Raw genomic sequence first — 112789 nt, 5'->3', positions numbered from 1 at the left:
GTTTCGGCGGGGATGCCACAGAGCTCCTGCATCTTCTCGGGCGGGAATTGCGCCAGATGTTCTTTCTCGGCCTCCCAGTTCTCGGTGAAGGCTTCGATATATTGCTGATCGTAGAGCCCCTCTTCGACGATCACATTCATGATCGCGTTCAGCATCGACACATCCGCGCCGGGCTTGAACTGCAACATATGGGTGGCAAAGCGGCGCAGGCCCACACCGCGCGGGTCCATCACGATCAGCTTGCCACCGCGCTTGGTGAACTGCTTGAAATAGGTGGCGGCGACGGGGTGGTTCTCGATCGGATTGCAGCCGATCACGATCGCCACGTCGGCATTCTCGATCTCGTTGAAGGTGGCCGTCACCGCGCCCGAGCCGACGTTTTCCATCAGCGCCGCCACGGATGACGCATGGCACAGCCGCGTGCAGTGATCGACATTGTTATGGCCAAATCCCTGACGGATCAGTTTCTGGAACAGATACGCCTCTTCGTTGGTGCATTTGGCGCTGCCGAACCCGGCCACCGAGGCCCCGCCATGATCGTCCTTCAGGCGCTTCAGCCCCCCGGCGGCGAAATCCATCGCCTCGTCCCAGTCGGCCTCGCGGAAGACCTTCTGCCAGTTGCCGGGATCGACGTTCAGCCCCTTGGCGGGCGCGTCATCGCGGCGGATCAGCGGTTTGGTCAGGCGGTGATCGTGGTGGATATAGTCGAACCCGAAGCGCCCCTTGACGCACAGGCGCCCTTCGTTCGCGGGGCCATTGATGCCCTCGACATATTTCACCTTGCCGTCCTTGACCTTGAGGCTGACCTGACAACCCACGCCACAGAACGGGCAGACGCTCTGGACCTCTTCATCGTAATCGGCGCTGTCGCCCACCTGCGCCTCGTCCAGCACGGTGGCGGGCATCAGGGCGCCGGTCGGGCAGGCCTGCACGCATTCGCCACAGGCCACGCAGGTGCTGGCGCCCATCGGGTCGGCGAAATCGAACACCGGAAAGCTGTCATGCCCGCGCCCGCCCATGCCGATCACGTCATTGACCTGCACTTCGCGGCAGGCCCGAACACACAGGTTGCACTGAATGCAGGCATCGAGATTGACGCGCATCGCCACATGGCTGTCATCCAGCAGCGGGATGCGATCCCTTTCCATCGCGGGAAAACGGCTTGTGCTCACGCCGTTCAGTTCGGCCATGTCCCAAAGCTGGCTGGATTTGTCATGCGCCTGATCGTGCTGCGGCTGATCGGCCAGCAGCAGCTCCATCACCATCTTGCGCGATGCTTTGGCGCGGTCGCTGTCTGTCTTGACGATCATGCCCTCCTGCACCTCGCGGATGCACGAGGCGACAAGCGTACGCTCGCCTTCGACCTCGACCATGCAGGCACGACAGTTGCCATCGGGGCGATAGCCCGGCGCGGGCTTGTGGCACAGGTGCGGAATCTTCAGCCCGCCGCCATTGGCCACCTCCCAGATCGTCTGGCCTTTTTCGGCCTCGATTTCCTTGCCGTTCAGCGTGAACTTGATGGTATCGGACATGGCGCGCCTCCTTGAGCTTGCGCATGATAAACCATGTCATGAATTTTCAGAGTCTCACAATCCCGACACCTCCCCGCAATTTTGCGGCGCACCGGGGCGGATGGGTTTCCTATCGGCTACGCTGCGCAGCGAAGAATATTTTCCGCTCACGCATCTTTCACCCCGGCTCGCACGGCGCTAACGTGCCGCCGACAAGCGAACAGCAGGACGACTTGAAACGTGGCCGAAATCATACTTGTGCGGCACGGGCAGGCCAATGCCCAGGCCAATGACGAGGCGGGATATGACCGCCTGTCCGATCTGGGCCGCCAGCAGGCGGGCTGGCTGGGCGCGCATCTGCGCGATACCAACCCGCATTTCGACCGTGTCCTGACCGGCACCCTGACCCGGCAGGCCGATACCGCCCGTGAAATGGGGTACGAGATCACCGCGCAGGACGAACGCCTGAACGAGTTGAGCTATTTCGCGCTGGCGCAGGCACTAGAGGATCAGCACGGCATCCCGGCCCCGCGCGACGCCACCGAATTCGCCACCCATCTGCCGCAAGTCATCGACCACTGGGCGCGTGACCGGCTGGAGGGTATCCCCGAACGCTTCGAAGCCTTCGCCACGCGCATCGCCGAGGCGCTGGACGAGGCCTGCAATGCACCGGGGCGCACGCTGATCGTTACCTCGGGCGGGGTGATCGGCATGGCCCTGCGTCATACGCTGGGGCTGGAAAACGGCGGCATGGCCAAGATCATGCTGCAAATCATGAACAGCTCGGTTCACCGGCTGGAATATGTCCATGACACGCTGATGCTGGGCGCGTTCAACGCCACGCCGCATCTGGATATCCCCGACCGGGCCCATGCCCGCACCTTTGTCTGACATCTGGAAAGGCCCATCATGAAGCTCTTTTTCTCACCCGGCACTATCGCACTGGCCTCGGCCTATGCCCTGGAAGAAGCGGGGCTTGACTATGAGCCCGTCCAACTGGATTTCCCCCGGGGCGAGCAAACCAAGCCCGAATACCTGGCCCTCAACCCCAAGGGCCGCGTGCCCGCCCTTGTGACCGATCAGGGCATCCTGACGGAAACCGGCGCGGTCCTGGAATATGTCGCCAGCCTTGCACCGGAGCGCGGGCTTGTGCCCGCCGATCCCTGGCAGGCCGCGCAAATGCGCAGCGCCCTGCATTACCTGGCCAGCACCGTGCATGTGAACCACGCGCACAAACATCGCGGCAGCCGTTGGGCCACACAGCAAGCCTCGTTCGACGACATGACCGCCAAGGTCAGCGAAAACATGGCCGCCTGCTGCCGCTTCATCGAGGACAACTGGCCACTGTCCCCCTTTGTCATGGGCCCGGCGCTGAGCGTGGCCGATCCCTACCTGTTCGCCGTCTGCACCTGGCTGGAGGGCGACAACGTGGCCATCGCCGACTATCCGAAACTCGCCGCCCATTTCGACATGATGGCCCAACGCCCCGCCGCGGCCGCCGTGCGCGCCAAGGGCTTCATGCGCTGAGGGCTGAAAGGAAACCACATGACACATCTCTGGGTCCGAGCCGAACAACGCCCCAACGAAGACCGCACCGGCCTGACACCCGACGGGGCGGCACAACTGATCGCCAGGGGCATCGAGGTAACGGTCGAGGACAGCCGCACGCGCATCATCCCCATCGACGGCTATCGCGCTGCGGGCTGCTCCATCGCGCCGGAAAACGCATGGCCCGACGCGCCGCGCGATGCGATCGTCTTCGGGCTCAAGGAGCTGCCCGATGACGGCACGCCGCTGCCGAATCGTCACATCATGTTCGGCCATGCCTTCAAGGGCCAGCATTCGGGCCGCCGCCTGCTGGAGCGGTTCAAGGCCGGGGGCGGCACGCTCTACGATCTGGAATACCTGGTCGATGAACAGGGCCGCCGCGTCGCCGCCTTCGGCTATTGGGCGGGCTATGCGGGCGCCGCTGTCAGCCTGATGACATGGGCCGCGCAACAACAGGGCGGCACCTGCCCGCCGGTCTCGGCCTATCCGAACAAGGAGGCCCTGCTGGCGGACCTGGCCGGGCGTCTGGATGCCACCGGCAAACCCCGCCCCAGTGCCATCGTGATCGGCGCGCTTGGCCGTGTCGGCACCGGCGCGGCGGATCTGTGCGAGGCGATGGACGTGCAGACCACCCGTTGGGACATGGCCGAAACTGCCAATGGGGGGCCGTTCCCGGAAATCCTGCAACACGACATATTTCTCAACTGTATCTTCGCCCGCCCCGGCACGCCGGTATTCGTGCCGCAATCGGCGCTGACGGCGGATCGCGCCCTGTCGGTGATCGGCGACGTGGCCTGCGATCCCGACAGCGATTACAACCCCGTGCCGGTCTATACGCAGGCCACCACATGGGACGCCCCCGCCACCCGCGTGCATGACGCGCCGCCGCTCGACGTGATGGCGATCGACAACCTGCCCTCGCTCCTGCCGCTGGAATCCTCGCAGGATTACGCGGGCCAGTTGCTTCCGTCGCTGCTGACGCTGGACGATCTGGACGGCGGCGTATGGGCGCGCGCAAAAACGGTATTCAACGACAACATCAAGGAGGTCTGAACAATGACAATCCACTGGTGCGGAACCGGCCTGTCGGCCATCCCCGGCCTGCGCCGCCTGATCGAGGCGGGCCATGACGTCGCCGTCTGGAACCGGACGACCGACAAGGCACAAGACGCCGTCGGCGACCTGACGGACAATATCCACGCCTTCGATTTCGACACGCTCAAATCCAAGGTGGCCGAGGGCGATGTGGTGGTCTCCATGCTGCCCGGTGACTGGCACGTTCCACTGGCCGAAATGTGCATCGAGGCAGGGGCGAATTTCGTCTCCTCCTCCTACATCGCGCCCGGAATGCGCGCGCTTGACGACAAGGCCCGCAATGCCGGCGTGACCTGCGTGAACGAGGTGGGGCTCGATCCGGGGATCGACCACCTGATGGCGCATTACCTTGTGGCCGATTACCGCGCCTCGGACGCGTTCAGCCCGGCCAATGACATCAGCTTCATCTCCTATTGCGGCGGCATTCCCAAGCACCCCAACCCGTTCCGCTATAAATTCAGCTGGTCGCCCCTTGGCGTGCTCAAGGCGCTGCGCTCGCCCTCGCGCTCGGTACGGGATTACTCGGAACTCAACGTCGCGCGCCCGTGGGACGCTATTTCAAGCTACAGCGCCCCGCTGCCCACGCCCGAAACCTTCGAGGTCTACCCCAACCGCGATTCCGTGCCCTTCATCGAGGATTACCGCTTTGATTCCTCATGGAGGATCAAGCAATTCGTCCGGGGCACCCTGCGCCTGAACGGCTGGGCCGACGCATGGTCCGACATCTTCCGCGAGATCGAAACGCTGGAAGGCGAGTCCGGCGATGCGCGGCTCAAGGAAATGTCCGATCAGTTCTGGGACGAAAACGCCTATGACGAGGGCGAGCCGGATCGCGTGGTGCTGTGCGTGTCGCTCAAGGCCGAACACAATGGCGAACCCGTCTGGCACAAGACCTACGTGATGGACGCATGGGGCGACGAACGCGGCACCGCCATGGCGCGGCTGGTGTCGATCCCCGTTTCGCTGGCCGTCGAAGCGGTGCTGAACCGCGAGATCCCCGCCGGTGTCCACCCCGCCCCGCACGACCCGAAACTGGTCGAACGGTTCCTGGGCGAAGTCGACAAGCTGGCGCAGCACCTGCAAGTGGTCGATCACCTGGACTGAATCAGAAACCGGGGGGCGGGCATCCGCACCGGCCCCCGACCCGCTGTCAAACCCTGCGAAACGCCTGTTTGACCAGCCACAGCAGAACCCCGGCGACAACGCCCCAGACCGCGCCGCTGATCCCCCACATCACCATGCCGCTGGCGGTGATCAGGAATGTCAGCGCCGGTCCTTCTGTCTGGGTCGGGTCCGAAAACGCCCCGCGAAGCGACCCGACCAGCGCCGGAATCAGCGCCAGCCCCGCCAGCCCGGTGATCAGCTCGCTCGGGGCCAGCGTGGCCAGCGCCGTTACCGGCCCCGCCAGAAAGGCCAGCACCACATAGCCCACCCCCGAAACGATCGCCGCCCAGTACCGGCGCGACGGGTCGCGCCCGGCATCCTCGCTCGACATCATCGCGGCGGTGATCGCCGACATGTTCATCGGGATCGCCCCGAAGGGCGCGATCAACAGGCTGGCCAGCCCGGTCTGGCGCAACAAGGGCTGGCGCTTGAACTGATAGCCATGCATTTCCAGCACCGCGAAACCGGGAATGTTCTGCCCCGCCATCGTGACCAGAAACAGCGGGATCGCGACCGACACGAACCCTTGCAGCGTGAACACCGGCGTCAGCGGCCCAAGGTCGGGCCGCCAGCCCCCCTGCCCCATCGCCGCGCCGTCGGGCATGTCCACGCCCACGAAGAACACCACCAGAAAGGCCAGAAGCGCCAGCGGCATCGCCGACAGCTTGTTCCATGTCAGCCCGACGATCCACGCCCCGATCACCGGCAGGATCAGGCCCGGCACGCTGCCCATCGCCATTGCCGGGGCAAGGCACAACTTGAACAGCACCCCCGCCAGTAGCGCGTTCGCCACCGGCTTGGGGATTGCCGCCACCAGACGGCCAAGGGGCCGGACGATCCCGGTAATCAGGATCAACACCGCACAGCAGATCAACGCGCCCACCGCCTCGGCAAAGCCGCCGGGCAGGGCCACACTGGCCGCCATGAACGCCGCGCCGGGGGTGGACCACGCCACCGCTGCCGGAACCCGCGAAACGGCGGGCAGAACGATGCTGCACACCCCCATGCCGAGCGTGGCAAAGAACAGCCCCGTCGCCGCCTGCGCCTCGGTCGCGCCCATGCTGGTCAACCCGGCCAGAACGATGGCGAAAGACGCGGTATAGCCCACGAAGGCGGCCAGCAGCCCCATGTAAACCGCCGAGGGCGAAAGCTCTTTGATCATGAAATCAGGTCCGGTGACGTTTGAAATATCGCGCCCCCGCCATGCCATGAAATCGACAGAGGGCCAAGCCGTCACGCCAACTCTTCCCCCGCAACGAAAGCGTGTGTAGGATTCACGGCATACAAGTATTTCCCGTTTCCCCGAGGTTTATCTTGCCCAACGAAACCGCCCCTGATGACCTGCCGAAAATCTGGTATACGCGCATTCTGCAATCGACCAATGTGCAATTGCGTATGGATTTTTCTATCGAGCGTGACGCACTGGAGTATAAGCACGATTTCATTCTATATCGTCCCGTTGCCCGTAAAGATGCTCCGACACATCTCACTCTGAAGCGGGGTCACGAACGCATTGCTAGCACTTGCAAGGATGCATTCATTATTATCGATGGCCTTCTGGTCATCTCTCCAAAGTTCCGGGATGTGCTGACCCGGTTCGATCTGGGCCGGACTGGTCTGTTCGAGGTGCCGATTTACCAACCCGATGGCGAAACCCTGTCAGACTATCCGCCGCATTACATCCTGCATGTGGCCGAAACCAAGGACTGTTTCGTGCCCGAAGCGTCGGAGTATGTCAGGCAGATGATCCGTTATGGCGAAACCGAGCCCCGCCCAAACGCGCCATGGGCCGCCGATTTCACTCGGGACAGGCTGGCGGTCCGGGCGTCGGCCGCCGAAGGCGTCGATCTCTGGGCCCACCCGAACCTAAGCGAACGCCTGTTTTTCAGCGACCGCCTGAAACAGGCCATCGAGGCCGCCGAGCTTGCAACGAAGGATTTCGGCCCAATCGCTGCCACGATCGTGGCCTGACGTATCCCGCGGCCCGATTGCCCGCCTGCGCGGGCGTTCGCCCCGTTAACCCCGCCCGGCACCGCCGGACGCGCCGATACAATACCGACGCGATACCGACGTTTTACCGAAAGTGAATTTTCTGCAAAATCAGCGCGTTAACCGCGATTCGCGCGATCAGCCGCCGCGCACCAGATCGTCCTCGTCATCGACGATGGAAATGCCCAGCTCGTCCAGCCCGTTTTCCAGATGGTCCGACAGGTGCGGCGTGCCCAGCAGGTAATCGGCGGTGGGCGTGGTCGCCTCGTCTCTGGCGGTGCGCTTGGCCTCTTCCAGTTCGTCCGAGGTGAAGCTGTCTCGCCCGATCCACATCAGCGCCACAAGGCTGGCCTGTTCCTCCTCGGTCAGCCGCTCGATAAAGGCGCGCAGCTCGGGCTCGGCCCGCTCCAGTTCGCGCGCCATCAACACGACCTGGGCAATCTTGTATGTGCTAATATCCAGCATGGTTCATCTCCTGTTCGCGTAGCATATCACAGGATTGAGCCGCTGTATCTCTTTCGTCTTTGATCTTACGCAAAAAGACGCCCACAGATCGCAGGTTCGCATCACCCCCCGCCTTATGGCCCGACGGCATCGGTGACGCCGGGGCCGGAAAACCTTTGAAAGGGTGATCCGTCCTGTTGTTCCCCACGTAGAAGAACCATGTTGCAACACACTGAAACGCCTGACCGGCCCTGGCTCTCGTCCAGCCTGCGGCGACGTGCTAAACCCATGCCGAAGGCCGCAACCAGATCGGACAAGGCGCCAGTGGCGAACGCGACAGACAGTCAGAACGAGCATTGGGTCACCTGCATCGTCCGGGTCAGGGACATGCAGGATCAGGCGGCCTTTGCGGAGCTGTTCCACCATTTCGCCCCACGCGTGAAGGCATTTCTGATGAAATCCGGGGCCGATGCGGCGCTGGCCGAAGAATGCGCGCAGGACGTGATGGCGACCTTGTGGCAAAAGGCGCATCTGTTCGATCCCTCCCGCGCCAGCGTCGCGACATGGGTTTTCACCATCGCGCGCAATCGCAGGGTCGACGCGATCCGTAAAATGAAACGCCCCGATCCCGCGGACCTGCCATGGGGGCCCGAATCCGAACCGGACCAGGCCGATATTCTGGCCCTGCAACAGGAAAGCGCCTTGCTGGGCCAGGCAATCTCACGCCTGCCCGACAAACAGAAACTACTGATTGAAAAGGCCTATTTCGGCGATCTGAGCCACCGGGAAATCGCCCGGCAAACCGGCCTGCCCCTGGGCACGATCAAATCCAGAATACGTCTGGCGCTGGACCGCCTGCGCCACGCAATGAAGTGAAAACCGCGATGCAAGACCAGATCAAACACCACCTGACGGATGCCCTACTGATGGCCTATTCAGCCGGCACCCTCCCCGAGGCGTTCAGCCTGACGGTGGCGGCCCATATCTCGCTGTGTGACGACTGCCGTGCACGTCTGGGGGCGTTCGAGGCCGTTGGCGGTGTCCTGATCGACACTGCAGAGGCCAGCCCCATGGCGGCTGGCAGCCTCGAGGCCACGCTGGAGAGGCTCACGGCAGAGGGCCCGCAACAGCCCCAGGGCCACTCCGCTCCGCGCGTCGACGGCGTTTTGCCCCGTCCCGTGCAGGACTATATCGGCGGTGATCTGGATTGCGTCCGCTGGCGGCCTGTCGGGATGGGCGTCAGGCAGGCGATCATCCCCACCGCACGCGATGCAACCGCGCGGCTGCTTTATATCCCGGCGGGCGCCGCTGTCCCCGACCACGGGCATCGCGGCACGGAACTGACGCTCGTCCTGCAGGGCGCATTCCATGACGAGGTCGACCGCTTCGGCCCCGGCGATATCGAGGTGGCCGACGAGGATCTGGATCACAGGCCGGTTGCGGATGCGGGGGCCGATTGTATCTGCCTTGCCGCAACGGACGCCCCCTTGCGGTTCAAAGGGCTCCTGCCACGCCTCGCACAACCGTTCCTGCGGATTTGATCAACGCCCGTGGCTGCGGTCATAGCCGTTCACCGGCGGGCTTTGCCACCCTGTCAACGCACCGTCAGCGGGCGCAAACACCTCGACCAGCAGGGGATGACACGCCGCCGCATCGCTGGAGTGTTCCGAAGAACAATCGCCCCCCGGACAGGCCGACAAAGCCCCCAGAAGGTCGATCTCGGCAAAGAACTCCAGATAATCGCCGGGCCGCACCGGGCTGGCCTTCATGAAATATTGACCCGTATCGCGGGTAAAGCCGGTGCACATGAACACGTTCAGCACGTCATGCACATGCGGCTCCGCCTCGCTCAGGGTCATGCCCGTCTCGTCGGCCAGCGCACGCGTCAGGTTCGAGTGGCAGCAATGGTGGTATTGCGCCCCGGACAGCAGGTTGCCGGTGTAAGGATCGCAGCGCGTGCCGATCACGTCATGCACCGAGCCGCCGAACTCATCCATGCCATACCAGCCCAACGTATCGTCGGTGATCGTCGCCATCGGGCGCAGAAACGGAAAGGATGACCACATCCGCTCGCCCGCGCTCAGATGGGTGCCATGCAATGCGCGGGATTTGCCGGAATAGAACCTTTCGGACAGGTCATGGGAGTTCCACAGGTTCAGATCACCCACCTGCGGGCCTTCGACCGATGAGATGCGGAAAAACTGTCCGGCAGCCACCCGGAAACAGGCGGCATCGCGTGGGGGCACCTCTACCTCACCAACCTTTCTGGCGGTCTGACGCGCGCTGGCATAGAGCGCCATATCCGGCGCGGGTAGCGTATCGTTGGGATAGCAGATGACAGGTTTCACTGCGCGGCGGGCGGCGGCATCCGTGGGCTCTTGCATCGGGTGGTCTTTCCGGGTCGGTCTCAGTTGGCCTTGCAATCCAAAGGGGGTTTTCCGTTGGATGTAAAGGCCTCGGCCCCACAGGCCATGCAGCGATATTTACGCTGCCCATCTCTGTCGCCACGACGATATTCGCGCCAGCGGCACTGACGCGTGCGCCGGTTCGAGAAGATCACGATCAGAAGAAAGGCCACGATCAGGCCGACGACGATGATCAAGGCTGCACCCCGCTATGATTGCGAGGCCCTTATAACTGCCCTGCATCCGCGCCGAAACCGGCGCTTTGGGCAAACTGGCCCGGTATCGTACTGGTTACCACATGACGCGCGGCGGCCCGGCCTGTTTCGCGTCGCCGGGCCACCCGCGATTGATCGCCTCAGTAATAGGCGTACATCTGCTCCAGCGCGGTCATCTCGGGACCGGCGGGCGCAGCGGGTTTGTTTGCAGGCTCGTCCTGATAGTAAACCTCGAACCAATCCGCCATATTCTCGGCTTTGGCGTCGGATTCAGGAACTTCGCTGTGCATCTGTTTGACTGCAAGTGCCATGGGTCTCTCCATCATGTTGCACCGCAGAATATAGGCTTCTGCACCGCAGCATTACACAGACACAATTGCAGACGCGCTATGCGCAGGGCGCAAAATGCACAAAAAAGCCCCGGTCCAGCGCCGGGGCTTTCGATTTTACGCCTGAAATCCGGTCAGACCGCCCGATCCAGCATCATCTTCTTGATCTCTGCGATGGCCTTGGCCGGGTTCAGACCCTTGGGGCAGGTCTTGGTGCAGTTCATGATCGTATGACAGCGGTACAGCTTGAACGGGTCTTCCAGATCGTCCAGACGCTCGCCCGTGGCCTCGTCGCGGCTGTCGATGATCCAGCGATAGGCATGCAACAACGCCGCCGGCCCAAGATATTTGTCGCCGTTCCACCAATAGCTGGGGCACGAGGTCGAACAACTGGCGCACATCACGCATTCATACAAGCCATCCAGCTTGGCGCGGTCTTCGATGGACTGCTTCCATTCCTTGGCCGGGCGGTTCGTCTTGGTTTCCAGCCAGGGCATGATCGACGCGTGCTGCGCGTAGAAATGCGTCAAGTCGGGGATCAGGTCCTTGACCACCGGCATGTGCGGTAGCGGGTAAATCTTCACGTCGCCCTTGATTTCATCCATGCCGTAGATACAGGCCAGCGTGTTGATCCCGTCGATATTCATCGCACAGGAGCCGCAAATCCCCTCGCGACAAGAGCGGCGGAAGGTCAGCGTCGGGTCGACCTTGTTCTTGATGTAGATCAGCGCATCCAGAACCATCGGCCCGCAATCGTCCATATCCACGAAATAGGTATCGACACGAGGATTTTCGCCGTCATCCGGGTTCCAGCGATAGATCTGGAACTTGCGGACATTGCTCGCGCCCTCGGGCTTGGGCCATGTCTTGCCCGCCGTCATGCGGGAATTCTTGGGGAGTCTGAGTTGAACCATTTTCGTCTCCTCCGCTCAGCCGCCGAACAGCGTCATGCTGTTCCCGGCGATGCATTGCACGGCTTCGGGGCGCTGCGCGATGTCCAGCACCTGCTCTACCGTCGATTCGGTCACGCCAGAGACAGACGCCCCGGCAATTGTCAGGATTTCCCGCGCCGAGGCCGCATCAATGATGCAGTCCGTCACCGGCGCGGCATTCACACCGGGGAATCTCTGTTCCACGACACCGTTCACCACGGCCTTTGCCTGATCGCGCGCCAGCCTGTCAGCAGCGTCGTTCGCCACGTTACAGCCCGACAGCACGGCAACCAGGGCCAGACCGGACAGAACCCGCATCATCAGAACGTCCGCTCCTTGGGGGCAATCTTCTTGATGCTGATGCCGCCCTCGGATTCCGGGGTCAGCGGGTCTTCGATGATCGGGCGATAGCTCAGATCGACGGTGGTATCGCCAACCCGCGCGATGGTGTGAACGCGCCATTTCTTGTCGTCGCGCTTGGAAAAATCCTCGTGCGCGTGGGCGCCACGGGATTCCTTGCGCGCCTCGGCACCGTTGATGGTGGCCAGCGCATTGGGCATCAGGTTGGTCAGTTCCAGCGTTTCCATCAGGTCCGAGTTCCACACGAGGCTGCGGTCGCTGACCTTCAGGTCGCCCATCTTGCCGGCGATGGCTTCCATCTTCTTGACGCCTTCGGCCAGCGTTTCCGAGGTCCGGAACACGGCGGCGTCTTCCTGCATGGTCTTCTGCATTTCCAGACGCAGATCGGCGGTTGCAATCGCACCATCGGCATTGCGCAGGGTGTCGAAGCGGTCGAACGCCTTGTCGACCTGCGCGGTGTTCGTCGCCGGAACCGCGCTTTCGGGATCGACAACCTTGCCCGCGCGAATGGCAGCGGCACGGCCGAACACCACAAGGTCGATCAGCGAGTTCGAGCCGAGGCGGTTCGCCCCGTGAACGCTGGCGCAACCGGCCTCGCCCACGGCCATCAGGCCGGGCACGACGGCATGCGGATCGTCCTTGGTGGGGTTCAGAACCTCGCCCCAGTAGTTCGTGGGGATACCGCCCATGTTGTAATGCACCGTCGGCAGCACCGGGATCGGTTCCTTGGTCACGTCCACACCGGCAAAGATGCGGGCCGATTCCGAAATACCGGGCAGGCGCAGTTGCAGCGCCTCGGGTGGCAGGTGCGACAGGTTCAGGTGAATGTGGTCGCCATTCGCCCCCACGCCCCGGCCCTCGCGGATTTCCATGGTCATCGAGCGGCTGACATAATCGCGCGGCGCAAGGTCCTTGTAGTTGGGCGCATAGCGCTCCATGAACCGTTCGCCTTCGCTGTTGGTCAGGTAACCCCCCTCGCCGCGTGCGCCTTCGGTGATCAGGCAGCCCGAGCCATAGATGCCCGTCGGGTGGAACTGCACGAATTCCATGTCCTGCAGGGGCAGGCCCGCACGGGCCACCATACCGCCCCCGTCGCCGGTGCAGGTATGCGCGCTGGTCGCGCTGAAATAGGCCCGGCCATAGCCACCGGTGGCCAGCACGACCATCTTGGCGTTGAACACATGCATCGTGCCATCGTCCAGCTTCCAGCAGACAACGCCGGTGCAGGCGCCGTCATCGCTCATGATCAGGTCGATGGCGAAATATTCGATGTAGAATTCCGCGTTGTTCTTGAGGCTCTGGCCGTAAAGCGTGTGCAGGATCGCGTGGCCGGTCCGGTCGGCGGCGGCGCAGGTGCGCTGCACCGGGGGGCCTTCGCCGAATTCGGTGGTATGGCCACCAAACGGGCGCTGGTAAATCTTGCCCTCTTCGGTGCGGCTGAAGGGAACGCCGTAATGTTCCAGTTCATACACGGCCTTGGGGGCCTCGCGCGCCAGGTATTCCATGGCGTCGGTATCGCCCAGCCAGTCACTGCCCTTGACGGTGTCGTACATGTGCCACTGCCAGTGATCGGGCCCCATGTTCGACAGCGACGCGGCAATGCCGCCCTGCGCCGCCACGGTATGCGAACGCGTCGGGAAAACCTTGGTCACGCAGGCCGTGCGCAGGCCCTGCTCGGCCATGCCGAGCGTGGCGCGCAGCCCGGCGCCCCCCGCCCCCACGACAACCACGTCATAATCATGTGTTTCGTATTCGTAAGCAGCCATTGCCTGAAAACTCCGGGGTTAAAGGGCGATCTTGAGAACGGCGAACAGGCCCGTGGCCATCATCCCGTAGCTCAGCACCGTGGCCGAGATGATCAGGATCTTGCGAGTGATCCCGCGCGAATAATCCTCGATCATGATCTGCGCGCCCTTGCGGAAATGCTGCAGGCCCACGAACAGGACCAGCATGGTCAGGATGGCCATGGCAGGATGCGAAAAGGCCTGCGTGACCTCTTCGTGCGTCCCACCCAGGGTGCGGCCAAAGACGAACAGGAAAATCGGCACGATCAGCGCCAGGCCCACGGCGCTGACGGTCATGTACCAGTGATGCTCGGTGCCGGTATGGGCGGCGCCCAGACCTTCGGCTCGCTTGCGTGCGGTCAGATAACGCATGGCTGGCCTCCCCTCAGATGATGATCAGCGTGATGACGGTCAGGACGACCGATCCTGCGATGCAGGCGATGCCCAGCTTTTCGGCGGCTTCGATTTCAAGCCCCTTGCCCGCATCGAAATACAGATGCCGCAGACCGGCCAGGTAGTGATACCAGACCGCCCAAAGCGACAGGGTAAAGACCAGATCGCCGAACCACGATGTAACGACGGCATTGGCCGTAGCGAAATACTCCGGCCCCGTCGCGGCGGCCAGCAGCCACCAGACGACCAGAAGCGCGGCAACGATCAACGCGTTGCCGGTGATCCGTGTCAGGATCGAAGTGATCGAGGTCAGCTGGGGGCGATAGACTTGCAGATGCGGTGACAGGGGGCGTTCGCCCTGGTTCACGTCGGCCATGGTCGGTCCCTTCGTTTTCGTCTTGGTGCGCAGCCCTCGACGCGGGCGCGCCCGTTTACGGAACCTCTTTTAGCGCCTGAACGGGGTTTGCACAGCCCCAATCGCCGGAATCTGCAAGCAATTCGTCGCAGAACGGTTATTTGTGATCACGCCAGAATTTACGTGATCACAAATATCGGCAATTTTCCGTTTCAATTGTCCACATTTCGACAATCCCCCGGCCTGCTGAGTCTTTTTGCTCCCTTGCGCTGCGCGAAACCCGCTCGGCAATTCGTGATCACAAATCGGCCTTCAGGTCTTGAACAACCGGTAAATCGCCGGAATCACCAGCACCGTCAGCAGGGTCGAGGAAATCAGACCAAAGAACAGCGACAATGCCAGCCCCTGAAAGATCGGATCGGCCAAGATCACCGCCGCCCCGATCATCGCCGCCAGAGCGGTCAGCAGGATCGGGCGGAACCGGATCGCACCGGCCTCGATCAGGATCTCCAGATCGCTTTTGCCCGCCGGGTCGGTATGGCGGATGAAATCCACCAACAGGATAGAATTGCGCACGATGATCCCGGCCAGCGCGATGAACCCGATCATCGACGGGGCCGAAAACGGCGCGCCCCACAGCCAGTGGCCCAGCATGATCCCGATAAAGGTCAGCGGCACCGGCGTCAGGATCACCAGCGGCACGCGGAACGATCCGAACTGCGCCACCACCAGAATGTAAATCCCCAGCAACGCCACACCGAACGCCGCCCCCATGTCACGGAACGTCACCCAGGTGACCTCCCACTCGCCATCCCACAACAGGGTCACACCGCTTTCGTCGGCGGGCTGCCCGTTCAGCGCGATCTGCGGTTTCTGCCCCTCGGGCCAGTCCATGTCGTCGATCCGTTCGGCCACGGCCAGCATGCCGTAAAGCGGGGCCTCGAAATCCCGGGCCAGTTCGGCCGTGACCATCTCAAGCTCGCGCCCGTTGCGCCGGAACACCGGGAACGAGGCCTGTTCCTCGCGCAGTTGCACCACATCGCCCAGTTCGACCACGCCCCGCGCCCCCGGCAACACGTTGGCCGGGATCGGGGTGGACAGCATCCGCTGATCCATCACCCGGTCGCCCTTGGCGCGCGCCACGGTGATCGGAATCGGATCGCGCCCTTCGCCGCGATGCGAATATCCCACCGTCGTCTGACCGTTGAGGATGGCCAGCGTGTCGAACACATCGGCCTCTTGTACGCCAAAGAATTCCAGGTCGTCGGAGGAAATCGTCGCCCGCAGCCGCCGGGGCTGCACGCCGAAACTGTCGTCCACATCCACCACATAGGGCACATCCTCGAAGGCCGAACGCAGTTTGCGCGCCACCTCGCGCCGGGTTTCGGCATCGGGGCCATACACCTCGGCCAGAAGGGTCGCCAGCACCGGCGGGCCGGGCGGCGGTTCGACGGTTTTCACGACCGTGCCCTCGGGCAGGTCCAACGCCGCCACCCGTTCACGCAGATCCAGTGCGATCTCGTGACTGGTGCGTTCCCGCTCGCCCTTGGGCAACAGGTTCACCTGCACATCGCCCTGCTCGGGCATCGCCCGCAGGTAGTAATGCCGCACCAGCCCGTTGAAATTGAACGGGGCCGCCGTGCCGGAATGGGTTTGCGCGGCCACGACCTCGGGCAAGTCCATCACCGTGCGCGCCACCTGTTGCACCACCGCATCCGTCGCCTCGACCGAAGCCCCCTCGGGCAGATCGACCACCACCGACAATTCCGACTTGTTGTCGAAGGGCAGCAGCTTCACCGTCACGTCCTTGGTATAAAGCAACCCGAGCGAGCCGAACGAGATCACCACCGTCAGCAACAGGAACAGCCCGCTGCGCCCCTTGGTCGCCAGAATGGGCGTGGCCACCTTGCGGTAAATACGGCCCAAGGCGCCCTCGCCCTCTTCGTGGTGGAGCGGGCCCTTGCCCGCCACCTTGATCATCAGCCACGGCGTCACCATCACCGCCACGAAAAACGAAAAGATCATCGCCGCCGAGGCATTGGCCGGAATCGGGCTCATGTAGGGGCCCATCAGGCCCGACACGAACAGCATCGGCAACAGCGCCGCCACCACGGTCAGCGTGGCAACTATGGTGGGATTGCCCACTTCGGCCACGGCGTCGACCGCCGCCCTGATCCGGCTTTTGCCCCGGTCCAACTGCCAATGCCGCGAGATGTTCTCGATCACCACAATCGCGTCATCCACCAGAATGCCGATGGAAAAGATCAACGCGAACAGCGACACGCGGTTCAGCGTATAGCCCATGATCCACGCCGCAAACAGCGTCAGAAGAATGGTCATCGGAATGACCACCGCCACCACGATGCTTTCGCGCCAACCAATCGACAGCCAGACCAGCGCGATGATCGACACCGTGGCCAGCCCGAGATGGAACAGCAGTTCATTGGCCTTTTCATTGGCCGTTTCGCCGTAATCGCGCGTCACCGACAGGGCCACGCTTTCGGGGATCAGATCGCCCTCCAGCATGTGAACCTTGTGCAGGATTTCCTCGGCCACGATCACCGCATTGGCCCCGGCGCGCTTGGCCAGCGCCAACGTGACCGCGGGCGCGCGATGCAACTCGCCGCCTTCGGCGCGGGTGATGTTGGCCGCGTATTGTTCCGACATGTCGGGCACGAATTCGATCCCGGCCACGTCACCCACATATACGGGCCGCCCGTCGCGCGTGGTCACCAGCAGGCTGGCGATCTCGGCGGGATCGGTCAGGGTTTCGCCTGCGATCAGGTCGATCTGCTGCCCGCCATCGCGCAGCTTGCCGGTGCTGAAGGCCCGGTTGGCGCTTTGCACCTTGCCCGCCAGTTGTTGCAGCGTCACACCGTACAGCGCCAGCTTCTCGGGGTCGGGGGCCACGCGGATCGCTTCCTGCGCCTCTCCGGTCAGATAGGTCAGGCCGACATCCCCGATCTTGGTCAGCTCACTCCGCAAGGTCCGGGCGATCCGCGTCAGATCGTAGGACGACACCTCGTGCCCCGGCTTGCCCGACAAGGTCAGCGTCACGATAGCTACATCGTTGATGCCCCGCCCCACGATCAGCGGCTCGGGAATGCCCACCGGGATACGATCCAGATTGGCGCGCACCTTTTCATGCACCCGCAGGATCGCCGCATCCGCCGGGGTGCCCACCTTGAACCGGGCGGTCACCATCGCGGCATCGTCGTAAGTCTGCGAATAGACATGCTCCACGTCGTCGATGGCCTGCACGATGCTTTCCATCGGCTCGCTCACCAGTTGCACCGCATCCTCGGCGGTCAGGCCCGAAGCCTGGATATGGATATCCACCAGCGGTACGGAAATCTGCGGCTCTTCCTCGCGCGGCAGGCTGATCAGCGCGATCAGTCCCACGGCCAGCGCCGCCAGAATGATCAGCGGCGTCAGGGGCGAGGTGATGAAGCCCCGCGTCAGCCGCCCCGCCAGCCCGAGGGCGCGATCGCTGTTGTCCTGATCACTCATCGCCGCTCACCACCACATCGCCGGGCTGCAATCCCGTCAGTATGTGAACCATCGCCGTTCCGTCGCGATCATGGGCCGGGCCGACGACGACGCTGCGCAAGATGGCTTCGCCGTCTTCGGTCACGCGCACGAAATCCAGCCCCGACCGCGTGATCACCGCATCGCGCGGAATCAGGATGGCCTGATGCTCGCCCACCGGCAGGCGCACCAGAACGCGGGCATCGACATAGCGCTCGCTCAGCCCCCCGACCTCGACATCGGCGATGACTCGGCCGTTTTCGATCAACGGATAAACCTTGGCCAGCGTCCCGGTGCGCGCCCCGTCCGGCCCTTCGATCTGAATGTCGTCGCCTTCCTTCATCGCTCCGGCATGGCGCTCGGGCACGGCCAGGCGCAGGAACACACCGCCACCGCCCATCGTGGCGATGGTCTGCCCCGGCGTCACGACAGCGCCTTCGGTCACCGGCACATCCAGCACGACACCGCCGAGCGGGGCAAAGACATCGCCCTCGGCAACCTGCTGTTCGATGACATGACGCTCGGCGCGGGCGGCGGCGATCTCGTTGGTGATCACGCTGACCTGCGTGCGCAAGGCATCCAGCCGCTGCGCCGTGGTCACGCCCCGTTGCAACAGCTCCTCACCGCGTGTCAGTTCCGTCCGGGCATTTTCCAGCCGCGATTCAGCGGCCTGCAAACGGGCATCGACCGCGCGAAGCTGGAAATCCAGCTTTTCATCCACCACGCGAGCCAGTTGCGCACCGCTGTCCACGCGGTCGCCTTCCGCCACGGTCAGTATGGTCAGCGTCCCGCCCAACCGCGCCCGCGCCGGAACGCGATCCCGCGTCTCGATACGGCCATAGACGGCCTTCCAGTCCGTTACCGTGACAGGCTCCACCGTGATTTCAGTGGCAAAGGCAGGCCCGGCCACGAACAGAGCCATGACAAGTGCCCGCAGGGCGGATCGGATATTGGACATTTTGATGCTCCGACAGCGACGACAGTGGCGCGAACCTAATCACTCACATTCTGAAAACAATATGTGTAGTGACAGGATCGCCCCTGACAGTCAACCACGCCCGGATATCCGAGGTCAAAGCGGAATCAGCGCCCAGTAATCCAGATCCAGCAGAACATGCGGCAGGTATTTCCCGTCCTCGCCCCTGAGCGTGAACGGCTCACCGCCCTTCGTGGCCACCAGCCGCAGGCGCAGCGCCCCCACACCTGGCGCCGGGGTTTCCGCCTTGTCCAGAACCTCGGACCACGCCTTGATCGTATCGCCGCTGTAGCACGGGTTGGCATGGGCCCCCGCATTCAGCCCGGCGATCATCTGCGCATTCGCCAGCCCGTTGAAGCTCAGCGTGCGGGCCATGGAAATCACGTGCCCGCCATAGATCAGGCGGTTGCCGTCCTCGCGCAGGGTAGCGTCGAAATGCACCTTGGCCGTGTTCTGCCAAAGGCGCGTGGCCATCATGTGCTCGGCCTCTTCGACGGTCACGCCATCGACATGGTCGATCACCTCGCCCACCTCGTAATCGCCCCAGCGATGCGGCTCTCCGGCGAGGGTGAAATCGTAATCGGTAAAATTCAGCCCGTCGGGGATCACCAGATCGCCCGCAGCCAGTGCGGGCTTGAGATCGGGAATGCTGGTTTCGGGGGCCGCAGCCTCGGGATCGCGCTTGCGCACCATGACCCAACGCACATACTCCATCACGGTTTCGCCGCGCTGGTTTTCGCCTTTGGTGCGCACCCAAACGACGCCGGATTTCCCGTTGGAATTCTGCTTGAGCCCGATCACCTCGCTGGTCGAGCGCAGCGTATCGCCCGGATAGACCGGCTTCAGCCAGCGGCCCTCGGCATAGCCCAGATTGGCCAGCGCATTCAGCGACACATCCGGCACCGTCTTGCCGAACACCACATGAAACGCCGCCAGATCGTCCAGCGGGCTGGACGGCAAACCGCACCCGCGCGCGAACTCGTCTGACGAATACAGCGCATGGCGCGCCGGGTAGAGCGCATGATAGAGGGCACGCTCGCCGCCCGACACGGTGCGCGGCACCGCGTGTCGAATGACATCGCCAATCGAATAATCTTCGAAAAACCGGCCCGGATTCGTCTTGGCCATGGTCATTGCTCTCCCAGCTTGAGATCGGGGGTATAGGTGCCGTCCACCTCTTTCACCACGGCCTGACCGCAGCGCATTACGCCATTGGCATGGTCAAAAGCATAGGTCGGGCCGCCATGCAGCGCCCACCCCTTGTTCAGGGCCGCCGTGACCTTGTGGCAGAACTCCGACGTGTCGTCGGCCGACAGGAAACGATAAAGCTGCATCTCTGATCACCCGAACACAGGATAGCCAAGCTGGTAATGCACCAGCGAAATCACCGCGAACACCACGACCGAGGCAACAACCGCGATAATTTCCTTGCGCTTCGGCGCAGGGGCGGGCGGGGTCCATTCCGGCTCGGCACTGTTGATCAGCTTCACCTCGACCAGCGACCAGATCAGCAAACCGCCGAACAACACGAAAGACGGCACATCGCCGTTCACCAGCAGGTGCGCCAGGGCCCAGGCCCGCACACCGCCCAGCATCGGGTGGCGCATCTTGCGCGCCAGCCCGGTTTTCATCCCCGCCGCCGCGAACATGTAGACCGATAGCAGCATCAGCAGGTTGTTGATGCCCACCGTGGCCGGGTGACGACCCCAGAAAAACGCGCCATCCGCCGCGCGATAGCCGATCACCATCAGCACCACACCGGCCAGAATCACCAGCGCCGCCAGCCCCTTGCCGGCATTGCCCATGCCTGCGCGCATCCCCGGCGCGATCCGTTTGAACATGTGGCCCGCCGCCCAAAGGACCAGACCAAGGATAAGATACGTCATGCCGTGTTACTCCGCTGCCATCTCTGCGATGGCCGCAGCTTTGGCCAGAATCCGCTGCGCTGCAACCACATGCAGGTTTTCGACGATCTGCCCGTCCACCACGGCCACCCCCTGCCCCGAGGCCTTGCTTTCCTCGAAGGCGGCGATCTGGCGCTCGGCCAGGTCGATCTCGGATTGCGTCGGCGCAAAGGCGGTGTTGGTCACTTCGACCTGCGCGGGATGGATCAGCGTCTTGCCGTCAAAGCCCAGGTCGCGGCCCTGTTCGCATTCCGCCTTCAGCCCGTCACCGTCGCGGAACCGGTTGTAAACCCCGTCGATCGCCACAACGCCGCGCGCCGCGCGGGCGGCCATGACGATCATCTGCAACGAGGTCATCAGCGGCAGGCGGTCGGCCCGTGTGCGGCAGCCCAGATCCTTGGTCAGGTCGTTGGTCCCGGCCACCAGCCCCGACACCTGTGCATGTGCAGCAATCTCGCGCGCATTGAACACGCAGACGGGCGTTTCCATCATCACCCAGATCGGCATGTCCGGCCCCAGCAGATCGGCCAGGTTGTCCACATCCGAGGGCGTGTTGACCTTGGGCAGCAGGATCGCATCCGCCCCCGCATCGCGCAACGCGCGCACGTCTTCCAGACCCCATTCGGTGGTCAGCGCATTGATCCGCACGATCTTGGAACGCTTGCCATAGCCGCCCTCTTTCAGCGCGTTGGCCAGCGTTTGCCGCGCTTCTGCCTTGGCTTCGGGGGCGACCGCATCTTCGAGGTCAAAGATAATGGCGTCACAAGGCAGCGAACGCGCCTTTTCCAACGCCCTGTCCTTGGAACCGGGGATATAAAGAACCGAACGATAAGGCCGTGTCGCGGTGTCCATCTGGCAGCGCCTCCCGAGTCATGCAGAAATAAACTTGCGCCGAAATGCCATTTTTTGCCCGAAAAGTTCAAGCACTTTGTCGCCGCGGCGCAGAAAACGCCGCTCGGATCAGGTCAGCGCAACCCAGATCAGTCTGGTGCCCGTCACCGCCAGCAGCACATATGTAATGGCGAAAAACAGGCGCTCGGGCACTACCCGATGCGCCCGCACCCCCAGCCACGCGCCCAGAACCGCAAACGGCGCCAGCACCAGATCCAGCATGACCGTATCCAGCGTGAATATCCCCAGAAAGGCATAGGGCACGAATTTCATCATGTTCAAAACCCAGAACACGAGCACCGTGGTGGCCTGAAACGTGGTCTTGTCCAGCCTCTGGGACAACAGGTAAACGGCAGCGGGCGGGCCGCCCGCATGGCTGACGAAACTGGTGAACCCGGCCACCGTTCCGGCCAGCATCCCCGCCCAGCCCGGCAAGGGCCGGCCCGACAATTTCACCAGCCCCGCGCGCAACGCCATACGCCAGACGATGAAGGCCAGGCAGATACTGCCGATCAGCAAGCGGAACAGGTCCGGCTCGGCCACCGTATACAGCACCGCCCCCAGTGCCACGCCCGGCACACAGCCCAGCAACAGCCGCCGCGCATCGCGCCAGTTCCAGCGCCGCCAATAGGGCCGCAAGGTGGACACATCGATCAGCATCAGCAGCGGCAGCATGATCCCCAACGCTCGCCCCGGCTCGATCACCAGCGCCAGAATCGACGCGCTGGCAAAGGCCGCGCCCGATCCGAAACCGCCCTTCGAAATGCCCGCGAATACCACTGCGGGCAGGGCAACCGCAAAAACTGATGGCTCGGCCAAGATCATCGCGAACGGTCCTAAATGCCTGTTTCCACACCGTGTTAGCGCGCGTCATGGCCGGACGCCAGCATCGCGCCAAATCCGCGCCGCAACGCAGCGCCCTTGCGTGCGCGCCAATTTGGGACTACCCCAAGCGCGAAAATTCCAACCGACCGGAGACAAATCCAATGGCCAGACCCAAGATTGCCCTCATCGGCGCAGGACAGATCGGCGGCACGCTTGCTCACCTTGCTGCAATGAAGGAACTGGGCGACGTCGTCCTCTTCGATATCGCCGAAGGCACCCCCGAAGGCAAAGCGCTCGACATCGCGGAATCCGGCCCCTCCGAAGGGTTCGACGCACGCCTCAAGGGCACGCAGGACTATGCCGACATCGCGGGCGCAGACGTCTGCATCGTCACCGCCGGTGTGCCCCGCAAGCCGGGCATGAGCCGCGACGACCTGCTGGGCATCAACCTCAAGGTCATGAAATCCGTGGGCGAAGGCATCCGCGACAACGCGCCGAACGCCTTTGTCATCTGCATCACCAATCCGCTCGACGCGATGGTCTGGGCGCTGCAGAAATTCTCGGGCCTGCCCGCCGAAAAAGTCTGCGGCATGGCCGGTGTTCTGGACAGCGCGCGCTTCCGCCACTTCCTCAGCCTCGAATTCGACGTGTCGATGAAAGACGTCAGCGCCTTCGTTCTGGGTGGCCACGGCGACACGATGGTTCCCCTGACCCGCTACTCCACCGTCGCAGGCATCCCGCTGCCGGACCTGGTGAAAATGGGCTGGACCACGCAGGAAAAACTGGACGCCATCGTTCAGCGCACCCGCGACGGCGGCGCCGAAATCGTCGGCCTTCTGAAAACCGGCTCGGCCTTCTACGCGCCCGCCACCTCGGCCATCGAAATGGCCGAAGCCTACCTCAAGGACCAGAAACGCGTCCTGCCCTGCGCCGCCCATTGCAACGGCCAGTACGGGCTTGACGGGTTCTATGTGGGCGTGCCCACCGTGATCGGCGCAGGCGGCATCGAACGCGTGGTCGAGATCAAGCTGAACAAGGACGAACAGGCGATGTTCGACAGCTCGGTCAAGGCCGTCAAAGGCCTGGTCGAGGCCTGCCAGGGCATCGACGGCTCGCTGGCCTGATCGGCGAGATCACAACAAACCTGAACAGCGGCGCCCCAGCGGCGCCGTTTTTCATTTCGCGCCCTGCCCCGGCCCCGGCGCATGATTCTTTCAAACATAGATTTTTCATGATGTTTATCTTTTGTGATCACACGATTTAATGCCGTGATCACAAATGCCGGAAAATGGCTTGGATTCCCCGTACTCATGCAAAATTCACTTCCCGCACGTCCCGCGAATATGACACACACGGGGTAATCGTAGCAAAACGGGACAATTTCATGAATATCCATGAGTATCAGGCGAAGGCTCTGCTTCGCTCCTACGGCGCCCCGGTCTCGGATGGCCGTGTCGTGCTGCGCGCCGAAGAAGCCAAGACCGCCGCGGGCGAAATGGACGGCCCTCTCTGGGTGGTCAAAGCGCAAATTCACGCAGGTGGCCGCGGCAAGGGCAGCTTCAAGGAAGCCCGCGCCGGAGAAGCCGGCGGTGTCCGCCTCGCCAAATCGGTCGAGGAAGCCGCCGAAGAAGCCAAGCGGATGCTGGGCTCGACCCTCGTGACCAAACAGACCGGCCCCGCCGGCAAGCAGGTCAACCGCATCTACATCGAAGACGGCTCGGATATCGACAAGGAATTCTACCTGGCCCTGCTCGTGGATCGTCAGACCTCGCGCGTCTCTTTCGTCGCCTCCACCGAAGGCGGCATGGATATCGAGGAAGTCGCCGAAAGCACCCCCGAGAAAATCCTCAGCTTCTCGGTCGATCCGGCCACGGGGTATCAGCCCTTCCACGGCCGCCGCATCGCCTTCATGCTGGGTCTCGAAGGCGCGCAGGTCAAACAATGCGTCAAGCTGATGGGCATTCTCTACAAGCTGTTCCTCGACAAGGACATGGAGATGCTGGAAATCAACCCGCTGATCCTGAGCGACAAGGGCGACCTGAAATGCCTCGACGCCAAGATGGGCTTTGATTCCAACGCCGTTTACCGCCACTCCGACATCGCCGAGCTGCGCGACACGACCGAGGAAGACCCCAAGGAACTGGAAGCGTCGAAATACGACCTGAACTATATCGCGCTCGACGGTGAAATCGGCTGCATGGTGAACGGCGCGGGCCTCGCGATGGCCACGATGGACATCATCAAGCTCTACGGCGCGGAACCCGCGAACTTCCTCGACGTGGGCGGCGGCGCGACCAAGGAAAAGGTCACCGAAGCATTCAAGATCATCACCTCGGACGACAACGTCAAAGGCATCCTGGTCAACATCTTCGGCGGCATCATGCGCTGCGACGTCATCGCCGAAGGCGTGATTGCCGCGGTGAAAGAAGTGGGGCTCAAGGTGCCGCTGGTGGTGCGCCTCGAAGGCACGAATGTCGAGAAGGGCAAGGAAATCATCTCGAATTCCGGCCTCGACGTGATCGCCGCCGACGACCTGAAAGACGGCGCTGAAAAGATCGTGAAGGCCGTCAAGGGATGAAGTTCACCGAAGCATTCGAGTTTCTAGGGTATTCGCTCGGAAACCACCAGAATGAGTGGTCTGCCGAGTCAGATACAGGCGTGTGCATAACGCTTTGGAAATGCGAGTTGTCTCGTGAAGGAGGTTTGCCATCGTATGAGCTTGATCTCAGCGGGCAGGACCTCGGGCCGTCTCACTGGACCAGAAAGAGCGGACATCGGAAGAGAACACGGCATCTGGCTCGCGCAATAGACGAGTTTGACAGTGTGATCGATGTCATTTTGCTGGATGGACCTGCTGGCGGGCCCTACTCGGATGCTTCTCCATGGAAGAAACAAGAGCGCAAACACGGCTGGAGAGTTGTCTCACTTGACCGGGAAACGGGAGAATTCCGGGCCGAAATTGACACTGAACGCAAGTTCTAGTCGCGCGAAATTTGAAATAGGAAACACACATGGCAGTCCTCATCGACGAAAACACCAAAGTGATCTGTCAGGGCCTCACCGGCTCACAGGGCACGTTCCACACCGAACAGGCCATTGCCTATGGCACCAAAATGGTCGGCGGGGTCACCCCCGGCAAAGGCGGCCAGACGCATCTCGACCTGCCGGTGTTCAACTCGGTCCACGAGGCCAAACACGCAACCGAGGCGAACGCCAGCGTCATCTACGTCCCGCCGCCCTTCGCCGCCGACTCGATCCTCGAAGCGATCGACGCCGGGATGGAGGTGATCGTCTGCATCACCGAAGGTATCCCGGTTCTCGACATGATGCGCGTCAAGCGCGCGCTGGAAACCTCGAACTCCACGCTGATCGGCCCGAACTGCCCCGGTGTCATCACGCCGGATGCCTGCAAGATCGGCATCATGCCCGGCCACATCCACAAGCGCGGCACCGTGGGCGTGGTTTCGCGCTCGGGGACGCTCACCTACGAGGCGGTCAAGCAGACCACCGATGTGGGCCTTGGCCAATCCACCTGCGTCGGTATCGGCGGCGACCCGATCAAGGGCACCGAACATATCGACGTGCTGGAATGGTTCCTGGCCGATGACGAGACCGAGTCGATCATCATGATTGGTGAAATCGGTGGCTCCGCCGAAGAAGAAGCCGCCGAATTCCTCGCCTCCGAGCGCAAGAAAGGCCGCTGGAAGCCCACCGCCGGTTTCATCGCGGGCCGCACCGCCCCTCCGGGCCGCCGCATGGGCCACGCCGGCGCCATCGTCGCCGGTGGCAAGGGCGGCGCCGAGGACAAGATCGAAGCGATGAAATCCGCCGGTATCGTCGTCGCCGACAGCCCCGCCACATTGGGCGAGGCCGTGTTGGAGGCAATCAAGGGTTAATGCCTTCCGGGGTGCGCAACGCATTGCGCACCCCGCCCGTCTTCACGGAGCCTCGCGACGGACATCTGCACCCGAAAACCGGGTGTCTCTCCCGAAGCTTCTCACGGTCGGTCAGAAAGGACGCGCAATGACGGATCAAAGCCCCAACGACCTTTTCCATGCCTCCTCCTTCATGCAGGGGCACAATGCCGAGTATCTCGAACAGCTTTACGCGCGCTATGCGAACGACCCGAACGCGGTCGACGAGGCATGGCAGGCGTTCTTTTCCCAGTTGGGCGACGGCGATCAGGATGTGAAACGCGAGGCCGAAGGCCCCTCCTGGGCGCGGGCCGACTGGCCCCCGATGCCCGCTGACGATCTGACCAGCGCCCTGACCGGCGAATGGCCCGTCGAAATCGAGGTTGCCAAGGCCGGCGAGAAGATCAAACAGAAAGCCGCCGAAAAGGGTGTCGAGGTATCCGACGACGCCGTGAAACGCGCCGTTCTGGACTCGGTGCGCGCGCTGATGCTGATCCGCGCCTACCGTATCCGCGGCCACCTGATCGCCGAGCTCGATCCGCTCGGCCTGCGCGATCACGGCCACCGCCCCGAACTCGATCCCAAATCCTACGGCTTCACCGAAGCCGACCTTGACCGCCCGATCTTCATCGACAACGTCCTGGGCCTTCAGGTCGCCTCGATCCGCGAGATACTGGAGATCGTCAAGCGCACCTATTGCGGCACCTTCGCCCTGCAATACATGCACATTTCCGATCCCGAACAGGCCGCCTGGCTGAAAGAGCGGATCGAAGGCTACGACAAGGAAATCACCTTCACCCGCGAGGGGCGCAAGGCCATCCTGAACAAGCTGGTCGAAGCCGAAGGGTTCGAGAAATACCTGCACGTCAAATACATGGGCACCAAGCGCTTCGGCCTCGACGGCGGCGAAAGCCTGATCCCCGCGATGGAGCAGATCATCAAGCGCGGCGGCAGCCTCGGCGTCAAGGAAATCGTGATAGGCATGCCCCACCGGGGCCGCCTGTCGGTTCTGGCCAACGTGATGGGCAAACCCTATCGCGCCATCTTCAACGAATTCCAGGGCGGCAGCTTCAAACCCGAGGACGTGGACGGCTCGGGCGACGTGAAATACCACCTCGGCGCCTCTTCCGACCGTGAATTCGACGGCAACAAGGTCCATCTCAGCCTCACCGCGAACCCCTCGCACCTCGAGGCGGTGAACCCCGTGGTTCTGGGCAAGGTCCGCGCCAAGCAGGACCAGATGCACGACACCGAACGCACCAGCGTCCTGCCCGTGCTGCTGCACGGCGATGCGGCCTTTGCCGGTCAGGGCGTGGTGGCTGAATGTTTCGGCCTGTCGGGCCTCAAGGGGCACAAGACCGGCGGCACCATGCATATCGTGGTGAACAACCAGATCGGTTTCACCACCGCGCCGCATTTCTCGCGCTCCTCGCCCTATCCGACCGATATCGCGCTGATGGTCGAGGCCCCGATCTTCCACGTCAACGGCGACGATCCCGAGGCGGTCGTTCACGCCGCCAAGGTCGCCACGGAATTCCGCCAGAAGTTCCAGAAGGACGTGGTGATCGACATCATCTGCTACCGCCGGTTCGGCCATAACGAGGGCGACGAGCCCATGTTCACGAACCCGATGATGTATAACAAGATCAAGAAGCACAAGACCACGCTCAGCCTCTATACCGAACGCCTTGTCGCCGACGGCCTGATCCCCGAGGGCGAGATCGAGGACATGAAGGCCGCCTTCCAGTCCTACCTTGCGGACGAATTCGAGGCCGGCAAGGAATACCGCCCCAACAAGGCAGACTGGCTGGACGGCAAGTGGTCGCATCTCGACAGCAAGGACGAGGATTACCAGCGCGGCGAAACCGCCATCGCACCGGACACCATGAAAGAGATCGGGCACGCGCTCTCCACCGCGCCCGAAGGCTTCCCGATGCACAAGACGGTGGGCCGCCTTCTGGACACCAAGCGCAAGATGTTCGAAACCGGCAAGGGCTTCGACTGGGCCACCGCCGAGGCCCTGGCCTTCGGCTCACTCCAGCTCGAAGGCTATCCCGTGCGCCTCGCCGGTCAGGACAGCACCCGCGGCACCTTCAGCCAGCGCCACTCGGCCCTGATCAACCAGGACACCGAAGAACGCTACTACCCGCTGAACAACATCCGCGAAGGGCAGGCCCGCTACGAGGTCATCGACTCGATGCTCAGCGAATATGCCGTGCTGGGCTTCGAATACGGCTACAGCCTCGCCGAACCCAACGCGCTGACCCTGTGGGAGGCCCAGTTCGGCGATTTCGCCAACGGCGCGCAGATCATGTTCGACCAGTTCATCAGCTCGGGCGAATCCAAATGGCTGCGCATGTCGGGCCTCGTCTGCCTCCTGCCCCACGGGTATGAGGGTCAGGGCCCCGAACACTCTTCGGCCCGGCTCGAGCGGTTCCTCACCATGTGCGGCGGCGACAACTGGATCGTGGCCAACTGCACGACCCCGGCCAACTATTTCCATATCCTGCGCCGCCAGTTGCACCGCACCTACCGCAAACCGCTGATCATGATGACGCCGAAATCGCTGCTGCGTCACAAGATGGCGATCTCCACCGCCGAGGATTTCACCACCGGCTCCAGCTTCCACCGGGTGCTGTGGGACGATGCCCAATACGGCAACTCCGACATGCAACTGAAACCCGACGACAAGATCAAGCGCGTCGTCATGTGTTCCGGCAAGGTCTATTACGACCTGCTGGAAGAACGCGACAAGCGCGGGCTGGACGATGTCTATATCCTGCGCGTCGAACAGTTTTACCCGTTCCCGGCCATATCGATGGTCAAGGAACTGGAACGCTTCAAGAAGGCCGAAATGGTCTGGTGTCAGGAAGAGCCCAAGAACCAGGGCGCCTGGGCCTTCATCGAACCCAACATCGAATGGGTCCTGCAGCGCATCAAGGCCAAACACACCCGCCCGTCCTATGCCGGTCGCGCCGCCGCCGCGTCGCCTGCAACGGGCCTCGCATCGCAACACAAAGCACAACAAGAGGCGCTGGTGGATGCCGCGCTCACCATCGAAGGGAAATAACGCATGTCTACCGAAGTTCGCGTCCCCACGCTCGGCGAATCCGTGACCGAGGCCACCGTCGCCACATGGTTCAAGAAACCCGGCGATACCGTTGCCGCCGACGAGATGCTGTGTGAGCTGGAAACAGACAAGGTCACTGTCGAAGTGCCCTCGCCCGTCGCGGGCACCCTTGGCGAAATCGTCGCCGCCGAAGGCGACACCGTGGGCGTCGATGCCCTGCTGGCCACCATCTCCGAAGGCCAGGGCGCGGCCCCCGCGCCCGCCCCGGACAAGGCCGAAGACACCCCCAAAGCCGCCGACAGCGGCAGCGCCTCGGGCGGCAGTGTCGATGTCATGGTTCCCACCCTTGGCGAATCCGTGACCGAGGCCACCGTCTCGACATGGTTCAAACAGGTGGGCGACAGCGTCACGCAGGATGAAATGCTCTGCGAACTGGAAACCGACAAGGTCTCGGTCGAGGTTCCCGCCCCCGCCTCGGGCACGCTCAGCGAAATCATCGCCGGCGAAGGCGACACCGTGCAGGCCGGCGGCAAGCTGGCCGTGATGGCCTCGGGCGACGGCGCCGCCGCTGCGGCCCCCGCCAAATCCGAAGCGGCCCCCGCCGCCGCCTCGGGCAAAACATCCGGCAAGGATGTCGAAGATGCCCCCTCGGCCAAAAAGGCGATGGCCGAAAAAGGCATCCCCGCCGATCAGGTGCAGGGCTCGGGCCGCGATGGCCGCGTGATGAAAGAAGACGTCGCCAAGGCCGCCGCTGCCGCCACCGCGGCAGCCCCCGCCGCCTCGGCCCAACCGGCACAGGCCCCGCGCGCCCCGGTCTCGGCGGATGACGCCGCCCGCGAGGAACGCGTCAAGATGACCCGCCTGCGCCAGACCATCGCGCGCCGCCTCAAGGACAGCCAGAACACCGCCGCCATGCTCACCACCTATAACGAGGTGGACATGACCGAGGTGATGGCGCTGCGCAACGAATACAAGGACGAGTTCCTCAAGAAGCACGGCGTCAAGCTGGGCTTCATGTCCTTCTTCACCAAGGCCTGCTGCCACGCCCTGAAAGAGGTTCCCGAGGTCAACGCCGAAATCGACGGCACCGACATCGTCTACAAGAACTTCGTCCACATGGGCATCGCCGCCGGCACCCCCACCGGCCTTGTCGTGCCGGTGATCCGCGACGCCGATTCCATGTCCTTCGCCGACATCGAGAAAGCCATCGCCGAAAAAGGCGCCCGCGCCCGCGACGGCAAGCTCAGCATGGCCGAAATGCAGGGCGGCACCTTCACCATCTCCAACGGCGGCGTCTACGGCTCGCTCATGTCCTCACCCATCCTCAACCCGCCGCAATCGGGTATCCTGGGCATGCACAAGATCCAGCAACGCCCGATGGTGGTGAACGGCGAAATCGTCGCGCGGCCCATGATGTACCTGGCGCTCAGCTACGATCACCGCATCGTCGACGGCAAAGGCGCCGTGACCTTCCTCGTCCGCGTCAAAGAGGCCCTGGAAGACCCGCGTCGCCTGCTGATGGATTTGTAATCCTGCAATGAACCGCGCACCCTGCCCCCCGTAGGGTGCGCATTCACTGCGCACCGCGCCTCCGCACGGAACACTCCATGACCCCCGAACTCACCGCCCTCACCCTCGCCGCGCTGCTCCAGGTCCTCCAGTACCTGCTCTTCGCCATCCCCGCCAATCTCGAACTTGGGCCGGGCTATACCTCCTCCGCGCGTGACCGCGCCCCCTCGCGCGAGCTTTCGGTCACCACCGGTCGCCTGCAACGCGCGCTGAACAACCATTTCGAAGGGCTGATCCTCTTCACCATCGCCTGCACCGTCATCATACTCTCGGGCCAGTCCACCGCCCTCACCGCCGCCTGCGCCTTCGCCTATCTGGGCGCGCGCGCCCTCTACATTCCCGCCTATTACTACGGCTGGCGGCCCTGGCGCTCGCTGATCTGGGCCGTGGGCTTCTTCGCCACCGTGCTGATGCTTCTGGCGGCCCTGATATGACCTTCATCTTTCCCGAAATACTCCGGGGGAGTCGCCCAACGGGCGACGGGGGCAGCGCCCCCAAACCCGCTCAACCGAAAGGAAATCCCAATGGCAAACTATGACGTCATCGTCATCGGCTCCGGCCCCGGCGGCTATGTCGCCGCCATCCGCTGCGCCCAACTCGGCCTGAAAACCGCCTGTGTGGAGGGCCGCGAGACCCTGGGCGGCACCTGTCTCAACGTGGGCTGCATCCCCTCCAAGGCGCTGCTCCACGCCTCCCACCAGTTGCACGAGGCCGAGCACAACTTCGCCAAGATGGGCCTCAAGGGCAAAAGCCCTTCGGTCGACTGGAAACAGATGCTGTCCTACAAGGACGACGTGATCGGCCAGAACACCAAGGGCATCGAATTCCTGTTCAAGAAGAACAAGATCGACTGGCTCAAGGGCTGGGGCTCGATCCCCGAGAAGGGCAAGGTCAAGGTCGGCGATGAGGTTCACGAGGCCAGGAACATCATCATCGCCACCGGCTCCGAAGCCTCCTCCCTACCCGGCGTCGAGGTGGACGAGAAAACCGTCGTCACCTCCACCGGCGCACTGGACCTGCCCAAGATCCCGAAAAAGATGGTCGTGATCGGCGCGGGCGTGATCGGGCTGGAACTGGGTTCGGTCTATACCCGCCTCGGCACCGAGGTCACGGTCGTGGAATTCCTCGATCACGTCACCCCCGGCATGGACGGCGAGGTGCAGAAACAATTCCAGCGCCTGCTCAAGAAACAGGGGCTCGGCTTCATCATGGGCGCCGCCGTGCAATCGGTCGAAACGCTCAAGACCAAGGCCAAGGTGAACTACAAGCTGCGCAAGGACAACAGCGAGCACACGCTCGATGCCGACGTGGTGCTCGTCGCTACGGGCCGCAAACCCTATACCGATGGCCTCGGCCTCGACGCGCTCGGCGTGAAACTCTCGGATCGCGGACAGATCGTGATCGACGAACGCTGGCACACCAGTGTCGAGGGCATTTACGCCATCGGCGATGCCGTCGCCGGCCCGATGCTGGCCCACAAGGCCGAAGACGAAGGCATGGCCGCCGCCGAGGTGATCGCCGGCAAGCACGGCCATGTGAATTACGATGTCATCCCCAGCGTGATCTACACCCACCCCGAGGTCGCCGCCGTGGGCCAGACCGAAGACCAGCTCAAGGAAGCGGGCCGTGCCTACAAGGTCGGCAAGTTCTCGTTCATGGGCAATGGCCGCGCCAAGGCGAATTTCGCGGGCGACGGTTTTGTCAAGCTGCTGGCCGACAAGGAGACCGACCGCGTGCTCGGCGCGCATATCATCGGCCCGGCGGCAGGCGAGCTGATCCACGAAATCTGCGTCGCGATGGAATTCGGCGCCGCCGCCGAGGACATCGCCCTCACCTGCCACGCCCACCCCACCTATTCCGAAGCCGTGCGCGAAGCGGCCCTCGCCTGTGGCGACGGCCCGATCCACAGCTGAGGGCAGCGATCAATTCGGCGAACGATGCGAAAGGCGGCCCAACTGGGCCGCCTTGACACTATGAAAGCACGTGTTCATCACCATAACAGCCAACGATCTGGCCCGGACTGAAAGGCCGGGCCGCGCCCGACCCTCCCCACGGGAGGGCGCTTTGGCGATGTCGTTAATACCTCTGACGACATCTATTCTTGCGAGCACATCTCGCTGCCCAGACGTTGTGTTGCGCCCACCCAGGGCCAGGCGCGGCCCGTTACGCCCTGATCAATCGTCGTGAACGGACCAGACCCCGCATCCTGACCCTCACGGCCACCGCAGGTCTGTCCGCCCGCAAACCGCGCAACCCCTCACCAGAGCGTCTTGATCGCCCGGTCCATCCAGGCCGCATCGTATTCCGTGCCGCCTTCTTCGCCATTGCTCGTTTCCGCCAGCATTTCGCCCACCGTCGGCAAGCCTTTGCTGTCGTCGCGCCCCCATATCCCCGCCCGGATCGAGGCGCGGGCGCATTGCGTGTAAACCTCGCCGATCTTGTTGACGATCACCGTGGCGGGCTGTTTGCCCTGCCGGTTGAACATCGCCCGCACCTGTTCATCCGCCGTGACCCGTGCCTGCCCGTTGATCCGCACCACCGTGTTGGACCCCGCCACCATGAACAGCAATGAAATCCGCCCGTCGCTGACGATATTGCGCAGCGTGTCCAGACGGTTGTTGCCACGCCAGTCGGGCAGGGCCAGCGTCCGGTTGTCCAGTTCGGTCACCACCGGCCCGTCCTCGCCGCGCGGGCTGCCATCGGTGCCTTCGGGGCCCACTGTCGAAATGATGCAATACCGCGATTTCGCGATCCATTTGCGGTAAAGCGGCGTCAGATGGGTCGTCACCTTGCGCAGGCTGGCCGCACCGGGCTTGCCATACAGGGCCTCCAACGCGGCGATGTCGTGGATATATTCAACCTTCGGGGTCAAATCCCGCCTCCTTCATTAGCCGGACCGAGGCGGTTTCGACCTCGTCCTCCAATTGAGCCATGAACTCGGGGCGCGACCGGCCCGCAGGGATGCGCGGCAGAAACTCCACCACCGCCGTTCCCGGCTTGCGCATGATCCCCTTACGCGGCCAGAACACGCCCACATTGGCCGCCACCGGTACGCAATCCTGCCCCAGTTCCTCATAGAGAACCCCGGTGCCCACCTTGTAGGGCGCCTTGACGCCCGGTGCGATGCGTGTGCCCTGCGGATAGATGATCAGCTGCCCCGGCTGCTGGCGGCCCTTGGCCACGTCCGTGACCATCTTCTTGATGGCCTGGCTGCGTTTGCCCCGGTCCACCGGAACGCAACCGATCTTCAGCGCATATTGCCCGATCACCGGGGCCCACATCAATTCGCGCTTCATGATGAACTTACCCGCCGGAACCGCGCCGAAAATCAGGATGATATCCAGGAACGACTGGTGCTTGGCCGCGATCAGGACTTCGTCAGCGGGGGGCGTGCCGCGCACCTCGGTGCGCAGGCCCACCATCCAGCGCGCGCTCCAGCGCACCCAGCGGCACCAGGTATGACAGGCGGTCAGCGCACCGCGGCGGCTGATCACCGCCCAGGGGAAAAAGACGATCCCCATGACCCCCATCATCGCATAGATGTTGACCACGAAAATCAGCGAACGCACCCATTGCACAGCGTGGCTCATGGCATGTCCTTCAATGTCCTGATCGCCGCCGCGCGGGTGGCGGCAAAGGCCACCGCCGCCGCCAGCGGCGGAATGATCAGCGGCCAGATCCAGTGCCAGCCCTGAAACCCGAGCCCGGTCAGGAACCCGCCCTCCGTCTGCGCCGACGGCAACAGCAGGATCGCGGCACATCCCAGCACCATGCCAACCGCCGCGCCGCCCAGCGCCCGCAGGGTAAAGCGGCGCACGAAGGCCCGTGCGATATAGACGTCGCGCGCGCCCACCAGCCGCAGCACGGTGATCACCTGCGTATTGGCTGCCAGCGCCGCGTTGGCCGCCAGCGTGATCATCGCCGCCGTCGCCCCGCCGATCAGCAACAGCGAGACCCAGCCCAGCAGGCGCAGGCGTCCCGCCGCCTCGGCCAGCGGCCGGCGCCAGCGGGTGTGATCGTCCAGCACCGCGCCGGGCACCTCGGCGGACAGGCGCAGGCGCAACCCCTGCGGGTCGAACCCCTCGTCATCCTCGATCACTTCGATCAGTTGCGGGATCGGCAGGCTGTCCACCGGCAGGTCGGGGCCGAACCACGGCTCCAGCAGGGCGCGCTGCTCGTCCCCGTCCAGCGCCCTTGCACTGGCCACGCCACGCGTGGTGTCCAGCAGTTTCAGAGCCGCATCGGTCTGCGCGGCCAACTGCCCCTCGGGCGCGGAAATCCGGATCGTCGAACTGCGCGCCAGCTCGTCGCCCCACCGCGCCGCCAGCCGCCCCGTGGCCAGCGACAGCGCCAGCGCGAACACCGCCAGAAACGCCATCGCGGCAGCGCTGAACAGCGTCAGCCGCGCGGTGAACCCGGTGGGCGGCACAACCCGGTCGGCCTGCGTATCGCCGACCACCAGTTCGCTCAGTTTCGCAATGTCGATTGTCACAGATCCGCCCCCGCCAGTTGCAGGTGCCGGTTCGAAATCCGCAACACCCGCGCCTGCACATGCGCCTTGGCCGCCCGGATCAGCGCAAGATCGTGGGTGGCGATCATGATCGTCTTGCCCATACGGTTCAGTTCGACCAGCAGGCGCAGCAGGCGCTGCGACATTTCCCAGTCCACGTTGCCCGTGGGCTCGTCCGCCAGCACCACGTCGGGCGACATGATGACCGCACGCGCCAGCGCCGCGCGCTGGCGTTCGCCGCCTGACAGTTCCGGCGGGCGGGCCTCGGCACGCGATGTCAGCCCCACCCAGTTCGTCAGTTCCTTGAGGTTCGCCGCCTCGGCCAGCAGGTCGCGCCCCGACACCATCAGCGGCAGCGCGATGTTTTCGGACACGCTCAGGTGATCCAGAAACTGGCAATCCTGATGCACCACCCCGATCCGGCGGCGCGACAGCGCGATATCGTCCCGCTCCATCCCGCGCACATCCGTCCCGAACAGGCGCACATCGCCCGTTGTCGGCAACAGCGCCCCGTAACACAGCTTGAGCAGGGTCGTCTTGCCCGCGCCCGAAGGGCCGGTCAGGAAATGGAACGATCCGGGCTGAAGCTGCAATGAAATATCACTCAGCAACTCGCCCCCGCCATAGCTGTAGGCCACATTCTCCAGCTCGATCAAACCTGCCCCCTTGTTCGCACCCACCGCCTCTAAATGCCTCAGAGAACACACATGTGCAATGATTACAGGGGGCAAATGCTTTGCCCTTTCGCAACAGGGCTTTACAGCCTATGCTCCTTGCAAGGATAAACAAGCGGATACTGCTGGCAGGCGACAGGTGGCAACATGAGGCTGACTTGCCCGAATTGCGGGGCTCAATACGAAGTGCCCGACGAAGTGATCCCCGAAACGGGGCGCGATGTGCAATGCTCGAACTGTGGCGACACATGGTTTCAGCATCACCCCGATAACATGCCAGCCCCGGACGACGAGGCCGAACAGGACATCGCGCAAGCGCCCGAGCCCGACCTTCCGCCCGAAGACTCCGAGCCCGAATACGACGTCACTCCCCAGGACGACACCCCCGCCCCCGCAGCGCCGGACGCCGACGTATCCGGGGCCGATGGCGACGCCCCCGAACACACCGCCGAACAGGTTCAGGACACCCCCCGGCCCGCCGCCACGCAGCGGCGCGAACTGGACCCGACCATTCGCGACCTCCTGCGCGCCGAGGCCGAGCGCGAGCACAAGGCCCGCGAAGCCGAAAGCGGCGGCCTGGAAACCCAGACCGAGATGGGGCTCGACGACCAGTCCGAACAGGACCGGCGCAGCCGGGAAGCACGCGAACGCATGGCCCGCCTGCGCGGCGAGGAAATCGCCGAAGAAGACACCGGCAGCCGCGACAGCTTTGCCGGGGCCGAGGAAGACGAACACGCCGATATCGACCCCGACTCGCGGCGCAACCTGTTTCCCGATATCGACGAAATCAATTCCTCGCTCGATTCCGACCGCACGCCCCGGTCCGACACGGCCGTCGTCATACAAACCGCCGAAGCCACGCCGCAGAAATCCGGCGGGTTCCGCCGCGGGTTCACGCTGGCGGTGCTTCTGTTCGCGCTCCTGACGCTGATCTACGTGTTCGCCCCTCAAATCGCCGGGCTCCACCCCGCGCTCGAGCCGGTCATGGCCAGCTATGTCACCGCCATCAACGGCTTGCGCACATGGCTTGCCCAGACAATCGCGTCCTTCATGGGGTAAAACGACCGGCGGGGAATGGCGCGATGCGCGTCTAGAACCTGTCCAGCAGGCGTTTGAGATAATCCAGTTCGATATCCGGGCGTTCACCCTCGCCCGAGCGGCGGCGGATTTCATCCAGCAATTCGCGCGCCCGGCGATAGACGTCCTCGCCTTGCAACAGCGAATCCTGCGTGCCGACCTGGCTGCCCTCTCCTGACAGGCGGCCCAGCGGATCGGACTGTTGCTGGCCCACCTCGCCACGCGCCTGCCCCTGTCCGCCCTGTTGCTGGCGGCGGTCCTCGGCCATGGCTTCGCCAAGGTTGCGCATCCCGTCGCGCAGGGCTTCCATCGCCTCCGATTGACGGTCCAGCGCCTCGGCCAGATCGTCGCCGCGCAGCGCCTCTTCGGCGCCTTCCATGGCGCGGTCGGCCCGCTCCAGCGCTTCGCGCGCGGCCTCTCCGGCCTCGCTGCCGCCGCCGGGAAGGTTCCCGCGCTGGCGCTCGAGTTCGCGGCGCAGCGCCTCCTGCCGGTCGGCCAGATCGCCCCCCGGTCCGCCTTGCTCGGCCTGCCGGTCGCCGGGTTGCTGCCCCTGTCCGCCGGGCTGGCCCGGCTGACCGCCCTGGCCTTGCCCCTGCTGGCCTTGTTGCTGGTGGCTCTGGCCGCGGCCCTGCCCGCCATCGCGCCCTTCGTTGCCCTGGTCTTGCCCGGCCTGCGCATCGGGATTGAACTGTTCCTGCAAATCACGGAACGCCTCGTCCGACAGCCCCTGCTGGTTGCGCAGGGTTTCGGCCAGCCCCTCCATCGCCTGCTGGCCGGGGTTCTGGCCCTGCTGGCCTCCCTGGCCCTGGGTGACGCGCATGTTTTCCATCATCCGCTGGAACTCTTCCAGCGCCTGCTGCGCCTCGGCCATGCGGCCCTGTTCCATCAGCTCCTGGATGCGGTCCATCATGTCCTGCAAATCCTGCTGGGTCATGCGCATGGCATCCTCGGGCGTCTGGCCCATCTGATCCTGATCGCCATTCTGCTGATCGCGCTGCGCCTGCTGCAGCTTCTGGCGCATGTAATCGTTGGTCGCCTCGCGCAACTCCTGCATCAGCCGCTCGATCTCTTCGGGGCTGGCGCCGTTCTTCATCGCCTCGCTCAGCCGCTCCTGCGCCGCGCGCATTCGCTCCAGCGCGTCGCCGATATCGCCTTCTTCCAGTGCAATCGCCAGATCCCACAGCGCCTGTGCGGTCCCGTCCCGCGCCTCGTCCGTCAGGCTGTCATGGCGCAGCAGCGTTTCCAGCCGCCGCAGGATCACCCTCAGTTTCAGATAATCGGTTTCCCGGCGAAACAACCCGTCTTCGGGCCGGTACGACACCGCGCGCAGCACCTGCGTCACCCGCTTCGCATTGGTTTTCGACCACAGCAGGTCGCGGCGCTGTTCGATCACCGCCGCCGCCAGCGGATCGAAAAACCGCCTTGCGGGCAGGGCCATCTTTTCCAGCGTGCTGCGCCCGGTATTGCCGCTGGCATCCTCGACCCGCAATTCCAGCGTCACCGGCAGATGCGCCCAGGGATGCTGCGACAGGTTGTCGATCAGCGTCTCGGTAAAGTCCGCCCGGTCGCCGGTGATCGGCATCGGCAGGTCCAGCGTGATCGGCTCGCGCGGCTCGGGTTCGGCCGACAGCCCGTACCGGCGCTCCAGCGCCGCCATATCCAGACGGAAGGTCGCCGTCCCGCCCGTCACCCCGTAATCGTCCGAGGCACTGAACGGCTGGCTCATCTGCCCGTCGAACGTGGTCTCGGCGCCCTCTCTCAACACCTCCACCGCAGGCGGCAGGTCGGCCAGCGCCAGAATGTCCCATGTACGCCCGCCGGGGCCGTCGATGGTCAGTGTTCCGGCGCGGGTGATGTCAAAGGCCTGTTCGGGATCGGTGGCCGCACCGATATCCGCTGTCCGGTCCGAGACGGTTTCCGACACGCTCAGCGCGCCCACCTCGCCATAAAGGCGCAGGGTCACGCGGCTGCCCTCGGGCACCTCGATCTCGCCTTTCTGATCGTTCAGGTAGAGGCTCGGCAATCCGGTATGGGCGGGCGGTTCGATCCAGCCTTCCCAGGCCGGGCCACCGGCCAGCGCCGTGCCTCCGCCCGGCGTTAGCCCCGCCACGCTGCCCACCCGCCAGACCGAGCCGAACAACAGCGCCACCACCAGCCCCAACAGGGCGACATAGCGCAACCCGAACGGATCGTTCCGCGCCAGCTTCAGGTCCGGCTCCACCGCACGCGCCTGCGCCGCGCGCTCGGCCATCCGGGCCTGATGGGCCCGCCACAGCGCCTCCGAAGCCGGATCGCCGCTGCCCACCGTCTGCGCATCCTGCAACGCGGTCAGCGGATGCCCCGGCAGGCTGGCGTCCAGCCGCGCCAGCGCATCCTCCCGCCCCGGCCAGCGAAACGCCCGCGCGCCCAGACCGGCGAACACCAGCAGCGCCAACAGTGCGGCGATCATCGCCGACCAGACCAGTTCCAGCGGCAGACTGTCATGCAATCCCAGTATCAACGCCGCCGCACAGGCCGCGATCACGGTCCAGACCGGCCAGAAGGCACGCACGATCCGTTCGGCGATCAACCCCGCCCATGTCAGGGTCAGGGGCCGCCGCAGCCGGTTCAGCACCGGGGTCAGAGGGGTCGTTTGCCTTGGCATGCTCCGCTCCAGTTCGTGGCCGGACACGCCTTTCGGGTCACAGCCACTCGGGAATGGTATCGCGTTTTATGATCTCGTCAAAGGTCGGACGCTGCCGGATGACGGCGAATTGATGCCCATGCACCAACACTTCGGGGATGAGCGGGCGGGTGTTGTACTCGCTCGACATCACCGCACCATAGGCCCCGGCGCTGCGAAACGCCACCAGATCGCCCGCGCCCACCGGCGGCAACATGCGCCCCTTCGCAAAGGTATCCCCCGATTCGCACACCGGCCCCACCACGTCATAGGCGGCCTGTTCGGCCCCCGGCGCGGGTTCCTGCACCGGCACGATATCGTGATGCGCGTCATACATGGCGGGGCGGATCAGATCGTTCATTGCCGCGTCGAGGATAAGGAAATCGCGCCCCTCGCCGGATTTGCGATAGATGACCTCGCTCACCAGAATACCGGCATTACCGACCACCAGACGCCCCGGCTCGATCTCGATCTCGCAGCCCAGATGCCCCAGCGTATCCTTGATCAACTGGCCGTATTCCGTCGGCAGGGGCGGTGCCTCGTTCGACCGGGTATAAGGAATACCCAGCCCCCCGCCCAGATCCAGCCGCCGAATGTCGTGCCCGTCCTTGCGCAGCATTTCCGTCAACTCCGCCACCTTTTCATAGGCCAGACGGAACGGCTCAAGCTCGGTCAGCTGGCTGCCGATATGCACGTCGATCCCGACCACCTCCAGCCCCGGCATGGCGGCGGCTTCGGCATAAACCTCACGGGCGCGTGCAATCGGGATACCGAACTTGTTCTCGCTCTTGCCGGTCGCGATCTTGGCATGGGTTTTCGCGTCTACATCCGGGTTCACCCGCACCGCGATCGGGGCCTTGACGCCCAACGCCTCGGCCACCGCATTCAGCGCCGCCATCTCCGGCTCACTTTCCACGTTGAACTGCCGAATACCGCCCTCCAGCGCGGCGCGCATTTCCTCGCGCGTCTTGCCGACACCGGAAAACACGATCCGCTCACCGGGAACGCCCGCCGCACGCGCGCGGGCATATTCCCCGCCTGAAACCACGTCCATCCCAGCGCCCAGCGCCGCCAGCGTTTTCAGGATCGCCTGATTGCTTGCCGCCTTCATCGCGTAGCACACCAGATGCTCGGTGCCGTCCAACGCCTCGTCAAACAGACGGAAATGCCGGCTCAGCGTGGCGGTGGAATAGCAATAGAACGGCGTGCCCACCGCCTCGGCGATCTCGGCCACCGGCACATCCTCGGCAAACAACTGCCCGTTTTTATACAGAAAATGGTCCATGACCCGCGTCCCTTTACGCCCAGCCGCCCCTTACCACTGCACCGGGCGGCTGCAATCCGGGGCGCCACGCCCCTGCTTCTTCTTGGCAAAAATACTCAAAATCCCGCCGTTTCAACCCCGCCCGGCACCCGGACGGGAAAAACAGCGGCCCGCCTCACAGGGCCACACCCATCCCGACGCTGACATTGCCGCGCCGCAACGTCGTTCCGACCGAGCCGCTCACCCCGTGCGAGCCAACGCCGACATTGGCCTGTGCCGTCGGGCGAATCGGCTCTCCATCCGCGCCGCACCCGGCAAGGGCCGCCAGCATCAGAGCCGCGAAAATCCGTGTCATCCCAGCATCTCCTTCCAGCGCGCGACCTGCGCGCGCACCAGTTCGGGCGCCGTGCCGCCATAGCTCATCCGCGAGGCGACCGAATTATGCACGCCCAGCACATCATAGACCGCCTGCGTGATATCGCCATGCACCGATTGCATGTCCTCAAGGCTCAACTCGGGCAGGTCGCACCCCTTGCCCTCGGCCAGCGCCACCAGCGACCCGGTCACGTGATGCGCGTCGCGGAACGGCATGCCCAGCACCCGCACCAGCCAGTCGGCCAGATCGGTCGCCGTGGAAAAGCCCGACCCGGCGGCGGCTTCCAGATTGTCGCGGTTCGCGCTCATATCGCGCACCATACCCTCCATCGCGGCCAGCGCCAGCATCAGGTTGTCGGCGGCGTCGAACACCTGTTCCTTGTCCTCCTGCATGTCCTTGGAATAGGCCAGCGGCAGCCCCTTCATCACCGTCATCAGCGCCACGTTCGCCCCGAAAATCCGCCCGATCTTGGCGCGGATCAGTTCGGCGGCGTCCGGGTTCTTCTTCTGCGGCATGATGCTGGACCCGGTCGAGAACCGATCCGACAGCGCCACGAACCGGAACTGCGCGCTGGACCAGATCACCAGTTCCTCGGCCATGCGGCTCAGGTGCATGGCGCAAATGCTGGCCGTACTCAGGAATTCCAGCGCGAAATCCCGGTCGCTCACCGCATCCAGCGAATTGGCCGAGGGCCGGTCGAACCCCAGTTCGCGCGCCGTCATCTCGCGGTCGATCGGAAAGGACGTGCCCGCCAGCGCCGCCGCCCCCAAGGGGCATTCGTTCATCCGCGCGCGCGCATCGCGCACCCGGCTCAGGTCACGGCCGAACATTTCCACATAGGCCATCATGTGATGCCCCCATGTGACGGGCTGCGCGGTTTGCAGATGAGTGAATCCCGGCATCACCCATTCGGCGCCCGCCTCGGCCTGCACCAGCAGCGCGCCGATCAGCGCCAGCAGCGCGCCCTCGGTGGCATCCAGTTGGTCGCGCACCCACAGCCGGAAATCCGTGGCCACCTGATCGTTGCGGCTGCGGCCCGTATGCAGCCGCCCCGCCGCATCGCCGATGATCTCTTTCAGCCGCGCCTCCACATTCATGTGAATGTCTTCCAGCGCGGTCGAAAACTCGAAACTTCCGCCTTCGATCTCTGACAAGACCGTGAGCAGCCCTTCCCTCATCGCCTCGCCATCACTATCACTGACAATGCCCGTCGCCGCCAGCATGGCGGCATGGGCACGCGACCCGGCAATATCCTGTGCCGCCATCCGCTTGTCGAACCCGATCGAGGCATTGATCGCCTCCATGATCGCGTCCGGTCCGGCGGCAAAGCGGCCGCCCCACATCTGGTTCGAGGTCGTGTCGGTCATGTCTGTCTCAGCCCTTCGGAGGGAAAATGAAGTTCATTCGTTACGGTCTCCTTTATATGGCGCTCGCGCTCGGTGCAAACGCCGCCTTGGCCGACACCGCCGCGCTGAACGCCCTGCGCTCGGGCGACATGAAAAAGCTGACCTTCCATGAAACGCCGCAACCCGTGTCGTCGGTCGCGTTCGAACGCGAAGACGGCACATCGGGCACGCTGGCCGATTACGCGGGCAAGCATGTGGTGCTGAATTTCTGGGCCACATGGTGCGCGCCCTGCCGCAAGGAAATGCCCATGCTCTCCGAGCTTCAGGCCGATCTGGGCGGCGATGCGTTTGAGGTCGTCACCATCGCCACGGGCCGCAACCCGCCCCCCGCGATGAAAAAGTTCTTCGACGACATCGGCGTCGACAACCTGCCGCTCCACCGCGACCCCAAAAGCGCGCTGGCCCGCCAGATGGGCGTGTTCGGCCTACCCATCACCGTGATCCTCGACCCCGAGGGCCAGGAAATCGCCCGGATGCAGGGCGACGCCCACTGGAACTCCGACAGCGCCAAAGCGATTCTCACCGCGCTGATCGAGGGGCAGGCAGGCGACGGCTGAACGGCTGATTTGCGTCTCTGATGGACGCAATTTTCCGCACACCCCCCGATTTTCGTACAAAACCCGCGCACGCTTTGTACGTTTTGTACGAAACGCGGCCCCTTGTCCGGCGAATGGAAATTCCCTAAAGGCTCCTCATGCTGGACGACGCCCAAGATATCCATCCGCTCTTTGCCGGTGCCCCCTCGACCACCGAGTTCAAGAAGCTGCGAAAACGCATCGTCCGCCAGACGCGCGAGGCGATCGACCACTTCGGCATGGTCGAAAAATCCGACACGCCCCCCAAATGGCTGGTCTGCCTTTCGGGCGGAAAAGACAGCTACACCCTTCTCGCCGTCCTTCACGAACTGAAATGGCGCGGCCTTCTGCCGGTCGAGATTCTGGCCTGCAATCTGGATCAGGGTCAGCCCGGCTTCCCGGCCACCGTGTTGCCGGAATTCCTTGAAAACAAAGGCGTTCCGCACCGGATCGAATATCAGGACACCTATTCCGTCGTGGTCGACAAGGTGCCGCAGGGCCGCACCTATTGCGCGCTCTGCTCCCGCCTCCGGCGCGGCAATCTCTATCGCATTGCCCGCGAAGAGGGATGTTCGGCAGTGGTGCTCGGCCATCACCGCGACGACATTCTCGAAACCTTTTTCATGAACCTCTTTCACGGCGGACGGCTGGCCACCATGCCACCCAAGCTGGTCAACGAAGAGGGCGATCTGTTCGTGTATCGCCCGCTGGCCTTCGTCGCCGAGGCGGATTGCGAAAAATTCGCGAAATCAATGAATTACCCGATCATTCCCTGTGATCTCTGCGGCTCGCAAGACGGCTTGCAACGCCAGCAGGTCAAGCAGATTCTGGATGGTTGGGAAGCCAACTCGCCCGGTCGCCGTCAGGTGATGTTCCGCGCCCTGATGAACGCCCGCCCCTCGCATTTACTCGACCCGAAACTCTTTGATTTCGAAGGGTTGGAGCGAGGGTCGCTAAAAGTTGACGCAAATCCCGAGGCCCTGCCCCGGCTGCGTTAAGCCGCTGTTGACGACCGGGGGCTAAGGTCGCCCCACACGGTCGGAGCGCGGCACATGCCACAATCGCAAAACAAGGATCTCAAACCGCATCGGGCACGCGCATTGCCCACGCGCGAGAACCTCGCGATTCTGATGCTTCTGGCCGGGCTGGCGGTGGGCAGCATCGCCTTCGGCGCTCAAACGGTCCTTATGTCACTGGTTCTGGGCCTGCCCGCCACGTTTCTCATGACAGGCGTCATCATGCGTCTTAACGGGGCACATCCGGCGCAACGCACCGACCGGGAGCCGCTCTGCACAGCGCTGGATGCCGCCATACGCACGGCCCGAAGGCGTTCGGCACACACCGCCTGTATTCTGCTTCAGATCGACGAGTCCGACGATCTGATCCGTCAATTCAATCCCGATGCCGCCGAAGACATTTCGCGCCATACACTGAACCGTCTCGACAGGATGTTGCGCCGGGGGGATCAGATTTTTGAATTGAACACCGGAAAACTGGCAATCGCGCTGCGCCCCTCGCGGCGGCTGACCATTGATGCCGCGCTGCATATCGCCAAGCGGCTGCACGCGGCAGCGGAAGAGCCCGTATCACTGAACAATCTAACCGCCTGCCCAACCGTATCGACCGGCCTGTGCCTCGACACGCAATTGACACGGTCGACCGGACGGGCGCTTGTGGACGCCGCCGAACTCGCCCTGGACGAAGCCCGCCGCAGCGGCCCCTCGTCCATCCGCGCCTTTGCCCTGGATATGCGGCGGCTGCCGACCCGTGCGCGTCTTGCGGATGACGAACTGACCCGCGCATTGAACCATGGTGAATTCCTGCCGTGGTTCCAGCCGCAGATCTCGACCGACAACGGCGCCCTCAGCGGGGTGGAGGCCCTTGCACGCTGGAATCATCCCACCCGTGGCATTCTCGGGCCTGCGGACTTCCTGCCACTGCTGGAACAGACCGGACAGCTTGAGGCCCTTGGACGAACGATGCTCGAACACTGCCTGACCACCCTGAGCGAATGGCAGGCATCGGGCCTCTATGTCCCCCGTATCGGGCTGAATCTGTCGCCAACGGAACTGCGACAGCCCGGTATCGTCAATCATATCAGCTGGGAACTGGACCGGCACGAGATTGCACCCGACCGGCTGGCCATCGAAGTGCTCGAAACCGTCGTCGCCCAATCCCCCGGCGATACCGTGACCCGCAACATCAATGCCCTGGCGCGTCTTGGATGCCTGATCGACCTGGACGATTTCGGCACGGGACATGCCTCGTTGTCGTCGCTGCGCCGCCTCGCGGTGGGTCGGCTCAAGATCGACCGCTCCTTCGTGACCGGTATCGACAGCGACCGGGATCAGCAACGTATGGTGTCGGCCATCCTGTCGATGTCCGAGCGCCTCGGGCTGGAAACCCTCGCCGAAGGCGTGGAGACCGCCGGAGAGCACGCCATGCTTGCACAGCTCGGGTGCGGGCATGTGCAGGGATTCGGAATTGGCCACCCGATGCCCGCCGCCGACATGCCCGCATGGGCCGCCCGCCACAGCAACCGCCTGGCACAGCTTCCCGGTATCGCGCGAACCGCAGGCTGACACGGTCAGACAATCACCTCCCATTGCCCGTATTTCCCGGAATCCCCTTGACCTTTGGCCTCGCACTCTGTTGAACCGCGGTGACTGAAAACAGAGACGGGTGGCCATCTGCGATGGATGATCAGAACAAGAACCTAATCCTTGCGACAGCGCTCAGCTTCATCGTGATCCTGGTCTGGTTCGTGCTGTTCCCGCCGCCCGACACACCGCAAGACGCCGACACGACGGCCACCACCCAAACCGAAACAAGCGCCGACACCACTGCGTCGGGCACCGCTTCGGCCCCACGCACCGCCACGGATGCGACCGATCCCGCGACCGAAGCCGCAGGAACCGATACCGCCTCCGACGCGCCGCGCGTTGCGATCGAAACGCCCAGCCTGGAAGGCTCCGTTTCACTGTTGGGCGGCCGGATCGACCAATTGGCCCTGCGCAAATACCGCGAAACGCTCGAACCCGGCTCCGACATCGTCACGCTCTTGTCGCCCGTGGGCAGCGACAACGCCTATTATGCGTTGTTCGGCTGGGCCCCCGGCCAGGGGCTGAACGCCGAAACGGTGCCCGGCGCCAACACCATGTGGCAGGTGGAAAGCGGCGATACGCTGACCCCTGACAGCCCCCTGACCCTGGTCTGGGACAACGGGGCCGGGATGACATTCCGCCGTGAAATCAGCGTTGACGAAGATTTCATGTTCACAGTCACCCAGGCCGTCGAAAACACTGGCAGCGCAACCGCATCGCTGGCCCCTTACGGCATTCTGGCACGACATGGCGAACCCGCCGACCTGAAGAACTTCTTCATCCTGCACGAAGGCGCCATTCGTATGGTCGATGGCGAGTTGGCCGAGACCAATTACGACGATTTCGAACCGGCGTCGGACCACAAGGAAAGCGCCGTCGAGGAAAGCGGCTGGATCGGCTTCACCGACCATTATTGGATGACGACGCTGATTCCCGGCGATGCGGGCGCGCGTTTCACCACCTTCAGGGACACCCGCCGCGACATCTATCAGACCACGTCCAAGCAGCGCACCGTGACCCTGGAACCGGGGCAGAGCGCCACTGTGTCCACCCGGCTGTTCGCCGGGGCCAAGGAATGGGCCACGATCCGCAGCTATCAGAACGATGCCGGAATCGACCGTTTCCTCGACTCGATCGACTGGGGCTGGTTCTTTTTCCTGACCAAGCCGATTTTCGCCGTGCTGCACTGGCTGAACGCGACTCTGGCGGGCATGGGCCTGACCGGCTCGATGGGGTGGGCGATCATCGGCCTCACGCTGTTCATCAAGGCGCTACTGCTGCCGCTGGCCTTCAAATCCTACGTCTCGATGGCGAAGATGAAGGAACTTCAGCCGCAGATGGAGCAAATCAAGGAAGCGGCGGGCGACGACCGGCAGGCGCTGCAAAAGCAGATGATGGAGCTTTACAAGAAGGAAAAGGTCAACCCGGCCTCGGGCTGCCTGCCCATCCTTTTGCAAATCCCGATCTTCTTTTCGCTCTACAAGGTGATCTTCGTCACGCTGGAGTTGCGCCATGCGCCCTGGATCGGCTGGATCAAGGACTTGTCCGCACCCGACCCGTCCTCGCTTTATAACCTCTGGGGGGCTCTCCCCTGGGGCACGCCCGAGCCCGGCTCGATCCTCGCGCTCATCTTCATCGGGATTTTGCCGCTGCTTCTGGGGATCTCGATGTGGCTCCAGCAAAAGCTGAACCCGGCCCCCACCGACCCGACGCAACAGATGATCTTTGCGTGGATGCCGTGGGTGTTCATGTTCATGCTGGGCAGCTTTGCCAGCGGGCTGGTGATCTACTGGATTGCGAACAACACGATCACGTTCTCGCAACAATACCTGATCATGCGCACTCAGGGGTATAAACCCGACGTTCTGGGCAACATCAAATCCAGCTTCAAACGCAAGTCCCGGTCGGATCAGAAATGACCGGCCGGGTCGCCGCCCTCTGGCGTCACCCGATCAAGTCGCATGGACGCGAACCACTTGACCGGGTGACGCTGACCGCCGGACAGACCATGCCATGGGACCGGCGATGGGCCGTGGCCCATGAACTCGCCAAAGCCGACAACAGCGCATGGTCGCCTTGCGCCGAATTTTCGCGCGGCGCGAAAGCGGCCTCGCTCATGGCCATCGACGCACAAAGCGACCCGCAGGCCGGCACTGTCACACTCAGCCACCCCGACCGGCCTGACCTGACCTTCGATCCCGACGGGCAAGCGCAGGCGTTTCTGGACTGGGTGCGCCCGTTGATGCCCGCCAACCGGGCGCAATCCACGCGGCTGGTGCGTGTGCCCGGCCGGGGCATGACCGATACCGATTATCCCTCGGTCAGCCTGCTGAACCTGGCGTCGAACGACGCCATGACCCAAGCCATGGATCAGGATATTTCCCCCCTGCGGTGGCGGGGAAATGTCCACCTGTCCGGCCTGCCCGCCTGGGCCGAGTTCGACTGGATCGGTCATACGCTGCGGATCGGCGAAGCCGAGGTGCAGGTGCGCGAACCGATCAAACGCTGCATGGCCACCACCGCCAATCCCGCAACCGGGCAGCGCGACGCCGACACGCTCGGCACGCTGAATACCCGGTTCGGACACCAGAATTTCGGTGTCTACGCCGAGGTGGTGAAAAGCGGCGACATCGCCACCGGCGATACCATCGAGGTGCTGACATGACCCTGCCTTTTCCACTGGCCGAAGCGCCGGACGACCAGACATCGGAACAGGGCCGCAAACTTTTTGCCGGGCCGGTCGATTTCCTCAAGGGGGTCGTCGCCATGTCGGGCCTGCCCGCCGCCGACCGGGCCGAAGTGTGTTTTGCCGGGCGTTCGAACGTCGGGAAATCCAGCCTGATCAATGCGCTGACCGGTCGCAAGGCCATTGCGCGCGCCTCGAACACGCCGGGCCGCACGCAGGAAATCAACTTTTTCACCCTGGGCGAAAGCCATTACCTGGTCGATCTTCCCGGCTATGGTTTCGCCAACGCGCCGCTTCCCAAGGTCGAGGCGTGGCAAAGACTACTCAAGCAATACCTGTCGGGCCGCCCCAACCTGCGCCGGGCTTTCGTGCTGATCGACGCGCGCCACGGGATCAAAGCGGTGGACGAGGAGATCATGAGCCTGCTGGACAGTTCCGCCGTGACGTTCCAATGCGTTCTGACCAAGGCCGACAAGCTGAAGGCGGGTGAGCGCGAAAAAGTGCTGGATCAGGTTCGCGGCAAGCTGGCGAAACACCCCGCCGCCTTCCCCGAACTGGTTCTGACCTCCAGCGAAAAAGGCGAAGGGATCGCAACCCTGCGCGCTATTGTCGCCACCCTGGAGTAACCGTGGGTCAACCGCGCAAATAGGCACTCAACCGGTCGCGGAAATGCGGGATGGCCTGCGCATGGGCGGCATATTCATTGGGCGGCATCAGGGCCCATCCCGTGCCCTCGTCGCCAAAAACCACGTCCTGCACACGGTCCCCCGGCAGATGAGCCGCAAAGAACCATGCGCGGATGGGTTTGTTATAAAAACGCTGCCAGATCAGATCGTCGGGTGTCAGGATCAGGCCAACCTCCTCGCGGGTTTCGCGCAGGACGCAATCAGTCGGCGTTTCGCCCGCTTCACGCCCGCCGCCCGGCACATCCAAGCGCCCCGGCCATGGAATATCCAGTCGCTCGTCGCGCCGGATCGTCAACAACTCAGTCCCCAGAAACAAAAACAGCTTGGTCCCGTCGAAATGCTCGGTCCCGTGCATGGCGTCCCCCTCCGGCCTTTTCATGCAGACCTTTCCCCGCAAGCAGTGTAGTCTGCACGCATCCGCGTTACAAACCCGGACAAAGCCCGCAACAGCCCGATCCGCAATGCCTGCCCTTTGCCGCGACTGCCTGACCGAATTCGATACCGGCCCGCGCTGCCCCGCCTGCCGCAGCCCCCGTGTCGTGGCCCATGACGAGCTGTTCGATCTCTCCATCGCCCATATGGATTGCGACGCCTTCTACGCCAGCGTCGAAAAGCGCGACAATCCCGATCTGGCCGACAAGCCCCTGATCATCGGCGGCGGGCGGCGCGGGGTGGTTTCGACCGCCTGCTATATCGCGCGCATTCGCGGCGTGCGTTCGGCCATGCCGATGTTCAAGGCGCTTGCATTGTGCCCCGACGCGGTGGTGCAAAAACCGAGGATGGAGGTCTACGCGCAGGTTTCCCGCCAGATCCGCGCCATGATGGAAGACCTGACACCCTCGGTCGAGCCGCTGTCGCTGGATGAGGCCTTCATGGACCTCACCGGCACCGCCCGCCTGCATGGTGCGCCCCCCGCCGCCATGCTGGCGCGGCTGATCAAACGTATGCGGGACGAGTTGGGGCTGACCGGCTCGGTCGGGCTGTCGCACAACAAGTTTCTCGCCAAGATCGCCTCGGACCTCGACAAACCGCACGGGTTTTCGGTGATCGGCAGGGCGGAAACCGCCGATTTCCTGCATGACAAGCCGGTCAGCCTGATCTGGGGCGTGGGGCAGGCCACACGCGGTGCACTGGACAGGGCAGGCATCCGCACCATCTCGGACCTGCTCAGATGGGACCGCCAGGACCTGATCGCGCGCTTCGGGTCGATGGGGGATCGGCTCTGGCACCTTGCTCGCGGGCAGGACGCGCGGCGCGTCTCGGCCAATACGCCGATCAAATCCGTATCCAACGAAACCACCTTCTCTCAGGATATCGCCGATACCGAAATCCTCGACGGGCATCTGTGGCGCCTGTCGGAAAAAGTATCGGATCGCGCCAAGGCCAAGGGCATCGCGGGCCGGGTGGTCACGCTCAAGCTCAAGCGCGCCGACCACAGCCAGCTGACCCGCCGCACCGCCCTGCGCGACGCCACTCAGATGGCCGACACGATCTATCGTACCACCCGCGCGTTATTGGATCAGGTCGACGGCCAGACGCCCTATCGCCTGATCGGGGTGGGGCTGTCCGACCTGATCCCACAGGACGGGGCCGACCGCTCGGGCGATCTGCTGGACCCGCAGGCGGTGCGCCGCTGCAAGGCCGAACGCGCCACCGACAGTATCCGCGCGAAATTCGGCAGTGACGCGATTCGCAAGGGGCGCTCCCTGCGCTGACGCTCACGCCCCCTGCGCCCCGATACGCCTTACCTTTGCCAGCCAACGCTGCGCCCGCCCGTCTTTCGGATGGCTCGCCGCCGCGAAGTAGGTAAACCGCGTCGGCTTGATCCCCACGAACCCAAGGATCTGCCCCCGGACCTGACGTATCATGGCGTTGCCGTACATCACCCGCAGGAACCAGCCCGGAGTGTCGGCTGTCAGAACCACCCGCGCACTGCGTCCCCCCAACATGGGGGCAGGCATACCCAGTTTCGTCACCCGCGTATCGAAACTGCGCCCCGGCAGAAACGCCCGGTCGAACAACCCTTTCAGTTTGGCGGGCAGGCCACCCCACCACATGGGCGTCACCATCACCAGATGCTCGCACCATTCGATATCCTGCATCACCTGCTCCAATGCCGGTTCCAGCGGCTTCGGATCGCGATATCCCGCGCGCTCGTAATCCATATCGAAGGCAAGATCGTTCAGATGCACCAACCGCACATTGTGCCCCGCCGCCTGTGCCGCGTCTGAATAGGCTTCCGCAAGGCCCCGGCACAGCGATTGTCGGGCCGGGTGCCCATCGAGGATGAAAATACGTTTCCGTGACATGAGTCTCTCCAAATTTGACCTCGGTCACTTTAATATTTAAAAATTGACTACGGTCAATTATAAAATTTGACCCCGGTCAAAATTCATGGCATGTCAACGCTCATGGCCCGTGCTGTGCAACAAAGAACCCTGAAAACCCGCGCCCGCCTGACCGACGCCGCGCGCCAGATCATCGCGGAATGCGGCTATGAAGGGCTGCGTATCGAAGAAGTGGTCAAACGGGCCGGTGTCGCCAAGGGCACCTTCTTTGCGCATTTTCATGACAAGGATGCATTGATGGACATCCTGATCGGCGCCGAGATCGACTCGTATCTCGACCGGATCGAGCTGCGCAGCCCCCCTCGAACCATCGACGATCTGCTGGATGCCCTCTTGCCTCTGCTCGAATTCATGAGCTGTGAACGCTATGTTTTCGATGTGATCCTGCGCCATTCCGGGGCCGCCGCCTGCGATGCCATCGGCCCCATCGCCGAAACCTTTGCGCGGCACGACGCAGTTGTGGCCGAATGGCTGGCCGACGGGCCATTTCGCAGCGATGTCTCGCCCGATTTGCTGGCCCAGGGAATACAGGCATTTTCCGTTCAGTCGATTGCGCTCAACTTCTGCGCCATCAACAACACGGTGCCCCTGCGCACACGACTATCCGAATACCTGACCGCCTGGCTGCTACCCGGCAGCCAGAGCGCCGCTGCTCACTCCGCCGCCAGCGCCTGATGCGCGGGGCGGCCGATTGCCGCGATCTCGGCGATCACACCGTTCAGCACGTTGCGAAACGCCTCGAAATGGCCATTGGGCCGGATCAACTGTTCGTTCATGTAAAGCGCCCGGTCAATTTCGATCTGCACCGCATGGCGATTGCGTGACGGGCGGCCATAGCATTGCGTCACATAGGCCCCGGCAAAGGGCGTGTTGCGTGTCACGACCAGCCCGGCCGAGGTAAAAGCCTCTTCGATACGATCCACAATTCCGGGGGCGGCGGCGGCCCCGAACCTGTCCCCCAGCACCACCTCGGGACGGCGGATACCTGTACGCGCGATGGTATCCATCGCCTCATGCGGCATGGAATGGCAATCAATCAGAATCGCCTGCCCGAACATCAGATGCGCCTGATCCAGTTGCGCGCTCAGGGCTTCGTGATAGGGCCGCCAATAGGTGTGGATGCGGCGCTCCGCCTCGGCCATCGTGATCTTGCCGGTGTAGATCGCCTGCCCGTTGGCCACGACCCGTGGAATGACCCCCAACCCCGAGGCGATCCGCGGGTTGTGCCCGGATTTGCGCACCCCCTCGATCAGGGCCGGGTCCAGTTCTTCTTCCGAACGATTCAGATCGACATACGCCCGTGGCGCACCGGCCTTTATGAGCGGCGCCCCATAGCGCGGCGCATCCTGAAAAAGCTGGTCGACAAAGGCATCTTCCGAACTGCGCACCGTATGGTCGTTCAGGTTGGTTCGGCGCAGGAAAGACCACGAATAATCCCGTCCGCTATGAGGAGATGCAAAGACCACCGCGGTGGTCCGGCGCTGCGGGTGCATCAGGTGATAAGCGGCTTTCGGCATGGTCTCTCCGTGATTGAGGTATCATAGACCGAAATTGTCGTTCTAAAAGCCCTTGATCCCCTGTCCGACTCCTTTTATAGACCCCTCTCACCGGCGCGGCTTTCCGCGCCCCTGTTTTTTGGGGCAAGGGTCGTGTTGGCATTCATGGGCGATTAGCTCAGCGGTAGAGCACTTCGTTGACATCGAAGGGGTCACAAGTTCGAACCTTGTATCGCCCACCATGAATTCATCGCTTCGTGCTCCGGCGCAAAGCACCCGCAACCCAAGGCGCTGGCCCGCGCCGCGACAGACAGGAGACGACCATGAAGGTTCGCAACTCGCTCCGCTCGCTGAAGAACCGGCACCGCGATTGCCGTGTCGTGCGCCGCAAAGGCCGCGTTTACGTCATCAACAAGACGCAGCGTCGCTTCAAGGCGCGTCAGGGCTGACTTCTTTTCCCTGACCGAAATGAACAAGCCCCGCCATCCGGCGGGGTTTTTCTTTGGGACACCGCAACGGCGCGCGCGGTGTTAACCATGCTGAGGCACGGTGCGGATACCGACGCGATACCGACATTTTACCGACGCGATACCGAACCGGATTTTCCCAGTTAACCAAACGGCTTACACCCGATTCGCCACCCGCCGCCAATCCAGCCCTTGCCCCCGCCCCAAACCTCCGCTTAGCTGCATCGCGAAACAGCCGACCGGACCCCAGCCATGAGCACCCCGAAGAAAACCATCGTCATTGGCGCAGGCATCTGCGGCCTCAGCACCGCCATCTGGCTGCGCCGGGCAGGGCATGACGTAACACTGCTGGATCGCGACGGGCCGGGCGCGGGGGCCTCGTTCGGCAATGCAGGACTATTGGCGCAATGGGCGATGGTGCCGGTGAACACGCCCGACCTGCTGCCTACCGCATTGAAATACATGCTGAATCCCAAGTCCCCCTTGTTCCTGCAATGGTCTTATCTGCCCCGGCTGGCCCCTTGGCTCACCCGGTTCGTGGCCAACGCCAATGAACGCGACTGCCGCCGCGCCGTTCAGGCCCTGATCCCGCTGATCACCGACAGCGTCGACCAGCACAAGGCCCTGACCCGCGGCACACTGGCCGAAAAATGGATTGCCACAAGTGACTTGGGCTATGCCTACGAAAACCGGGCCGCGTTCGAGGCCGATGCCTATACCTGGGCGATCAAGGCCGAGTCAGGCATGGTGCCAGAGGTTCTGGAAGGCCCCGCCGTGCAAGAGGCCGAACCGATCCTCGGCCCCGCCACCCAATGCCTCGCGCTGCTCAAAGGTCACGGTCACATCACCGATCCGGCGGCCTATATGCTTGATCTTGCAAAGGTTTTGCAGGGCGAAGGCGGCACCTATCGCCGCGCCGAAGTGCATGACCTCACCTTGACGGACGGGCACGTCACCGCCGTTCAAACCGATCAGGGGTCATTCCCTTGCGATCACGCCGTTCTGGCGGCCGGGATATGGTCAAAGGCCCTGATGCGCAAACTGGGGATCAAGGTGCAACTCGAGGCCGAGCGCGGACACCATCTGCATTTCAAGGGACCCTCGCAGATGCCGCGCAATCCCTTGATGATGTCCAAGGGCAAATTTGCCGTGAACCCCATGGCCACCGGGCTACGCTGTGCCGGGACGGTCGAACTTGGCGGGATCGACAAGGGGCTGTCGCGCAGGCCGCTGAACCACATAAAATCCCATACAAAACAAGCGTTTCCGAACCTGACCTATGACAGTGTCGAGGAATGGGTGGGCTTTCGCCCCTCCACCCCGGACAGCCTCCCGCTGGTAGGTGAATTGGGCAAAACCGGGGTATTCGCGGCCTTCGGGCATCAGCATATCGGCCTGACCGCCGGACCGAAAACAGGGCGCATCGTGGCGGCACTGATCGACGGGCAGGCCCCGAACGTCGACCTGGCGCCTTATGACGCCAACCGCTATCACGCCCCCGCGCGGTAACGCGTCACGAAGTTGCGCAAGACGCGTTCCGGTGCATGCACATCGGCAGCGCGGCACATCTCGATCAGGTCGCTGGCCGTTTCCGGCGGGAAATAGCCACGATGCTTGTAAATATTGATCCGGGTTTCAAACCCTGCGGCGTCGGCCTCGGGGTGGAACTGAGTGGCATAAACGTTCTGCCCATGGCGCACCATCTGGAACGGGCAGGTCGGTGACCTGACCAGATGCACGCACCCCTCGGGCAAGGTTTGCAGCGCCTCCTTGTGGCCGACAAAGGCCTGAAACGCGTCGGGCACGCCCGCCAGAAGCGGGTCGGCCCGGCCCGCGTCAGTGAGTGCACAATCCGTGGTTCCCACCGGTTCGCCATAGCAAGCCTTGCTGACATCGCCGTTCAGGTGTTTTCCAAGAATACCAATGCCATAGCAGCACCCAAGAAACGGAAAATCACGCGCGGTGATGGCCGGCATCAAGGACAGAACCTGCGTTTCGATCCTAGCTTCGATCTCGGATTTATCTTCGGGATCATCGCTGACACAGCCCGGCCCGCCACCCACGATCACACCCGCCAGATCATCCAATGAGAGTGCCTCGGGCAGCGCCACCTGATCCAGACGGACCCGCCATGTCTCATCTTCGCTCAATCCGCCCTTGTGCAGGATTGCGGCATACTCATCGTCGGCGGCCTCGGCTTCGGGGCGCAGTTGAAGGATCAGAAAGGGTTTGCTCATGGTGATGTCCGGTTGTTCCGCACAGGTCTGGTGGCCTGTTTCCCAAGGCCCGTCAAGGCCGTGACGGATCACGGGCATGCGCTTGACCCCGCCCGACGATCAACTACGCTGCGCAGCGCCCTCATTCGCGCGTCAGGAGGTTCGATGACACAGCGCATGCATCCTGCTCCAGGCCCTATTCCGGTCAGCGCACAGACATGAGAGCCCCGATGCGTCGATCGCTCAGTCTTGCGGCCTATCTGGCCATGACGCGCCGCGCGCCCCAAGACGCCCCCGGCCCCGTGCAGGCACGCCCCGAGGGCGAACTTATCTGGGCTCATGCCGTGGAACCGGGTCATGCCGATGCCCTGTGCCAAATGGCCGAACGGCTGGCTGCGCAACGCCCCGGCCTGCATATGCTTCTGACCTCGCGTCATGCCGATGTGCTGGAAATGCATAAAGGGGCCAGCGTCATCCGGGCCAAACTGCCCGAAGACACGGTTCAGAACGCCGAGGCTTTCCTCGATCACTGGTCCCCGGACATCTGCCTTTGGACCGGTGGCGATCTGCAACCCGCCTTCATCACCTGTGCCGAACAGCAGAACGTGCCGATGTATCTGATCGACGCCGAAGAACGCCTGATGGACAAGCCAAGCTGGAGATGGTTCCCCGATCTGCCCCGCGCTATTCTGGATCGCTTTGCGCTGATCCTCGCCCGGAATGCCAACACGGCGCGATTTCTCAGGCGGATCGGCGTACGCGACACCGAAATTTCCGTCACTGGCCCGTTCCAGGAGGGTGCGCTGACCCTGCCCTACGACGAAAGTGACCGTGACGAGCTAAGCCGATTGCTGCGCGGGCGTCCTGTTTGGCTGGCCGCGATGGTCCAGCCGCAGGAAATAGACGTTGTTTTACAAGCACATCGCATCACCAGCCGCCTTGCGCACCGGTCATTGCTGGTTCTCGTGCCCGACGATCCCGCAACCGGGCAGACGTTCAAGCAGAAGCTCGATCAGGGGGGCTGGCGCAGTGTCGTATGGTCGACAGGTACGATGCCCGAAGAAACCACACAGGTCATTCTGGCCGATACATACGGAGAAATGGGGCTGTGGTATCGGGTTGCGCCGATCACCTTCATGGGCAGTTCACTGGAGGCCGGACAATGGGGCCGCGATCCGAACGAACCCGCAGCGCATGGGTCGGCAATCCTTTACGGGCCGAACGTGCGGCGGTATCTGTCGGGATATTCCCGTTTCGCCGAGGCGGGGGCGGCGCGGATCGTGCGGGATGCGGACACTCTGGCGGCGGCGGTGCAGCGGCTGATCCCGCCCGACCAATCTGCCGCCATGGCCCATGCGGCCTGGGACGTGGCCTCGCAAAGTGCTGGAGTCACTGACAAAATTCTGGATCTGGTACAGGATACGCTAGACGTGATGGGAGCCAAGTGATGCGCGCGCCGGGGTTTTGGTTCACATCGCCCGACAAGCCCGCGTTTTGGGCGCGGATCTTGTCTCCGGCGGGGGCGCTTTATGCCGCTGTAACCGCCCGAAGAGTGGCCGAAAAACCAAGCTATGTATCTGAAATTCCAGTGATTTGCGTGGGCAACATCAATGCGGGCGGGACGGGCAAGACGCCGACGGTCATCGCGTTGGTGCAGCATTTGCAGAACATGGGCAAAACCGTGCATGTGGTGTCGCGCGGGCATGGGGGATCGCTGGATGGGCCGGTCGAGGTCAGCGAAAAAATCCATACATCCCAAGAGGTTGGCGACGAACCATTGCTGATCGCGGCCTTCACCCGGATATGGGTGGCGAAAGATCGGGCGAAGGCGGCGGAATCGGCGGGAGAGGCTGGCGCGGACGTGATCCTGATGGATGACGGGCACCAAAACCCATTGATCAAAAAAGACATTTCCCTGATCGTCGTGGATGCCGTGCAAGGGTTCGGCAATGGGCGGTGCATTCCGGCCGGGCCATTGCGCGAACCGGTGGAGGCGGGGCTGGAACGGGCGGACATGGTGCTGTCGATCGGGCCGGGGGCGGCGCAGAAGAGCTTTGCGAAAACATGGGGGCATCGCCTGAACCTGCCGCATATGACAGGGCATCTGGCGCCGCTTCGGACCGGGATGGACTGGGCCGATACGCGGTTTCTGGCCTTTGCGGGGATCGGGCATCCGGCGAAATTCTTTGCGACATTACAAGGCCTTGGCGCCGAACTGGTGCGCGCCGAAGCGCTGGAGGATCACCAGCCGCTGACGCAATCCCTGATGGCGCGGCTGGAGAACGAGGCCAAACTGCTGAACGCGCAACTGGTCACCACGGAAAAGGACGCGGTGCGCCTGCCGGACGAGTTCCGGCAGAAGGTTCTGACCCTGCCCGTGCGGCTGGAAATCGACGACTGGACGCCGCTGAACGAGGCGCTGGCGCGCGTGGGCCTGACGCCGGGGTGAGTTTCGTACGTTTTGTACGAAGTGTACGCGGGTTTTGTACGAAAATCGGGGCCTCGGCGCGAAACTGCGTCCATCATGGGCGCAATTTCGCGGTTCGGGGCGCTAGTCGTCCTGCCCCAGCCGGGGCGAGGGGCGGTCCAGCGAAAGGCCGGACTCCGAAAACCGGAAGGGCGAGCGCACACCCGGCACGCCCTCGGGGTCGACACGCATACCCCGTGCCCGAACCTGCGGATCGTCGAACACCTCGGCCAGATCGTTGATCGGCCCGGCAGGCACGCCCTGTTCTTCGCAGGCGGCGAGAAGGTCGGCCTTGGAAAAGGTTTTCGTGCGCGCCGTCAACACTTCGTCAAGCTTTTCGCGGTTGGATACACGGGCGGGATTCGTCGCATAGCCCGGATCGTCGGCCAGTTCGGGACAGCCCAGAAGACCGCAAAACCGGCGGAATTGCCCGTCATTGCCCACGGCGATGATGATGTAGCCGTCGGAACAGTCGAACACCTGATAAGGGGACAAGTTGGGATGAAAATTGCCAAGCCGCCCCGGCGGCGTTCCGGTGGACAGATAGTTCATCGCCTGATTGGCGGTGACGGACACGGCGACATCCAGAAGCGCCATGTCGATATGCTGCCCCTGCCCGGTGGCATGGCGGCGGTGCAACGCGGCCAGAATGGCCGTGGTGGCGTAGACGCCGGTGAAGATATCGGTCACGGCAACGCCCACCTTGGTCGGTTGACCGTCAGGGTGGCCGGTGATCGACATCAGGCCCGACATGCCCTGAATGATGTAATCGTACCCGGCGCGGTGGGCATAGGGGCCATCCTGCCCGAACCCGGTGATCGAGCAATAGATCAGGCCGGGATTGACGGCGCGCAGGCTGTCGTAATCCAGCCCGTACTTGGCCAGCCCGCCGACCTTGAAATTCTCGATCACGATATCGGCGTCGCGGATCATGTCGCGCACCTGCGCCTGCCCCTCGGGCGTGCGGAAATCCACGGTGACCGAAGACTTGCCGCGATTGCAGGAATGGAAATAGGCGGCCGAGCGATCACCGTCACGTTCGATGAAGGGCGGGCCCCATTGGCGGGTGTCGTCGCCTGCGGGGCTTTCGACCTTGATCACCTCGGCGCCCAGATCGGCAAGAGTCTGACCGGCCCAGGGGCCGGCCAGGATACGGGCCAGTTCAACGACCTTGAGGCCGGATAGCGGTGCGCTCATCAGTCGGCCAGTTGTTGTTCTATGACGTCCTTGAGTTCGTCATACGGCATGTTGGAATATTTCTTGCCGTCAATGACCAGCGAGGGGGTCGAATTTATATCGTGCTCCTCGGCGTTCTGCTGATACCACGCGACCAGCGTCTTGGCCTTGTCCTGATCCGACAGGCAAGCCTCGATCTGGTCTTCGCCAAGGCCCGCGACCTTGCCCAGCTTGCGCAGGCCGTTGGCCGCCTGCACCGGGTCGCCCGAGCCAATCCATTCCTTCTGCTTGTCGAAAATCAGCGAGGACAGGCCGAAAAAGCGTTGCTCACCACCGCAACGGGCCACCATCGAGGCCCAGAGGCCGAGGCGATCGAAATACACGTCGCGATAGATGAAATGCACCTTGCCGGTGTCGATATAGTCGGACTTGAGTTTCTTGAACTGGTCGGCGTGGAAGGTGGCGCAATGCGGGCAGGTGAACGAGGCGTATTCGATCACGGTGACAGGCGCATCGGCGTCGCCCAATGTCATCTCGGTGACCGACGAGGTGTCGATATCCGCGGCTTCCTGCGCGCTGGCCGCGAAGGGCAGGTCGGCCGGGTTGGCGGGGGTCGAGGCCAGCCAATAGGCCGCACCGGCAACGAGGGTAAGGCAGAGGGCCGCGATGGCGGTCATTCGGGTCATTCAGGTCACCTTTCGGATCTAGCGTTTGGTCTTGGATAAAACGTTCTGCCCAAGGGCTTCAAGCGCCGTTCTGAGCGCCGTGTCGCCGATGGGCGCGGTCAGGTCCGCGGCGCGGGCCTGGGTCTTGGGGTCGGGCGCGGCGGCTTCGGGCCGGGCCGGGCGGTGGTTGAAACTGACCTGCCCTTCGGCAAAGCCGGTGGGCGCGGTTTGCGTGACGCGAATGCGCGAAATGGCGTTATAGCCGTAAACGGCATTCACCTTTTCGCGCAGCTGTTCCTTTTGCATTTCCAGCATCGGGGCCTGCGCGCCGGTGGTCAGCACGGTCAGCGTGGCGCCAAGGCCCTGCCGCCCGTAGGAGACATTCACGGGCCGCGCGATGGCGGCGATATCGGCCCCCACGATTTCCGGCCAGTGGGTGAGCAGACGGGTCTGCGCAAAGCCGCGCGATTCCGAGGCGTGGCGGATGCGGCCCTGCACCAGCTGGGCCGTCCGCTTGAAACCGCGTGTCGTGCTGTCGCGTTTGGGCATGGGTGGCATCCTCGACTTGGGCGCTATCTTAGGGCATGTGACAGGCCATGCCAGTGTGAAACGGCAAAAAGGGGATAAACAATGCGTGACGCGGCGGGCGACTTGCTGGCGTGGTACGATGGCCATGCGCGCGACCTGCCGTGGCGCGTGGCCCCGGCGGCGCGGGCGGCGGGCGTGCGGCCCGATCCCTATCGCGTGTGGCTGTCCGAGGTGATGTTGCAGCAAACCACCGTCGCGGCGGTGAAGGCCTATTACGAGCGCTTCACAACGCTGTGGCCGGATGTGGCGGCGCTGGCCGCCGCGCCGGATGATCGGGTGATGGGGGAATGGGCCGGGCTGGGCTATTACGCGCGGGCGCGCAACCTGCTGAAATGCGCGCGTGTGGTGGCGGACGATCTGGGCGGGCGGTTTCCCGATACGCGCGAGGCGCTGGTGAAACTGCCCGGCATCGGCCCCTATACCGGCGCGGCGATTGCCGCCATCGCCTTTGATGCGCCCGAGGTGGTGGTGGACGGCAATGTGGAACGGGTGATGGCGCGGCTGCATGACATCCACACGCCCCTGCCCGCCGCCAAGCCCGCGCTGGTCGAGGCGGCGGCGGGGCTGACCCCGGCCGAGCGGCCCGGCGATTACGCGCAGGCGGTGATGGATTTGGGCGCGACGGTGTGCACCCCGAAATCCCCGGCCTGCGGGATTTGCCCGTGGATGGCGCGATGCGCCGCGTGCAAGGCGGGCACGCAGGCCGACCTGCCCCGCAAGACCCCGAAGAAGCCCAAGCCGACGCGGATGGGCATCGCCTATGTGGCGCGGCGTGCGGATGGGGCGTGGTTGCTGGAGCGGCGGCCCGGCAAGGGGTTGCTGGGCGGGATGCTGGGCTGGCCCGGCAGCGACTGGTCCGACGCCCCGGCCCCGGCCCCGCCTGTGGAGGCCGCGTGGCGCGAGCTTGGCGAAGAGGCGCGCCACACGTTCACGCATTTCCACCTGCGGCTGGCGATCCGGGTGGCGCATCTGCCCGAGGGCGCGGTGGCGGAGCGCGGCGATTTCCACCCGCCTGCGGCGTTTCGCCCCTCGGAACTGCCGACGGTGATGCGCAAGGTGTTTGACCTTGCCCGCCCGGCGCTGGAGAATGCCCGCTGAAATGCGCCCCACCCTGTCATGAGTCAAAGGGAGCCGAGCCATGATCCCCGCCCATCAGGTTGCACTGTTTCGCAACGCCGTGCCGTTCTGGATGTCGTTGCTGTTGGTTCCCGTCGCGGTGATCGGCGCGGTATATGGCGGCTGGACGGTGATCCTGCTGCCGATCGTGACATGGTATTTCTTTTCCATTCTCGACGCGCTTTTGGGCCTGAACCTTGAGAACGCCGATCTGGACACCGGCGAAGATCAGCTGAGCTGGTACAAGGCGATCACCCTGATCTGGACGCCCGTTCAGTTCGCCCTGCTTTACTGGATGATCTGGTATGTCACCGGGCCGGGGGATGCGCATCTGTCGGCGCTGGAGACCATCGTTCTGTTCTTCGGTGTCGGGGTGATCACCGGGACGGTCGGGATCAATTACAGCCACGAGTTGATGCATCAGAAGGACCGGGGCGAGCGGTTCCTGGGCGATGCGTTGTTGTCGATGGTGCTCTATTCGCATTTCCGCTCGGAGCATCTGCGGGTGCATCATTTGTATGTGGGCACCCCGCGCGATCCGGTCACCGCACGCTATAACGAAGGGTTCCACAGGTTCTTTCCCCGTGTCCTCAAGGGCTCGCTGATCTCGGCCTTCAAGGCCGAACAGGCGATGCTGGCGCGCAAGGGCAAGCCGTGGAGCGATGCGAAAAACCCGTTCTGGCGCTATTGGGCCTTGCAGGGATTCATGGTGATCCTCGCGATCCTCGTGGGCGGCTGGATCGGGCTGTTGCTGTTCCTGTGGCAGGCTTTTGTCGCCGTCTGGCAACTGGAACTGGTCAACTATGTCGAACATTACGCGCTGACGCGCAAACATCTGGGCGATGGCAAATACGAACACGTCAAACCGCAGCATAGCTGGAACGCGGCGCAGAAGGCGTCGAACTGGCTGCTGATCAATCTGCAACGGCATTCCGATCACCATTACAAACCCGACCGGCGCTTTCCCCTGCTGCAAAACTATACCGAGGACGAGGCCCCGCAACTGCCCTACGGGTATCCGATCATGACCATGGCGGCGATGATCCCGCCCGTCTGGCGGCGCGTGATGAACCCGCGGGTGAGACGCTGGCGCGATATGTATTACCCCGAGATCACCGACTGGAAGCCCTACAACAAGGCGCTCAATCCGCCGCCGCGCTGAATGCCATGAAAATCCGCCCGTTCCGTCCCGAAGACGCTCGGCACCTGCCGGGGCTGATGCATGCCTCGATCCACACACTGGCCGCGCGGGCCTATTCGCCTGCGCAGATTGCGGCCTGGAGCCCGGAACCGATGCCGGCCGATACCTTTCTTGACCGAGCGCACGACGGGCGCGATATTTTCGTCGCAACGGATGACAAGGGCCAGCCGCTCGGGTTTATCGAACTGGAACCGTCCGGCCATGTCGATTGCTTCTACTGTGCGCCCGACGCCGCCGGGCAGGGCATCGGCGCGGCGCTCTATGCCGCGCTGGAACGGGCGGCCATCGCCCGCGCGCTGCCCGAATTGCATGTCGACGCCAGCGAGGTCGCCAGAGGGTTCTTTCTTCGGCGGGGATTTTGCCAGGTCGCCCGCAACACGATCCGCCGCCACGGCGCGGTCCTGCACAATTACACCATGACCAAAACGCTCTGACCGCCCGTTCCCCGGATCGGAAACATGCCCCGAAAAAAAGCCCCGCCACAGGGGCGGGGCACGAGGTAAGTGCCCATGTAGTCAGGCCACAGGCACCGGCGGTGTTCTGATGTCGGGGTAGTTCAGTTCGGGCGGTCGGCCATTTCGGCGCGCACCTGCTGGCGCAGCACGTCGATGGGCACGGTCTTGCCATCGCGCCGGAAGCACCAGTAGGTCCAGCCGTTGCAACTGGGCGCACCTTCGAGATGTGCGCCGACCTGATGGATCGAGCCCTTGATGTCATCGCCGATGAGGGTGCCGTCTGCACGGACTTTGGCCTTGTGGCGCTTGTTCATCGAATAGAGTTCCTCGCCCGGACGCAGCATGCCGCGTTCGACAAGCTGGCCGAAGGGCACGCGCGGTTCGGCGCGTTTGCTGGCCGAGACCTGAAGCGCCTCACGGTCGTATTTGCGCACGGATTTCAGGCGTTTCTCGGCGACCTTGCGATAGGCGGCTTCGCGTTCGATGCCGATGTAATCGCGGCCCAGCATCTTGGCCACGGCGCCGGTGGTGCCGGTGCCGAAGAACGGATCGAGCACCACGTCGCCCGGATTGGTGCTGCCGACCAGAACGCGGTGCAGCAGGCTTTCGGGTTTTTGTGTCGGGTGGGCCTTGTCGCCGTTGTCGTCCTTCAGGCGTTCGTGCCCGGTGCAGATCGGCAGCACCCAGTCGCTGCGCATCTGCACACCGTCATTCAGGGATTTCAGCGCCTCGTAATTGAAGGTGTATTTCGCGCCTTCCTGCTTGCTGGCCCAGATCATTGTTTCATGGGCGTTGGTCAGGCGCTTGCCGCGGAAGTTGGGCATCGGGTTGGATTTGCGCCAGACCACATCGTTCAGAATCCAGAAGCCTTCGTTTTGCAGGGCGGCACCGACGCGGAAGATATTGTGATAGCTGCCGATGACCCAGATCGCACCGTTGGGTTTCAAAAGGCGGCGCGCGGCGCGCAGCCAGTCGCGGGTGAATTTATCGTAGGCTTCGAAGCTGGCGAACTGGTCCCAGGCGTCGTCCACCGCATCTACCGCGCTGTTGTCGGGGCGGTGCAGGTCGCCCTTGAGCTGCAGGTTATAGGGCGGATCGGCAAAAATCAGGTCGATGGAGCCTTCGGGGAGGCTATTCATCGCGTCGATGCAATCGCCATCGAGAATCGTGTTGAGCGGGAGCGCGGAAGCGCCCTTGGATTTGGTCATCGTTTTCATTCTCTGCCTCTGGTGCCCGGCGCTTTTGCGCTCTGGTTCGTTGAGGTCAAAGATGAGTCAAACCCGATTCGCCGTCAATTTCTTTTTTGAATCAGTTACTTACAGATTTCTCTTGATACAACATATTGTGTACCGGCTTGAAGGATCGTCTATGGTGTGGGGTCACACCCAGATTTTGAAGCGCCTCTTTGTGACTTTTCGACGGGTAGCCCGCGTTGCTTTCCCAGCCATAGCCGGGGAACTGTTGCGCCAAATCCCACATGATGCGGTCACGGGTGATTTTCGCCATGATCGAGGCGGCGGAAATCGACACCGACAGGGCATCGCCCTTGATCACCGCCTGTGCCGGAACGGTCAGGTCGCGCGGGATCAGGTTGCCGTCGATCAGCGCCATGTCGGGGGGCGTGGAGAGCCCGGCGACGGCGCGTTCCATCGCCAGGTGGCTGGCGCGCAGGATGTTCAGTTCGTCGATTTCCTCGACGCTGGCATGGGCGATCGAGACTTCGGCCATGTCCATGATCACGTCAAACAGCGCCTCGCGGCGTTTGGCGCTCAGGCGTTTTGAATCGTTCAGCCCGTCGGGGATGCGGGCCGGGTCCAGCACCACCGCCGCCGCCGTCACCGGGCCGGCCAGCGGGCCACGGCCCACCTCATCGACCCCGGCGATGCGGGTGTGGCCCTGCGCCTGCGCGGCCAGTTCGAGGGAAAAATCGGGTCCGTTGCTCATGCCGTCCTTTGGCATGGGGCGCGGGAAAATGCAAAAGGGAAGGGCAAGTGCGCCCTTCCCTTTCGCCTGCTCGCCTGCCTGCCGCCTTAGCGGTAGCCGTAGCGTTCGAGGCAGCGCGCGTTGTAAACTGCGCGTCCACCAGTATTACGCAGAAGGCAGGCATTGGGCAGAGCCACACGGCTGCGCGAGCGCGGGATCACCCTGCCACGGTTGTTGTGACGGTTCCAGCGGTTGTCGCGACGCTCGTAGCGGTCACGCGCCTTGTGATGCCGTTGATTGCTATAGTGCTTGTTATGCCCGTAGGCCGGTGGGGAGCGGTAGATCGCCTTGGGGCGGTCCCTGTGTTTGGCGTCGGACATGGCGGCACCGAGAACGGCCAGGGCGGCCACCCCGGCGATGACCTTGGCGGCGTCGTTATCGGCCCGCGCCGGAGCGGCGGTCATACCGGTCACTGCGACGGCAGCGGCCAGAACGGCAGCGATGAATTGACGATGAAACATGGCGTTTCCTTTCCTTGTGTCTGGTGCATGTCGTGTCATGCGTCATGTCGGCCCGGATCGACCGGCAGCGATGACACAAGGATGGGGGCACCCGGCGAAGACAGGCAATATCAGCCCCCTGTTATCCGATATCGGGCCGGAAATACCTCATGCGGGGCAGCGGGTTATTGAATAGCCGCGCGCTTGGGCGCATGTTTGGCGCATGACACGGAATATTCTGACCCTCTGCATCGTTTTCCTCATGGCCGCGGGCCTGACCGCGGCGGCACAGGCGGCGTGCGTGGCCGAATACAAGGCCAAGCGCGACAATCCGCTTGAGCTTTATTACAATGTGGCGCAGATCAGCGGCCCCTGTACAAAGGCCAATGCCCGCGCGCAGTTGCAGGCGCAACTGGCCCGGCAGGGGCTGACCCTGCTCAAGGTGCTTTCGGTGCGCAACCAGTAGGAAGGGTCAGATCGTGAAAGAACCGACAGGCACCGCGACACAGGCCCTGCGTTCGGGCAACCGGGTGGTCGTGTTCGGGATCGTCGCCATCGTGGCGATCCTCGCCCTGGCCGCCGTTTTCCTGTTTCTCAGCCTGCCTGACGCGGGTGCATTCAATGCGCGGGTCGAGCGGATTTTCGTGGAAAACGACGCGCTGACCGCCGATGCGGAAATCAAGCTTCTGGAGATCCTCGCATTGTCGGGCACGGCGTTTTCCGAGACGCTGACCAGTTACCGGATGGTGATTTTCGTGCTGCTGGTCTTTGCCGCCGCGCTGCTGGTGGCGGCGCTGGTGTTTCTGGTGATGCTGGTGGCGCTGAACCGGCGGATGGCGCAGATTGAACGCTCGGGCATTCAGGTCAGCTCGCTGCTGATCAGCCGCGAGGAGAACAAGGTGTATCTCAACAATCTCGGGTTCAAGCTGACCGATGCGGCGATGGAAACGCTGGCCGTGCTGGCCGAGGCGCGGATGGATGACGACGTGCTGTCGGGCGCCGAGATCGAAGCCGTGATATCGGGGCGCAGCGCGAGCGATTGCGAAGAGGCGGCGGGCGCCACGCGCATCAAACGGCTGCGCGACATGCTGGGGAACCAGATGGTCAGCGAGTTGCTGGTCAAGAACATCGCGCGGCGGGGCTATATGCTGGCGATCGACAAGGACGTGATCAAAGTCGTGTAATCCGCCCGATGGGTGGACGTGGGGGCCGTTTGGTCACATGTTCTGCTTGGGGCCGCAGCCAACCGGTGATCGCTCGTCTTTGCGGACTGGCGGGAACAGGCGCTGTGGACCTTGCAGGACGACACGAGAAGCGGATGTTCCCATGAGCGAAGATTTCGAAAGCCATCGTTGCCAGAGCGGTTTCTCTTCGCCCTCGGACGGGGCCGGAGAGGTGCCGGACGATCCGAAGGACTGGGTGCAGGTCACCCGGTGGCGCAGGGCGGAGCGGGTTCGCCTGCGCGGGGAACGGCAGGAGGTTTCGGTTGCCGACCGGCAGGCCGTCGGCGCAGCGTTGGCGGGGCATTTGCGCGATCTGCTGGACAAGAGGTTCGGCGGGGCGCGCGGGCGGGTCTTTTCCGCCTATTGGCCGATCAAGGGAGAGCCCGACCTGCGGCCCCTGATGGCCGAGTTGCACCGCTCCGGCGTGATCGTCGCGCTGCCGCTGGTGGAAACCAAGGCCGCGCCGCTGACCTTTCGCCGCTGGACACCAAACACGCGCATGGTGCGGGGCGATTGGAACATTCCCGTGCCACCCCCCGATGCACCCGTCGTCACGCCCGAAATCGCGCTTGCCCCGCTGATGGGCTGGACGCGCGAGGGGTATCGGCTGGGCTATGGCGGGGGGTATTTCGACCGGACGCTGGCGGCGCTACAGCCGCGCCCGTTCGTGATCGGGATCGGCGTCAACTCTGCCGAGTTGCCGACGATCTGCCCACAGCCGCATGACATCCCGCTGGACATCATCCTGAGCGAAACCGGCGTGCAGGGCGCGAAAGATACGGTGTAGCGCGCGCCGTTCTCAGGACAGGTGGGCCAGACGCATCCCGTCAAACTGCGCCAGTGTGGCGGTGATGGCGGCGCGGTCCATCAGACACATCGCGGTGCTGAGCCCGTCGGCAAGGGCGGCACTTGGGCCGGTGACGCTGATCAGGGACCAATCGGTTTGCGACGGCGTGCCGGTGCGCGGGTTCAGGATATGCCCCGCCGGATTGCCGGGGTCAAAGCGCGTGCCCATCGGCGAAGAGGTCGCCATTGCCATGTCGCGCAAGTGGGCCGTGCCGGTTTCTGCCCCTTCCACGGTTTGCAGGCGCACGGGCCAGCCGCCGCCCTGCGGGTGGCCGCCAAGGGCGCGCAACTCGCCGGTATCCACCATGATATCGCGCAGCCCTTCGCGGGCCAGCATGTCGGCGATCCGATCCGCGATATAGCCCTGGGCGATGCCGTTGAGGGTGATCGCCATGCCGGGGGTGGCAAAGTGCACGGCACTGCTGTCGAATGCGACGCCCTGCCAGCCGGTCAGTTTGCGCGCCCGTTCGATATCCGCCGGGTTCGGGGCATCGGTGGTGTAGTGGCGCGCATAGGCCTGCCACAGCGGCTGTACGGTAGGGTCGAACAGCCCGCCGCTGGCATTGTGGACGCGGTTGCACAGGCTGAGGCATTCCAGCAGTTCAAAGGGCGGCGCGGGCAACGCACCGTCGCGGTTCAGGCGGCTGAGCGCCGAGTCGGCGCGGTAGAGGCTGAAGATACCTTCGAGCCGATCCAGTTCGGTGAAAACGCGCGCGGCGATGATCCGGGCATCGGGGTGCGCGAGGCTGAGCGTGGTGCGCGCGCCAAGCGCGGTGGCGTGCCATTGGGTGACCTCGGGGGCGGCGGCGCTGGCGCGCGTGCCGAGCACCCCGGCGCAGGCGGCAATGGTCAGGAAACGGCGGCGGGACAAGGCAGGCATATCAATTCGTCCTTTCCTGCGAGAGCGCGCGAAGGCGGTCTGCAAAATCATCGTCATCCGGTGTGGTGGCGGAGGTTGCGACAGGGGCCAGAACGGCAGTGTCGGGAATATCGGCCAGTTCCTGCACCTGCCCGCCATGCCGTTGGGCGAACTGCGCGGCGCTGGCCGCATCCGAGAAGGGCACCAGCTCGGGCGCGCCCATGCCGCCGGTGCGGGACGATCCGACGACGTAATGCGCGGCGCTGGCCGGTATCCAGTTGTCGGCGCCCGGAATCTCCCAACTTGCGGCGCTGCCCATGTCGCTGACATAGACCGCCGCGATTTCGTGGCTTTGTTCGGGCATGCGCAGATAAGCGACGGCATCGCGCACCTGACTGAAGAACAGCGGCGTTCCGGGCAGGCCGGTCAGGTGGACCTGCGCCTTGGGGCCGGGGTGTTCGAGCATGTTCATCTGGCAGAAATGCCCCACCGCCGAGGCGGTCATGGTCACCGCCTGCGGGATTTCGGCGGTGTCCTCCTGACAGGCGGGCAGTATGGCAAGGCACAGGATCGCGGCGAGGCGTTTCATGGCGTGACCTTTCTGAAGGCGAGAACCGACAGCCCGAGCGCCAAGACCGGCCAGAGCAGCATGGAGGCCAGCGCATGGGCGGGCGGGATGGTGTTTGCGGCCCCGGCGACCCCTGCGGCGGCCGAGGCGGCCTCGGAGGCGGCGAGGTTGAACAGGCGGAAGGCATCGGCGGGGTTGGCGATCAGAAGCCAGGGAAAGGCTTCGGTGGTGAACCAGCCGCCCCCGTCGGAGACGACAGCGGCCAGCAGGCCGAGATCGTACAGCACGATCATCACCAGCCACAGCCCGATGGCAAGGCCCGCAGCCCCGGAGGGGCGGCGCGACAGGCCGGACAGCGCATAGCCAAGGCACAGGAACGCCGCGCCCAGCAGGACCGACGACCACAGCAAGCGCCACAGCGCGGGCAGGCCGGAACTGGCAGAGGCATCCATTGCCAGCGTCGCCACGGCGGCGCTGCCGAACCCGGCGGCCACCGCCAGCGTCAGCACGGCGAGATGCGCCAGCAGCTTGCCCAGGAGCAATTCGGGGCGCGACACCGGGTAGGTCAGGACCAGCGGCAGGGTGCCGCGTTCGACTTCGCCCGCGATGCCATCGAAGGACATCAGCAGCGCCACCAGCGGCACGAGATAGACCGACAGCGAGGTGAGGCTGGCCACCGTCACCGACAGGCGGTCCACCCCGAGGGCGCCGGTGGGGGCCGAGCCCGCCGCCGACAGGACCAGCGAGAACAGGACCATCATCGCCACCGCGATGGCGACCCAACGGTTGCGCAGGGCGATGCGGAATTCGGTGATGGCCGTCGCAATGATGCGGGTCATTGTCCGTCCCTCCGGCTGAAATGGCTGTAGATGTCTTCGAGGCTGGGCGGGATCACGTCGACGTCGCGGACGATCCGGCTGAGCCCGGCGATGCGCGAGAGGGTGGTCAGTTTCTCGTCCTGCGCGCAGCTGAGGTGCAGGCCGGTGCCGTTCATGCGCCCCTCGGGCAGGGCATCGGCCAGTTGCGTGCCCTGCCCGTCGTGCGGGACGACATGCAGGGCGATGGGCAGGTTGGCCTGCCGGCGCAGGTCGCCGAGGCTGCCCTGCGTGACGAGCCGTCCCCTGGACAGGATCACCAAACGGTCGGTGCGGGCCTCGACCTCGGTCAGGGCGTGGCTGGACAGGAGGACCGACGCGCCATCCGCGGCCAGATCGTCGAGCAGCGCGTAGAAATCACGCCGCGACACCGGATCGAGGCCGCTGGTGGGTTCGTCCAGAACCAGAAGCCGGGGCTTGCCGATCAGCGCCTGCGCCAGCCCGACGCGTTGGCGCATCCCCTTGGAATAGGTGCCAATGCGCCGTTTGGCGGCACCGCCGAGGCCGACGCGGTCCAGCAGGTCACCGGCCAGCCGGGCGGGTTGTCCGCGCAGGCGCAGGTAATAGCGGATCTGTTCCAGCCCGGTCAGCGCCGGGTGGAAGGCGGCGTTTTCCGGCAGGTAGGCCACCCCGGCCCGCGCCGCGCCCGATCCGGGGGCGCCGCCCAGAACCCGCACCTCGCCGCTGTCATAGGGAATGAGGCCCAGAATGATCTTCATCAGGGTGGACTTGCCCGCGCCGTTATGGCCGAGCAGCGCGACACGTTCGCCCGGCGCGACATCGAGCGAGACATCGCGGAGCGCCTGCGTGTCCTGATAGCTCTTAGTGAGCTGCGAGAGGGTCAAACTTTGCGTCATCTGTCTTTCCGTCGCGCCATTTTCCGGCGCTTTGTCCGGCCAGGTCGGCCATGTCGTCCGGCACGTCGATCCGCACCGGGGTCATCAGGGGGTGGCTGTCCAGAACGCCGCCGGGAAGGGTGGCGGGGAAGCTGGATTGCGACCAGCGAATGAGTTGCACCGCGGGCGCACCCACCAGAAGGGCGGCGGCGGGTTGCGACCACAGGATATGGTCCATCAGGTCGTTGGGGCGGAACGGGCTGTCGGCCTGACCGTCGCCATCCAGATCGAAGGCGGCATGATCGGACCAGAAATTGCCCTGGCCCTCGAAGCTCCATTCGACATCGGTGGTGCCGACGTATTTCACCTGTGTGCGGTTGCCGATGAAGGCGTTGCCGGTCAGCGCGTTGCGTTCGGACCCGGCGGTGAAATGGATGCCGATATCGCAGCCCTCGAACCGGTTGCCGACGATCAGGTTGCGGTGCGCGTTGTAGATGAAGGTGCATTTCTCGGCCCCGCCGCGCACGAGATTGCCGCGCAGGTCGGAACTGTTGGCGTAGTTCAGCATGACGCCGTGATCGCGATCGTTCAGCGACAGGTTATCGAGAACCTTGACCCGGTCGGAAAACATCAGCGCATAGCCGAGGTGATTGCCGATCGAGACATTGCCCGACACTTCGCTGTCATTGGCATACATGTAATGCACGGCGAAACGCAGGTCGCGAAACAGGTTGTCGCGAAACACGTTGCGGCGCGAGGTGTTCACGAAAATCCCGTCGCGGCCAAAGCGGATATCGTTGCCCACCACCTGCGCGCCGGGGGCGTTCCAGACATAGACACCGTTGCCGCGCTCGTTCATGCGCCGGTCCTGCCGGCCTTCGATGGTGTTGCCGCGCACGATGCTGTCATCGGCGCCGTGGATGTCCACGCCGTAGAGATTGCCGAGGATGCGGTTGCCCTCGACCACGGCGCGGCGGGCGGTTTTGGTCAGTTGCACGCCTGAATCGATGGTCTGATGGTCGCTGCCCGAGCCGGTGACAGTGAGACCGCGCACGGTGATGTCTTCGCCCGTCACGGTGATGACCGAGCCCTGACCGCCGCCGTCGATGGTGGCCTTGCCCTGCCCGTCCAGCGTGATGGGCTGCGCAAGGGTCACCGGGCCGTCGTGACGCCCCGGTGCGAGGATCAGCACATCGCCGGGGGCAGCCCCGGCGATGGCGGTTTGCAAGGCTCCGCCCCGCGCAGTCACGGGCACGTCAGCCGCATGGGCAGCGGACGCGATCAGCGTGACCAGCATGAGAAGGCGGAGCAGCATGGATCAGGCGCCTTTCGGTTTGACCAGCATCCGTCCGCGCATCTCCATGTGGAGCGCGTGGCAGAACCACTGGCAATAGTACCAGTAGACGCCGGGCTTGGCCGCGACGAACGTGACCGAGGCGGTCGCCTGCGGCCCGATCTCGATCGCCACCCCGTGGTTGTTCAGGGTGAACCCGTGGGTCAGGTCGTCGATGTCATCGAGGTTCGTGACGATGACCGTCACCTCGTCGCCTTCCGTCACCTCGAACTTTTCGAGCGAGAAGGTCGGCGCCTGGCTGGACATGTAGACCCGCACCTTGTTGCCATCGCGGATGACCGTATCGTTCCAGTCGTCGATATCGACACCGTCGGCCTCGGCCTGTGCCCGTGTTTCGGCCCACATCGGATCGTTGCGATCCCAGACATTGACCGGGTTCACGATATCGCGGCGCACGAGGATGACATCGTGCGGCTCGGCGAATGTCGGGCCGTCATGCACCACCTTCATGTCATCGGTCGCGATGTCGATGATCTGCTCGTTCTCGGGCTTGAGCGGGCCGACATTCAGGAACCGGTCCTTGGAGAACTTGTTGAGCGAGATCAGCCAGCGGCCATCGGCCTCTTTGGTTTCCCCCATTGTCGTGTGGTTGTGCCCCGGCTGGTAATGCACGTCCACCTTGGACACGATCGGATCGACCTCTTCCCCGGCATAGGCCTGAACCGCCTTGGCGATATCCCACTTGACCATCTGGCTGTCGAGGAACAGCGTGGTATAGGCAAAGCCCTTGCCGTCGAACGCGGTGTGAAGCGGCCCAAGGCCCAGTTCCGGCTCGGCCACGATGCAGGACCGGGGATCGGCATCCTCTTCGAACAGCGCGTCGAGCTTGCGCACGTCGATCACCGAGCAGGTCGGGGACAGCTTGCCGTTGATCACCACATGCACGCCGTCAGGCGCGGTGTTCACGCCGTGGGGGCTGTTGGGGATCGGGACATAGCGGGTGTATTTCTTGTTCTGTCCCTTGCGCCCGTCGATCACCGGCACACCGTTGAGAACCTGAACATCGCCCTCGGCGACGCCCTTTTCGATTTCCGCGATGTTGAAGATCACCACATGGTCCATCTCGTTCTCGGTCATCTCGGCGAGGTTCATGCCCATTTCCGAGTTGTACGAGGTCGAGAAGGCGTATTTGCCCTGATAGTCGCAATCGGTGTTGTCGAGGTTGCCCGACACCATCACCTGCCACGGGATTTCCATGGTGTCCCCGTCGAGCGCGGTGAAGAAGTTCACGTACTTGTCCGGCTCGTCCAGAACCGACCCGTCATTGACCATCGGCACCTCGTCCTCGCCATTGGCGAAAACATAGCCGGTGCGCGGGAATTTCTGCGGGCGCAGGCCGTGGATGGCCTTGGCGTTGGGGATCTCGACGATCTTGTCGGTCTTCATCACGTCGCAGCGGACCCGCGCGACGCGCGTGTTGGCCTTGTCGTTCATGAACAGGTAGCGCCCGTCATAGGTGCCGTCGGTGAAGGACATGTGCGGGTGGTGCAGATCGCCGTTGTCATGCACGCGCTTGCCCTGCGCGGCGAGGAACGCCTTGGTTTCGGGCAACATGCCTTCTTCGAAGATCCTGAGGCTTTCGTTGGTCTGGCCCCAGCCGGTGGCCGAGCAGCGGTTGAACACAGGAACGCGCATCAGTTCGCGCATGGACGGGAAGCCCAGGATGCGCAACTCTCCGGTCTGGCCCGAGGACCAGAAGCCATAATAATCGTCCAGTTCGCCCGGCGCGATGCTGAGCGCCTCTGAGGCGCGGGCGGCGGTGGTGCCGGCGGCCGTGGCCACGCCGGCCGCGCCGCCGAGCAGCGCCAGGCGCGCGCCGCCTGCGCCGCCAAGCAGGGCCGCGCCACCGGCGGTCGCGCCCAGCATGCCGCGGCGGCTGATGCCTTTTTTCGGTTTCGAGTCAGACATTGGTCTTCTCCTTCAGGTTGGGATGATTGTGAATCGCCCGGCCCGCATCGGCCGCCCCGCGCGACGCGGATTCGCGACGCTTGAGGCGTTTGATGACGACCGGACATTTGGCTTCCGACTGGTAGAGCACCTGACAGTGCATGCAGTTGAGGCATTCGTTGGGGTTGATCTCGCCCGTGGGGTGGATCGCCTGAACGAAGCACTCGTTGGCGCAGGTCTGGCAGGGATTGCCGCATTCCTTGTAGCGTTTCAGCCAGTCGAACATGCGCAGCCGCGCCGGGATCGCCAGCGCCCCGCCGAGCGGGCACAGGTAACGGCAATAGAAGCGTTCCACGAACAGCCCGGCGATCAGGAGGGCGGCGGCGTAGGCCACGAACGGCCAGGCGCGCACGAATTTCAGGACGATGGCGGTTTTGAACGGCTCGACCTCGGCCAGATGCTCGGCCTGCTCGATCGAGGCCAGCGATACGCCGAACAGGCCAAGGAAGATCATGTATTTCAGCGGCCAGAGCCGTTCATGCAGCCCCCAGGGCAGCGTCCATTGCGGAATGCCCAGTTTGCGCCCGATCTGGTTGGTCAGTTCCTGCAACGCGCCGAACGGGCACAGCCAGCCGCAATAGGCCCCCCGCCCCCAGAAGATCAGGGCGGCGGCCACGGCGAACCAGAGGATGAAGGTCAGCGGATCGAGCAGGAACGCCTGCCAGCTGAAATCCGTGGTCAGCGCGCCGAACAGGGCCATCAGGTTGACGACCGACAATTGCGCATTGGCGTACCAGCCCAGGAAGACCAGCGTCACGGTCAGGAATGACATGCGGAACCAGTAGGTCACGCGCTCGGACCGGGTGAGGAAGCCCTGGAAAAAGAACGCCACAGTCAGGATGAACAGCATGACCGCGAGACCGGCGATTTCGACCGTCTTGTCCTGCCAGATCCGTTTCCACAGGGCCGATTGCGCCGCGTGTTCCTCTTGCTCGGCCACGGCCTGTGCGGCGGTGGCCTGCGGCGCGGCGGCCGGGGCGGGCAAGGCGCGCATGTAGGTGTCGGGCAACTGATAGCCCATCTCGAACGTGGTGAAGACCCGTTCGATGGCCGCCACGTCGCGCTGCACCAGGAGCTGCAGGCGGAACGGTTCGGTGGGATCGAAGCCGGTATCCGCGGGAATCTTGAACAGGTCCGTTTCGGTGAATTCCGGTGCGCCCTCGGCGGCGACATCGCCCAGGCGGCGGTGCATCCGGTCGCGGAAACGGACCGACAGATCGCCCTGGATCAGAACGATACGGTCGAAAATCCCGCCACGGACATAGCCCGACCCCTTGAAGGAATACAGCCCCCGGCCCGCGATCATGATGGCGTGATCGCCCTCGTCCAGCCAGTTTTGCAGGTTGCGATCCTCCGCCTCGCCCAGCAGGGCCTGCCCGACAGCGGGCACCGAAACCAAGCCCATATACATGTCGATAAAGGTGGTCTCGGGCGGGTCGGTGATGGGCCGCCTGGCGGCGCGCGGATCGTCCACCTGTTCGAAGGCCGCATTCACCTGCCCCACATCCAGAGACAGGCGGCGCAGGGTTCCGTCGCCCTCAAGCGTCATCCAGTCCGACGCGGCGGTGGCCTCGGGGTCGATCTCGTAGGTGGGGCCGGTGGGGGCCGTGGGCGCGCTGAGCCCGCCAAGGCCAAGCTGGCGCGCCACCTTCAGCCCCGAACGCACGATGGAATCGTCGATCACCATGATCGTGACCGTCGCACCGGCGATGATGTCCAGATCATGGGCCGTGCCGCCCGAGGTGGCCTCGGCCACCAGATCGAGCCCCGCATAATCCGCCGCGAGCGCCTGAATTTTGGAATCGGGAATCCCGATCAGCACGATCGGTTCGGAGTGCTTGACCAGCTTGACGCCCATGACGACCGCATCGTCATTCACCGCCACCATCGTATGGATCGGCTTGCCAGAATAGCCTGTCGTCCCGACGAAATCCGACGCAATGAACGCCCAGCCGATGCGCTGTTCGCCTTGCAGCAGCGGCGCGACGGGAATGTCATCGCGGACCGGCCCGAAGGCATCGGCCCCCTCGACCAGTTCGCCGGGGGCGATATCGTCGATGAATTGAGTGAGAACGGAGGCGGTGGCCTGAGCGCGCGCGGGGGCTGCGCCGGTGGCGATCATGAGGCCGACAATCAGGAGACCGGCCATCAGGATCGTGAAACTTCTGATCGATCTGTTTGCGCGGCAGACCGAAAGCGGGGCCAGCGACGCAAGGGTCATGCGGAGGGAAACAAACATGGCTCAGATATCCTTGGGGGGACCGCGCGCAAGACGCCACTGAACGGTGGCATAGCTGCGCTGCGCCACATGGGCTTGGGACGTGAGAAGATGGGCCGCCTTGCCCGGACGGCTCCAGACCGTCGGCATCACCGGCAGGGCCGTGACATGAAGCGTACAGGCCGGACAGTGCGAACAGTCCGGCATGGAAGGCGGGTCAACCGGGTTGCCCGATCTGTCGAGCGTGATCGTTTCAGCGCCTTCGTCGCTACAGATGACGACCGTGCTGAGGCCGTTCTGCGCCAGGGACATGGCGGCATCGGCCATCACGCTGACAACGCTTGCGAGTGTCAGTGCCAGCGCAAGACTTGCGCAATGAAATATCCGGGACCGCACGCTGAACATGCGCCAAACCTACCATACGGGAGCGGCGATAACATGACAAAAGTCAAGACGGGCAGAAAGATAGGCAGCCTTAATGCATTGATATATTTATGTATTATGGAAATATCGCCCACCTGAAAATATGGCCAAAACCCCCGCCCCGCAGCAACACAAGCCGCCCAGAATCACCAATCGTGAAGATTGGCGACCCCGGCAGGATTCGAACCTGCAACCTGCCCCTTAGGAGGGAACCGTTCATAGCGCTATTCCTTTTTTGTTTTCTGCTGCTTGGGTGTTTGTACAGGGTCTTCCTGTACATGGTTTGTACGAAAACGGGCTCTAATGTCGGCCTCATCCGTCTCTGCATGGGCATAGATGCGCATGGGTAAATTTGGGTCTGACCAGCGCCCAGCCTTGGCCGCTGTGACTGGATCGACTCCTTGCCGCACGACCAATTCAGTGAAGAACCCATGCCTCCCTGCGGGGTGCGCTGATAGATACTGGATGCCCGCTCGCTTGCAGATCGTCTTCCAGCGCGTGTTGTATCCGGTCGAACTGCCATAGCCGAACACGCGCGGTTTCATGAATTTGCCGGTCTTACGGTTCTTGGGTCGTTTGGGAGGAAGCGCGAGCAGTTCATCCATCATCTGCGGCGAGACGGTGATCCAGCTCTCCGGATGCCCCTTCTGGGCCTTCACCCTGATCTTGTTCTCGGCAGGCCTCAGATCATCAGGTTCCAAAGATACGGCCTGATCAATCCGCGCTGCCGTCTCGAACATGAACCGCACCAACGCGGCATTGTACGGATCGGCAGCACCACAAAACGCCTCGATCCATTCCTTGTCCGCTGGGGTTCGCTCCACCCTGCTGATCTTCCCACGCCGCCTGTCTTGGGCAATTCGCTCGAACTTGTCATAGGGCTTCACCCTAATCAGCGGCGTACCCTCCAACTCATGCGCGTTGTTGATCACCGCACTGGCGGGTGTCACAATCTCGCGCCACCACGTATCGGTAGATGCCTTCGGCTTCAGCTTTGGCCCCAACCCTTTTAGCAGCGCACCGGATATCGCTCTTAATGGCGTATCGCCAATTTCCTTAACAATATCGATCAACTGCTTGGCCGCTTTTGGAGAGGCATTGTAGAGCATGATCGCATCTGAAAACGTTTTGCTTGGTTCATCCCCAAGCAAATATTGACGGATTTGATACTCGGTCTCATGCGCTAGCCAGTCCCGTGCGCCTGCTTCTGTAGTCGACCCAGTGCTGTCGCGGTATTTACGTGAGATCGGTCTGCCGTTGTATTCGATCGTCCCGTAGACATAGAAGTATCGGCCCCGCTTATAGATTTTGGTCGGCATGACGGGCCTCTCTCAAAAATGGTGTCGATCTGTGCAGGAGTGATAAGCATGGTCCGTCCCAACCGATAAAACGCTCCCGTATCATTCGCCCGCTCGCGAAGCGTGCGCTCGGAAATCTCGATGCCTAAGCCCACCATGACTTCGACCCATTGAGCGGGTGTCTTTCCAAGACCAAGGATTTGCGAGCTGTCAGCATGTTCTACATTTTGCATTACCTTCATCCCTTCCTGCCACTGCTTGCGCATTTGGGCTCGGCCTTGACGGTGAAGAGGGCAACATACTTTTCCCACGCTCCACTCGGAATCTTGGGGTTACGTTTTCCTGGTGCCGTGTAGATGTGGTCCAACATGTCTTCGCGGATCAGATAACGAACGTTGGTCACCGGAATGCCAACTCGCTCTGCTAGCTCTTTGGGTGTTTCGAGAAGTTTGGTCATAGATCGCCTCTCAATCGGTTGCTTACAATTCGAGGCGAGGAATTTAGTTTTGCGTTCAGAAAGAAACAAAACTACGCTGATCGTGCATGAATCAGGCGCATCGCCATCGTTCGTAACATATATTGTTAGATATGATCACGAATGAGGTCAATACGATTACAAACGAAAGTTCAAAATGTCTATTCAAGGGATGGGGGAACGCCTTGCGGCGGTGAGAAACATGTCAAAGCTCTCCCAAGAGGATATGTGCCGCCGCTTGGGTATTAGTCGAAGTGCGTTCCAGAACTACGAACGTGGCCAGCGAGTCCTTCCCGCCGAACTCTTGCTCAAAGTTTATGAAGAGTTCGACGTTGATCCGTTGTGGATGCTGGAAGGCGACACCGAGACTGGCAAAAGCAGACGCCACGACGAGGTGACACAAGCCTACCGAAAGATCGGCCTCGCGGTCGAGAATCGTATCAATGAACGAAGACTTAAAGTAACGCCCGAAAAGAAGTGGGACGCTATCGACTTCCTGTTTGCTGAATTTCTTAACACCGACGCTTTGGGCGGCGAAGATCATGAGCCAGACACCAAGCGGATCGATAGCATTCTAGGGTTGGTAGCATAATGTCTGACACTGATTTCCCAGCAGGCGTTCATGTCCTGAGACCGCGCAAGGTTTCCGTGTCCAAGAAGCTCGATGGTTTCCTTGAAAAGGCAGGACTAGCGAATTCAAACAACAATAAGCAAAATGATACTACTCGCCCACGAGCTGGAAGCCTGAACGCGTTCACCTGCGCGGATTGTGGCCAAATTGAATACCTGACACGCGAATACTGCCGTTGCGGTCACTACTTACGCGGCCAACTGGAAGACGAATACCTGGCGTGGGAACAAGGGATTCACGCTCTGCATACTGAATTGTCGGACGAGGTTGAACTCAAGCTCAAGCCCCTGCGCAAGTTCTACCTGCTGGCCATACCCTTCATGTTGGTACCCGCAATGAATGTGCTCTTTTGGTCAAATAACTTTGCTTTGATTACTCTTCTTTGGTGGTTACCAGCCGTGTTGATAGCGGGTGCAGGCTTGTTTGCTGAAGACCACCTCATCCGCCCACTTAAAGAAAGTGCTAGGTTCGTTGATAGCTACACCTTCGAAACCTTTATTGAGCAAAGGAGCTCTTTTTGAAAAACTGGCTTGAGCGTAGTCGCTTTTCGGAGAGTTCAAAGCTTAAGGTGGAACACTCAAGGTTTTGAGGTGGTTCACATACAGATTCAATAATATGGGTAGACGGCGCGTCACGAGGGAGCATTGAATGTCGGATTGGTTCGAAACATATGAGGCAAATATAGCCTTAGATAGACCTTTGGCCGATGATGGCTCGGTTCCAGTCTACTCCACCGCCTCTGGAGCAATGTATCTCGGACAATCCGAAGATGTTCTTCGGTCTAAACCTCTCAAGAAATTTGCTGGCAAGGTTCAACTTGTCATGACCTCACCGCCTTTCCCTCTAAATACCAAGAAAGCATACGGCAACCGAACACAGGATGAGTATGTCGAATGGTTTGCAGATTTTGCACCTATCTTGCGGGACATGGTTACCGAAGACGGTTCAATTGTAATTGAAATTGGCAACGCTTGGATGCCAGGGCGTCCTGTCATGTCGGTCCATGTCATGAAAGCGTTTCTACGCTTCTTGGAGAAAGCTGATCTGCATCTCTGCCAAGAATTTATTTGGTATAACCCGGCACGCCTCCCATCGCCAATCGAATGGGTGAACAAGGAGAGGTCTAGGGTCAAAGATGCGTTCACACGAGTATGGTGGATGTCTCCGAACGAGCGGCCCAAGGCCGACAATCGTAATGTCCTTCGTGAATATAGTCCCAGTATGAAACGATTGATCAAGTCAGGTAAGTATAACGCTGGACTTCGCCCTTCAGCCCACAACATCGGTGCCGAAAGCTTCAAGACTGACAACAAAGGTGCCATCCCGCCAAACGTTGGTAATGTTGACGGGATCCCATCAATTGATGGCACGATTTCTCAACAACAATTCGAACAAACCATGACCCAGATTTCAGAGTTCGAAGAAGCCACAAATCTGCTAAAGGCGGCCAATACGGTTTCAAGCGACGATTATCGAAAATTCTGCCTAAATCAAGGAGCCAAGGTCCATCCGGCACGGATGCCAAAGAGCCTTGCCGATTTTTTTGTAAAATTTCTAACGGACAAGGGTGACATCGTTTTGGACCCATTCGCGGGGAGCAACACTACTGGTGCCGTTGCGGAAAATCTTGAGCGGAAATGGCTCGGAGTTGAAGCAGATTGGAAATACGCAGCGCACTCCATAGGCCGGTTTTGCCCCACAAGTATCGTTTCTACTTGTCAGGGGATCTCAATTGGGAGCCGAGGAGACCGAAAAACCGCCGATTCAACGGTAAAAGCACAAGAATAGCCTACGGTGAATATAACTTGTCTCAATCATCGTCACTGTCGTCGGCTACTTGCCTCTCTAGGTCCCAAATTCCATCGCCAAGGTAACGCGTACCGGATCTAGAGAGGGCATGTGAAACCGCTTCCTTATCGATCTGGCGTTCAGTAAAGAAATTTAGCCAATCTTTGATGTCGCCAATGTTCATCGGTCCCGGCACTTGATTAATAAGCTTTTCGAGTGCGGCGTTAAGTGTAATGCGCCTGGGTTCGCCCCATTCCTTTAGGTAGGCGAAGCGCCCAATGCTGACGGCAATTCGATCATCAAGTGTCGCGATACTAAAAACGGCCTCCGGATCAACTGAAACCAAGCCGTCAATGTAACGGTCTATCTCGTCCAAATGTATCCCAGACCCCTTTTGCCTGAGGGCCGTGAAAACTCTATCAATGAGTGCCGGTTGTTCTTCACGCTTCACCGCTAGATCTCGATCATTGAGCCCCCAAATACCTCTACCTACACGAAGAACTGGATCGCGGTTCCAGATCTGTACAGCCCCATTTAGCCCCCTGATTTTAGAAAGCCGTTCGTTAATCTCTCGTGATGTGAGTGGTCCGCCCGCTGTATCTAAAATCTCAACCACGGCATCCCGAATATCGACGCGGTGCAGATCATCTGCGTCGGGCAAAACCCAAACAAGCCGACCAAGGTACTTAAGTTGTGACTTCATCTGGAGCGCTACGCTTAGTCCATACTTATCAAGTCTATCGCTTAGAGATCCTTCAATCTCTAGAACCTCCGCAAGGAGTTCAGATGTATGCCATTGTCGGCCAGACGAGTGCTCCGCAACAATCTCGGTAGCGACCTCAGCCACCGTTTCGATCTCCAAGTCTGACAAAGGCACATGCTTCCTTAACCCATAGATCCCCCGGCCTAGAAGAACGCCAACATTTGCGACCGGATTTCGAATTTGCTGCTCATCGACCTGCTTTCCAGACAAATCACCGACAGACTTTGCTACCTCACTTGTGTGTAGAGGCCTGGAACTCTCTTCTAGAACAACTTGAATTAGCTGCTCGAGACCACGCCCGTAGGCAGTTAGGGTTCTCGCACCGTCGGAGCCAGAAAAGTGGCACAAACGAGATGCCTCCGCCCAAAGTAGCGGGGCCAGTTCTTTGCCCCAAGCTGGAAGAAAGCTATCGACCGTTTGACGGCACTCTGCTTCTGACCAATTGAGTTCAACCGCGCCTTCAAGAAGTTGCCGAGCCTCCTTCAACTTACCTTCCCAAGCTTCTTGCTCAACACGACTTACGTATCTAAATTCTCCAACTTTTAGAACGTGAAAGCGTTTCTCACACATCACATCAATTAGGTACTCAAGCACATCTTGCTTGTCGGCAGTACCTCTAAACCACTCATCGACGACTTCTAAGCCGAATAGTGGGAGGGGGTCGTTACGGTCATCCAAAATGGCGCCTAACCGGTGCCTGAGCACATCATCCCAAAGTTCTTTCTCAATGATCCGTTCAAGTGACCGCTTCTCAATTTGCCGAATCCGTTCCCGTGTGACCCCGTATTCACTGCCGATGTCCTCTAGGGTTCTTGGCTTCTGACTAAATCCCATTCGATTGAGCAGGATATTTCTGTCCCGCTCATCGATTTGATTGAGTGTTTTTAGAAGATTGACAAGAAGCCCGACTGACAGAAGAGCGGGGGGTTCTTTGCTCTCAGAGCCGACTTCGCCAGGAGCCAATAGCCGCTCTCCAAACGCTTCATCTGATACTTTAAGATCCTCTGTTCCACGTTTTAGGCCCTGTAGGAGGGCTTCAGAAAGGTGCTTCTTCGAATGTCGCCCGAAGTTCTTTAGTCGAAATAGTTCGGCCTCTGTGTAGCCATCAAGATCTGAGACGAGATTAATCCCGTTGCTGGAAAAAACGTTTCCGAGGCGCACAGTTAGAGAGAGTCTTGTAACTGGTTGCGAGCGCAACCAAGGCGGGGCGCAGCGAACAATGTCCAGCGGATCGGCCTCATCACGTATGAGAGCGTCGTAGCGAAACTGTCCTAGTGCGGTTCTAATTTGATGCGGTAGATCTTCCTCCAGTTCGATGTAGCTCTCTTCATCATAAACGCCGACTCGCTTTAGATCGCCGTCAAATTCAGGCGCGACAGACAAGAAACTGGATACCCAGCCACGTGCAGGTTTGGCTGAAGATCCATCTTCGGCGCGAACATTTCTGTCAGTGGAATGCGACGTTACGCTTAGAGTTGGATCCTCGCGGCTGTATCCCCATCCATCAAGGGCGAGATAAATTGGCAACCCTTCTACTTGAGCAATCTCGTGCTCTGAACAGGAAAAGGTTTGAGGCAATACAAACTTTGCGCCTTGGGTAACGAGTAGCCATCCGTCTTTACCGTCAGCAGCCTCGTTAAATGCACGTGTCGGCAAACGACCAAAACCTACATGGAGGACCCCACTTATCTGGCCATCTCCAAACTGTCGCGCCCACTCATCTTCAACTTCATTCAGCTTCTGGGAAACAAATATTTTCCAGTCTGCCCCGCGCCTTCGGGTCATCAAATAGAGTCTGAGTGGGGAGTTCATTGTGATGACAGGTCGTCCATTCTTTTTAGAATTTTCGCAAAGTCAATCTGCCCCTCAGAAGCCTGCTCGTACAACTCACGAACACCCCAGTCCGCTAGTCGTTCGGCAACACGGTAGACGGAAGTATTATCCAACTGATCCTCGTATAGAGCCTCAACTGCGCTCCTAATCAACTGGCCTGGGTCAAGTGATCCCACATTGAACAGTGTTTTCCGCTTTCCTATCTCTGGAGGAACAACACCCGATGCGGCCGCAAAACTTATGGCAAAACGATAACCATCTAGCTTCTCGGCGAAAATTTCCTGCTCTTTTAACTGATCCAGAAGGTCATCTGCATGTTCAGAAAGTCCAACGGTTGTAACATCTGAATCATTCATAGTTTGGACCTTTCGATTTTCGTCTGTGTCTCGGACACCTCGACAAGCTCATAAACTTCCCCTACGCGATCCTTGATTGCTTCAAGATCGGTTTCCCGCCGGATTTCACCACCATGAACGAACAAAACGAACTGAGTAGTGACAGTCGGTAGGTAGCACAGAATGTTGTTGCGGTGCTTTGGATCAAGGCGACCAAATGGCGTATCCATCACCACGGGCCCAGCAGATCTTCCCGTTCTGTTCAAACCGTCTATCAGTGATAGAGCAACAATCTGTTCCGCACCTGCACTACGCATTGAGACTGTACGCCCTTGGCTGTCGAGAATGCTAAGGCCATAGTTATCGTTTATTTGGAGCCCCTGATAAGCCTGTTGCGTCGTCATTTCACGAAAGGCGTCACTTGCCAGTTGCTGAACCCTACCACGAAGTCGGTCTCGCAGCTTTTCTATACTGGCTAGAAAAACCTTCTCTAGATCGGATGTGAGCGTGACCTTGGTAGTGGATTTTTCAGCCCTTGCTGATGCGACCCCTTCGATCGCCTTCCTAGCAATCGCCAGCTCTTCGTTCACTTTCCTAATGTTGGTACGGACGCTACTCAAGTTATCGTCTAGTTTACCCTCTTCTTTGAACAGGTCCACAATCCGCGAACGCTTGCGCGCTATCTCGGTTGCATCTTGTTCATCAATCTTATTTTCAATTTCAGCGATCTCGTTTTCAGCTTTCTGAAGCTTGATCTGCGCTAGATTGACGTCTTTTTCGATCTGAGCGAACCGTTCTCCTGCGGCGGATCCGCGAATTTTCTCTAGATTGCCAAGCTGAGCTGAGATGTCATTTAGCCGAACACTGACATCCTTTTGAGTCATCAGCTTTGCCTGCATCTGACCAAGGGTCGTCTTAAGGTCTTCACGGATAGGTCCGGTCACAGATTGCTGGCAGGTCGGACAAGAGTCGGTGTCGATTAGCTCACGCAGACGATCAATGTCGGCTTCAACACGGGAGGTCTTTTTTATGTCCCCCGTGATGCGACGCTGCTCCTCTCTAAGACCCTTCTTTTTCTCGCCCAATCTCGCATCAAACATGTCCTTCCATGCGGAAGCCAGGACTTGATGGCGCTCAACGTGCTTTCGTTCAATCGTAGCTTGGCTTTCTTTTCGCTCTTCCCTCGCCGCATCGAGCTTGCTTTTCAGTGCAAGGACTGTCGCAGCCGCTTCGATTTCATCTTGCAGGTTTTCGCGTTCTTCCCGGATCGTAGAAATCGACGCTTCAATGTACTTCTGATCCGCTTCAAAAGCCTCCAGCTTCTCGTTCAAAGCATCGGCACGCAAGGCTTGAGCTTTTAGTCCTGAGATATGTGCCAACGCTTTGGTCTGCGCACGGGAAGCGTTCTTTAGAATTGCGCTAAGACCATCTCGCCCCCTTACGAGCGTTGGTACGCCTAAGGCTTGCTCAATCGCATCCTTAATCTGACGCCCTTGCTCGCTCCCTTCAAACAGCAGCTCCTCGTACTCTTGTAGTAATTCACCATCAAAAAGGAAGAATCGCGAGGTCTGCTCCGGAGCCACTTGATCTAGTTCATAGGCCACTTGGTTTCCGGCTACGACTGAACCATTTTTCTTCAGCAGCACCGAGGTCTGAAGGTCTTCGGAACGGGTTGGTCGAACGGCCTGAGAGCGGCGATCGGCTGTCCGACGGAGTTCAAAGATGTCACCGTTGGCTTCAAACTCAACAAACACCTCAACACGCCAATCATCTTCTAGCAACGCATCCTTGTTTACTATGTCAAACAGTGGAATATCCCGGGAGTGTCTGCCCAGAGCCTTCTCATAAAAACCCCATCGAAGTGCGTTGAGAAGCGAGGTTTTGCCTCTCATGTTGTCCCCAAAAACGAGCATCACGTTTCGCGACTCATCCTTGGGGAATTCGATGACTGCCTGCTCTTTGTAAGGCATAAAGTTTTTCATTGTCAGCCGGTTAAGCTTCATTCCTGACCCTCCGACTTGGTTGAAAGTTTTTCAACCTCAGCATCAATGAGCTTCTCCATCTCAGCGACGGGAACGGATATATCCGAGGTAAATTGATTGTTTTTTTGCACGTAGTAGCAAGCACGGAGCAGTTCTTCTGGTAGGTCAGGAGCAACTTCCCCGCGCAAAGCTATCAATATTTCTAAAGCGATGTCTGATCCAGAATGTTCACTCATCATCTTCTACTCCATCTCGTGCTACCAGGTCGTCGATCTCTATCCCCATTTCCATGGAAATGGCCCTGAGTTCTGCGCCTGCTGACATGTTCATCGCTCCATCCGCGAATTCAATTGCACGTATTAGCTCACCACGTAGGAGCCCCAGTTGTTCTGGCTCCGCCTCTGCGTTGAGCGGTTGCACGATCGCGTCATGTATCTCTGCCATGTTTTTCTCAGGGTGTATTCGCAAGACTCTTCCTCGTCGTTGAATGAACTGCCTAGGGTTCTGCGATGACGCTAATATGAGAGCGTGCGAAACCTTGGGAATGTCGACACCCTCATCGAGGCACTTAATCGAAACTAAAATACCGCCAAATTTGTGGAACCACTGCATGGTCGCCTCTCGGTCGCCATCCATATTTGAGTGGTATTCAATGGTTTCAATCCCAGCCAACCGGAGTGCCGTTGCGACGTCAGCTAGTTGTTCGCTGTCTTCACAATAAACTAACCAACTTTGGCCATCGCGAAACTCTTTCTTGATAGTCTTGACTGCGAGATCCACCTTAGCCGCGGCTTTTTTTGCTACTCTTGAGCGCTGGATCAATAACATCTTGGCTCTCTCACTAAGCTGCTTTTTTCCGTTGGCATCAGTGGCGCTCTTGGCGATCTCTTTTTTGATACGGTTCGTAAAATCGAGCCATTGATCCGCTTCGTCCGCGTTCAAGTTTATTGAATGTGGGAAATACTGATAAGGCACTAGCCTGCCAGCCTTCATGGCATCCGAGAGCGTGATGGGTGGGGGTACAACACCCTCGAAGTACCCCAATAGCCTGCTTGTACCTTCCGGGTCACCATAACGCTTCGGCGTTGCACTTAGTCCGAGTCTAAGGCCAGCCTCAATCTGTAGCGCTCGAGAGTTCACTCTACTGCCTAACTGATGAACTTCATCTACGACTAAGAGCAGGGCATCACTCTGAACGACTCCTTTAAGAAATTGATCAGTGGCCGCAGTTGGCATCATTGCCAGTGTTACACGGGCCCCCAGATCGGCATCGGGAACTGTCATACTCTTGAGGCGACCTGGTAACTTCCATCGGTTTTCGCCATCTCCCGCCAACATTAGTGTGACGCCAGGGATCTCATCACGGATCTCTTCAGCCCACTGGCGTAGAAGCAACCTGCTTGGCACAAGAACCACTGCAGGCTTGCCTGCCTGAACGTGCTCTCTGATCGCCACTATTGCGGTGAATGTCTTGCCAGTTCCCGTTGCATGTTCAAAGATTCCTCTTGAGCCCTGCTTTCGCCAAGCATCCAGCGCTTTGATTTGGTGCGGTAAGGGTGTGCGGCGCGATGCTGTCGGGATCGGAACACTTTCCATGATATCTTCGATGCTCTTTGCTGCGAATTTGCTGAGATATTTTTCAGCCGTTTCCGGAAATGCCGACACTTTGACGCCGGGGTCATTTCCCTCCCATAGGGCTGCGAAATGGTTGCGATGCTTTTCGGTTCGAATCCTGTCGGATGCTCCATGCCAATCGCAAAACACCTCAAAGGCTTCGAAGTTGCCTTCTGAGTGCCACCCACTCCAGGTTTCGTTCGTCGAACCTCGAAAGCTCACAGTATTGCCAAAATCATCCGTGAAAAGGCCTAGTTTCTCATGATAGATACCACTTCCTGTCGTGAGTTCAGCCAGTCTGATTTCTAGGGCGCTGCAAGAAATGAGTGTTGCCAACGCTCTTGCGGAAAACTCCGTCGAGGGCTCAGCCAGCAGACGATCAAATTCTTCTATGATCGCAGTACCAAACACTTCTTCGCGGCGTGCATACCCAGCTGAAATGCTTCGAACATCTTCGCCCGTAAGGTTTGGCGAGCAAATCAACTGAATCCGCCCTCCTCGACGGGCAAACTCCAAGATCGTGCTTCCAATGATCAAGAGTACAGTGGATCGAAAGTAGCCAACCGCTCTCTGATAGCTGGTCGCGTTGCGAAGGCACTTTTTGTAGAACGCCTCGACCGGATCGTTTTTTGTAGAACGGTATTCTGTCTCAAGTTTGAGCTTCGACAGATCCCCTCCCAGAACAGCTTCGAACGCGTCACTAATCATTCTAAAATTCGCTACTTTGGTTTGGATTCAATTCGCTACGCCTCAATTACACGCATTTGAACACAACTGTCGGTTTATTCCCAGACGGCGTCAACGCCCATCGCTCAATTGCATCTTAATTTCCGAATGATGGAGGACAGAGCACGTTGAGTTTTGAGCTTGTTGCAGGCCGTCAATGCTGGTCCGGAGATCGTATCACACCTTGATACATTTGTCTTGCAGTGATACACGCTTGCCAGGCTTCAAAACACCAAAGACACGCTCACTGCCAGCGCGGTAGTAGGCAAGTATCGCAATGGTATCCCCGGTGACTTGGTGAAGCGGACGCGGGCGATGCTCACGGCGCTGGATGCTGCGGTTGATTTGGAGGATTTACGCTTTCCACCGGGCAACCACTTGGAAGAACTGAAAGGTGATCGGGCTGGGCAACACTCTGTGCGGATCAACGAGTAATGGCACATCTGCTTTGTTTGGACGCCGAACGGCCCTGCCGATGTTGAGATTGTCGATTTACATTGAAAGGATACGCTGATGAGCCTGCTTGAAGAACCTATGCACCCCGGTGAAGTCCTGAAAGAGCTTTACCTTGATCCCCTGGATATGGGAGCAATCGCGCTTGCGCGGCGTCTGGGCGTGCCTCGGACCCGGATCGAGCGGTTGATCAAGGGCACGACTGGGATCACGCCTGACACGGCTCTGCGCCTCGCTCGTGTGTTCAACACGACCCCGACTTACTGGGTGAACCTACAAACCAATTACGACATGTCGTTAGCGGCCAAAGAGATTGATGTCTCCAACATCGAGCCGATCATTGCGGGTTAATGCGTGTTGCGCTGATCCATATTTGCCTCCCACGCCTCTAGGGTCACTTTTTTGAACTGCTGTGTGGTGGAGGTCCGAACTCTGACGTATAACTTTGTTAGTTTTCAGTGGATAAGGAACCTGTTTTGGTGTGAACGCCCTATCGCACTTTGGCGCGTGCAAGAGACAACGGTGGAGAAGCAGTCAGATGTCAAATTACGAAAATGAAGGCTTCATTATCAGAATTGTAGCTTGTGGGGTCGCTGGGTTGCAAAAGTTGAGTGCCGTCGAGCATTGGAAGAAGCTGGGACAAGCATTCCTAATGCGCAAGCACGATGCACCAAGCGATGAAGCCCTTCGAAAGAATGCGAACCTTTGGATTGACTGGTTCATTCTATTGAAGTGGGCTTTAGTGTTTGGGCTCATTTGGAGGATGGAAAGCGGTTGGCTTGCGGGAACTGTAGTCTCTTATCTACTTTTTTTCAATTTGTTCAGCTACTTCTACTACCATGGATGGGGCAGTGACTATGATCCTCCAAGACTTGACCGCGCGAAGGCCGTGAGGCGCGATAGAAGACGCCTCGTCAGCTTTCTGCTAGCGTTTCTCTTCTCGATTTTTGGTTTCGCATATCTTTACGCAACGCAGATCGCATGCCATTTGGAGTGGCCCTCAAATCCGAATAGGTTGGATGCTCTCTATCTCAGCATCTCAAATTCGTTCACGTTGACCTACGAAGGCTTCCAGCCCAAAGATCAACTTGCTAGGGGTGTCTTGTTGCTACAGTTGATCAACGTGTTCTTGTTTCTCACTGTCTTGATTGGTAACGCGATTCCCACCGTCGGGCGGAGTGAACCCCATTGATCAAGGAGCGTAACAAGCCACATCTTGTGCCACACCCGCAGCCAGACACAAAATTGCCTTGCTTTGGGCGGGGTTTCATGTGATTCTTCCCTTGAAAATAAAGGGAGAGAGCTGTAAACGCCGCTCAACCGGCTGCCGAAGGTGGCAAAGAAAAGCGGTGTGGATGAGAGGCGGCATCTGTTGGCAACTCTCCTATGGCACGGCAAGAAGAGAGATAGATATGTACCATCCCTACGCAGAGCGCCTCAAGGCATCTGAGGCGAAGCAGTTTTTTTTGGATGCGATCAAGCCTAAAATGCCTGATGATCGTGCAATGCCGAACGATGGTGAAAACACTGTTCTGCGCGGCGATCTGACTGACGCAGACCTGTCCCTGCTTACTTCCAACGTTCAGCATACGATTCTGTTGTCGCTATAAAGGTGGTATCAGGCTAAGCCATGATTTCACTTGGAAGCGTTTCAAAGCGAACAAAAACCTTATATGAGCGCTTTTACGCTGATCGTGAAGCCCAGAGATTTTCAACACTATATCAAGTGTTCGAAAAGCTTGCCTCATATGTTGAGGCAAGCAACTTGGGCGCACGCTTGGAAGTCGACTACATGTGTCTGGCCGAGATCGTTAGGTCATATTTTCTCGATACCATCAGGTACAAAGAATACCATTTCGACGCGAAAGACCTCAAATCAATTTCCAACGAAGCTCTAGCACAGGAAGTGGCGGCAACGCTGCAACGGTTCGGGGTAGATTCAATTGATAAACTTGACCCGTTGTCGCCAGAGTGGACAGAGTTGGTCCACAACTCAGTCAACATTAACGCTTCAAAAGTAGCAGCATACACCGCCAAGTGGATTCTCAAGTATAAACCGATATCTGTAATAATGGTCAGCGGTGAACAAGGTGTAAAAGCTTCGCTGCCGCAGGTCGTAAAGCCACACCCTTTCCTTACCAACATCAACGAAGAATTCGCACTTCACTGCGCACTGCTGGTTCTGGGTATCAAAGCAGAACAAGTGCCACAAAAGAAGATTGATGAGCTGATCTACTGTTTTAGATTTCGAGATTTCGACGAGTTATCGTACTTCATGATCCTCTCGGAGGACTACCTAGTCCAAGACGAGGAATGCTGAATTGCCCTTTCGCGTATTTGTCTCGTCCCCGGTTACGGGTATCGAGTTGTTCCGATATGAGATCATGAGTGCCGCAAGGCACGCCGAGCGAAGTGGAAAGTTCGAGTTCTTCTTCTTCGAGCAGCACGAGAATGCCCGCGTGGATGGTAAAACAATCTGCGAAAGTATATTCGAACAATCAGGCCGGCATTTTGACGCGTTTTTTGTTTTTTTTCAGAACCGTGTAGGCCAAGGCACTGTGGAAGAACTTGACTATTTTGAGCAGAGTATTCGTCCCGGGAACCCAAACTGTCGACTATGGTGGTCACAAATTTACTGCGAACAGCATCCCCAAGATGTCAGCGATTTTTTAGGCCGTCTTCATGAGTACAATACAGGACTTCAATGCGTTGCAGGCGAAGAGTTGAACAACGCCCCGAGCGTTCTAAAGGGTCGCTTTACAGCGAAGCTGTTTGAAACCATCGGGACAATGCAAGGCCACTAATTTGCAGGGGTCAATGCGTCATCCCCCGGTCCATTTCGACCTCACGCTCCTCTAGCTCTGTTTCAACCTCTCTTCGGCGGCCTTCACTAATTTCAAGCTGGTCTCGAGTTGCGTGCGCAGCTTCCCGTAGTTCGAGCCCTCGCTCAACAAGCCGTGCAACGCAGCCACGGACGCCGTTTGCGATTGAATGAGCACCGACACGCAGGCGGCCAATCCATCCATCTGGTTCTGCATCCTGCTCGTCGAGCGTTCCTCTAACCCGCTCAATTCCGCGGCTGAGACCTCGCAGGCCGTCACCAACCGCTCGACGCAGGCGAGCAAGTCGCGTTCCAAGGCTGTCAGGGGTGTCGTCATCTAATTCTCCTCGATCTTGATGCAGGTCACTGATCTGCCGCCCAGCGTGCAGGTCCTCAGCCGCGTCTTGGTCGGGTCCAGCACCAGCCAGGTCCCGTCCTCCCTGTCGATCCGCGTCAGGCCCAAGTCCGTCAGTTCCGAGCTCGCCAGCATCAACGTCCAGAGCAAGCTCGCGGCCATCATCGAGACGATCCCCGCCAAAAACATCCCCGTGATCAGCCAGGGCGAGATCGTCAGCCAGCTCTTGTTCTGTCGCAGAAAGGTGCGGGTATCGCTCTCGATTGTACGCTGCGCGTTGGTCGCAATGCTGTTCAAATCGGTCCTGAAGCTCTCCAACTGGGATGCCATCGAGACGGCGTAGTCCTGCCGGATCGTGTCCAGTTCCGCGTTCAGCTTCTCGCTCAGCCGGGTCGGCTTGCCAGTCTTCATGGAAAATCTCTCCTTTCAAACGCCAGCGCTCGTCCGTGTCGGGATCGCGGGCGGTCAGGTATGCTTTGCCGACGCGCGGAAGGTCGTAGCCCGCGTCTGTGAGGGCATCGATCATGGTTGCACGGTCAGTGATCAGGCCAACGCTGACCTGATCCAGAAGCCACGCGTGCAGCTCGTCACGGCCTTGCGCACGGGTTGGGGTTTCAATGGTGTCGCGGACCTCTTGGGTGCGCTCCAACTCCATCGGATCGGCCCAGCCGTGGCGCTGGTTCATCACGTCGCGCAGGCTGTCGAAGGCTTTCTCGTAGCCGGGCGGCGCGATGTTCAGGCTGCGGCCCGAGGTCAGATCCAAGCGCGGCGTGCAGAAATGAAGCTCGACGCGGTCTTCGTGGGTATGGCGGACCCAGAGCACCTCATATTGCTCAGGGTCCAGCCCCGCAAAGGCCAGCCGCTCAAACTGGTCCATGACCTCAGCCTGCTGGTCCTCGGTCGGGGCGTCGCTGGCGGCAAAGCTGATCACGCCCGCGCGGTAGGTCCACTGGTGGCGACTAGCGTCGATCAGGGCCTCGGTGCGCTCAGGGTTGCCGCGCAGGACCTCGGGCAATGGATCGCGCGTGACCGTCATCGGCCGTCCATCGGCATCGCGGATCAGGTCGCGGTTGTCGTCATAGGCCAGCACACGCTCGGCCACGAGGTAGCCGACCGGCCCCGCGCCCGCGCCTTTGCCATTGCGGAAGAACTTGATCAGCATCTGCGTGCCGCCTCGATGATCTGGGCAAGCTGGCGTTCGATGGTCAACAGGCGGCGTGCAACGGTGAGCGCGTCAATATCAACGCGCCCCGCCAGCATCGCGCGGTTCAGCCAGCGGGCGATCTGGTTGAGGTTGCCACCGATGCGCCCGACGGCCAGCACCAGCGCGGGATCGACGCGGGGAACCGGCTTGCGACGGCGGGCTTCCGTCAGGCCAAGCGCCTCGCGCAGCAGGGTCGCAGCGGGCAGTCCTGCCGCCTCGGCCTTGGCGCGCAACTGGGCCTTCTCTGCCGCTGTGCACCGAAAGACGAAGGTCTCGGTCAGCAGCTCTTTGGTGCGGGCTTTTCCCGCGCCGGTGGGGTTCGAAGGGGAGGCTTGCCGCCCCTCGCAAGGTCCCGTGTCAGCAGCGTCAGCGTATGACATGGGTCGCCTTGCTGTTTGCGCTTCGGTGGGATCGGTTGTGTTCATGATCTGAGGCCTGCCGCCTGAATTTGCGCCTGTGTGACCAGCTCTGCGGCCAAGAGCGCGTCGATTTGGCCGGGTGTGATGTGGCGGCAAAGAGGATGGCGTTCCGTCACCCAATTCGCGAAGCCGACCAGCATCTCGGCTTGTTTGGCCTTCGTCTCTTCTCGGCTTTGGGTGATGTCGTCGACATAGGCCCGCCAGCGTCCCGACCTGAACCAGTTGTCCGAGAAACAAACCTTGGAGCGGGTGAAGCCCGCGCTGTCCGCTGCGTAGGCCTTCACGGCCTGCAACAGGTCCTCGACCTCTGTCCCAGCGTCCAAAGCCTCCCTAATCCGGCTAAGGCACTCAGCCTTCCCTCGCAAACGGTCGGGCGGATAGGAGGCCAGAATCTTCTCAGCCTCTTCATCCTCTGCCGCCTCGCGCTCACGCGTAGGTGGTTTATGGATGGTTTTAGGGTGGTTTGGGGGCCGTGATGGCCCCGGTACCCCGGCCACTGTGGCCCCCGTTCCGGGTCCAGTCTGGACGGGGTCCACTGTGGCCCCCGTCTCGATCTCGGGCTCTGCGGTGGGTTCCAGCGCCTCAACCTTCGCCAGATTGATCCGGTAGACGACGGTGAATCCGTTCTTGCAGCCGCGCGCACCGGTTTCGACCAGGATGCCTTCCTTCAGGAACTCCCGGATCGTCCGCTTGACGGTGGTCTCGCCCAGCTCCGTATGCCGCTGAATCGTTCCCTTAGAACACCAAATGCCGGAACCATCATCGCTCGCCTTGTCTGCGAGAAACATGATGATCTGCTTGCGCGTCGCGCTGCCGAACTTCCGTTCCGCGCATATGTTCGCAACCCGCCAGCTCATCGGATGGCCCCCAAAGGCGCAAAGACGTGCGAATTTTGTACAGGTTTTGTACGAGATTTCCGCCGTTTCAGTAGAATTCGGCCCGAAAGCTCTCGGGAGTTTCTGCAAGCATCTGCACAAAGCCCTGTAAATAAGTCATATTTTTCAGGCGTTTTTGGCGACCCCGGCAGGATTCGAACCTGCAACCTGCCCCTTAGGAGGGAACCGTTCATAGCGCTATTCCTTTTTTGTTTTCTGCTGCTTGGGTGTTTGTACAGGGTCTTCCTGTACATGGTTTGTACGAAAACGGGCTCTAATGTCGGCCTCATCCGTCTCTGCATGGGCATAGATGCGCATGGGTAAATTTGGGTCTGACCAGCGCCCAGCCTTGGCCGCTGTGACTGGATCGACTCCTTGCCGCACGACCAATTCAGTGAAGAACCCATGCCTCCCTGCGGGGTGCGCTGATAGATACTGGATGCCCGCTCGCTTGCAGATCGTCTTCCAGCGCGTGTTGTATCCGGTCGAACTGCCATAGCCGAACACGCGCGGTTTCATGAATTTGCCGGTCTTACGGTTCTTGGGTCGTTTGGGAGGAAGCGCGAGCAGTTCATCCATCATCTGCGGCGAGACGGTGATCCAGCTCTCCGGATGCCCCTTCTGGGCCTTCACCCTGATCTTGTTCTCGGCAGGCCTCAGATCATCAGGTTCCAAAGATACGGCCTGATCAATCCGCGCTGCCGTCTCGAACATGAACCGCACCAACGCGGCATTGTACGGATCGGCAGCACCACAAAACGCCTCGATCCATTCCTTGTCCGCTGGGGTTCGCTCCACCCTGCTGATCTTCCCACGCCGCCTGTCTTGGGCAATTCGCTCGAACTTGTCATAGGGCTTCACCCTAATCAGCGGCGTACCCTCCAACTCATGCGCGTTGTTGATCACCGCACTGGCGGGTGTCACAATCTCGCGCCACCACGTATCGGTAGATGCCTTCGGCTTCAGCTTTGGCCCCAACCCTTTTAGCAGCGCACCGGATATCGCTCTTAATGGCGTATCGCCAATTTCCTTAACAATATCGATCAACTGCTTGGCCGCTTTTGGAGAGGCATTGTAGAGCATGATCGCATCTGAAAACGTTTTGCTTGGTTCATCCCCAAGCAAATATTGACGGATTTGATACTCGGTCTCATGCGCTAGCCAGTCCCGTGCGCCTGCTTCTGTAGTCGACCCAGTGCTGTCGCGGTATTTACGTGAGATCGGTCTGCCGTTGTATTCGATCGTCCCGTAGACATAGAAGTATCGGCCCCGCTTATAGATTTTGGTCGGCATGACGGGCCTCTCTCAAAAATGGTGTCGATCTGTGCAGGAGTGATAAGCATGGTCCGTCCCAACCGATAAAACGCTCCCGTATCATTCGCCCGCTCGCGAAGCGTGCGCTCGGAAATCTCGATGCCTAAGCCCACCATGACTTCGACCCATTGAGCGGGTGTCTTTCCAAGACCAAGGATTTGCGAGCTGTCAGCATGTTCTACATTTTGCATTACCTTCATCCCTTCCTGCCACTGCTTGCGCATTTGGGCTCGGCCTTGACGGTGAAGAGGGCAACATACTTTTCCCACGCTCCACTCGGAATCTTGGGGTTACGTTTTCCTGGTGCCGTGTAGATGTGGTCCAACATGTCTTCGCGGATCAGATAACGAACGTTGGTCACCGGAATGCCAACTCGCTCTGCTAGCTCTTTGGGTGTTTCGAGAAGTTTGGTCATAGATCGCCTCTCAATCGGTTGCTTACAATTCGAGGCGAGGAATTTAGTTTTGCGTTCAGAAAGAAACAAAACTACGCTGATCGTGCATGAATCAGGCGCATCGCCATCGTTCGTAACATATATTGTTAGATATGATCACGAATGAGGTCAATACGATTACAAACGAAAGTTCAAAATGTCTATTCAAGGGATGGGGGAACGCCTTGCGGCGGTGAGAAACATGTCAAAGCTCTCCCAAGAGGATATGTGCCGCCGCTTGGGTATTAGTCGAAGTGCGTTCCAGAACTACGAACGTGGCCAGCGAGTCCTTCCCGCCGAACTCTTGCTCAAAGTTTATGAAGAGTTCGACGTTGATCCGTTGTGGATGCTGGAAGGCGACACCGAGACTGGCAAAAGCAGACGCCACGACGAGGTGACACAAGCCTACCGAAAGATCGGCCTCGCGGTCGAGAATCGTATCAATGAACGAAGACTTAAAGTAACGCCCGAAAAGAAGTGGGACGCTATCGACTTCCTGTTTGCTGAATTTCTTAACACCGACGCTTTGGGCGGCGAAGATCATGAGCCAGACACCAAGCGGATCGATAGCATTCTAGGGTTGGTAGCATAATGTCTGACACTGATTTCCCAGCAGGCGTTCATGTCCTGAGACCGCGCAAGGTTTCCGTGTCCAAGAAGCTCGATGGTTTCCTTGAAAAGGCAGGACTAGCGAATTCAAACAACAATAAGCAAAATGATACTACTCGCCCACGAGCTGGAAGCCTGAACGCGTTCACCTGCGCGGATTGTGGCCAAATTGAATACCTGACACGCGAATACTGCCGTTGCGGTCACTACTTACGCGGCCAACTGGAAGACGAATACCTGGCGTGGGAACAAGGGATTCACGCTCTGCATACTGAATTGTCGGACGAGGTTGAACTCAAGCTCAAGCCCCTGCGCAAGTTCTACCTGCTGGCCATACCCTTCATGTTGGTACCCGCAATGAATGTGCTCTTTTGGTCAAATAACTTTGCTTTGATTACTCTTCTTTGGTGGTTACCAGCCGTGTTGATAGCGGGTGCAGGCTTGTTTGCTGAAGACCACCTCATCCGCCCACTTAAAGAAAGTGCTAGGTTCGTTGATAGCTACACCTTCGAAACCTTTATTGAGCAAAGGAGCTCTTTTTGAAAAACTGGCTTGAGCGTAGTCGCTTTTCGGAGAGTTCAAAGCTTAAGGTGGAACACTCAAGGTTTTGAGGTGGTTCACATACAGATTCAATAATATGGGTAGACGGCGCGTCACGAGGGAGCATTGAATGTCGGATTGGTTCGAAACATATGAGGCAAATATAGCCTTAGATAGACCTTTGGCCGATGATGGCTCGGTTCCAGTCTACTCCACCGCCTCTGGAGCAATGTATCTCGGACAATCCGAAGATGTTCTTCGGTCTAAACCTCTCAAGAAATTTGCTGGCAAGGTTCAACTTGTCATGACCTCACCGCCTTTCCCTCTAAATACCAAGAAAGCATACGGCAACCGAACACAGGATGAGTATGTCGAATGGTTTGCAGATTTTGCACCTATCTTGCGGGACATGGTTACCGAAGACGGTTCAATTGTAATTGAAATTGGCAACGCTTGGATGCCAGGGCGTCCTGTCATGTCGGTCCATGTCATGAAAGCGTTTCTACGCTTCTTGGAGAAAGCTGATCTGCATCTCTGCCAAGAATTTATTTGGTATAACCCGGCACGCCTCCCATCGCCAATCGAATGGGTGAACAAGGAGAGGTCTAGGGTCAAAGATGCGTTCACACGAGTATGGTGGATGTCTCCGAACGAGCGGCCCAAGGCCGACAATCGTAATGTCCTTCGTGAATATAGTCCCAGTATGAAACGATTGATCAAGTCAGGTAAGTATAACGCTGGACTTCGCCCTTCAGCCCACAACATCGGTGCCGAAAGCTTCAAGACTGACAACAAAGGTGCCATCCCGCCAAACGTTGGTAATGTTGACGGGATCCCATCAATTGATGGCACGATTTCTCAACAACAATTCGAACAAACCATGACCCAGATTTCAGAGTTCGAAGAAGCCACAAATCTGCTAAAGGCGGCCAATACGGTTTCAAGCGACGATTATCGAAAATTCTGCCTAAATCAAGGAGCCAAGGTCCATCCGGCACGGATGCCAAAGAGCCTTGCCGATTTTTTTGTAAAATTTCTAACGGACAAGGGTGACATCGTTTTGGACCCATTCGCGGGGAGCAACACTACTGGTGCCGTTGCGGAAAATCTTGAGCGGAAATGGCTCGGAGTTGAAGCAGATTGGAAATACGCAGCGCACTCCATAGGCCGGTTTTGCCCCACAAGTATCGTTTCTACTTGTCAGGGGATCTCAATTGGGAGCCGAGGAGACCGAAAAACCGCCGATTCAACGGTAAAAGCACAAGAATAGCCTACGGTGAATATAACTTGTCTCAATCATCGTCACTGTCGTCGGCTACTTGCCTCTCTAGGTCCCAAATTCCATCGCCAAGGTAACGCGTACCGGATCTAGAGAGGGCATGTGAAACCGCTTCCTTATCGATCTGGCGTTCAGTAAAGAAATTTAGCCAATCTTTGATGTCGCCAATGTTCATCGGTCCCGGCACTTGATTAATAAGCTTTTCGAGTGCGGCGTTAAGTGTAATGCGCCTGGGTTCGCCCCATTCCTTTAGGTAGGCGAAGCGCCCAATGCTGACGGCAATTCGATCATCAAGTGTCGCGATACTAAAAACGGCCTCCGGATCAACTGAAACCAAGCCGTCAATGTAACGGTCTATCTCGTCCAAATGTATCCCAGACCCCTTTTGCCTGAGGGCCGTGAAAACTCTATCAATGAGTGCCGGTTGTTCTTCACGCTTCACCGCTAGATCTCGATCATTGAGCCCCCAAATACCTCTACCTACACGAAGAACTGGATCGCGGTTCCAGATCTGTACAGCCCCATTTAGCCCCCTGATTTTAGAAAGCCGTTCGTTAATCTCTCGTGATGTGAGTGGTCCGCCCGCTGTATCTAAAATCTCAACCACGGCATCCCGAATATCGACGCGGTGCAGATCATCTGCGTCGGGCAAAACCCAAACAAGCCGACCAAGGTACTTAAGTTGTGACTTCATCTGGAGCGCTACGCTTAGTCCATACTTATCAAGTCTATCGCTTAGAGATCCTTCAATCTCTAGAACCTCCGCAAGGAGTTCAGATGTATGCCATTGTCGGCCAGACGAGTGCTCCGCAACAATCTCGGTAGCGACCTCAGCCACCGTTTCGATCTCCAAGTCTGACAAAGGCACATGCTTCCTTAACCCATAGATCCCCCGGCCTAGAAGAACGCCAACATTTGCGACCGGATTTCGAATTTGCTGCTCATCGACCTGCTTTCCAGACAAATCACCGACAGACTTTGCTACCTCACTTGTGTGTAGAGGCCTGGAACTCTCTTCTAGAACAACTTGAATTAGCTGCTCGAGACCACGCCCGTAGGCAGTTAGGGTTCTCGCACCGTCGGAGCCAGAAAAGTGGCACAAACGAGATGCCTCCGCCCAAAGTAGCGGGGCCAGTTCTTTGCCCCAAGCTGGAAGAAAGCTATCGACCGTTTGACGGCACTCTGCTTCTGACCAATTGAGTTCAACCGCGCCTTCAAGAAGTTGCCGAGCCTCCTTCAACTTACCTTCCCAAGCTTCTTGCTCAACACGACTTACGTATCTAAATTCTCCAACTTTTAGAACGTGAAAGCGTTTCTCACACATCACATCAATTAGGTACTCAAGCACATCTTGCTTGTCGGCAGTACCTCTAAACCACTCATCGACGACTTCTAAGCCGAATAGTGGGAGGGGGTCGTTACGGTCATCCAAAATGGCGCCTAACCGGTGCCTGAGCACATCATCCCAAAGTTCTTTCTCAATGATCCGTTCAAGTGACCGCTTCTCAATTTGCCGAATCCGTTCCCGTGTGACCCCGTATTCACTGCCGATGTCCTCTAGGGTTCTTGGCTTCTGACTAAATCCCATTCGATTGAGCAGGATATTTCTGTCCCGCTCATCGATTTGATTGAGTGTTTTTAGAAGATTGACAAGAAGCCCGACTGACAGAAGAGCGGGGGGTTCTTTGCTCTCAGAGCCGACTTCGCCAGGAGCCAATAGCCGCTCTCCAAACGCTTCATCTGATACTTTAAGATCCTCTGTTCCACGTTTTAGGCCCTGTAGGAGGGCTTCAGAAAGGTGCTTCTTCGAATGTCGCCCGAAGTTCTTTAGTCGAAATAGTTCGGCCTCTGTGTAGCCATCAAGATCTGAGACGAGATTAATCCCGTTGCTGGAAAAAACGTTTCCGAGGCGCACAGTTAGAGAGAGTCTTGTAACTGGTTGCGAGCGCAACCAAGGCGGGGCGCAGCGAACAATGTCCAGCGGATCGGCCTCATCACGTATGAGAGCGTCGTAGCGAAACTGTCCTAGTGCGGTTCTAATTTGATGCGGTAGATCTTCCTCCAGTTCGATGTAGCTCTCTTCATCATAAACGCCGACTCGCTTTAGATCGCCGTCAAATTCAGGCGCGACAGACAAGAAACTGGATACCCAGCCACGTGCAGGTTTGGCTGAAGATCCATCTTCGGCGCGAACATTTCTGTCAGTGGAATGCGACGTTACGCTTAGAGTTGGATCCTCGCGGCTGTATCCCCATCCATCAAGGGCGAGATAAATTGGCAACCCTTCTACTTGAGCAATCTCGTGCTCTGAACAGGAAAAGGTTTGAGGCAATACAAACTTTGCGCCTTGGGTAACGAGTAGCCATCCGTCTTTACCGTCAGCAGCCTCGTTAAATGCACGTGTCGGCAAACGACCAAAACCTACATGGAGGACCCCACTTATCTGGCCATCTCCAAACTGTCGCGCCCACTCATCTTCAACTTCATTCAGCTTCTGGGAAACAAATATTTTCCAGTCTGCCCCGCGCCTTCGGGTCATCAAATAGAGTCTGAGTGGGGAGTTCATTGTGATGACAGGTCGTCCATTCTTTTTAGAATTTTCGCAAAGTCAATCTGCCCCTCAGAAGCCTGCTCGTACAACTCACGAACACCCCAGTCCGCTAGTCGTTCGGCAACACGGTAGACGGAAGTATTATCCAACTGATCCTCGTATAGAGCCTCAACTGCGCTCCTAATCAACTGGCCTGGGTCAAGTGATCCCACATTGAACAGTGTTTTCCGCTTTCCTATCTCTGGAGGAACAACACCCGATGCGGCCGCAAAACTTATGGCAAAACGATAACCATCTAGCTTCTCGGCGAAAATTTCCTGCTCTTTTAACTGATCCAGAAGGTCATCTGCATGTTCAGAAAGTCCAACGGTTGTAACATCTGAATCATTCATAGTTTGGACCTTTCGATTTTCGTCTGTGTCTCGGACACCTCGACAAGCTCATAAACTTCCCCTACGCGATCCTTGATTGCTTCAAGATCGGTTTCCCGCCGGATTTCACCACCATGAACGAACAAAACGAACTGAGTAGTGACAGTCGGTAGGTAGCACAGAATGTTGTTGCGGTGCTTTGGATCAAGGCGACCAAATGGCGTATCCATCACCACGGGCCCAGCAGATCTTCCCGTTCTGTTCAAACCGTCTATCAGTGATAGAGCAACAATCTGTTCCGCACCTGCACTACGCATTGAGACTGTACGCCCTTGGCTGTCGAGAATGCTAAGGCCATAGTTATCGTTTATTTGGAGCCCCTGATAAGCCTGTTGCGTCGTCATTTCACGAAAGGCGTCACTTGCCAGTTGCTGAACCCTACCACGAAGTCGGTCTCGCAGCTTTTCTATACTGGCTAGAAAAACCTTCTCTAGATCGGATGTGAGCGTGACCTTGGTAGTGGATTTTTCAGCCCTTGCTGATGCGACCCCTTCGATCGCCTTCCTAGCAATCGCCAGCTCTTCGTTCACTTTCCTAATGTTGGTACGGACGCTACTCAAGTTATCGTCTAGTTTACCCTCTTCTTTGAACAGGTCCACAATCCGCGAACGCTTGCGCGCTATCTCGGTTGCATCTTGTTCATCAATCTTATTTTCAATTTCAGCGATCTCGTTTTCAGCTTTCTGAAGCTTGATCTGCGCTAGATTGACGTCTTTTTCGATCTGAGCGAACCGTTCTCCTGCGGCGGATCCGCGAATTTTCTCTAGATTGCCAAGCTGAGCTGAGATGTCATTTAGCCGAACACTGACATCCTTTTGAGTCATCAGCTTTGCCTGCATCTGACCAAGGGTCGTCTTAAGGTCTTCACGGATAGGTCCGGTCACAGATTGCTGGCAGGTCGGACAAGAGTCGGTGTCGATTAGCTCACGCAGACGATCAATGTCGGCTTCAACACGGGAGGTCTTTTTTATGTCCCCCGTGATGCGACGCTGCTCCTCTCTAAGACCCTTCTTTTTCTCGCCCAATCTCGCATCAAACATGTCCTTCCATGCGGAAGCCAGGACTTGATGGCGCTCAACGTGCTTTCGTTCAATCGTAGCTTGGCTTTCTTTTCGCTCTTCCCTCGCCGCATCGAGCTTGCTTTTCAGTGCAAGGACTGTCGCAGCCGCTTCGATTTCATCTTGCAGGTTTTCGCGTTCTTCCCGGATCGTAGAAATCGACGCTTCAATGTACTTCTGATCCGCTTCAAAAGCCTCCAGCTTCTCGTTCAAAGCATCGGCACGCAAGGCTTGAGCTTTTAGTCCTGAGATATGTGCCAACGCTTTGGTCTGCGCACGGGAAGCGTTCTTTAGAATTGCGCTAAGACCATCTCGCCCCCTTACGAGCGTTGGTACGCCTAAGGCTTGCTCAATCGCATCCTTAATCTGACGCCCTTGCTCGCTCCCTTCAAACAGCAGCTCCTCGTACTCTTGTAGTAATTCACCATCAAAAAGGAAGAATCGCGAGGTCTGCTCCGGAGCCACTTGATCTAGTTCATAGGCCACTTGGTTTCCGGCTACGACTGAACCATTTTTCTTCAGCAGCACCGAGGTCTGAAGGTCTTCGGAACGGGTTGGTCGAACGGCCTGAGAGCGGCGATCGGCTGTCCGACGGAGTTCAAAGATGTCACCGTTGGCTTCAAACTCAACAAACACCTCAACACGCCAATCATCTTCTAGCAACGCATCCTTGTTTACTATGTCAAACAGTGGAATATCCCGGGAGTGTCTGCCCAGAGCCTTCTCATAAAAACCCCATCGAAGTGCGTTGAGAAGCGAGGTTTTGCCTCTCATGTTGTCCCCAAAAACGAGCATCACGTTTCGCGACTCATCCTTGGGGAATTCGATGACTGCCTGCTCTTTGTAAGGCATAAAGTTTTTCATTGTCAGCCGGTTAAGCTTCATTCCTGACCCTCCGACTTGGTTGAAAGTTTTTCAACCTCAGCATCAATGAGCTTCTCCATCTCAGCGACGGGAACGGATATATCCGAGGTAAATTGATTGTTTTTTTGCACGTAGTAGCAAGCACGGAGCAGTTCTTCTGGTAGGTCAGGAGCAACTTCCCCGCGCAAAGCTATCAATATTTCTAAAGCGATGTCTGATCCAGAATGTTCACTCATCATCTTCTACTCCATCTCGTGCTACCAGGTCGTCGATCTCTATCCCCATTTCCATGGAAATGGCCCTGAGTTCTGCGCCTGCTGACATGTTCATCGCTCCATCCGCGAATTCAATTGCACGTATTAGCTCACCACGTAGGAGCCCCAGTTGTTCTGGCTCCGCCTCTGCGTTGAGCGGTTGCACGATCGCGTCATGTATCTCTGCCATGTTTTTCTCAGGGTGTATTCGCAAGACTCTTCCTCGTCGTTGAATGAACTGCCTAGGGTTCTGCGATGACGCTAATATGAGAGCGTGCGAAACCTTGGGAATGTCGACACCCTCATCGAGGCACTTAATCGAAACTAAAATACCGCCAAATTTGTGGAACCACTGCATGGTCGCCTCTCGGTCGCCATCCATATTTGAGTGGTATTCAATGGTTTCAATCCCAGCCAACCGGAGTGCCGTTGCGACGTCAGCTAGTTGTTCGCTGTCTTCACAATAAACTAACCAACTTTGGCCATCGCGAAACTCTTTCTTGATAGTCTTGACTGCGAGATCCACCTTAGCCGCGGCTTTTTTTGCTACTCTTGAGCGCTGGATCAATAACATCTTGGCTCTCTCACTAAGCTGCTTTTTTCCGTTGGCATCAGTGGCGCTCTTGGCGATCTCTTTTTTGATACGGTTCGTAAAATCGAGCCATTGATCCGCTTCGTCCGCGTTCAAGTTTATTGAATGTGGGAAATACTGATAAGGCACTAGCCTGCCAGCCTTCATGGCATCCGAGAGCGTGATGGGTGGGGGTACAACACCCTCGAAGTACCCCAATAGCCTGCTTGTACCTTCCGGGTCACCATAACGCTTCGGCGTTGCACTTAGTCCGAGTCTAAGGCCAGCCTCAATCTGTAGCGCTCGAGAGTTCACTCTACTGCCTAACTGATGAACTTCATCTACGACTAAGAGCAGGGCATCACTCTGAACGACTCCTTTAAGAAATTGATCAGTGGCCGCAGTTGGCATCATTGCCAGTGTTACACGGGCCCCCAGATCGGCATCGGGAACTGTCATACTCTTGAGGCGACCTGGTAACTTCCATCGGTTTTCGCCATCTCCCGCCAACATTAGTGTGACGCCAGGGATCTCATCACGGATCTCTTCAGCCCACTGGCGTAGAAGCAACCTGCTTGGCACAAGAACCACTGCAGGCTTGCCTGCCTGAACGTGCTCTCTGATCGCCACTATTGCGGTGAATGTCTTGCCAGTTCCCGTTGCATGTTCAAAGATTCCTCTTGAGCCCTGCTTTCGCCAAGCATCCAGCGCTTTGATTTGGTGCGGTAAGGGTGTGCGGCGCGATGCTGTCGGGATCGGAACACTTTCCATGATATCTTCGATGCTCTTTGCTGCGAATTTGCTGAGATATTTTTCAGCCGTTTCCGGAAATGCCGACACTTTGACGCCGGGGTCATTTCCCTCCCATAGGGCTGCGAAATGGTTGCGATGCTTTTCGGTTCGAATCCTGTCGGATGCTCCATGCCAATCGCAAAACACCTCAAAGGCTTCGAAGTTGCCTTCTGAGTGCCACCCACTCCAGGTTTCGTTCGTCGAACCTCGAAAGCTCACAGTATTGCCAAAATCATCCGTGAAAAGGCCTAGTTTCTCATGATAGATACCACTTCCTGTCGTGAGTTCAGCCAGTCTGATTTCTAGGGCGCTGCAAGAAATGAGTGTTGCCAACGCTCTTGCGGAAAACTCCGTCGAGGGCTCAGCCAGCAGACGATCAAATTCTTCTATGATCGCAGTACCAAACACTTCTTCGCGGCGTGCATACCCAGCTGAAATGCTTCGAACATCTTCGCCCGTAAGGTTTGGCGAGCAAATCAACTGAATCCGCCCTCCTCGACGGGCAAACTCCAAGATCGTGCTTCCAATGATCAAGAGTACAGTGGATCGAAAGTAGCCAACCGCTCTCTGATAGCTGGTCGCGTTGCGAAGGCACTTTTTGTAGAACGCCTCGACCGGATCGTTTTTTGTAGAACGGTATTCTGTCTCAAGTTTGAGCTTCGACAGATCCCCTCCCAGAACAGCTTCGAACGCGTCACTAATCATTCTAAAATTCGCTACTTTGGTTTGGATTCAATTCGCTACGCCTCAATTACACGCATTTGAACACAACTGTCGGTTTATTCCCAGACGGCGTCAACGCCCATCGCTCAATTGCATCTTAATTTCCGAATGATGGAGGACAGAGCACGTTGAGTTTTGAGCTTGTTGCAGGCCGTCAATGCTGGTCCGGAGATCGTATCACACCTTGATACATTTGTCTTGCAGTGATACACGCTTGCCAGGCTTCAAAACACCAAAGACACGCTCACTGCCAGCGCGGTAGTAGGCAAGTATCGCAATGGTATCCCCGGTGACTTGGTGAAGCGGACGCGGGCGATGCTCACGGCGCTGGATGCTGCGGTTGATTTGGAGGATTTACGCTTTCCACCGGGCAACCACTTGGAAGAACTGAAAGGTGATCGGGCTGGGCAACACTCTGTGCGGATCAACGAGTAATGGCACATCTGCTTTGTTTGGACGCCGAACGGCCCTGCCGATGTTGAGATTGTCGATTTACATTGAAAGGATACGCTGATGAGCCTGCTTGAAGAACCTATGCACCCCGGTGAAGTCCTGAAAGAGCTTTACCTTGATCCCCTGGATATGGGAGCAATCGCGCTTGCGCGGCGTCTGGGCGTGCCTCGGACCCGGATCGAGCGGTTGATCAAGGGCACGACTGGGATCACGCCTGACACGGCTCTGCGCCTCGCTCGTGTGTTCAACACGACCCCGACTTACTGGGTGAACCTACAAACCAATTACGACATGTCGTTAGCGGCCAAAGAGATTGATGTCTCCAACATCGAGCCGATCATTGCGGGTTAATGCGTGTTGCGCTGATCCATATTTGCCTCCCACGCCTCTAGGGTCACTTTTTTGAACTGCTGTGTGGTGGAGGTCCGAACTCTGACGTATAACTTTGTTAGTTTTCAGTGGATAAGGAACCTGTTTTGGTGTGAACGCCCTATCGCACTTTGGCGCGTGCAAGAGACAACGGTGGAGAAGCAGTCAGATGTCAAATTACGAAAATGAAGGCTTCATTATCAGAATTGTAGCTTGTGGGGTCGCTGGGTTGCAAAAGTTGAGTGCCGTCGAGCATTGGAAGAAGCTGGGACAAGCATTCCTAATGCGCAAGCACGATGCACCAAGCGATGAAGCCCTTCGAAAGAATGCGAACCTTTGGATTGACTGGTTCATTCTATTGAAGTGGGCTTTAGTGTTTGGGCTCATTTGGAGGATGGAAAGCGGTTGGCTTGCGGGAACTGTAGTCTCTTATCTACTTTTTTTCAATTTGTTCAGCTACTTCTACTACCATGGATGGGGCAGTGACTATGATCCTCCAAGACTTGACCGCGCGAAGGCCGTGAGGCGCGATAGAAGACGCCTCGTCAGCTTTCTGCTAGCGTTTCTCTTCTCGATTTTTGGTTTCGCATATCTTTACGCAACGCAGATCGCATGCCATTTGGAGTGGCCCTCAAATCCGAATAGGTTGGATGCTCTCTATCTCAGCATCTCAAATTCGTTCACGTTGACCTACGAAGGCTTCCAGCCCAAAGATCAACTTGCTAGGGGTGTCTTGTTGCTACAGTTGATCAACGTGTTCTTGTTTCTCACTGTCTTGATTGGTAACGCGATTCCCACCGTCGGGCGGAGTGAACCCCATTGATCAAGGAGCGTAACAAGCCACATCTTGTGCCACACCCGCAGCCAGACACAAAATTGCCTTGCTTTGGGCGGGGTTTCATGTGATTCTTCCCTTGAAAATAAAGGGAGAGAGCTGTAAACGCCGCTCAACCGGCTGCCGAAGGTGGCAAAGAAAAGCGGTGTGGATGAGAGGCGGCATCTGTTGGCAACTCTCCTATGGCACGGCAAGAAGAGAGATAGATATGTACCATCCCTACGCAGAGCGCCTCAAGGCATCTGAGGCGAAGCAGTTTTTTTTGGATGCGATCAAGCCTAAAATGCCTGATGATCGTGCAATGCCGAACGATGGTGAAAACACTGTTCTGCGCGGCGATCTGACTGACGCAGACCTGTCCCTGCTTACTTCCAACGTTCAGCATACGATTCTGTTGTCGCTATAAAGGTGGTATCAGGCTAAGCCATGATTTCACTTGGAAGCGTTTCAAAGCGAACAAAAACCTTATATGAGCGCTTTTACGCTGATCGTGAAGCCCAGAGATTTTCAACACTATATCAAGTGTTCGAAAAGCTTGCCTCATATGTTGAGGCAAGCAACTTGGGCGCACGCTTGGAAGTCGACTACATGTGTCTGGCCGAGATCGTTAGGTCATATTTTCTCGATACCATCAGGTACAAAGAATACCATTTCGACGCGAAAGACCTCAAATCAATTTCCAACGAAGCTCTAGCACAGGAAGTGGCGGCAACGCTGCAACGGTTCGGGGTAGATTCAATTGATAAACTTGACCCGTTGTCGCCAGAGTGGACAGAGTTGGTCCACAACTCAGTCAACATTAACGCTTCAAAAGTAGCAGCATACACCGCCAAGTGGATTCTCAAGTATAAACCGATATCTGTAATAATGGTCAGCGGTGAACAAGGTGTAAAAGCTTCGCTGCCGCAGGTCGTAAAGCCACACCCTTTCCTTACCAACATCAACGAAGAATTCGCACTTCACTGCGCACTGCTGGTTCTGGGTATCAAAGCAGAACAAGTGCCACAAAAGAAGATTGATGAGCTGATCTACTGTTTTAGATTTCGAGATTTCGACGAGTTATCGTACTTCATGATCCTCTCGGAGGACTACCTAGTCCAAGACGAGGAATGCTGAATTGCCCTTTCGCGTATTTGTCTCGTCCCCGGTTACGGGTATCGAGTTGTTCCGATATGAGATCATGAGTGCCGCAAGGCACGCCGAGCGAAGTGGAAAGTTCGAGTTCTTCTTCTTCGAGCAGCACGAGAATGCCCGCGTGGATGGTAAAACAATCTGCGAAAGTATATTCGAACAATCAGGCCGGCATTTTGACGCGTTTTTTGTTTTTTTTCAGAACCGTGTAGGCCAAGGCACTGTGGAAGAACTTGACTATTTTGAGCAGAGTATTCGTCCCGGGAACCCAAACTGTCGACTATGGTGGTCACAAATTTACTGCGAACAGCATCCCCAAGATGTCAGCGATTTTTTAGGCCGTCTTCATGAGTACAATACAGGACTTCAATGCGTTGCAGGCGAAGAGTTGAACAACGCCCCGAGCGTTCTAAAGGGTCGCTTTACAGCGAAGCTGTTTGAAACCATCGGGACAATGCAAGGCCACTAATTTGCAGGGGTCAATGCGTCATCCCCCGGTCCATTTCGACCTCACGCTCCTCTAGCTCTGTTTCAACCTCTCTTCGGCGGCCTTCACTAATTTCAAGCTGGTCTCGAGTTGCGTGCGCAGCTTCCCGTAGTTCGAGCCCTCGCTCAACAAGCCGTGCAACGCAGCCACGGACGCCGTTTGCGATTGAATGAGCACCGACACGCAGGCGGCCAATCCATCCATCTGGTTCTGCATCCTGCTCGTCGAGCGTTCCTCTAACCCGCTCAATTCCGCGGCTGAGACCTCGCAGGCCGTCACCAACCGCTCGACGCAGGCGAGCAAGTCGCGTTCCAAGGCTGTCAGGGGTGTCGTCATCTAATTCTCCTCGATCTTGATGCAGGTCACTGATCTGCCGCCCAGCGTGCAGGTCCTCAGCCGCGTCTTGGTCGGGTCCAGCACCAGCCAGGTCCCGTCCTCCCTGTCGATCCGCGTCAGGCCCAAGTCCGTCAGTTCCGAGCTCGCCAGCATCAACGTCCAGAGCAAGCTCGCGGCCATCATCGAGACGATCCCCGCCAAAAACATCCCCGTGATCAGCCAGGGCGAGATCGTCAGCCAGCTCTTGTTCTGTCGCAGAAAGGTGCGGGTATCGCTCTCGATTGTACGCTGCGCGTTGGTCGCAATGCTGTTCAAATCGGTCCTGAAGCTCTCCAACTGGGATGCCATCGAGACGGCGTAGTCCTGCCGGATCGTGTCCAGTTCCGCGTTCAGCTTCTCGCTCAGCCGGGTCGGCTTGCCAGTCTTCATGGAAAATCTCTCCTTTCAAACGCCAGCGCTCGTCCGTGTCGGGATCGCGGGCGGTCAGGTATGCTTTGCCGACGCGCGGAAGGTCGTAGCCCGCGTCTGTGAGGGCATCGATCATGGTTGCACGGTCAGTGATCAGGCCAACGCTGACCTGATCCAGAAGCCACGCGTGCAGCTCGTCACGGCCTTGCGCACGGGTTGGGGTTTCAATGGTGTCGCGGACCTCTTGGGTGCGCTCCAACTCCATCGGATCGGCCCAGCCGTGGCGCTGGTTCATCACGTCGCGCAGGCTGTCGAAGGCTTTCTCGTAGCCGGGCGGCGCGATGTTCAGGCTGCGGCCCGAGGTCAGATCCAAGCGCGGCGTGCAGAAATGAAGCTCGACGCGGTCTTCGTGGGTATGGCGGACCCAGAGCACCTCATATTGCTCAGGGTCCAGCCCCGCAAAGGCCAGCCGCTCAAACTGGTCCATGACCTCAGCCTGCTGGTCCTCGGTCGGGGCGTCGCTGGCGGCAAAGCTGATCACGCCCGCGCGGTAGGTCCACTGGTGGCGACTAGCGTCGATCAGGGCCTCGGTGCGCTCAGGGTTGCCGCGCAGGACCTCGGGCAATGGATCGCGCGTGACCGTCATCGGCCGTCCATCGGCATCGCGGATCAGGTCGCGGTTGTCGTCATAGGCCAGCACACGCTCGGCCACGAGGTAGCCGACCGGCCCCGCGCCCGCGCCTTTGCCATTGCGGAAGAACTTGATCAGCATCTGCGTGCCGCCTCGATGATCTGGGCAAGCTGGCGTTCGATGGTCAACAGGCGGCGTGCAACGGTGAGCGCGTCAATATCAACGCGCCCCGCCAGCATCGCGCGGTTCAGCCAGCGGGCGATCTGGTTGAGGTTGCCACCGATGCGCCCGACGGCCAGCACCAGCGCGGGATCGACGCGGGGAACCGGCTTGCGACGGCGGGCTTCCGTCAGGCCAAGCGCCTCGCGCAGCAGGGTCGCAGCGGGCAGTCCTGCCGCCTCGGCCTTGGCGCGCAACTGGGCCTTCTCTGCCGCTGTGCACCGAAAGACGAAGGTCTCGGTCAGCAGCTCTTTGGTGCGGGCTTTTCCCGCGCCGGTGGGGTTCGAAGGGGAGGCTTGCCGCCCCTCGCAAGGTCCCGTGTCAGCAGCGTCAGCGTATGACATGGGTCGCCTTGCTGTTTGCGCTTCGGTGGGATCGGTTGTGTTCATGATCTGAGGCCTGCCGCCTGAATTTGCGCCTGTGTGACCAGCTCTGCGGCCAAGAGCGCGTCGATTTGGCCGGGTGTGATGTGGCGGCAAAGAGGATGGCGTTCCGTCACCCAATTCGCGAAGCCGACCAGCATCTCGGCTTGTTTGGCCTTCGTCTCTTCTCGGCTTTGGGTGATGTCGTCGACATAGGCCCGCCAGCGTCCCGACCTGAACCAGTTGTCCGAGAAACAAACCTTGGAGCGGGTGAAGCCCGCGCTGTCCGCTGCGTAGGCCTTCACGGCCTGCAACAGGTCCTCGACCTCTGTCCCAGCGTCCAAAGCCTCCCTAATCCGGCTAAGGCACTCAGCCTTCCCTCGCAAACGGTCGGGCGGATAGGAGGCCAGAATCTTCTCAGCCTCTTCATCCTCTGCCGCCTCGCGCTCACGCGTAGGTGGTTTATGGATGGTTTTAGGGTGGTTTGGGGGCCGTGATGGCCCCGGTACCCCGGCCACTGTGGCCCCCGTTCCGGGTCCAGTCTGGACGGGGTCCACTGTGGCCCCCGTCTCGATCTCGGGCTCTGCGGTGGGTTCCAGCGCCTCAACCTTCGCCAGATTGATCCGGTAGACGACGGTGAATCCGTTCTTGCAGCCGCGCGCACCGGTTTCGACCAGGATGCCTTCCTTCAGGAACTCCCGGATCGTCCGCTTGACGGTGGTCTCGCCCAGCTCCGTATGCCGCTGAATCGTTCCCTTAGAACACCAAATGCCGGAACCATCATCGCTCGCCTTGTCTGCGAGAAACATGATGATCTGCTTGCGCGTCGCGCTGCCGAACTTCCGTTCCGCGCATATGTTCGCAACCCGCCAGCTCATCGGATGGCCCCCAAAGGCGCAAAGACGTGCGAATTTTGTACAGGTTTTGTACGAGATTTCCGCCGTTTCAGTAGAATTCGGCCCGAAAGCTCTCGGGAGTTTCTGCAAGCATCTGCACAAAGCCCTGTAAATAAGTCATATTTTTCAGGCGTTTTTGGCGACCCCGGCAGGATTCGAACCTGCAACCTGCCCCTTAGGAGGG

113 protein-coding genes, 1 tRNA gene and 2 pseudogenes (1 of these 116 cut by a window edge) are annotated in these 112789 nt (G+C 60.2%); 52 read left to right on the top strand and 64 right to left on the bottom strand.

Going from position 1 to position 112789, the window contains the following annotated elements:
• A protein-coding gene (gene fdhF, locus KPG71_RS08760; protein ID WP_216337710.1) for a formate dehydrogenase subunit alpha crosses the window boundary here: on the bottom strand, positions 1-1532 show its 5' portion. It extends 1249 nt beyond the left edge of the window; only the first 1532 of its 2781 coding nucleotides appear in the window; the start codon lies at positions 1530-1532; the stop codon falls past the left edge of the window.
• A 219-nt stretch (positions 1533-1751) separates the two neighbouring features.
• Here fdhF and KPG71_RS08755 point away from each other — a divergent pair, with 219 nt between their 5' ends.
• The 4 genes from KPG71_RS08755 to KPG71_RS08740 are packed head-to-tail and all read left to right on the top strand — an operon-like array spanning position 1752 to position 5258.
• On the top strand, positions 1752-2402 hold the full coding sequence (locus KPG71_RS08755) for a histidine phosphatase family protein (protein ID WP_216337709.1): 651 nt from the start codon (positions 1752-1754) through the stop codon (positions 2400-2402).
• A gap of 18 nt (positions 2403-2420) precedes the next feature.
• A complete protein-coding gene (locus tag KPG71_RS08750; protein WP_216337708.1) occupies positions 2421-3038 on the top strand; it encodes a glutathione S-transferase family protein in 618 nt (205 codons plus the stop codon).
• Between the two features lie 18 nt (positions 3039-3056).
• Entirely contained in the window at positions 3057-4112 is a 1056-nt protein-coding gene (locus tag KPG71_RS08745; RefSeq protein ID WP_216337707.1) for a saccharopine dehydrogenase, read from the top strand.
• 3 nt (positions 4113-4115) lie between these two features.
• Entirely contained in the window at positions 4116-5258 is a 1143-nt protein-coding gene (locus tag KPG71_RS08740; RefSeq protein ID WP_216337706.1) for a saccharopine dehydrogenase family protein, read from the top strand.
• 46 nt (positions 5259-5304) lie between these two features.
• On the opposite strand, the gene KPG71_RS08735 is transcribed toward KPG71_RS08740, so the two are convergent.
• Positions 5305-6480, bottom strand: a complete 1176-nt coding sequence (locus KPG71_RS08735; protein ID WP_216337705.1) for a benzoate/H(+) symporter BenE family transporter — start codon at positions 6478-6480, stop codon at positions 5305-5307.
• 152 nt (positions 6481-6632) lie between these two features.
• Here KPG71_RS08735 and KPG71_RS08730 point away from each other — a divergent pair, with 152 nt between their 5' ends.
• Positions 6633-7289, top strand: coding sequence for a DUF1629 domain-containing protein (locus KPG71_RS08730; protein WP_216337704.1), 657 nt, complete (start codon positions 6633-6635; stop codon positions 7287-7289).
• 156 nt (positions 7290-7445) lie between these two features.
• On the opposite strand, the gene KPG71_RS08725 is transcribed toward KPG71_RS08730, so the two are convergent.
• Complete coding sequence (locus KPG71_RS08725; protein WP_216337703.1) at positions 7446-7772, bottom strand: DUF3775 domain-containing protein; 327 nt, start codon at positions 7770-7772, stop codon at positions 7446-7448.
• A gap of 366 nt (positions 7773-8138) precedes the next feature.
• On the opposite strand from KPG71_RS08725, the gene KPG71_RS08720 reads away from it, so the two are divergent.
• Positions 8139-8627, top strand: coding sequence for a sigma-70 family RNA polymerase sigma factor (locus KPG71_RS08720; protein ID WP_253196188.1), 489 nt, complete (start codon positions 8139-8141; stop codon positions 8625-8627).
• An 8-nt stretch (positions 8628-8635) separates the two neighbouring features.
• Positions 8636-9292, top strand: a complete 657-nt coding sequence (locus KPG71_RS08715) for a ChrR family anti-sigma-E factor (RefSeq protein WP_216337701.1) — start codon at positions 8636-8638, stop codon at positions 9290-9292.
• Here KPG71_RS08715 and KPG71_RS08710 read toward each other — a convergent pair whose 3' ends face one another.
• The 15 genes from KPG71_RS08710 to KPG71_RS08640 all read right to left on the bottom strand — a co-directional run bounded on the left by KPG71_RS08710 (position 9293) and on the right by KPG71_RS08640 (position 22648).
• A complete protein-coding gene (locus KPG71_RS08710) occupies positions 9293-10135 on the bottom strand; it encodes a DUF1989 domain-containing protein (RefSeq protein WP_216337700.1) in 843 nt (280 codons plus the stop codon).
• Positions 10136-10158: 23 nt separating this feature from the next.
• On the bottom strand, positions 10159-10353 hold the full coding sequence (locus KPG71_RS08705) for a hypothetical protein (RefSeq protein ID WP_216337699.1): 195 nt from the start codon (positions 10351-10353) through the stop codon (positions 10159-10161).
• 158 nt (positions 10354-10511) lie between these two features.
• Complete coding sequence (locus KPG71_RS08700) at positions 10512-10682, bottom strand: hypothetical protein (protein WP_216337698.1); 171 nt, start codon at positions 10680-10682, stop codon at positions 10512-10514.
• 152 nt (positions 10683-10834) lie between these two features.
• The gene (locus tag KPG71_RS08695; protein ID WP_216337697.1) at positions 10835-11614 is read right to left on the bottom strand and encodes a succinate dehydrogenase iron-sulfur subunit; all 780 of its coding nucleotides are present in this window, start codon (positions 11612-11614) and stop codon (positions 10835-10837) included.
• Positions 11615-11629: 15 nt separating this feature from the next.
• Positions 11630-11953, bottom strand: a complete 324-nt coding sequence (locus KPG71_RS08690; protein WP_253196179.1) for a succinate dehydrogenase — start codon at positions 11951-11953, stop codon at positions 11630-11632.
• Positions 11953-13758 carry a succinate dehydrogenase flavoprotein subunit gene (gene sdhA, locus KPG71_RS08685; RefSeq protein ID WP_216337696.1) on the bottom strand — a complete coding sequence of 602 codons (1806 nt, stop codon included), beginning with the start codon at positions 13756-13758 and terminating at the stop codon, positions 11953-11955. The genes KPG71_RS08690 and sdhA overlap by 1 nt, the downstream gene beginning before the upstream one ends.
• 18 nt (positions 13759-13776) lie before the next feature.
• Positions 13777-14148 (bottom strand): succinate dehydrogenase, hydrophobic membrane anchor protein, encoded by a 372-nt coding sequence (sdhD, locus tag KPG71_RS08680; protein WP_216337695.1) that lies wholly within the window; start codon positions 14146-14148, stop codon positions 13777-13779.
• Positions 14149-14161: 13 nt separating this feature from the next.
• Positions 14162-14545 carry a succinate dehydrogenase, cytochrome b556 subunit gene (sdhC, locus tag KPG71_RS08675; RefSeq protein ID WP_216337694.1) on the bottom strand — a complete coding sequence of 128 codons (384 nt, stop codon included), beginning with the start codon at positions 14543-14545 and terminating at the stop codon, positions 14162-14164.
• Positions 14546-14836: 291 nt separating this feature from the next.
• Entirely contained in the window at positions 14837-18034 is a 3198-nt protein-coding gene (locus tag KPG71_RS08670) for an efflux RND transporter permease subunit (protein WP_216337693.1), read from the bottom strand.
• Complete coding sequence (locus KPG71_RS08665) at positions 18027-18974, bottom strand: efflux RND transporter periplasmic adaptor subunit (protein WP_216337982.1); 948 nt, start codon at positions 18972-18974, stop codon at positions 18027-18029. The genes KPG71_RS08670 and KPG71_RS08665 overlap by 8 nt, the downstream gene beginning before the upstream one ends.
• 150 nt (positions 18975-19124) lie before the next feature.
• Positions 19125-20156 carry a MaoC family dehydratase gene (locus KPG71_RS08660; protein ID WP_216337692.1) on the bottom strand — a complete coding sequence of 344 codons (1032 nt, stop codon included), beginning with the start codon at positions 20154-20156 and terminating at the stop codon, positions 19125-19127.
• Positions 20157-20158: 2 nt separating this feature from the next.
• Positions 20159-20362, bottom strand: a complete 204-nt coding sequence (locus KPG71_RS08655; protein WP_073034439.1) for a DUF1737 domain-containing protein — start codon at positions 20360-20362, stop codon at positions 20159-20161.
• 6 nt (positions 20363-20368) lie between these two features.
• On the bottom strand, positions 20369-20914 hold the full coding sequence (locus KPG71_RS08650) for an NnrU family protein (RefSeq protein ID WP_216337691.1): 546 nt from the start codon (positions 20912-20914) through the stop codon (positions 20369-20371).
• 6 nt (positions 20915-20920) lie between these two features.
• Complete coding sequence (locus tag KPG71_RS08645; RefSeq protein WP_216337690.1) at positions 20921-21784, bottom strand: CoA ester lyase; 864 nt, start codon at positions 21782-21784, stop codon at positions 20921-20923.
• A gap of 108 nt (positions 21785-21892) precedes the next feature.
• Positions 21893-22648 carry a sulfite exporter TauE/SafE family protein gene (locus KPG71_RS08640; RefSeq protein WP_216337689.1) on the bottom strand — a complete coding sequence of 252 codons (756 nt, stop codon included), beginning with the start codon at positions 22646-22648 and terminating at the stop codon, positions 21893-21895.
• A gap of 161 nt (positions 22649-22809) precedes the next feature.
• On the opposite strand from KPG71_RS08640, the gene mdh reads away from it, so the two are divergent.
• The 7 genes from mdh to lpdA all read left to right on the top strand — a co-directional run bounded on the left by mdh (position 22810) and on the right by lpdA (position 33114).
• Entirely contained in the window at positions 22810-23772 is a 963-nt protein-coding gene (mdh, locus tag KPG71_RS08635; protein ID WP_216337688.1) for a malate dehydrogenase, read from the top strand.
• 260 nt (positions 23773-24032) lie between these two features.
• Positions 24033-25226: an ADP-forming succinate--CoA ligase subunit beta gene (gene sucC / locus KPG71_RS08630; RefSeq protein ID WP_216337687.1), complete on the top strand. Its 1194-nt coding sequence runs from the start codon at positions 24033-24035 to the stop codon at positions 25224-25226.
• Positions 25227-25659: 433 nt separating this feature from the next.
• Entirely contained in the window at positions 25660-26544 is an 885-nt protein-coding gene (sucD, locus tag KPG71_RS08625; RefSeq protein WP_216337686.1) for a succinate--CoA ligase subunit alpha, read from the top strand.
• A 127-nt stretch (positions 26545-26671) separates the two neighbouring features.
• Positions 26672-29632 carry a 2-oxoglutarate dehydrogenase E1 component gene (locus KPG71_RS08620; RefSeq protein ID WP_216337685.1) on the top strand — a complete coding sequence of 987 codons (2961 nt, stop codon included), beginning with the start codon at positions 26672-26674 and terminating at the stop codon, positions 29630-29632.
• A gap of 3 nt (positions 29633-29635) precedes the next feature.
• Positions 29636-31162, top strand: coding sequence for a 2-oxoglutarate dehydrogenase complex dihydrolipoyllysine-residue succinyltransferase (gene odhB, locus KPG71_RS08615; RefSeq protein ID WP_216337684.1), 1527 nt, complete (start codon positions 29636-29638; stop codon positions 31160-31162).
• Between the two features lie 77 nt (positions 31163-31239).
• Positions 31240-31635, top strand: coding sequence for an MAPEG family protein (locus KPG71_RS08610; RefSeq protein ID WP_216337683.1), 396 nt, complete (start codon positions 31240-31242; stop codon positions 31633-31635).
• Positions 31636-31725: 90 nt separating this feature from the next.
• Entirely contained in the window at positions 31726-33114 is a 1389-nt protein-coding gene (gene lpdA / locus KPG71_RS08605) for a dihydrolipoyl dehydrogenase (RefSeq protein ID WP_216337682.1), read from the top strand.
• A gap of 344 nt (positions 33115-33458) precedes the next feature.
• On the opposite strand, the gene KPG71_RS08600 is transcribed toward lpdA, so the two are convergent.
• From KPG71_RS08600 to KPG71_RS08585, 4 genes are read right to left on the bottom strand one after another with little or no spacing between them, the layout of a single operon-like run.
• Positions 33459-34073, bottom strand: coding sequence for a pyridoxamine 5'-phosphate oxidase family protein (locus KPG71_RS08600; protein WP_216337681.1), 615 nt, complete (start codon positions 34071-34073; stop codon positions 33459-33461).
• On the bottom strand, positions 34057-34791 hold the full coding sequence (locus KPG71_RS08595; protein WP_216337680.1) for a 1-acyl-sn-glycerol-3-phosphate acyltransferase: 735 nt from the start codon (positions 34789-34791) through the stop codon (positions 34057-34059). Before KPG71_RS08595 ends, KPG71_RS08600 begins: the two co-directional genes overlap by 17 nt.
• Entirely contained in the window at positions 34788-35693 is a 906-nt protein-coding gene (locus KPG71_RS08590) for an FtsX-like permease family protein (protein WP_216337679.1), read from the bottom strand. The genes KPG71_RS08595 and KPG71_RS08590 overlap by 4 nt, the downstream gene beginning before the upstream one ends.
• Complete coding sequence (locus KPG71_RS08585; RefSeq protein ID WP_216337981.1) at positions 35690-36367, bottom strand: cell division ATP-binding protein FtsE; 678 nt, start codon at positions 36365-36367, stop codon at positions 35690-35692. The genes KPG71_RS08590 and KPG71_RS08585 overlap by 4 nt, the downstream gene beginning before the upstream one ends.
• 165 nt (positions 36368-36532) lie before the next feature.
• Here KPG71_RS08585 and KPG71_RS08580 point away from each other — a divergent pair, with 165 nt between their 5' ends.
• Positions 36533-37444 (top strand): zinc-ribbon domain-containing protein, encoded by a 912-nt coding sequence (locus KPG71_RS08580; protein WP_216337678.1) that lies wholly within the window; start codon positions 36533-36535, stop codon positions 37442-37444.
• A gap of 31 nt (positions 37445-37475) precedes the next feature.
• Here KPG71_RS08580 and KPG71_RS08575 read toward each other — a convergent pair whose 3' ends face one another.
• The 4 genes from KPG71_RS08575 to argH form a co-directional block, all read right to left on the bottom strand.
• Positions 37476-40106 carry a TIGR02302 family protein gene (locus KPG71_RS08575; RefSeq protein WP_216337677.1) on the bottom strand — a complete coding sequence of 877 codons (2631 nt, stop codon included), beginning with the start codon at positions 40104-40106 and terminating at the stop codon, positions 37476-37478.
• 37 nt (positions 40107-40143) lie between these two features.
• A complete protein-coding gene (gene lysA / locus KPG71_RS08570; protein ID WP_216337676.1) occupies positions 40144-41409 on the bottom strand; it encodes a diaminopimelate decarboxylase in 1266 nt (421 codons plus the stop codon).
• Between the two features lie 154 nt (positions 41410-41563).
• Positions 41564-41743 carry an argininosuccinate lyase gene (locus KPG71_RS08565; protein ID WP_216337675.1) on the bottom strand — a complete coding sequence of 60 codons (180 nt, stop codon included), beginning with the start codon at positions 41741-41743 and terminating at the stop codon, positions 41564-41566.
• Positions 41740-43131 carry an argininosuccinate lyase gene (argH, locus tag KPG71_RS08560; RefSeq protein ID WP_216337674.1) on the bottom strand — a complete coding sequence of 464 codons (1392 nt, stop codon included), beginning with the start codon at positions 43129-43131 and terminating at the stop codon, positions 41740-41742. Before argH ends, KPG71_RS08565 begins: the two co-directional genes overlap by 4 nt.
• Positions 43132-43157: 26 nt before the next feature.
• Here argH and KPG71_RS08555 point away from each other — a divergent pair, with 26 nt between their 5' ends.
• The 6 genes from KPG71_RS08555 (at position 43158) to yihA (ending at position 49660) form a co-directional block, all read left to right on the top strand.
• Positions 43158-43727: a TlpA disulfide reductase family protein gene (locus KPG71_RS08555; RefSeq protein ID WP_216337673.1), complete on the top strand. Its 570-nt coding sequence runs from the start codon at positions 43158-43160 to the stop codon at positions 43725-43727.
• Positions 43728-43864: 137 nt separating this feature from the next.
• On the top strand, positions 43865-44743 hold the full coding sequence (ttcA, locus tag KPG71_RS08550; RefSeq protein WP_216337672.1) for a tRNA 2-thiocytidine(32) synthetase TtcA: 879 nt from the start codon (positions 43865-43867) through the stop codon (positions 44741-44743).
• 54 nt (positions 44744-44797) lie between these two features.
• Positions 44798-46327 (top strand): bifunctional diguanylate cyclase/phosphodiesterase, encoded by a 1530-nt coding sequence (locus KPG71_RS08545; RefSeq protein ID WP_216337671.1) that lies wholly within the window; start codon positions 44798-44800, stop codon positions 46325-46327.
• Between the two features lie 113 nt (positions 46328-46440).
• Entirely contained in the window at positions 46441-48267 is a 1827-nt protein-coding gene (gene yidC, locus KPG71_RS08540) for a membrane protein insertase YidC (RefSeq protein ID WP_216337670.1), read from the top strand.
• Entirely contained in the window at positions 48264-49013 is a 750-nt protein-coding gene (locus tag KPG71_RS08535; protein ID WP_216337669.1) for an MOSC domain-containing protein, read from the top strand. The genes yidC and KPG71_RS08535 overlap by 4 nt, the downstream gene beginning before the upstream one ends.
• A complete protein-coding gene (yihA, locus tag KPG71_RS08530) occupies positions 49010-49660 on the top strand; it encodes a ribosome biogenesis GTP-binding protein YihA/YsxC (RefSeq protein WP_216337668.1) in 651 nt (216 codons plus the stop codon). Before KPG71_RS08535 ends, yihA begins: the two co-directional genes overlap by 4 nt.
• Positions 49661-49667: 7 nt before the next feature.
• On the opposite strand, the gene KPG71_RS08525 is transcribed toward yihA, so the two are convergent.
• Positions 49668-50099 (bottom strand): NUDIX hydrolase, encoded by a 432-nt coding sequence (locus KPG71_RS08525; RefSeq protein ID WP_253196178.1) that lies wholly within the window; start codon positions 50097-50099, stop codon positions 49668-49670.
• An 82-nt stretch (positions 50100-50181) separates the two neighbouring features.
• Between KPG71_RS08525 and KPG71_RS08520 the strand changes: the two genes are divergently transcribed.
• Entirely contained in the window at positions 50182-51435 is a 1254-nt protein-coding gene (locus KPG71_RS08520; RefSeq protein ID WP_216337667.1) for a DNA polymerase IV, read from the top strand.
• A gap of 3 nt (positions 51436-51438) precedes the next feature.
• Here KPG71_RS08520 and KPG71_RS08515 read toward each other — a convergent pair whose 3' ends face one another.
• Positions 51439-52029 (bottom strand): NAD(P)H-dependent oxidoreductase, encoded by a 591-nt coding sequence (locus KPG71_RS08515; protein ID WP_216337666.1) that lies wholly within the window; start codon positions 52027-52029, stop codon positions 51439-51441.
• A gap of 102 nt (positions 52030-52131) precedes the next feature.
• Here KPG71_RS08515 and KPG71_RS08510 point away from each other — a divergent pair, with 102 nt between their 5' ends.
• Positions 52132-52743, top strand: coding sequence for a TetR/AcrR family transcriptional regulator (locus tag KPG71_RS08510; protein WP_216337665.1), 612 nt, complete (start codon positions 52132-52134; stop codon positions 52741-52743).
• Here the strand turns inward: KPG71_RS08510 and KPG71_RS08505 are convergent.
• A complete protein-coding gene (locus KPG71_RS08505; protein ID WP_216337664.1) occupies positions 52722-53585 on the bottom strand; it encodes an N-formylglutamate amidohydrolase in 864 nt (287 codons plus the stop codon). The genes KPG71_RS08510 and KPG71_RS08505 overlap by 22 nt on opposite strands.
• A gap of 146 nt (positions 53586-53731) precedes the next feature.
• Here KPG71_RS08505 and KPG71_RS08500 point away from each other — a divergent pair.
• From KPG71_RS08500 to KPG71_RS08490, 3 genes are all read left to right on the top strand, one after another.
• Positions 53732-53806, top strand: a tRNA-Val gene (locus KPG71_RS08500).
• Positions 53807-53887: 81 nt separating this feature from the next.
• Positions 53888-54013, top strand: a complete 126-nt coding sequence (gene ykgO, locus KPG71_RS08495; protein ID WP_005850168.1) for a type B 50S ribosomal protein L36 — start codon at positions 53888-53890, stop codon at positions 54011-54013.
• Between the two features lie 270 nt (positions 54014-54283).
• Entirely contained in the window at positions 54284-55540 is a 1257-nt protein-coding gene (locus KPG71_RS08490; protein ID WP_216337663.1) for an FAD-binding oxidoreductase, read from the top strand.
• Here the strand turns inward: KPG71_RS08490 and KPG71_RS08485 are convergent.
• On the bottom strand, positions 55522-56268 hold the full coding sequence (locus KPG71_RS08485) for a glutamine amidotransferase (RefSeq protein ID WP_216337662.1): 747 nt from the start codon (positions 56266-56268) through the stop codon (positions 55522-55524). The two genes, KPG71_RS08490 and KPG71_RS08485, sit on opposite strands and share 19 nt — an antisense overlap.
• 209 nt (positions 56269-56477) lie before the next feature.
• Between KPG71_RS08485 and KPG71_RS08480 the strand changes: the two genes are divergently transcribed.
• On the top strand, positions 56478-57695 hold the full coding sequence (locus KPG71_RS08480) for a 3-deoxy-D-manno-octulosonic acid transferase (protein ID WP_216337661.1): 1218 nt from the start codon (positions 56478-56480) through the stop codon (positions 57693-57695).
• A complete protein-coding gene (gene lpxK, locus KPG71_RS08475; RefSeq protein WP_216337660.1) occupies positions 57695-58696 on the top strand; it encodes a tetraacyldisaccharide 4'-kinase in 1002 nt (333 codons plus the stop codon). The genes KPG71_RS08480 and lpxK overlap by 1 nt, the downstream gene beginning before the upstream one ends.
• Before the next feature lie 102 nt (positions 58697-58798).
• On the opposite strand, the gene KPG71_RS08470 is transcribed toward lpxK, so the two are convergent.
• From KPG71_RS08470 to KPG71_RS08460, 3 genes are read right to left on the bottom strand one after another with little or no spacing between them, the layout of a single operon-like run.
• Positions 58799-59911 (bottom strand): CaiB/BaiF CoA-transferase family protein, encoded by a 1113-nt coding sequence (locus tag KPG71_RS08470; protein WP_216337659.1) that lies wholly within the window; start codon positions 59909-59911, stop codon positions 58799-58801.
• Complete coding sequence (locus KPG71_RS08465; RefSeq protein WP_216337658.1) at positions 59911-60576, bottom strand: DsbA family protein; 666 nt, start codon at positions 60574-60576, stop codon at positions 59911-59913. The genes KPG71_RS08470 and KPG71_RS08465 overlap by 1 nt, the downstream gene beginning before the upstream one ends.
• 18 nt (positions 60577-60594) lie before the next feature.
• A complete protein-coding gene (locus KPG71_RS08460) occupies positions 60595-61104 on the bottom strand; it encodes a DUF721 domain-containing protein (RefSeq protein WP_216337657.1) in 510 nt (169 codons plus the stop codon).
• Positions 61105-61185: 81 nt separating this feature from the next.
• Here KPG71_RS08460 and KPG71_RS08455 point away from each other — a divergent pair, with 81 nt between their 5' ends.
• Genes KPG71_RS08455 through KPG71_RS08445 form a run of 3 tightly spaced genes read left to right on the top strand, consistent with a single transcriptional unit; the run spans position 61186 to position 63894 of the window.
• Positions 61186-62241, top strand: a complete 1056-nt coding sequence (locus KPG71_RS08455) for an A/G-specific adenine glycosylase (RefSeq protein WP_216337656.1) — start codon at positions 61186-61188, stop codon at positions 62239-62241.
• 40 nt (positions 62242-62281) lie between these two features.
• Positions 62282-63421 (top strand): alkane 1-monooxygenase, encoded by a 1140-nt coding sequence (locus KPG71_RS08450; RefSeq protein ID WP_216337655.1) that lies wholly within the window; start codon positions 62282-62284, stop codon positions 63419-63421.
• 5 nt (positions 63422-63426) lie between these two features.
• Positions 63427-63894 carry a GNAT family N-acetyltransferase gene (locus KPG71_RS08445; protein WP_216337654.1) on the top strand — a complete coding sequence of 156 codons (468 nt, stop codon included), beginning with the start codon at positions 63427-63429 and terminating at the stop codon, positions 63892-63894.
• A gap of 122 nt (positions 63895-64016) precedes the next feature.
• Here the strand turns inward: KPG71_RS08445 and KPG71_RS08440 are convergent, their stop codons facing one another.
• The 3 genes from KPG71_RS08440 to KPG71_RS08430 form a co-directional block, all read right to left on the bottom strand.
• Positions 64017-65132: a site-specific DNA-methyltransferase gene (locus KPG71_RS08440; protein WP_216337653.1), complete on the bottom strand. Its 1116-nt coding sequence runs from the start codon at positions 65130-65132 to the stop codon at positions 64017-64019.
• Between the two features lie 91 nt (positions 65133-65223).
• Complete coding sequence (locus KPG71_RS08435) at positions 65224-65859, bottom strand: ribonuclease HII (protein ID WP_216337652.1); 636 nt, start codon at positions 65857-65859, stop codon at positions 65224-65226.
• Between the two features lie 86 nt (positions 65860-65945).
• Entirely contained in the window at positions 65946-66359 is a 414-nt protein-coding gene (locus KPG71_RS08430; RefSeq protein ID WP_216337651.1) for a hypothetical protein, read from the bottom strand.
• Between the two features lie 202 nt (positions 66360-66561).
• On the opposite strand from KPG71_RS08430, the gene KPG71_RS08425 reads away from it, so the two are divergent.
• The 3 genes from KPG71_RS08425 (at position 66562) to KPG71_RS08415 (ending at position 68348) form a co-directional block, all read left to right on the top strand.
• Positions 66562-66804: a hypothetical protein gene (locus KPG71_RS08425; RefSeq protein ID WP_216337650.1), complete on the top strand. Its 243-nt coding sequence runs from the start codon at positions 66562-66564 to the stop codon at positions 66802-66804.
• 13 nt (positions 66805-66817) lie between these two features.
• Positions 66818-67522, top strand: coding sequence for a hypothetical protein (locus tag KPG71_RS08420; RefSeq protein ID WP_216337649.1), 705 nt, complete (start codon positions 66818-66820; stop codon positions 67520-67522).
• Positions 67523-67664: 142 nt separating this feature from the next.
• The gene (locus KPG71_RS08415) at positions 67665-68348 is read left to right on the top strand and encodes a 5-formyltetrahydrofolate cyclo-ligase (RefSeq protein ID WP_216337648.1); all 684 of its coding nucleotides are present in this window, start codon (positions 67665-67667) and stop codon (positions 68346-68348) included.
• Positions 68349-68360: 12 nt separating this feature from the next.
• On the opposite strand, the gene KPG71_RS08410 is transcribed toward KPG71_RS08415, so the two are convergent.
• From KPG71_RS08410 to KPG71_RS08365, 10 genes are all read right to left on the bottom strand, one after another.
• Positions 68361-69287 carry an FAD:protein FMN transferase gene (locus KPG71_RS08410; RefSeq protein WP_253196177.1) on the bottom strand — a complete coding sequence of 309 codons (927 nt, stop codon included), beginning with the start codon at positions 69285-69287 and terminating at the stop codon, positions 68361-68363.
• A 1-nt stretch (position 69288) separates the two neighbouring features.
• Positions 69289-69855 carry a nitrous oxide reductase accessory protein NosL gene (locus KPG71_RS08405; protein ID WP_216337647.1) on the bottom strand — a complete coding sequence of 189 codons (567 nt, stop codon included), beginning with the start codon at positions 69853-69855 and terminating at the stop codon, positions 69289-69291.
• The gene (locus KPG71_RS08400) at positions 69852-70673 is read right to left on the bottom strand and encodes an ABC transporter permease (protein ID WP_216337646.1); all 822 of its coding nucleotides are present in this window, start codon (positions 70671-70673) and stop codon (positions 69852-69854) included. The genes KPG71_RS08405 and KPG71_RS08400 overlap by 4 nt, the downstream gene beginning before the upstream one ends.
• Complete coding sequence (locus tag KPG71_RS08395; RefSeq protein WP_216337645.1) at positions 70670-71566, bottom strand: ABC transporter ATP-binding protein; 897 nt, start codon at positions 71564-71566, stop codon at positions 70670-70672. Before KPG71_RS08395 ends, KPG71_RS08400 begins: the two co-directional genes overlap by 4 nt.
• Positions 71532-72860, bottom strand: coding sequence for a nitrous oxide reductase family maturation protein NosD (locus KPG71_RS08390; RefSeq protein ID WP_216337644.1), 1329 nt, complete (start codon positions 72858-72860; stop codon positions 71532-71534). Before KPG71_RS08390 ends, KPG71_RS08395 begins: the two co-directional genes overlap by 35 nt.
• Positions 72861-72863: 3 nt before the next feature.
• Positions 72864-74807, bottom strand: coding sequence for a TAT-dependent nitrous-oxide reductase (nosZ, locus tag KPG71_RS08385; protein WP_216337643.1), 1944 nt, complete (start codon positions 74805-74807; stop codon positions 72864-72866).
• The gene (locus KPG71_RS08380; RefSeq protein ID WP_216337978.1) at positions 74800-76995 is read right to left on the bottom strand and encodes a NosR/NirI family protein; all 2196 of its coding nucleotides are present in this window, start codon (positions 76993-76995) and stop codon (positions 74800-74802) included. The genes nosZ and KPG71_RS08380 overlap by 8 nt, the downstream gene beginning before the upstream one ends.
• Positions 76996-77088: 93 nt before the next feature.
• On the bottom strand, positions 77089-77469 hold the full coding sequence (locus KPG71_RS08375; RefSeq protein WP_216337642.1) for a DUF2946 family protein: 381 nt from the start codon (positions 77467-77469) through the stop codon (positions 77089-77091).
• A 242-nt stretch (positions 77470-77711) separates the two neighbouring features.
• Positions 77712-78806 (bottom strand): site-specific integrase, encoded by a 1095-nt coding sequence (locus KPG71_RS08370; protein WP_216337641.1) that lies wholly within the window; start codon positions 78804-78806, stop codon positions 77712-77714.
• A 217-nt stretch (positions 78807-79023) separates the two neighbouring features.
• Positions 79024-79242 (bottom strand): hypothetical protein, encoded by a 219-nt coding sequence (locus KPG71_RS08365; RefSeq protein ID WP_176249802.1) that lies wholly within the window; start codon positions 79240-79242, stop codon positions 79024-79026.
• Positions 79243-79417: 175 nt separating this feature from the next.
• Here KPG71_RS08365 and KPG71_RS08360 point away from each other — a divergent pair, with 175 nt between their 5' ends.
• The 3 genes from KPG71_RS08360 (at position 79418) to KPG71_RS08350 (ending at position 81679) form a co-directional block, all read left to right on the top strand.
• Positions 79418-79852, top strand: a complete 435-nt coding sequence (locus tag KPG71_RS08360) for a helix-turn-helix domain-containing protein (RefSeq protein WP_216337640.1) — start codon at positions 79418-79420, stop codon at positions 79850-79852.
• Positions 79852-80412: a hypothetical protein gene (locus tag KPG71_RS08355; protein ID WP_216337639.1), complete on the top strand. Its 561-nt coding sequence runs from the start codon at positions 79852-79854 to the stop codon at positions 80410-80412. Before KPG71_RS08360 ends, KPG71_RS08355 begins: the two co-directional genes overlap by 1 nt.
• 127 nt (positions 80413-80539) lie before the next feature.
• Positions 80540-81679, top strand: a complete 1140-nt coding sequence (locus KPG71_RS08350; protein ID WP_216337638.1) for a site-specific DNA-methyltransferase — start codon at positions 80540-80542, stop codon at positions 81677-81679.
• A gap of 22 nt (positions 81680-81701) precedes the next feature.
• On the opposite strand, the gene KPG71_RS08345 is transcribed toward KPG71_RS08350, so the two are convergent.
• The 5 genes from KPG71_RS08345 to KPG71_RS08325 are packed head-to-tail and all read right to left on the bottom strand — an operon-like array spanning position 81702 to position 88914.
• Positions 81702-84227: a sigma factor-like helix-turn-helix DNA-binding protein gene (locus KPG71_RS08345; protein WP_216337637.1), complete on the bottom strand. Its 2526-nt coding sequence runs from the start codon at positions 84225-84227 to the stop codon at positions 81702-81704.
• Between the two features lie 23 nt (positions 84228-84250).
• Positions 84251-84631, bottom strand: coding sequence for a hypothetical protein (locus tag KPG71_RS08340; RefSeq protein WP_216337636.1), 381 nt, complete (start codon positions 84629-84631; stop codon positions 84251-84253).
• The gene (locus KPG71_RS08335; RefSeq protein WP_216337635.1) at positions 84628-86613 is read right to left on the bottom strand and encodes an AAA family ATPase; all 1986 of its coding nucleotides are present in this window, start codon (positions 86611-86613) and stop codon (positions 84628-84630) included. Before KPG71_RS08335 ends, KPG71_RS08340 begins: the two co-directional genes overlap by 4 nt.
• Complete coding sequence (locus KPG71_RS08330; protein ID WP_216337634.1) at positions 86610-86831, bottom strand: hypothetical protein; 222 nt, start codon at positions 86829-86831, stop codon at positions 86610-86612. The genes KPG71_RS08335 and KPG71_RS08330 overlap by 4 nt, the downstream gene beginning before the upstream one ends.
• Positions 86821-88914 carry a DEAD/DEAH box helicase family protein gene (locus KPG71_RS08325; RefSeq protein WP_216337633.1) on the bottom strand — a complete coding sequence of 698 codons (2094 nt, stop codon included), beginning with the start codon at positions 88912-88914 and terminating at the stop codon, positions 86821-86823. The genes KPG71_RS08330 and KPG71_RS08325 overlap by 11 nt, the downstream gene beginning before the upstream one ends.
• Positions 88915-89211: 297 nt before the next feature.
• On the opposite strand from KPG71_RS08325, the pseudogene KPG71_RS19760 reads away from it, so the two are divergent.
• The 6 genes and pseudogenes from KPG71_RS19760 to KPG71_RS08295 form a co-directional block, all read left to right on the top strand.
• Positions 89212-89367, top strand: a pseudogene (locus KPG71_RS19760) (type II toxin-antitoxin system RelE/ParE family toxin); the annotation flags it as partial.
• Between the two features lie 78 nt (positions 89368-89445).
• On the top strand, positions 89446-89736 hold the full coding sequence (locus tag KPG71_RS08315; protein ID WP_216337632.1) for a HigA family addiction module antitoxin: 291 nt from the start codon (positions 89446-89448) through the stop codon (positions 89734-89736).
• A gap of 187 nt (positions 89737-89923) precedes the next feature.
• Positions 89924-90577 carry a hypothetical protein gene (locus KPG71_RS08310; protein WP_216337631.1) on the top strand — a complete coding sequence of 218 codons (654 nt, stop codon included), beginning with the start codon at positions 89924-89926 and terminating at the stop codon, positions 90575-90577.
• Positions 90578-90740: 163 nt separating this feature from the next.
• Positions 90741-90995 carry a hypothetical protein gene (locus tag KPG71_RS08305; RefSeq protein WP_216337630.1) on the top strand — a complete coding sequence of 85 codons (255 nt, stop codon included), beginning with the start codon at positions 90741-90743 and terminating at the stop codon, positions 90993-90995.
• 20 nt (positions 90996-91015) lie between these two features.
• Positions 91016-91705 carry a hypothetical protein gene (locus KPG71_RS08300; protein ID WP_216337629.1) on the top strand — a complete coding sequence of 230 codons (690 nt, stop codon included), beginning with the start codon at positions 91016-91018 and terminating at the stop codon, positions 91703-91705.
• Positions 91706-91769: 64 nt separating this feature from the next.
• Positions 91770-92189: a hypothetical protein gene (locus KPG71_RS08295; protein ID WP_216337628.1), complete on the top strand. Its 420-nt coding sequence runs from the start codon at positions 91770-91772 to the stop codon at positions 92187-92189.
• 10 nt (positions 92190-92199) lie between these two features.
• Here the strand turns inward: KPG71_RS08295 and KPG71_RS08290 are convergent, their stop codons facing one another.
• The 5 genes from KPG71_RS08290 to KPG71_RS08270 form a co-directional block, all read right to left on the bottom strand.
• On the bottom strand, positions 92200-93723 hold the full coding sequence (locus KPG71_RS08290) for a relaxase/mobilization nuclease domain-containing protein (protein ID WP_216337627.1): 1524 nt from the start codon (positions 93721-93723) through the stop codon (positions 92200-92202).
• The gene (mobC, locus tag KPG71_RS08285) at positions 93717-94145 is read right to left on the bottom strand and encodes a plasmid mobilization relaxosome protein MobC (protein WP_253196176.1); all 429 of its coding nucleotides are present in this window, start codon (positions 94143-94145) and stop codon (positions 93717-93719) included. Before mobC (KPG71_RS08285) ends, KPG71_RS08290 begins: the two co-directional genes overlap by 7 nt.
• Positions 94146-94186: 41 nt before the next feature.
• On the bottom strand, positions 94187-95041 hold the full coding sequence (locus tag KPG71_RS08280; protein WP_216337626.1) for a hypothetical protein: 855 nt from the start codon (positions 95039-95041) through the stop codon (positions 94187-94189).
• A gap of 216 nt (positions 95042-95257) precedes the next feature.
• Entirely contained in the window at positions 95258-96352 is a 1095-nt protein-coding gene (locus KPG71_RS08275) for a site-specific integrase (RefSeq protein ID WP_216337641.1), read from the bottom strand.
• A gap of 217 nt (positions 96353-96569) precedes the next feature.
• Positions 96570-96788, bottom strand: coding sequence for a hypothetical protein (locus tag KPG71_RS08270; protein WP_176249802.1), 219 nt, complete (start codon positions 96786-96788; stop codon positions 96570-96572).
• A 175-nt stretch (positions 96789-96963) separates the two neighbouring features.
• Between KPG71_RS08270 and KPG71_RS08265 the strand changes: the two genes are divergently transcribed.
• From KPG71_RS08265 to KPG71_RS08255, 3 genes are all read left to right on the top strand, one after another.
• A complete protein-coding gene (locus KPG71_RS08265; RefSeq protein ID WP_216337640.1) occupies positions 96964-97398 on the top strand; it encodes a helix-turn-helix domain-containing protein in 435 nt (144 codons plus the stop codon).
• Positions 97398-97958: a hypothetical protein gene (locus KPG71_RS08260; RefSeq protein WP_216337639.1), complete on the top strand. Its 561-nt coding sequence runs from the start codon at positions 97398-97400 to the stop codon at positions 97956-97958. Before KPG71_RS08265 ends, KPG71_RS08260 begins: the two co-directional genes overlap by 1 nt.
• A gap of 127 nt (positions 97959-98085) precedes the next feature.
• Positions 98086-99225, top strand: a complete 1140-nt coding sequence (locus KPG71_RS08255; RefSeq protein ID WP_216337638.1) for a site-specific DNA-methyltransferase — start codon at positions 98086-98088, stop codon at positions 99223-99225.
• A 22-nt stretch (positions 99226-99247) separates the two neighbouring features.
• Here KPG71_RS08255 and KPG71_RS08250 read toward each other — a convergent pair whose 3' ends face one another.
• Genes KPG71_RS08250 through KPG71_RS08230 form a run of 5 tightly spaced genes read right to left on the bottom strand, consistent with a single transcriptional unit; the run spans position 99248 to position 106460 of the window.
• The gene (locus tag KPG71_RS08250) at positions 99248-101773 is read right to left on the bottom strand and encodes a sigma factor-like helix-turn-helix DNA-binding protein (RefSeq protein WP_216337637.1); all 2526 of its coding nucleotides are present in this window, start codon (positions 101771-101773) and stop codon (positions 99248-99250) included.
• Positions 101774-101796: 23 nt separating this feature from the next.
• Positions 101797-102177 carry a hypothetical protein gene (locus tag KPG71_RS08245; protein WP_216337636.1) on the bottom strand — a complete coding sequence of 127 codons (381 nt, stop codon included), beginning with the start codon at positions 102175-102177 and terminating at the stop codon, positions 101797-101799.
• Entirely contained in the window at positions 102174-104159 is a 1986-nt protein-coding gene (locus KPG71_RS08240) for an AAA family ATPase (RefSeq protein ID WP_216337635.1), read from the bottom strand. Before KPG71_RS08240 ends, KPG71_RS08245 begins: the two co-directional genes overlap by 4 nt.
• Positions 104156-104377: a hypothetical protein gene (locus KPG71_RS08235; protein ID WP_216337634.1), complete on the bottom strand. Its 222-nt coding sequence runs from the start codon at positions 104375-104377 to the stop codon at positions 104156-104158. The genes KPG71_RS08240 and KPG71_RS08235 overlap by 4 nt, the downstream gene beginning before the upstream one ends.
• Complete coding sequence (locus KPG71_RS08230; RefSeq protein WP_216337633.1) at positions 104367-106460, bottom strand: DEAD/DEAH box helicase family protein; 2094 nt, start codon at positions 106458-106460, stop codon at positions 104367-104369. The genes KPG71_RS08235 and KPG71_RS08230 overlap by 11 nt, the downstream gene beginning before the upstream one ends.
• Positions 106461-106757: 297 nt before the next feature.
• Here KPG71_RS08230 and KPG71_RS19755 point away from each other — a divergent pair.
• The 6 genes and pseudogenes from KPG71_RS19755 to KPG71_RS08200 all read left to right on the top strand — a co-directional run.
• Positions 106758-106913, top strand: a pseudogene (locus tag KPG71_RS19755) (type II toxin-antitoxin system RelE/ParE family toxin); the annotation flags it as partial.
• Positions 106914-106991: 78 nt separating this feature from the next.
• A complete protein-coding gene (locus KPG71_RS08220; protein ID WP_216337632.1) occupies positions 106992-107282 on the top strand; it encodes a HigA family addiction module antitoxin in 291 nt (96 codons plus the stop codon).
• A 187-nt stretch (positions 107283-107469) separates the two neighbouring features.
• Positions 107470-108123 (top strand): hypothetical protein, encoded by a 654-nt coding sequence (locus tag KPG71_RS08215; RefSeq protein ID WP_216337631.1) that lies wholly within the window; start codon positions 107470-107472, stop codon positions 108121-108123.
• 163 nt (positions 108124-108286) lie between these two features.
• Entirely contained in the window at positions 108287-108541 is a 255-nt protein-coding gene (locus KPG71_RS08210; protein WP_216337630.1) for a hypothetical protein, read from the top strand.
• A gap of 20 nt (positions 108542-108561) precedes the next feature.
• A complete protein-coding gene (locus KPG71_RS08205) occupies positions 108562-109251 on the top strand; it encodes a hypothetical protein (protein ID WP_216337629.1) in 690 nt (229 codons plus the stop codon).
• A gap of 64 nt (positions 109252-109315) precedes the next feature.
• Entirely contained in the window at positions 109316-109735 is a 420-nt protein-coding gene (locus KPG71_RS08200) for a hypothetical protein (protein ID WP_216337628.1), read from the top strand.
• A gap of 10 nt (positions 109736-109745) precedes the next feature.
• Here KPG71_RS08200 and KPG71_RS08195 read toward each other — a convergent pair whose 3' ends face one another.
• Genes KPG71_RS08195 through KPG71_RS08185 form a run of 3 tightly spaced genes read right to left on the bottom strand, consistent with a single transcriptional unit; the run spans position 109746 to position 112587 of the window.
• On the bottom strand, positions 109746-111269 hold the full coding sequence (locus KPG71_RS08195) for a relaxase/mobilization nuclease domain-containing protein (protein ID WP_216337627.1): 1524 nt from the start codon (positions 111267-111269) through the stop codon (positions 109746-109748).
• A complete protein-coding gene (gene mobC / locus KPG71_RS08190) occupies positions 111263-111691 on the bottom strand; it encodes a plasmid mobilization relaxosome protein MobC (RefSeq protein WP_253196176.1) in 429 nt (142 codons plus the stop codon). Before mobC (KPG71_RS08190) ends, KPG71_RS08195 begins: the two co-directional genes overlap by 7 nt.
• Before the next feature lie 41 nt (positions 111692-111732).
• The gene (locus KPG71_RS08185; protein WP_216337626.1) at positions 111733-112587 is read right to left on the bottom strand and encodes a hypothetical protein; all 855 of its coding nucleotides are present in this window, start codon (positions 112585-112587) and stop codon (positions 111733-111735) included.
• Positions 112588-112789 lie beyond the last annotated feature (202 nt).

The organism is Roseovarius sp. PS-C2 (assembly GCF_018862045.1).
In the GTDB taxonomy this organism is placed as follows: Bacteria; Pseudomonadota; Alphaproteobacteria; order Rhodobacterales; family Rhodobacteraceae; genus Roseovarius.
Note: the sequence above shows the minus strand (reverse complement) of the source record. Positions and strands in the feature narration are given on the sequence as shown.

Coding starts and splice junctions, on each gene's coding strand:
- KPG71_RS08465 (WP_216337658.1), bottom strand. CDS start 60,576: ATGACCCGAATGACCGCCATCGCGGCCCTCTGCCTTACCCTCGTTGCC.
- KPG71_RS08715 (WP_216337701.1), top strand. CDS start 8,636: ATGCAAGACCAGATCAAACACCACCTGACGGATGCCCTACTGATGGCC.
- KPG71_RS08410 (WP_253196177.1), bottom strand. CDS start 69,287: ATGCCTGCCTTGTCCCGCCGCCGTTTCCTGACCATTGCCGCCTGCGCC.
- KPG71_RS08415 (WP_216337648.1), top strand. CDS start 67,665: ATGAGCGAAGATTTCGAAAGCCATCGTTGCCAGAGCGGTTTCTCTTCG.
- KPG71_RS08435 (WP_216337652.1), bottom strand. CDS start 65,859: ATGAGCAACGGACCCGATTTTTCCCTCGAACTGGCCGCGCAGGCGCAG.
- KPG71_RS08310 (WP_216337631.1), top strand. CDS start 89,924: ATGTCAAATTACGAAAATGAAGGCTTCATTATCAGAATTGTAGCTTGT.
- KPG71_RS08230 (WP_216337633.1), bottom strand. CDS start 106,460: ATGATTAGTGACGCGTTCGAAGCTGTTCTGGGAGGGGATCTGTCGAAG.
- ttcA (WP_216337672.1), top strand. CDS start 43,865: ATGCTGGACGACGCCCAAGATATCCATCCGCTCTTTGCCGGTGCCCCC.
- KPG71_RS08490 (WP_216337663.1), top strand. CDS start 54,284: ATGAGCACCCCGAAGAAAACCATCGTCATTGGCGCAGGCATCTGCGGC.
- KPG71_RS08340 (WP_216337636.1), bottom strand. CDS start 84,631: ATGAATGATTCAGATGTTACAACCGTTGGACTTTCTGAACATGCAGAT.
- KPG71_RS08580 (WP_216337678.1), top strand. CDS start 36,533: ATGAGGCTGACTTGCCCGAATTGCGGGGCTCAATACGAAGTGCCCGAC.
- KPG71_RS08280 (WP_216337626.1), bottom strand. CDS start 95,041: ATGAGCTGGCGGGTTGCGAACATATGCGCGGAACGGAAGTTCGGCAGC.
- KPG71_RS08535 (WP_216337669.1), top strand. CDS start 48,264: ATGACCGGCCGGGTCGCCGCCCTCTGGCGTCACCCGATCAAGTCGCAT.
- sdhD (WP_216337695.1), bottom strand. CDS start 14,148: ATGCGTTATCTGACCGCACGCAAGCGAGCCGAAGGTCTGGGCGCCGCC.
- lpxK (WP_216337660.1), top strand. CDS start 57,695: ATGCGCGCGCCGGGGTTTTGGTTCACATCGCCCGACAAGCCCGCGTTT.
- yidC (WP_216337670.1), top strand. CDS start 46,441: ATGGATGATCAGAACAAGAACCTAATCCTTGCGACAGCGCTCAGCTTC.
- KPG71_RS08330 (WP_216337634.1), bottom strand. CDS start 86,831: ATGATGAGTGAACATTCTGGATCAGACATCGCTTTAGAAATATTGATA.
- mobC (WP_253196176.1), bottom strand. CDS start 111,691: ATGTCATACGCTGACGCTGCTGACACGGGACCTTGCGAGGGGCGGCAA.
- KPG71_RS08345 (WP_216337637.1), bottom strand. CDS start 84,227: ATGACCCGAAGGCGCGGGGCAGACTGGAAAATATTTGTTTCCCAGAAG.
- argH (WP_216337674.1), bottom strand. CDS start 43,131: ATGACCGACACGACCTCGAACCAGATGTGGGGCGGCCGCTTTGCCGCC.
- KPG71_RS08405 (WP_216337647.1), bottom strand. CDS start 69,855: ATGAAACGCCTCGCCGCGATCCTGTGCCTTGCCATACTGCCCGCCTGT.
- KPG71_RS08460 (WP_216337657.1), bottom strand. CDS start 61,104: ATGCCCAAACGCGACAGCACGACACGCGGTTTCAAGCGGACGGCCCAG.
- KPG71_RS08295 (WP_216337628.1), top strand. CDS start 91,770: ATGAGTGCCGCAAGGCACGCCGAGCGAAGTGGAAAGTTCGAGTTCTTC.
- KPG71_RS08440 (WP_216337653.1), bottom strand. CDS start 65,132: ATGAAAACGATGACCAAATCCAAGGGCGCTTCCGCGCTCCCGCTCAAC.
- KPG71_RS08650 (WP_216337691.1), bottom strand. CDS start 20,914: ATGACGTATCTTATCCTTGGTCTGGTCCTTTGGGCGGCGGGCCACATG.
- KPG71_RS08445 (WP_216337654.1), top strand. CDS start 63,427: ATGAAAATCCGCCCGTTCCGTCCCGAAGACGCTCGGCACCTGCCGGGG.
- KPG71_RS08455 (WP_216337656.1), top strand. CDS start 61,186: ATGCGTGACGCGGCGGGCGACTTGCTGGCGTGGTACGATGGCCATGCG.
- KPG71_RS08660 (WP_216337692.1), bottom strand. CDS start 20,156: ATGGCCAAGACGAATCCGGGCCGGTTTTTCGAAGATTATTCGATTGGC.
- KPG71_RS08545 (WP_216337671.1), top strand. CDS start 44,798: ATGCCACAATCGCAAAACAAGGATCTCAAACCGCATCGGGCACGCGCA.
- KPG71_RS08375 (WP_216337642.1), bottom strand. CDS start 77,469: ATGTTCAGCGTGCGGTCCCGGATATTTCATTGCGCAAGTCTTGCGCTG.
- KPG71_RS08700 (WP_216337698.1), bottom strand. CDS start 10,682: ATGGCACTTGCAGTCAAACAGATGCACAGCGAAGTTCCTGAATCCGAC.
- mobC (WP_253196176.1), bottom strand. CDS start 94,145: ATGTCATACGCTGACGCTGCTGACACGGGACCTTGCGAGGGGCGGCAA.
- KPG71_RS08430 (WP_216337651.1), bottom strand. CDS start 66,359: ATGTTTCATCGTCAATTCATCGCTGCCGTTCTGGCCGCTGCCGTCGCA.
- KPG71_RS08250 (WP_216337637.1), bottom strand. CDS start 101,773: ATGACCCGAAGGCGCGGGGCAGACTGGAAAATATTTGTTTCCCAGAAG.
- KPG71_RS08485 (WP_216337662.1), bottom strand. CDS start 56,268: ATGAGCAAACCCTTTCTGATCCTTCAACTGCGCCCCGAAGCCGAGGCC.
- KPG71_RS08735 (WP_216337705.1), bottom strand. CDS start 6,480: ATGATCAAAGAGCTTTCGCCCTCGGCGGTTTACATGGGGCTGCTGGCC.
- sdhA (WP_216337696.1), bottom strand. CDS start 13,758: ATGGCTGCTTACGAATACGAAACACATGATTATGACGTGGTTGTCGTG.
- KPG71_RS08670 (WP_216337693.1), bottom strand. CDS start 18,034: ATGAGTGATCAGGACAACAGCGATCGCGCCCTCGGGCTGGCGGGGCGG.
- KPG71_RS08360 (WP_216337640.1), top strand. CDS start 79,418: ATGTCTATTCAAGGGATGGGGGAACGCCTTGCGGCGGTGAGAAACATG.
- KPG71_RS08185 (WP_216337626.1), bottom strand. CDS start 112,587: ATGAGCTGGCGGGTTGCGAACATATGCGCGGAACGGAAGTTCGGCAGC.
- KPG71_RS08200 (WP_216337628.1), top strand. CDS start 109,316: ATGAGTGCCGCAAGGCACGCCGAGCGAAGTGGAAAGTTCGAGTTCTTC.
- KPG71_RS08480 (WP_216337661.1), top strand. CDS start 56,478: ATGCGTCGATCGCTCAGTCTTGCGGCCTATCTGGCCATGACGCGCCGC.
- KPG71_RS08565 (WP_216337675.1), bottom strand. CDS start 41,743: ATGACACGGATTTTCGCGGCTCTGATGCTGGCGGCCCTTGCCGGGTGC.
- KPG71_RS08745 (WP_216337707.1), top strand. CDS start 3,057: ATGACACATCTCTGGGTCCGAGCCGAACAACGCCCCAACGAAGACCGC.
- KPG71_RS08255 (WP_216337638.1), top strand. CDS start 98,086: ATGTCGGATTGGTTCGAAACATATGAGGCAAATATAGCCTTAGATAGA.
- KPG71_RS08325 (WP_216337633.1), bottom strand. CDS start 88,914: ATGATTAGTGACGCGTTCGAAGCTGTTCTGGGAGGGGATCTGTCGAAG.
- KPG71_RS08525 (WP_253196178.1), bottom strand. CDS start 50,099: ATGAAAAGGCCGGAGGGGGACGCCATGCACGGGACCGAGCATTTCGAC.
- ykgO (WP_005850168.1), top strand. CDS start 53,888: ATGAAGGTTCGCAACTCGCTCCGCTCGCTGAAGAACCGGCACCGCGAT.
- KPG71_RS08620 (WP_216337685.1), top strand. CDS start 26,672: ATGACGGATCAAAGCCCCAACGACCTTTTCCATGCCTCCTCCTTCATG.
- KPG71_RS08315 (WP_216337632.1), top strand. CDS start 89,446: ATGAGCCTGCTTGAAGAACCTATGCACCCCGGTGAAGTCCTGAAAGAG.
- KPG71_RS08395 (WP_216337645.1), bottom strand. CDS start 71,566: ATGACGCAAAGTTTGACCCTCTCGCAGCTCACTAAGAGCTATCAGGAC.
- KPG71_RS08610 (WP_216337683.1), top strand. CDS start 31,240: ATGACCCCCGAACTCACCGCCCTCACCCTCGCCGCGCTGCTCCAGGTC.
- KPG71_RS08595 (WP_216337680.1), bottom strand. CDS start 34,791: ATGAGCCACGCTGTGCAATGGGTGCGTTCGCTGATTTTCGTGGTCAAC.
- KPG71_RS08645 (WP_216337690.1), bottom strand. CDS start 21,784: ATGGACACCGCGACACGGCCTTATCGTTCGGTTCTTTATATCCCCGGT.
- KPG71_RS08365 (WP_176249802.1), bottom strand. CDS start 79,242: ATGACCAAACTTCTCGAAACACCCAAAGAGCTAGCAGAGCGAGTTGGC.
- KPG71_RS08555 (WP_216337673.1), top strand. CDS start 43,158: ATGAAGTTCATTCGTTACGGTCTCCTTTATATGGCGCTCGCGCTCGGT.
- KPG71_RS08505 (WP_216337664.1), bottom strand. CDS start 53,585: ATGCCGAAAGCCGCTTATCACCTGATGCACCCGCAGCGCCGGACCACC.
- KPG71_RS08370 (WP_216337641.1), bottom strand. CDS start 78,806: ATGCCGACCAAAATCTATAAGCGGGGCCGATACTTCTATGTCTACGGG.
- KPG71_RS08290 (WP_216337627.1), bottom strand. CDS start 93,723: ATGCTGATCAAGTTCTTCCGCAATGGCAAAGGCGCGGGCGCGGGGCCG.
- KPG71_RS08235 (WP_216337634.1), bottom strand. CDS start 104,377: ATGATGAGTGAACATTCTGGATCAGACATCGCTTTAGAAATATTGATA.
- KPG71_RS08450 (WP_216337655.1), top strand. CDS start 62,282: ATGATCCCCGCCCATCAGGTTGCACTGTTTCGCAACGCCGTGCCGTTC.
- KPG71_RS08400 (WP_216337646.1), bottom strand. CDS start 70,673: ATGACCCGCATCATTGCGACGGCCATCACCGAATTCCGCATCGCCCTG.
- KPG71_RS08260 (WP_216337639.1), top strand. CDS start 97,398: ATGTCTGACACTGATTTCCCAGCAGGCGTTCATGTCCTGAGACCGCGC.
- KPG71_RS08575 (WP_216337677.1), bottom strand. CDS start 40,106: ATGCCAAGGCAAACGACCCCTCTGACCCCGGTGCTGAACCGGCTGCGG.
- KPG71_RS08355 (WP_216337639.1), top strand. CDS start 79,852: ATGTCTGACACTGATTTCCCAGCAGGCGTTCATGTCCTGAGACCGCGC.
- odhB (WP_216337684.1), top strand. CDS start 29,636: ATGTCTACCGAAGTTCGCGTCCCCACGCTCGGCGAATCCGTGACCGAG.
- KPG71_RS08265 (WP_216337640.1), top strand. CDS start 96,964: ATGTCTATTCAAGGGATGGGGGAACGCCTTGCGGCGGTGAGAAACATG.
- yihA (WP_216337668.1), top strand. CDS start 49,010: ATGACCCTGCCTTTTCCACTGGCCGAAGCGCCGGACGACCAGACATCG.
- sucD (WP_216337686.1), top strand. CDS start 25,660: ATGGCAGTCCTCATCGACGAAAACACCAAAGTGATCTGTCAGGGCCTC.
- KPG71_RS08725 (WP_216337703.1), bottom strand. CDS start 7,772: ATGCTGGATATTAGCACATACAAGATTGCCCAGGTCGTGTTGATGGCG.
- KPG71_RS08750 (WP_216337708.1), top strand. CDS start 2,421: ATGAAGCTCTTTTTCTCACCCGGCACTATCGCACTGGCCTCGGCCTAT.
- KPG71_RS08640 (WP_216337689.1), bottom strand. CDS start 22,648: ATGATCTTGGCCGAGCCATCAGTTTTTGCGGTTGCCCTGCCCGCAGTG.
- mdh (WP_216337688.1), top strand. CDS start 22,810: ATGGCCAGACCCAAGATTGCCCTCATCGGCGCAGGACAGATCGGCGGC.
- KPG71_RS08305 (WP_216337630.1), top strand. CDS start 90,741: ATGAGAGGCGGCATCTGTTGGCAACTCTCCTATGGCACGGCAAGAAGA.
- KPG71_RS08220 (WP_216337632.1), top strand. CDS start 106,992: ATGAGCCTGCTTGAAGAACCTATGCACCCCGGTGAAGTCCTGAAAGAG.
- KPG71_RS08350 (WP_216337638.1), top strand. CDS start 80,540: ATGTCGGATTGGTTCGAAACATATGAGGCAAATATAGCCTTAGATAGA.
- KPG71_RS08515 (WP_216337666.1), bottom strand. CDS start 52,029: ATGTCACGGAAACGTATTTTCATCCTCGATGGGCACCCGGCCCGACAA.
- KPG71_RS08300 (WP_216337629.1), top strand. CDS start 91,016: ATGATTTCACTTGGAAGCGTTTCAAAGCGAACAAAAACCTTATATGAG.
- KPG71_RS08210 (WP_216337630.1), top strand. CDS start 108,287: ATGAGAGGCGGCATCTGTTGGCAACTCTCCTATGGCACGGCAAGAAGA.
- KPG71_RS08270 (WP_176249802.1), bottom strand. CDS start 96,788: ATGACCAAACTTCTCGAAACACCCAAAGAGCTAGCAGAGCGAGTTGGC.
- KPG71_RS08690 (WP_253196179.1), bottom strand. CDS start 11,953: ATGATGCGGGTTCTGTCCGGTCTGGCCCTGGTTGCCGTGCTGTCGGGC.
- KPG71_RS08470 (WP_216337659.1), bottom strand. CDS start 59,911: ATGAGCGCACCGCTATCCGGCCTCAAGGTCGTTGAACTGGCCCGTATC.
- KPG71_RS08740 (WP_216337706.1), top strand. CDS start 4,116: ATGACAATCCACTGGTGCGGAACCGGCCTGTCGGCCATCCCCGGCCTG.
- nosZ (WP_216337643.1), bottom strand. CDS start 74,807: ATGTCTGACTCGAAACCGAAAAAAGGCATCAGCCGCCGCGGCATGCTG.
- lysA (WP_216337676.1), bottom strand. CDS start 41,409: ATGGACCATTTTCTGTATAAAAACGGGCAGTTGTTTGCCGAGGATGTG.
- KPG71_RS08720 (WP_253196188.1), top strand. CDS start 8,139: ATGCAGGATCAGGCGGCCTTTGCGGAGCTGTTCCACCATTTCGCCCCA.
- KPG71_RS08695 (WP_216337697.1), bottom strand. CDS start 11,614: ATGGTTCAACTCAGACTCCCCAAGAATTCCCGCATGACGGCGGGCAAG.
- lpdA (WP_216337682.1), top strand. CDS start 31,726: ATGGCAAACTATGACGTCATCGTCATCGGCTCCGGCCCCGGCGGCTAT.
- KPG71_RS08335 (WP_216337635.1), bottom strand. CDS start 86,613: ATGAAGCTTAACCGGCTGACAATGAAAAACTTTATGCCTTACAAAGAG.
- KPG71_RS08380 (WP_216337978.1), bottom strand. CDS start 76,995: ATGGCCGGTCTCCTGATTGTCGGCCTCATGATCGCCACCGGCGCAGCC.
- KPG71_RS08390 (WP_216337644.1), bottom strand. CDS start 72,860: ATGCTGCTCCGCCTTCTCATGCTGGTCACGCTGATCGCGTCCGCTGCC.
- KPG71_RS08425 (WP_216337650.1), top strand. CDS start 66,562: ATGACACGGAATATTCTGACCCTCTGCATCGTTTTCCTCATGGCCGCG.
- KPG71_RS08655 (WP_073034439.1), bottom strand. CDS start 20,362: ATGCAGCTTTATCGTTTCCTGTCGGCCGACGACACGTCGGAGTTCTGC.
- KPG71_RS08245 (WP_216337636.1), bottom strand. CDS start 102,177: ATGAATGATTCAGATGTTACAACCGTTGGACTTTCTGAACATGCAGAT.
- KPG71_RS08275 (WP_216337641.1), bottom strand. CDS start 96,352: ATGCCGACCAAAATCTATAAGCGGGGCCGATACTTCTATGTCTACGGG.
- sdhC (WP_216337694.1), bottom strand. CDS start 14,545: ATGGCCGACGTGAACCAGGGCGAACGCCCCCTGTCACCGCATCTGCAA.
- KPG71_RS08710 (WP_216337700.1), bottom strand. CDS start 10,135: ATGCAAGAGCCCACGGATGCCGCCGCCCGCCGCGCAGTGAAACCTGTC.
- KPG71_RS08205 (WP_216337629.1), top strand. CDS start 108,562: ATGATTTCACTTGGAAGCGTTTCAAAGCGAACAAAAACCTTATATGAG.
- KPG71_RS08195 (WP_216337627.1), bottom strand. CDS start 111,269: ATGCTGATCAAGTTCTTCCGCAATGGCAAAGGCGCGGGCGCGGGGCCG.
- sucC (WP_216337687.1), top strand. CDS start 24,033: ATGAATATCCATGAGTATCAGGCGAAGGCTCTGCTTCGCTCCTACGGC.
- KPG71_RS08510 (WP_216337665.1), top strand. CDS start 52,132: ATGGCCCGTGCTGTGCAACAAAGAACCCTGAAAACCCGCGCCCGCCTG.
- KPG71_RS08215 (WP_216337631.1), top strand. CDS start 107,470: ATGTCAAATTACGAAAATGAAGGCTTCATTATCAGAATTGTAGCTTGT.
- KPG71_RS08665 (WP_216337982.1), bottom strand. CDS start 18,974: ATGGCTCTGTTCGTGGCCGGGCCTGCCTTTGCCACTGAAATCACGGTG.
- KPG71_RS08240 (WP_216337635.1), bottom strand. CDS start 104,159: ATGAAGCTTAACCGGCTGACAATGAAAAACTTTATGCCTTACAAAGAG.
- KPG71_RS08520 (WP_216337667.1), top strand. CDS start 50,182: ATGCCTGCCCTTTGCCGCGACTGCCTGACCGAATTCGATACCGGCCCG.